At 51.4% G+C, this 114,175-nt stretch carries 114 protein-coding genes, 7 tRNA genes, 1 other RNA gene and 1 riboswitch (1 of these 123 cut by a window edge); of the genes, 74 read left to right on the forward strand and 48 right to left on the reverse strand.

From position 1 onward, the window contains the following. The 4 genes from C1A10_RS13810 to C1A10_RS13825 all read left to right on the forward strand — a co-directional run. On the forward strand, window positions 1-18 hold the 3' portion of the coding sequence (locus C1A10_RS13810) for a bifunctional folylpolyglutamate synthase/dihydrofolate synthase (protein ID WP_101910809.1). The gene continues 1,257 nt to the left of window position 1, outside the view; 18 of the gene's 1,275 nt are visible here — the last part of the coding sequence; its start codon lies off the left edge, out of view; the stop codon is at window positions 16-18. 151 nt (window positions 19-169) lie between these two features. Next, window positions 170-526: an STAS domain-containing protein gene (locus tag C1A10_RS13815; protein WP_101910810.1), complete on the forward strand. Its 357-nt coding sequence runs from the start codon at window positions 170-172 to the stop codon at window positions 524-526. Continuing rightward, on the forward strand, window positions 523-960 hold the full coding sequence (gene spoIIAB / locus C1A10_RS13820; RefSeq protein ID WP_180951143.1) for an anti-sigma F factor: 438 nt from the start codon (window positions 523-525) through the stop codon (window positions 958-960). The genes C1A10_RS13815 and spoIIAB overlap by 4 nt, the downstream gene beginning before the upstream one ends. 8 nt (window positions 961-968) lie before the next feature. Then, window positions 969-1,640, forward strand: a complete 672-nt coding sequence (locus C1A10_RS13825; RefSeq protein ID WP_101911676.1) for a sigma-70 family RNA polymerase sigma factor — start codon at window positions 969-971, stop codon at window positions 1,638-1,640. Between the two features lie 299 nt (window positions 1,641-1,939). On the opposite strand, the gene C1A10_RS13835 is transcribed toward C1A10_RS13825, so the two are convergent. Then, on the reverse strand, window positions 1,940-2,200 hold the full coding sequence (locus C1A10_RS13835) for a hypothetical protein (RefSeq protein WP_101910812.1): 261 nt from the start codon (window positions 2,198-2,200) through the stop codon (window positions 1,940-1,942). Window positions 2,201-2,291: 91 nt separating this feature from the next. Between C1A10_RS13835 and C1A10_RS18550 the strand changes: the two genes are divergently transcribed. From C1A10_RS18550 to C1A10_RS13860, 5 genes are all read left to right on the forward strand, one after another. Further along, window positions 2,292-2,441, forward strand: coding sequence for a hypothetical protein (locus C1A10_RS18550; RefSeq protein WP_180951144.1), 150 nt, complete (start codon window positions 2,292-2,294; stop codon window positions 2,439-2,441). 370 nt (window positions 2,442-2,811) lie between these two features. Then, a complete protein-coding gene (locus C1A10_RS13840; protein ID WP_101910813.1) occupies window positions 2,812-3,300 on the forward strand; it encodes a pyridoxamine 5'-phosphate oxidase family protein in 489 nt (162 codons plus the stop codon). 46 nt (window positions 3,301-3,346) lie between these two features. After that, a complete protein-coding gene (locus C1A10_RS13845) occupies window positions 3,347-4,222 on the forward strand; it encodes a CPBP family intramembrane glutamic endopeptidase (RefSeq protein WP_101910814.1) in 876 nt (291 codons plus the stop codon). Window positions 4,223-4,248: 26 nt separating this feature from the next. Then, the gene (locus C1A10_RS13850; protein ID WP_101910815.1) at window positions 4,249-5,130 is read left to right on the forward strand and encodes an MBL fold metallo-hydrolase; all 882 of its coding nucleotides are present in this window, start codon (window positions 4,249-4,251) and stop codon (window positions 5,128-5,130) included. A gap of 158 nt (window positions 5,131-5,288) precedes the next feature. After that, window positions 5,289-6,398: a GerAB/ArcD/ProY family transporter gene (locus C1A10_RS13860; RefSeq protein ID WP_101910817.1), complete on the forward strand. Its 1,110-nt coding sequence runs from the start codon at window positions 5,289-5,291 to the stop codon at window positions 6,396-6,398. A 59-nt stretch (window positions 6,399-6,457) separates the two neighbouring features. Here C1A10_RS13860 and C1A10_RS13865 read toward each other — a convergent pair whose 3' ends face one another. The 3 genes from C1A10_RS13865 to guaA form a co-directional block, all read right to left on the reverse strand. Continuing rightward, entirely contained in the window at window positions 6,458-7,183 is a 726-nt protein-coding gene (locus C1A10_RS13865) for an N-acetylmuramoyl-L-alanine amidase (protein ID WP_101911677.1), read from the reverse strand. After that, entirely contained in the window at window positions 7,180-7,530 is a 351-nt protein-coding gene (locus C1A10_RS13870; RefSeq protein ID WP_101910818.1) for a hypothetical protein, read from the reverse strand. The genes C1A10_RS13865 and C1A10_RS13870 overlap by 4 nt, the downstream gene beginning before the upstream one ends. Window positions 7,531-7,992: 462 nt before the next feature. Then, entirely contained in the window at window positions 7,993-9,534 is a 1,542-nt protein-coding gene (gene guaA, locus C1A10_RS13875; protein WP_101910819.1) for a glutamine-hydrolyzing GMP synthase, read from the reverse strand. 151 nt (window positions 9,535-9,685) lie between these two features. On the opposite strand from guaA, the gene C1A10_RS18250 reads away from it, so the two are divergent. Together C1A10_RS18250 and C1A10_RS13885 are read left to right on the forward strand one after the other, a co-directional pair. Next, entirely contained in the window at window positions 9,686-10,105 is a 420-nt protein-coding gene (locus C1A10_RS18250) for a hypothetical protein (protein WP_145997744.1), read from the forward strand. Window positions 10,106-10,108: 3 nt separating this feature from the next. After that, window positions 10,109-10,309, forward strand: a complete 201-nt coding sequence (locus C1A10_RS13885) for a DUF378 domain-containing protein (RefSeq protein ID WP_101910821.1) — start codon at window positions 10,109-10,111, stop codon at window positions 10,307-10,309. A gap of 109 nt (window positions 10,310-10,418) precedes the next feature. On the opposite strand, the gene C1A10_RS13890 is transcribed toward C1A10_RS13885, so the two are convergent. Beyond that, window positions 10,419-11,276: a class B sortase gene (locus tag C1A10_RS13890; protein ID WP_101910822.1), complete on the reverse strand. Its 858-nt coding sequence runs from the start codon at window positions 11,274-11,276 to the stop codon at window positions 10,419-10,421. Window positions 11,277-11,346: 70 nt separating this feature from the next. Continuing rightward, entirely contained in the window at window positions 11,347-13,095 is a 1,749-nt protein-coding gene (gene pyk / locus C1A10_RS13895) for a pyruvate kinase (RefSeq protein ID WP_180951145.1), read from the reverse strand. A 315-nt stretch (window positions 13,096-13,410) separates the two neighbouring features. On the opposite strand from pyk, the gene C1A10_RS13900 reads away from it, so the two are divergent. The 3 genes from C1A10_RS13900 to C1A10_RS13910 are packed head-to-tail and all read left to right on the forward strand — an operon-like array spanning window position 13,411 to window position 16,985. Continuing rightward, the gene (locus C1A10_RS13900) at window positions 13,411-13,788 is read left to right on the forward strand and encodes a GntR family transcriptional regulator (protein ID WP_101910824.1); all 378 of its coding nucleotides are present in this window, start codon (window positions 13,411-13,413) and stop codon (window positions 13,786-13,788) included. Continuing rightward, window positions 13,781-14,680 (forward strand): ABC transporter ATP-binding protein, encoded by a 900-nt coding sequence (locus tag C1A10_RS13905; RefSeq protein WP_101910825.1) that lies wholly within the window; start codon window positions 13,781-13,783, stop codon window positions 14,678-14,680. Before C1A10_RS13900 ends, C1A10_RS13905 begins: the two co-directional genes overlap by 8 nt. After that, entirely contained in the window at window positions 14,655-16,985 is a 2,331-nt protein-coding gene (locus tag C1A10_RS13910; protein ID WP_101910826.1) for a hypothetical protein, read from the forward strand. Before C1A10_RS13905 ends, C1A10_RS13910 begins: the two co-directional genes overlap by 26 nt. A 67-nt stretch (window positions 16,986-17,052) precedes the next feature. Here C1A10_RS13910 and cls read toward each other — a convergent pair whose 3' ends face one another. The 9 genes from cls to C1A10_RS13955 form a co-directional block, all read right to left on the reverse strand. Further along, on the reverse strand, window positions 17,053-18,600 hold the full coding sequence (gene cls, locus C1A10_RS13915; RefSeq protein ID WP_242968937.1) for a cardiolipin synthase: 1,548 nt from the start codon (window positions 18,598-18,600) through the stop codon (window positions 17,053-17,055). Between the two features lie 141 nt (window positions 18,601-18,741). Then, window positions 18,742-19,749: a UDP-glucose 4-epimerase GalE gene (galE, locus tag C1A10_RS13920; RefSeq protein WP_101910827.1), complete on the reverse strand. Its 1,008-nt coding sequence runs from the start codon at window positions 19,747-19,749 to the stop codon at window positions 18,742-18,744. A 151-nt stretch (window positions 19,750-19,900) separates the two neighbouring features. Continuing rightward, a complete protein-coding gene (locus C1A10_RS13925; protein ID WP_101910828.1) occupies window positions 19,901-20,920 on the reverse strand; it encodes a ComEC/Rec2 family competence protein in 1,020 nt (339 codons plus the stop codon). Between the two features lie 40 nt (window positions 20,921-20,960). Further along, window positions 20,961-22,907 (reverse strand): YgiQ family radical SAM protein, encoded by a 1,947-nt coding sequence (locus C1A10_RS13930; protein WP_101910829.1) that lies wholly within the window; start codon window positions 22,905-22,907, stop codon window positions 20,961-20,963. Between the two features lie 73 nt (window positions 22,908-22,980). Continuing rightward, window positions 22,981-25,611, reverse strand: coding sequence for an FtsK/SpoIIIE family DNA translocase (locus C1A10_RS13935; protein WP_101910830.1), 2,631 nt, complete (start codon window positions 25,609-25,611; stop codon window positions 22,981-22,983). 38 nt (window positions 25,612-25,649) lie between these two features. Continuing rightward, a complete protein-coding gene (locus tag C1A10_RS13940; protein WP_101910831.1) occupies window positions 25,650-26,525 on the reverse strand; it encodes an undecaprenyl-diphosphate phosphatase in 876 nt (291 codons plus the stop codon). A 60-nt stretch (window positions 26,526-26,585) separates the two neighbouring features. Beyond that, a complete protein-coding gene (locus tag C1A10_RS13945; RefSeq protein ID WP_101910832.1) occupies window positions 26,586-26,780 on the reverse strand; it encodes a YlzJ-like family protein in 195 nt (64 codons plus the stop codon). After that, window positions 26,777-27,538, reverse strand: a complete 762-nt coding sequence (locus C1A10_RS13950; protein ID WP_423241420.1) for a ClpP family protease — start codon at window positions 27,536-27,538, stop codon at window positions 26,777-26,779. The genes C1A10_RS13945 and C1A10_RS13950 overlap by 4 nt, the downstream gene beginning before the upstream one ends. 182 nt (window positions 27,539-27,720) lie before the next feature. Beyond that, window positions 27,721-28,212, reverse strand: coding sequence for a deoxycytidylate deaminase (locus C1A10_RS13955; protein WP_101910833.1), 492 nt, complete (start codon window positions 28,210-28,212; stop codon window positions 27,721-27,723). Between the two features lie 128 nt (window positions 28,213-28,340). Here C1A10_RS13955 and rsmA point away from each other — a divergent pair, with 128 nt between their 5' ends. Then, entirely contained in the window at window positions 28,341-29,186 is an 846-nt protein-coding gene (gene rsmA / locus C1A10_RS13960; RefSeq protein WP_101910834.1) for a 16S rRNA (adenine(1518)-N(6)/adenine(1519)-N(6))-dimethyltransferase RsmA, read from the forward strand. A 47-nt stretch (window positions 29,187-29,233) separates the two neighbouring features. On the opposite strand, the gene C1A10_RS13965 is transcribed toward rsmA, so the two are convergent. The 3 genes from C1A10_RS13965 to C1A10_RS13975 all read right to left on the reverse strand — a co-directional run bounded on the left by C1A10_RS13965 (window position 29,234) and on the right by C1A10_RS13975 (window position 30,518). Further along, window positions 29,234-29,887 carry a redox-sensing transcriptional repressor Rex gene (locus tag C1A10_RS13965; protein ID WP_101910835.1) on the reverse strand — a complete coding sequence of 218 codons (654 nt, stop codon included), beginning with the start codon at window positions 29,885-29,887 and terminating at the stop codon, window positions 29,234-29,236. 112 nt (window positions 29,888-29,999) lie between these two features. Beyond that, the gene (locus C1A10_RS13970; RefSeq protein WP_101910836.1) at window positions 30,000-30,305 is read right to left on the reverse strand and encodes an RNA polymerase sigma factor; all 306 of its coding nucleotides are present in this window, start codon (window positions 30,303-30,305) and stop codon (window positions 30,000-30,002) included. 12 nt (window positions 30,306-30,317) lie between these two features. Then, entirely contained in the window at window positions 30,318-30,518 is a 201-nt protein-coding gene (locus C1A10_RS13975; RefSeq protein ID WP_101910837.1) for a hypothetical protein, read from the reverse strand. A gap of 160 nt (window positions 30,519-30,678) precedes the next feature. Here C1A10_RS13975 and C1A10_RS13980 point away from each other — a divergent pair, with 160 nt between their 5' ends. The 4 genes from C1A10_RS13980 to C1A10_RS13995 all read left to right on the forward strand — a co-directional run bounded on the left by C1A10_RS13980 (window position 30,679) and on the right by C1A10_RS13995 (window position 32,246). Then, on the forward strand, window positions 30,679-31,086 hold the full coding sequence (locus tag C1A10_RS13980) for a helix-turn-helix domain-containing protein (RefSeq protein WP_101910838.1): 408 nt from the start codon (window positions 30,679-30,681) through the stop codon (window positions 31,084-31,086). Between the two features lie 12 nt (window positions 31,087-31,098). Beyond that, a complete protein-coding gene (locus tag C1A10_RS13985) occupies window positions 31,099-31,539 on the forward strand; it encodes an ImmA/IrrE family metallo-endopeptidase (protein ID WP_101910839.1) in 441 nt (146 codons plus the stop codon). A 126-nt stretch (window positions 31,540-31,665) separates the two neighbouring features. Beyond that, window positions 31,666-32,031 carry a DUF2178 domain-containing protein gene (locus tag C1A10_RS13990; protein WP_145997745.1) on the forward strand — a complete coding sequence of 122 codons (366 nt, stop codon included), beginning with the start codon at window positions 31,666-31,668 and terminating at the stop codon, window positions 32,029-32,031. A 5-nt stretch (window positions 32,032-32,036) separates the two neighbouring features. Beyond that, window positions 32,037-32,246 (forward strand): helix-turn-helix transcriptional regulator, encoded by a 210-nt coding sequence (locus C1A10_RS13995; RefSeq protein ID WP_101910841.1) that lies wholly within the window; start codon window positions 32,037-32,039, stop codon window positions 32,244-32,246. 73 nt (window positions 32,247-32,319) lie between these two features. Here C1A10_RS13995 and C1A10_RS14000 read toward each other — a convergent pair whose 3' ends face one another. Further along, window positions 32,320-33,408, reverse strand: a complete 1,089-nt coding sequence (locus C1A10_RS14000; RefSeq protein ID WP_101911680.1) for an iron-containing alcohol dehydrogenase family protein — start codon at window positions 33,406-33,408, stop codon at window positions 32,320-32,322. Between the two features lie 299 nt (window positions 33,409-33,707). Beyond that, on the reverse strand, window positions 33,708-34,418 hold the full coding sequence (locus C1A10_RS14005; RefSeq protein ID WP_101910842.1) for a FadR/GntR family transcriptional regulator: 711 nt from the start codon (window positions 34,416-34,418) through the stop codon (window positions 33,708-33,710). A gap of 558 nt (window positions 34,419-34,976) precedes the next feature. Between C1A10_RS14005 and C1A10_RS14010 the strand changes: the two genes are divergently transcribed. The 8 genes from C1A10_RS14010 to C1A10_RS14045 all read left to right on the forward strand — a co-directional run bounded on the left by C1A10_RS14010 (window position 34,977) and on the right by C1A10_RS14045 (window position 41,551). Then, window positions 34,977-36,047 carry a TRAP transporter substrate-binding protein gene (locus C1A10_RS14010; RefSeq protein WP_242968938.1) on the forward strand — a complete coding sequence of 357 codons (1,071 nt, stop codon included), beginning with the start codon at window positions 34,977-34,979 and terminating at the stop codon, window positions 36,045-36,047. 73 nt (window positions 36,048-36,120) lie between these two features. Then, window positions 36,121-36,615 (forward strand): TRAP transporter small permease, encoded by a 495-nt coding sequence (locus C1A10_RS14015; RefSeq protein ID WP_101910843.1) that lies wholly within the window; start codon window positions 36,121-36,123, stop codon window positions 36,613-36,615. Then, window positions 36,612-37,877, forward strand: a complete 1,266-nt coding sequence (locus C1A10_RS14020) for a TRAP transporter large permease (protein WP_101910844.1) — start codon at window positions 36,612-36,614, stop codon at window positions 37,875-37,877. Before C1A10_RS14015 ends, C1A10_RS14020 begins: the two co-directional genes overlap by 4 nt. Window positions 37,878-37,907: 30 nt before the next feature. After that, window positions 37,908-38,714 (forward strand): 5-deoxy-glucuronate isomerase, encoded by an 807-nt coding sequence (locus C1A10_RS14025; protein ID WP_101910845.1) that lies wholly within the window; start codon window positions 37,908-37,910, stop codon window positions 38,712-38,714. A gap of 40 nt (window positions 38,715-38,754) precedes the next feature. Continuing rightward, entirely contained in the window at window positions 38,755-39,513 is a 759-nt protein-coding gene (locus C1A10_RS14030) for an SDR family oxidoreductase (RefSeq protein WP_101910846.1), read from the forward strand. 140 nt (window positions 39,514-39,653) lie between these two features. Continuing rightward, the gene (locus tag C1A10_RS14035) at window positions 39,654-40,394 is read left to right on the forward strand and encodes a FadR/GntR family transcriptional regulator (RefSeq protein WP_101910847.1); all 741 of its coding nucleotides are present in this window, start codon (window positions 39,654-39,656) and stop codon (window positions 40,392-40,394) included. 42 nt (window positions 40,395-40,436) lie between these two features. Continuing rightward, a complete protein-coding gene (locus C1A10_RS14040) occupies window positions 40,437-40,979 on the forward strand; it encodes a chromate transporter (protein ID WP_101910848.1) in 543 nt (180 codons plus the stop codon). After that, window positions 40,976-41,551 carry a chromate transporter gene (locus C1A10_RS14045; RefSeq protein WP_101910849.1) on the forward strand — a complete coding sequence of 192 codons (576 nt, stop codon included), beginning with the start codon at window positions 40,976-40,978 and terminating at the stop codon, window positions 41,549-41,551. The genes C1A10_RS14040 and C1A10_RS14045 overlap by 4 nt, the downstream gene beginning before the upstream one ends. Window positions 41,552-41,566: 15 nt before the next feature. Here the strand turns inward: C1A10_RS14045 and C1A10_RS14050 are convergent, their stop codons facing one another. Then, window positions 41,567-43,255 (reverse strand): GGDEF domain-containing protein, encoded by a 1,689-nt coding sequence (locus tag C1A10_RS14050; RefSeq protein ID WP_101910850.1) that lies wholly within the window; start codon window positions 43,253-43,255, stop codon window positions 41,567-41,569. Window positions 43,256-43,804: 549 nt separating this feature from the next. On the opposite strand from C1A10_RS14050, the gene mraZ reads away from it, so the two are divergent. The 17 genes from mraZ (at window position 43,805) to secG (ending at window position 65,552) form a co-directional block, all read left to right on the forward strand. Continuing rightward, window positions 43,805-44,224 carry a division/cell wall cluster transcriptional repressor MraZ gene (gene mraZ, locus C1A10_RS14055; RefSeq protein ID WP_101910851.1) on the forward strand — a complete coding sequence of 140 codons (420 nt, stop codon included), beginning with the start codon at window positions 43,805-43,807 and terminating at the stop codon, window positions 44,222-44,224. 2 nt (window positions 44,225-44,226) lie between these two features. After that, window positions 44,227-45,165, forward strand: coding sequence for a 16S rRNA (cytosine(1402)-N(4))-methyltransferase RsmH (gene rsmH, locus C1A10_RS14060; protein ID WP_101910852.1), 939 nt, complete (start codon window positions 44,227-44,229; stop codon window positions 45,163-45,165). 28 nt (window positions 45,166-45,193) lie between these two features. Continuing rightward, window positions 45,194-45,697, forward strand: coding sequence for a cell division protein FtsL (locus C1A10_RS14065; protein WP_101910853.1), 504 nt, complete (start codon window positions 45,194-45,196; stop codon window positions 45,695-45,697). A gap of 178 nt (window positions 45,698-45,875) precedes the next feature. Next, window positions 45,876-48,125 (forward strand): penicillin-binding transpeptidase domain-containing protein, encoded by a 2,250-nt coding sequence (locus C1A10_RS14070; RefSeq protein ID WP_101910854.1) that lies wholly within the window; start codon window positions 45,876-45,878, stop codon window positions 48,123-48,125. A 33-nt stretch (window positions 48,126-48,158) separates the two neighbouring features. Further along, a complete protein-coding gene (locus tag C1A10_RS14075; RefSeq protein ID WP_101910855.1) occupies window positions 48,159-49,607 on the forward strand; it encodes a UDP-N-acetylmuramoyl-L-alanyl-D-glutamate--2,6-diaminopimelate ligase in 1,449 nt (482 codons plus the stop codon). Between the two features lie 27 nt (window positions 49,608-49,634). Beyond that, window positions 49,635-50,993: a UDP-N-acetylmuramoyl-tripeptide--D-alanyl-D-alanine ligase gene (locus C1A10_RS14080; protein WP_101910856.1), complete on the forward strand. Its 1,359-nt coding sequence runs from the start codon at window positions 49,635-49,637 to the stop codon at window positions 50,991-50,993. A 61-nt stretch (window positions 50,994-51,054) separates the two neighbouring features. Further along, complete coding sequence (gene mraY / locus C1A10_RS14085) at window positions 51,055-52,059, forward strand: phospho-N-acetylmuramoyl-pentapeptide-transferase (protein WP_101910857.1); 1,005 nt, start codon at window positions 51,055-51,057, stop codon at window positions 52,057-52,059. A gap of 47 nt (window positions 52,060-52,106) precedes the next feature. After that, window positions 52,107-53,273 carry a putative lipid II flippase FtsW gene (gene ftsW / locus C1A10_RS14090; protein ID WP_101910858.1) on the forward strand — a complete coding sequence of 389 codons (1,167 nt, stop codon included), beginning with the start codon at window positions 52,107-52,109 and terminating at the stop codon, window positions 53,271-53,273. A gap of 15 nt (window positions 53,274-53,288) precedes the next feature. Beyond that, window positions 53,289-54,410 carry an undecaprenyldiphospho-muramoylpentapeptide beta-N-acetylglucosaminyltransferase gene (murG, locus tag C1A10_RS14095; RefSeq protein WP_101910859.1) on the forward strand — a complete coding sequence of 374 codons (1,122 nt, stop codon included), beginning with the start codon at window positions 53,289-53,291 and terminating at the stop codon, window positions 54,408-54,410. A gap of 77 nt (window positions 54,411-54,487) precedes the next feature. Beyond that, window positions 54,488-55,741: a UDP-N-acetylglucosamine 1-carboxyvinyltransferase gene (murA, locus tag C1A10_RS14100; RefSeq protein ID WP_101910860.1), complete on the forward strand. Its 1,254-nt coding sequence runs from the start codon at window positions 54,488-54,490 to the stop codon at window positions 55,739-55,741. Window positions 55,742-55,771: 30 nt separating this feature from the next. After that, entirely contained in the window at window positions 55,772-57,040 is a 1,269-nt protein-coding gene (locus C1A10_RS14105; protein WP_101910861.1) for a cell division protein FtsQ/DivIB, read from the forward strand. 152 nt (window positions 57,041-57,192) lie between these two features. Further along, window positions 57,193-58,314, forward strand: coding sequence for a cell division protein FtsZ (ftsZ, locus tag C1A10_RS14110; RefSeq protein ID WP_101910862.1), 1,122 nt, complete (start codon window positions 57,193-57,195; stop codon window positions 58,312-58,314). Between the two features lie 125 nt (window positions 58,315-58,439). Continuing rightward, complete coding sequence (ppk1, locus tag C1A10_RS14115) at window positions 58,440-60,635, forward strand: polyphosphate kinase 1 (RefSeq protein WP_101910863.1); 2,196 nt, start codon at window positions 58,440-58,442, stop codon at window positions 60,633-60,635. A gap of 193 nt (window positions 60,636-60,828) precedes the next feature. After that, window positions 60,829-62,814 carry a DNA gyrase/topoisomerase IV subunit B gene (locus C1A10_RS14120; RefSeq protein ID WP_101910864.1) on the forward strand — a complete coding sequence of 662 codons (1,986 nt, stop codon included), beginning with the start codon at window positions 60,829-60,831 and terminating at the stop codon, window positions 62,812-62,814. Window positions 62,815-62,846: 32 nt separating this feature from the next. After that, window positions 62,847-65,084, forward strand: a complete 2,238-nt coding sequence (locus C1A10_RS14125) for a DNA gyrase/topoisomerase IV subunit A (protein ID WP_101910865.1) — start codon at window positions 62,847-62,849, stop codon at window positions 65,082-65,084. Continuing rightward, on the forward strand, window positions 65,077-65,229 hold the full coding sequence (locus C1A10_RS18555; RefSeq protein ID WP_180951146.1) for a hypothetical protein: 153 nt from the start codon (window positions 65,077-65,079) through the stop codon (window positions 65,227-65,229). Before C1A10_RS14125 ends, C1A10_RS18555 begins: the two co-directional genes overlap by 8 nt. Before the next feature lie 74 nt (window positions 65,230-65,303). Beyond that, on the forward strand, window positions 65,304-65,552 hold the full coding sequence (gene secG, locus C1A10_RS14130) for a preprotein translocase subunit SecG (protein ID WP_101910866.1): 249 nt from the start codon (window positions 65,304-65,306) through the stop codon (window positions 65,550-65,552). A gap of 41 nt (window positions 65,553-65,593) precedes the next feature. Here the strand turns inward: secG and C1A10_RS14135 are convergent, their stop codons facing one another. The 3 genes from C1A10_RS14135 to rnpB form a co-directional block, all read right to left on the reverse strand. After that, window positions 65,594-66,019 (reverse strand): GNAT family N-acetyltransferase, encoded by a 426-nt coding sequence (locus C1A10_RS14135; protein WP_101910867.1) that lies wholly within the window; start codon window positions 66,017-66,019, stop codon window positions 65,594-65,596. A 45-nt stretch (window positions 66,020-66,064) separates the two neighbouring features. Continuing rightward, a complete protein-coding gene (locus C1A10_RS14140) occupies window positions 66,065-66,322 on the reverse strand; it encodes a pro-sigmaK processing inhibitor BofA family protein (RefSeq protein ID WP_101910868.1) in 258 nt (85 codons plus the stop codon). A gap of 85 nt (window positions 66,323-66,407) precedes the next feature. Continuing rightward, window positions 66,408-66,766: RNase P RNA component class A (gene rnpB / locus C1A10_RS14145), an RNA gene on the reverse strand. A 216-nt stretch (window positions 66,767-66,982) separates the two neighbouring features. Here rnpB and gdhA point away from each other — a divergent pair. The 8 genes from gdhA (at window position 66,983) to C1A10_RS14185 (ending at window position 75,173) form a co-directional block, all read left to right on the forward strand. Then, window positions 66,983-68,338, forward strand: coding sequence for an NADP-specific glutamate dehydrogenase (gene gdhA, locus C1A10_RS14150; RefSeq protein WP_101910869.1), 1,356 nt, complete (start codon window positions 66,983-66,985; stop codon window positions 68,336-68,338). A gap of 159 nt (window positions 68,339-68,497) precedes the next feature. Next, the gene (locus tag C1A10_RS14155; protein ID WP_101910870.1) at window positions 68,498-69,565 is read left to right on the forward strand and encodes a branched-chain amino acid aminotransferase; all 1,068 of its coding nucleotides are present in this window, start codon (window positions 68,498-68,500) and stop codon (window positions 69,563-69,565) included. Between the two features lie 111 nt (window positions 69,566-69,676). Continuing rightward, on the forward strand, window positions 69,677-70,303 hold the full coding sequence (locus C1A10_RS14160) for an IMPACT family protein (RefSeq protein ID WP_101910871.1): 627 nt from the start codon (window positions 69,677-69,679) through the stop codon (window positions 70,301-70,303). A 155-nt stretch (window positions 70,304-70,458) separates the two neighbouring features. Next, a complete protein-coding gene (locus tag C1A10_RS14165; RefSeq protein ID WP_101910872.1) occupies window positions 70,459-71,472 on the forward strand; it encodes a deoxyguanosinetriphosphate triphosphohydrolase in 1,014 nt (337 codons plus the stop codon). Between the two features lie 35 nt (window positions 71,473-71,507). Beyond that, window positions 71,508-73,271 carry a DNA primase gene (dnaG, locus tag C1A10_RS14170; RefSeq protein WP_180951147.1) on the forward strand — a complete coding sequence of 588 codons (1,764 nt, stop codon included), beginning with the start codon at window positions 71,508-71,510 and terminating at the stop codon, window positions 73,269-73,271. A 20-nt stretch (window positions 73,272-73,291) separates the two neighbouring features. Beyond that, entirely contained in the window at window positions 73,292-74,377 is a 1,086-nt protein-coding gene (rpoD, locus tag C1A10_RS14175) for an RNA polymerase sigma factor RpoD (protein ID WP_101910874.1), read from the forward strand. A 121-nt stretch (window positions 74,378-74,498) separates the two neighbouring features. Next, on the forward strand, window positions 74,499-74,894 hold the full coding sequence (locus C1A10_RS14180) for an RrF2 family transcriptional regulator (protein ID WP_101910875.1): 396 nt from the start codon (window positions 74,499-74,501) through the stop codon (window positions 74,892-74,894). A 12-nt stretch (window positions 74,895-74,906) separates the two neighbouring features. Next, window positions 74,907-75,173, forward strand: a complete 267-nt coding sequence (locus C1A10_RS14185; protein ID WP_101910876.1) for a hypothetical protein — start codon at window positions 74,907-74,909, stop codon at window positions 75,171-75,173. Window positions 75,174-75,215: 42 nt separating this feature from the next. On the opposite strand, the gene C1A10_RS14190 is transcribed toward C1A10_RS14185, so the two are convergent. The 6 genes from C1A10_RS14190 to C1A10_RS14215 all read right to left on the reverse strand — a co-directional run bounded on the left by C1A10_RS14190 (window position 75,216) and on the right by C1A10_RS14215 (window position 81,127). After that, window positions 75,216-75,785, reverse strand: coding sequence for a hypothetical protein (locus tag C1A10_RS14190; protein ID WP_101910877.1), 570 nt, complete (start codon window positions 75,783-75,785; stop codon window positions 75,216-75,218). After that, window positions 75,785-77,041 (reverse strand): putative glycoside hydrolase, encoded by a 1,257-nt coding sequence (locus C1A10_RS14195; protein WP_101910878.1) that lies wholly within the window; start codon window positions 77,039-77,041, stop codon window positions 75,785-75,787. The genes C1A10_RS14190 and C1A10_RS14195 overlap by 1 nt, the downstream gene beginning before the upstream one ends. An 84-nt stretch (window positions 77,042-77,125) precedes the next feature. Further along, window positions 77,126-77,731, reverse strand: coding sequence for an Rnf-Nqr domain containing protein (locus C1A10_RS14200; RefSeq protein WP_101910879.1), 606 nt, complete (start codon window positions 77,729-77,731; stop codon window positions 77,126-77,128). Window positions 77,732-77,761: 30 nt separating this feature from the next. Continuing rightward, complete coding sequence (locus C1A10_RS14205; protein WP_101910880.1) at window positions 77,762-78,430, reverse strand: Rnf-Nqr domain containing protein; 669 nt, start codon at window positions 78,428-78,430, stop codon at window positions 77,762-77,764. Further along, window positions 78,393-79,430 (reverse strand): RnfABCDGE type electron transport complex subunit D, encoded by a 1,038-nt coding sequence (locus C1A10_RS14210; RefSeq protein ID WP_101910881.1) that lies wholly within the window; start codon window positions 79,428-79,430, stop codon window positions 78,393-78,395. The genes C1A10_RS14205 and C1A10_RS14210 overlap by 38 nt, the downstream gene beginning before the upstream one ends. Further along, the gene (locus C1A10_RS14215; RefSeq protein WP_101910882.1) at window positions 79,427-81,127 is read right to left on the reverse strand and encodes a 4Fe-4S dicluster domain-containing protein; all 1,701 of its coding nucleotides are present in this window, start codon (window positions 81,125-81,127) and stop codon (window positions 79,427-79,429) included. The genes C1A10_RS14210 and C1A10_RS14215 overlap by 4 nt, the downstream gene beginning before the upstream one ends. Window positions 81,128-81,213: 86 nt before the next feature. Here C1A10_RS14215 and C1A10_RS14220 point away from each other — a divergent pair, with 86 nt between their 5' ends. Next, window positions 81,214-81,783: an adaptor protein MecA gene (locus C1A10_RS14220; protein WP_101910883.1), complete on the forward strand. Its 570-nt coding sequence runs from the start codon at window positions 81,214-81,216 to the stop codon at window positions 81,781-81,783. A gap of 19 nt (window positions 81,784-81,802) precedes the next feature. Here C1A10_RS14220 and rpe read toward each other — a convergent pair whose 3' ends face one another. Further along, window positions 81,803-82,462, reverse strand: a complete 660-nt coding sequence (gene rpe / locus C1A10_RS14225; protein ID WP_101910884.1) for a ribulose-phosphate 3-epimerase — start codon at window positions 82,460-82,462, stop codon at window positions 81,803-81,805. A 259-nt stretch (window positions 82,463-82,721) separates the two neighbouring features. Here rpe and C1A10_RS14230 point away from each other — a divergent pair. The 5 genes from C1A10_RS14230 to C1A10_RS14250 all read left to right on the forward strand — a co-directional run bounded on the left by C1A10_RS14230 (window position 82,722) and on the right by C1A10_RS14250 (window position 83,745). Next, a tRNA-Gly gene (locus C1A10_RS14230) sits at window positions 82,722-82,795 on the forward strand. A gap of 24 nt (window positions 82,796-82,819) precedes the next feature. Further along, window positions 82,820-82,896, forward strand: a tRNA-Arg gene (locus tag C1A10_RS14235). A 4-nt stretch (window positions 82,897-82,900) separates the two neighbouring features. Continuing rightward, window positions 82,901-82,977 (forward strand) — tRNA-His (locus C1A10_RS14240). 53 nt (window positions 82,978-83,030) lie between these two features. Beyond that, a tRNA-Gln gene (locus C1A10_RS14245) sits at window positions 83,031-83,105 on the forward strand. A gap of 244 nt (window positions 83,106-83,349) precedes the next feature. Beyond that, window positions 83,350-83,745, forward strand: coding sequence for a hypothetical protein (locus tag C1A10_RS14250; protein ID WP_101910885.1), 396 nt, complete (start codon window positions 83,350-83,352; stop codon window positions 83,743-83,745). Between the two features lie 511 nt (window positions 83,746-84,256). On the opposite strand, the gene C1A10_RS18995 is transcribed toward C1A10_RS14250, so the two are convergent. Next, window positions 84,257-84,502: a PF20097 family protein gene (locus tag C1A10_RS18995; RefSeq protein ID WP_101910887.1), complete on the reverse strand. Its 246-nt coding sequence runs from the start codon at window positions 84,500-84,502 to the stop codon at window positions 84,257-84,259. Window positions 84,503-84,749: 247 nt separating this feature from the next. Here C1A10_RS18995 and C1A10_RS14265 point away from each other — a divergent pair, with 247 nt between their 5' ends. The 5 genes from C1A10_RS14265 to C1A10_RS14285 all read left to right on the forward strand — a co-directional run bounded on the left by C1A10_RS14265 (window position 84,750) and on the right by C1A10_RS14285 (window position 88,686). Continuing rightward, the gene (locus C1A10_RS14265) at window positions 84,750-85,646 is read left to right on the forward strand and encodes an ABC transporter substrate-binding protein (RefSeq protein ID WP_180951148.1); all 897 of its coding nucleotides are present in this window, start codon (window positions 84,750-84,752) and stop codon (window positions 85,644-85,646) included. 31 nt (window positions 85,647-85,677) lie between these two features. Continuing rightward, window positions 85,678-86,208 (forward strand): RNA 2',3'-cyclic phosphodiesterase, encoded by a 531-nt coding sequence (gene thpR, locus C1A10_RS14270; protein WP_180951149.1) that lies wholly within the window; start codon window positions 85,678-85,680, stop codon window positions 86,206-86,208. A 12-nt stretch (window positions 86,209-86,220) separates the two neighbouring features. Beyond that, the gene (locus C1A10_RS14275; protein ID WP_101910890.1) at window positions 86,221-86,565 is read left to right on the forward strand and encodes a phenylpyruvate tautomerase MIF-related protein; all 345 of its coding nucleotides are present in this window, start codon (window positions 86,221-86,223) and stop codon (window positions 86,563-86,565) included. 184 nt (window positions 86,566-86,749) lie between these two features. After that, window positions 86,750-87,577 (forward strand): magnesium transporter CorA family protein, encoded by an 828-nt coding sequence (locus C1A10_RS14280; RefSeq protein WP_101910891.1) that lies wholly within the window; start codon window positions 86,750-86,752, stop codon window positions 87,575-87,577. Between the two features lie 74 nt (window positions 87,578-87,651). Continuing rightward, entirely contained in the window at window positions 87,652-88,686 is a 1,035-nt protein-coding gene (locus C1A10_RS14285) for a threonine aldolase family protein (protein ID WP_101910892.1), read from the forward strand. 77 nt (window positions 88,687-88,763) lie between these two features. Here C1A10_RS14285 and C1A10_RS14290 read toward each other — a convergent pair whose 3' ends face one another. The 3 genes from C1A10_RS14290 to C1A10_RS18560 all read right to left on the reverse strand — a co-directional run bounded on the left by C1A10_RS14290 (window position 88,764) and on the right by C1A10_RS18560 (window position 91,627). Further along, window positions 88,764-90,737 carry a methyl-accepting chemotaxis protein gene (locus C1A10_RS14290; RefSeq protein ID WP_180951150.1) on the reverse strand — a complete coding sequence of 658 codons (1,974 nt, stop codon included), beginning with the start codon at window positions 90,735-90,737 and terminating at the stop codon, window positions 88,764-88,766. A gap of 181 nt (window positions 90,738-90,918) precedes the next feature. Beyond that, window positions 90,919-91,347: an immunoglobulin-like domain-containing protein gene (locus C1A10_RS14295; RefSeq protein WP_101910894.1), complete on the reverse strand. Its 429-nt coding sequence runs from the start codon at window positions 91,345-91,347 to the stop codon at window positions 90,919-90,921. A gap of 124 nt (window positions 91,348-91,471) precedes the next feature. Further along, a complete protein-coding gene (locus tag C1A10_RS18560; protein WP_180951151.1) occupies window positions 91,472-91,627 on the reverse strand; it encodes a hypothetical protein in 156 nt (51 codons plus the stop codon). Window positions 91,628-91,773: 146 nt separating this feature from the next. On the opposite strand from C1A10_RS18560, the gene crcB reads away from it, so the two are divergent. Then, entirely contained in the window at window positions 91,774-92,160 is a 387-nt protein-coding gene (gene crcB / locus C1A10_RS14300) for a fluoride efflux transporter CrcB (RefSeq protein ID WP_101910895.1), read from the forward strand. A 42-nt stretch (window positions 92,161-92,202) separates the two neighbouring features. Here the strand turns inward: crcB and C1A10_RS14305 are convergent, their stop codons facing one another. From C1A10_RS14305 to C1A10_RS14310, 3 genes are all read right to left on the reverse strand, one after another. Continuing rightward, window positions 92,203-92,631, reverse strand: coding sequence for a bacteriohemerythrin (locus tag C1A10_RS14305; RefSeq protein WP_180951152.1), 429 nt, complete (start codon window positions 92,629-92,631; stop codon window positions 92,203-92,205). 125 nt (window positions 92,632-92,756) lie between these two features. Next, window positions 92,757-92,891 (reverse strand): hypothetical protein, encoded by a 135-nt coding sequence (locus tag C1A10_RS18865; protein WP_278309131.1) that lies wholly within the window; start codon window positions 92,889-92,891, stop codon window positions 92,757-92,759. 124 nt (window positions 92,892-93,015) lie between these two features. Next, entirely contained in the window at window positions 93,016-93,696 is a 681-nt protein-coding gene (locus C1A10_RS14310) for a TIGR00266 family protein (protein ID WP_101910897.1), read from the reverse strand. Between the two features lie 270 nt (window positions 93,697-93,966). Here C1A10_RS14310 and C1A10_RS14315 point away from each other — a divergent pair, with 270 nt between their 5' ends. The 4 genes from C1A10_RS14315 (at window position 93,967) to thiT (ending at window position 98,886) form a co-directional block, all read left to right on the forward strand. Next, complete coding sequence (locus tag C1A10_RS14315) at window positions 93,967-95,136, forward strand: hypothetical protein (RefSeq protein ID WP_101910898.1); 1,170 nt, start codon at window positions 93,967-93,969, stop codon at window positions 95,134-95,136. A 129-nt stretch (window positions 95,137-95,265) separates the two neighbouring features. Next, on the forward strand, window positions 95,266-96,465 hold the full coding sequence (locus C1A10_RS14320) for a hypothetical protein (RefSeq protein WP_101910899.1): 1,200 nt from the start codon (window positions 95,266-95,268) through the stop codon (window positions 96,463-96,465). Window positions 96,466-96,759: 294 nt separating this feature from the next. Beyond that, window positions 96,760-98,037: a hypothetical protein gene (locus C1A10_RS14325; protein ID WP_101909601.1), complete on the forward strand. Its 1,278-nt coding sequence runs from the start codon at window positions 96,760-96,762 to the stop codon at window positions 98,035-98,037. Between the two features lie 104 nt (window positions 98,038-98,141). After that, window positions 98,142-98,254, forward strand: a riboswitch (TPP riboswitch). Window positions 98,255-98,310: 56 nt separating this feature from the next. Next, the gene (thiT, locus tag C1A10_RS14330) at window positions 98,311-98,886 is read left to right on the forward strand and encodes an energy-coupled thiamine transporter ThiT (protein WP_101910900.1); all 576 of its coding nucleotides are present in this window, start codon (window positions 98,311-98,313) and stop codon (window positions 98,884-98,886) included. A gap of 35 nt (window positions 98,887-98,921) precedes the next feature. On the opposite strand, the gene C1A10_RS14335 is transcribed toward thiT, so the two are convergent. The 3 genes from C1A10_RS14335 to C1A10_RS14345 all read right to left on the reverse strand — a co-directional run bounded on the left by C1A10_RS14335 (window position 98,922) and on the right by C1A10_RS14345 (window position 102,861). Then, window positions 98,922-100,319, reverse strand: coding sequence for a lipopolysaccharide biosynthesis protein (locus C1A10_RS14335; RefSeq protein ID WP_101910901.1), 1,398 nt, complete (start codon window positions 100,317-100,319; stop codon window positions 98,922-98,924). A gap of 136 nt (window positions 100,320-100,455) precedes the next feature. Further along, on the reverse strand, window positions 100,456-101,256 hold the full coding sequence (locus C1A10_RS14340) for an amidohydrolase family protein (RefSeq protein ID WP_180951153.1): 801 nt from the start codon (window positions 101,254-101,256) through the stop codon (window positions 100,456-100,458). 186 nt (window positions 101,257-101,442) lie between these two features. Further along, window positions 101,443-102,861: a hypothetical protein gene (locus C1A10_RS14345; RefSeq protein ID WP_101910903.1), complete on the reverse strand. Its 1,419-nt coding sequence runs from the start codon at window positions 102,859-102,861 to the stop codon at window positions 101,443-101,445. A 375-nt stretch (window positions 102,862-103,236) separates the two neighbouring features. On the opposite strand from C1A10_RS14345, the gene C1A10_RS14350 reads away from it, so the two are divergent. Next, entirely contained in the window at window positions 103,237-103,893 is a 657-nt protein-coding gene (locus tag C1A10_RS14350; RefSeq protein ID WP_101910904.1) for an HD domain-containing protein, read from the forward strand. Between the two features lie 253 nt (window positions 103,894-104,146). Here the strand turns inward: C1A10_RS14350 and C1A10_RS14355 are convergent, their stop codons facing one another. The 7 genes from C1A10_RS14355 to sigK form a co-directional block, all read right to left on the reverse strand. Beyond that, window positions 104,147-105,769: a recombinase family protein gene (locus C1A10_RS14355; protein WP_101910905.1), complete on the reverse strand. Its 1,623-nt coding sequence runs from the start codon at window positions 105,767-105,769 to the stop codon at window positions 104,147-104,149. Window positions 105,770-105,811: 42 nt separating this feature from the next. Further along, the gene (locus C1A10_RS18565) at window positions 105,812-105,961 is read right to left on the reverse strand and encodes a hypothetical protein (RefSeq protein WP_180951154.1); all 150 of its coding nucleotides are present in this window, start codon (window positions 105,959-105,961) and stop codon (window positions 105,812-105,814) included. A 120-nt stretch (window positions 105,962-106,081) separates the two neighbouring features. Continuing rightward, window positions 106,082-107,179 (reverse strand): tetratricopeptide repeat-containing glycosyltransferase, encoded by a 1,098-nt coding sequence (locus C1A10_RS14360; RefSeq protein ID WP_101910906.1) that lies wholly within the window; start codon window positions 107,177-107,179, stop codon window positions 106,082-106,084. A gap of 18 nt (window positions 107,180-107,197) precedes the next feature. After that, on the reverse strand, window positions 107,198-108,283 hold the full coding sequence (locus C1A10_RS14365) for a tetratricopeptide repeat-containing glycosyltransferase (protein WP_101910907.1): 1,086 nt from the start codon (window positions 108,281-108,283) through the stop codon (window positions 107,198-107,200). 164 nt (window positions 108,284-108,447) lie between these two features. Further along, on the reverse strand, window positions 108,448-108,777 hold the full coding sequence (locus C1A10_RS18800; protein ID WP_242968939.1) for a BclA C-terminal domain-containing protein: 330 nt from the start codon (window positions 108,775-108,777) through the stop codon (window positions 108,448-108,450). Beyond that, window positions 108,744-110,564, reverse strand: coding sequence for a thioesterase domain-containing protein (locus C1A10_RS14370; RefSeq protein ID WP_242968940.1), 1,821 nt, complete (start codon window positions 110,562-110,564; stop codon window positions 108,744-108,746). Before C1A10_RS14370 ends, C1A10_RS18800 begins: the two co-directional genes overlap by 34 nt. A gap of 905 nt (window positions 110,565-111,469) precedes the next feature. Beyond that, window positions 111,470-112,144 carry an RNA polymerase sporulation sigma factor SigK gene (sigK, locus tag C1A10_RS14375; protein WP_101910908.1) on the reverse strand — a complete coding sequence of 225 codons (675 nt, stop codon included), beginning with the start codon at window positions 112,142-112,144 and terminating at the stop codon, window positions 111,470-111,472. Window positions 112,145-112,384: 240 nt separating this feature from the next. Here sigK and C1A10_RS14380 point away from each other — a divergent pair, with 240 nt between their 5' ends. From C1A10_RS14380 to C1A10_RS14400, 5 genes are all read left to right on the forward strand, one after another. Then, window positions 112,385-112,657 (forward strand): DUF1294 domain-containing protein, encoded by a 273-nt coding sequence (locus tag C1A10_RS14380; RefSeq protein WP_101910909.1) that lies wholly within the window; start codon window positions 112,385-112,387, stop codon window positions 112,655-112,657. Window positions 112,658-112,685: 28 nt separating this feature from the next. Continuing rightward, window positions 112,686-113,759, forward strand: a complete 1,074-nt coding sequence (locus C1A10_RS14385; protein ID WP_101910910.1) for a 6-phosphofructokinase — start codon at window positions 112,686-112,688, stop codon at window positions 113,757-113,759. Between the two features lie 149 nt (window positions 113,760-113,908). Further along, window positions 113,909-113,984: transfer RNA gene (locus C1A10_RS14390), tRNA-Val, on the forward strand. 8 nt (window positions 113,985-113,992) lie between these two features. Continuing rightward, window positions 113,993-114,069: transfer RNA gene (locus tag C1A10_RS14395), tRNA-Asp, on the forward strand. A gap of 28 nt (window positions 114,070-114,097) precedes the next feature. Continuing rightward, window positions 114,098-114,173, forward strand: a tRNA-Phe gene (locus C1A10_RS14400). Window positions 114,174-114,175 lie beyond the last annotated feature (2 nt).

Below are 114,175 nucleotides of genomic sequence, written 5' to 3' on the forward strand. Positions count from 1 at the left end.
ATTTTAAACGCCGACTGACGCGGTTCGACAACCTTTTTATACAAAAAGCTCTATCCTTTGGATAGGGCTTTTTTGCTGTCCGGGCAGCTATGCCGCGGAAGAATCGCGCGGCAGGGCTTGTCCCGCTGAATGGGGCAAGGACAATTCACATAAAGGAGACAGGAAAAACATGGCTGTGCAAATCGACCTGGCGGACGAAATGATGATTGCGCACATCATCGGCGACATCGACCATCATAATGCGAAAGAACTGCGCGAGACGATTGATGACGCGGTGGTCAAGGGGCAGGTGCGCGAGCTGGAACTGGATTTCAGAGATGTGAGTTTTATGGATTCTTCGGGTATCGGCCTGGTGATGGGGCGCTATAAGCTGATGAAAGAGATCGGCGGCGATTTATACCTGATCAATATCGCCAGCCATCTGAAAAAAGTGATGATTCTGGCGGGGCTGGACCGCCTTGCAATTATGGACAGGCCTGAACGGCACCCCTTAAAACCTGTGGAAAACGGAGGAAACAAACAATGAAGGCAATCAATTCCATGAAACTGCAATTTGAGGGGCGTTCCGTAAACGAGTCGTTCTCGCGTACGGCCGTGGCGGCTTTTGTTGCTCAGCTGGACCCGACGATTGAAGAAATATCCGACATTAAGACCGCGGTCAGCGAAGCGGTGACCAACTGCATCGTTCATGCCTACCGGCATAAGCTGGGCGTCGTTTACATAACCGCGAATATCCTGCCAGACAGCCACGTCGTGATCAAGATCCGCGACAAAGGCTGCGGCATCCCCGATATCCCCAAAGCCATGGAACCAATGTATACCTCTGCCCCTGAGGAGGAGCGCGCGGGGCTGGGCTTTGCTGTGATGCAAAGCCTGATGGATAAGGTGAAGGTCACCTCAAAAGAGGGAAAGGGGACGACGGTGGTACTGGAAAGGAGCATTCGCTGCAAGGAGGCATGAGCACGGGCATGATAGACTGCGCAGCGGACAAACGGGAACAGACGATTTCCAATAACATTGGATTGGTGCACTCCTGCGCCCACAGATTTAAAGGCAGGGGAATTGAATACGACGACCTGTTTCAAGCGGGCTGTATGGGGCTTTGCAAGGCCGCGGATGCGTTTGATGAGAACCGCGGCGTGCGGTTTTCCACCTATGCGGTTCCGGTGATTCTGGGCGAAATGCGCCGCCTGTTCCGTGACGGAGGCGCGGTCAAAGTTTCACGCTCTCTGAAGGAGCTTTCGATTAAGCTTGGCCGCGAACGGGAGCGCCTTGCGAATGAAATCGGACGGGAGCCTACGGTGAGCGAGCTTGCCGGGTCGATGGACCTCTCGGAAGAACAGGTTGTGGAAGCCCTATGCGCGGCATCGCCGCCGCTTTCGCTCACGGAAAGTGAGGAAGACGGCGGCGGCCAGACAGATGTACCCATGGCTTCACCCGAGGAACTGCTTTCAGATATCATTTCCCTGAAACAGGTGGTTGGGAGCTTGGAGCCCCATGACAGGAAACTGATTATCCTTCGTTATTTTTCCGGCAAAACCCAAACGCAGACGGCACAGGAACTTGGTATGACACAGGTGCAGGTCTCCCGCAGGGAGAAAAAGATCCTGTCGGCAATGCGCAGGGAGCTGTCGGGCTGAGAGCAGCCGGCAGTGAGGGCAAAGGTGGATGTATTGCTGGAAAGGGAACCGCCAAACCGGCCGGTGCACGGTGCCCTTTCCATATCTGATGCGGCAGGTCATCATAAGCGGGCTATTCATGGGCAGTCTGCCACCCTCATACTGCCGCCGCTCGTTGGTGGCTCCATAAGTATCGTATGCGGCAGGGAACCCGGCGGCGACAGGGGAGGGAAGCCCCAAGGCCGCCCGTTTTCAAAGAGCGCCGCTGAAACGCAAAAAAGGGCGCGTCCGCTATCCTGCGGACGCGCCCTTTTGGGCTGTTATTTTTTTTGAGGGGGAATTGCCTCCACCTTGTATTTCAGCAAATTGCCGATGACGAAAAAACCGTGCGGGGATTGCGCGTAATAACTGCCGCACACGCCGCAGCGGAACAGCGGGAGCGGCTCTTCTTTGCCAGGCAGGAAAATCTGCCTGTTATCAGGATGAAGGTTTGTTTTGCAGCAGTCGTTTAAAAGTCCGCCGCGGGGACGTTGCAGCGTATAGCCGCTGTTCTTGTCAAACCAATCGATAAAGTGATCCATCTTTTTCTCCTCCGAGAATCTGTGCCGCCGCTTTCTTATATTTCTAAATAACGAACGCATAAATGAAAATACTAATGACTGAGGTGATAAAATGAGCACATTTTATGAAAACAATCCCGAATTAAGGGGATACTTTGAGTCTTTGCCAATTGAAGTGAAAAACCGGATTTTGGAGTCCGGCGTGGAAATTTCTACGCTTGGGGAACTCAAGCAGTGTGCGGAAAATCTGAAGGCACAATAGCATCCGAAGTCCGGTTATTTTTACAAAACCATTATATCCGTTCGGCGGTGAGAAATCAACAGTTCATCAAAAAGCACCGGCTAAGCAAAGATTAAAGCCTAGCCGGTGCCCTTTTTCAGACACCATAGAATCTATGAGGCAATCCTGATGAACAATTTTTAGTGTACGCAAAATAATATTGGCACATCTAATCACTATCCATATCAAGACATCTCCTTCCTCAGTGATGTCGCTATTAATTTGCGCAACTATCCGGCGTTTATAAGTATAAAAAGATGGGAACAGAAAAAGAAAAAAATGGGATTTGGTTTGCTCTTTTTGAATTGTGTGTTAAAATATTAAGAAAACGGCCAGAGAAAGAGGAAAAAGTATGTTTCGGGAAATGCGAAGAAAAAATCAGCAGTTGTCCAATGAAGAAGCAACAGAAATCCTGATGTCAGGGGAAACAGGCGTTTTAGGGGTCAACGGAGATGACGGCTATCCTTATACTGTCCCGCTCAACTATGTATTTTGCGACAACAAACTCTATTTCCATTGTGCGAAAAGCGGCCATAAGCTGGACAGTATCCAGAAAGACAGCAGGGTGTCGTTTTGCGTGATCGCAAAGGACCGGGTAATTCCGGAGAAGTTTTCGACTTCGTTTCAAAGTGTGATTGTATTCGGAAAAGCCGGCATTTTGCAGGATGAGGAAGAAAAGCGGCGCGTGCTGGAACTTCTCGTGGAGAAATATTCCCCCGGATACGAGAAGGAAGGCTCGGAAGAGATTAAAATGGCGTGGAACGCCGTGAACATCGTGAGGATCGATATCGAATATACCTCCGGGAAAAGTTCCCGGGATCTTATGAAAAGCAAGGCTTAGAAGAAAAATTGATTTCAATAAATCCAAACAGGTTAAGGGGTTTATTATGAGAGAAAACCAGTCGCAGCATCCTGTGAGATTCATCATTACTGTTTATCTCGTATGCTTTGCATTTCGGACAATTGAATATATGGTTATCCGTACCGATCAAAGCATTTTTGGAGAGGCGTTTCTTCATAAGCTGGCAGGCATCCTTGTGCTTGGGCTTGCAGTGCGGCATCTTTCCCTTAAGTGGCGGGAAATTGGCTTTGCAGGCGATTCAGCGGGGAAATATGCGCTTTATGGGTTCCTGCTTGGGGCGGCTGTGTTCTTTGCGGCCTATGGCATTGAATTTTTGCTGCAATGGTCAGGAGGTAACGATCCTTCCTTTCAGGTCTATGTAACCAGTTATGCAATTGATGGCAATCGGGGCAGGCAAACTGAACTGCTGTTTTTTGCTTTTTGCATCATTGGAAATCTGATCAATGTGGTTATGGAAGAGGGCATCTTCCGCGGCTTATTCATCAAGCTTGCGACAACAAAGTATTCATTTCTCAAATCAGCCGCCTTTTCTTCCCTGCTCTTTGGTATCTGGCATATTGCGGCGCCTCTGCGCAGCCTGCTGGACGGGGAAATGAGCGCGGCCGGGGCCATGATGTATGCGCTTATGCTGGTTCTGACGACAGGGATCACCGGGGTGAAGTTCTGCTTGCTGGCCAAAATTTCCGGTTCTCTTTGGATGCCTATGGCCGACCACTTTTTTAATAATACGATCATTAATATTTTGCATGTTGCAACAGCCTCAGGTGCGGATGAATTACAAATATTGCGCATTTCGATCGCACAGGCGATATCGTTCCTGATCGTCTTTTTTGTCTACCATAATAGGAGCGGGAATCTCGGCAAGTTAGGAAAAAAATCGAAGAACCTGACGCAAATGTAAAGAACATGCAGTAGGAGTAATAAAACATGTATGAACTGATTCAGGCCGCGGGAAACAGTTATTATATCAATTGTCCGGCGAAAATCGGAATCGTAAAATTAGACGCTGCAACTGTTTGTCTGATTGATTCCGGGGGTGACAAGGATGCCGGAAGAAAGGTACGGCAAATCCTCGACCAAAATGATTGGAAACTGAAGGCCATTTACAATACACATTCTAATGCAGATCATATAGGAGGCAACAAATACCTGCAAAGCCAAAGTGGCTGCAAGATTTTTGCGCCTGGAATAGAAGCGGATTTTACAAACCATCCAATTTTGGAGCCGTCTTTTCTTTATGGAGGCTATCCACCCAAAGATTTACGGCATAAATTTTTATTAGCGCAAGAAAGCACGGTTCACTGCCTCTATGATACGGATTTGCCTGAAGGGATGACAATGATTCAGCTTCCCGGCCACTTTTTTGACATGGCAGGGTTCCGGACCGCCGATAACGTCGTTTTTCTTGCAGACTGCTTATCCAGCGAAGAAACCTTAAATAAGTACCAAATTGGCTTTATTTATGATGTCGCCGCTTATATTGCCACACTGGAAAAAGTGAAGCAGATGACTGCTAAGCTATTTGTTCCCGCTCACGCTCAAGCCACGGAAAATATAACAATGCTGGCTCAATTCAATATAGATAAGGTCTATGAGATTGCGGACAGGATCGTCCATATATGCGAAGAGCCGCAAATATTTGAGCATGTGCTGCAAAAGCTGTTTAACGAGTTTGGGCTTGCCCTGAATTTTGAACAGTATGTGCTTGTTGGAAGTACCGTTCGCTCTTATCTTTCATGGCTGAAAGATCATGAGAAGCTGGACTTTATATTTGAAAATGGAAAAATGCTATGGAAAAAACACTTATAATCTGCAACCGCCGATGGGAGATTCCTTCGGCGGTATTTTTATGATTGGGATATTTTTTCAAAAGTTGGGAACAGTATACAAAGATATGGATACCCTTTTATATAAACGCGGCGCAGCAATCGGGTGCTATTCACTATGCGAGAAGGGGCTAAGCTTGCATGAACAGCTCAAAAGAACAGATATCAACTAAGATGCTCATGTTTTCCGTCGCTTGTTTTATCCAGTCGACTGCTTCCTTTACGGGCTTTACTGCATCTGTTTTAAAACAGGATACTTGGATGTGCGTTATTTCAGGCTACCTTGTCAGCTTACCAATTATATATATCTATTTAAAACTTTCAGAGCTATATCCGAAAAAAAGCCTGATTGAAATTAATGACTGCGTTTTAGGCCCCATATTAGGAAAGATATTCTCAATCCTGTATATCTGGTTTTTCTTTTCCCTTGTATTTTTAAACGCCAATAATGCCGGAGCTTTTGTCGTCAATTATGTCTTGCCCGAAACTCCAGTGATTTCGGTATTGATTATGATCATTTTTGTTTCTGTCTGGGCTGTTAGAAAAGGGATAGAGACAATGACCAGATACAGTGCACTTTTTGCAGTTGCCATAGTGTTTTTCATTGCAATTAACACCTTACTGCTTTTAGACCGGATGCAAAAATATAATTTTCTGCCTATGTTTTCTTTTCCCGCCAGAAAATATATTCAGGCAACCCATATCATGACGATTCTTCCTTTCAGCGAAGTCATATGCTTTATGATGCTGTTCCCTTATGTTGATCACCCAACCAGCCTCAGAAAGCCTGTATACGCAGGGCTTTCCTTTGGAGCCTTAACGGTTTTGGCTGTGATTGTAAGAGACACAGCCGTTTTGGGAGGATTGAATTCTTATCTGGCACTTCCAACTTTTGAAGCAATCAGGCTAATAAGCGTTGAGCAGATGGTTATTAAATCTGAAGTATTATTTATATTTATACTGATTATTTTAGTCTATTTTAAAGTCACTGTTTTGCTGTATGCGACTGTAAAATCCATTTCCCAGTTGTTCCGCCTAAAATCCTATAAAGTTTTAGTAACAGTCATTGCGGCCTTATCAATTGGATTTGCCAGCAATGCGTTTCCGTCCGCTGCGGATCAGGCATACTGGGGAAGCAACATTGCCGCGTACTATTCCGGTTTCTTTGAAGTTATCCTGCCGGCTGTTACGCTGTTTGTCGCGGTTATCCGGAAATCCGTCAAGGGTAATCAGGAAGCAAAGGCAACATAAATATCAGAAAAAACACCCGCAAATTACAAATCTGCGGGTGTTTTTTCTGATATTTCCCATCATTCGCTTTTAATGATTGTCTGGTATCCTTTATTTTGCAACTCAGCTGCGAGTTTTTCTGCGTTTGCTTTATTTGAAAACGCACCGGTCTGTACCCGATAGATCGTTTTTGTTTCCGTATTGGCAGGGGAAACAATCCGATTCAGAATTTCATCATACGGGAACAGTTCTCCCGGACAGTGAGGCCTGTTAATCGGATTGATCTCGCAATGGCCCATGTGGTGTTCACGGTCGGCGGGTATACCGGCTGACTTGCCATAGATGGATTTAAGCTGTTCATTGCAATACTGCTCGACCTCGACGGCCGCTGTAATTTGTTCCTCCGTAATTGCCCCTTTGCATCCTTGATATTGGAGAACGCCATTGCTGTAGAAATCGGCGTAAAAGCCCTCGAACTCGATGCTGATACAATAACAGTTCGGGTTAACCGCACGCACTCTTACCAGCCGTGAAGCAGACTGTATCGGCATGGGTGTTTTCCCTGTGCTGTTATAGTTGAGACCCTGCGTGTAGGCCGCCATATGAAGCGGTACAAGCTGGGTGATACGTCCGTCCTTTGCTATGACAAAGTGAGAGGAAACAAAGCTGGAGGCTAGTTGTGCCCAGCTGATGGTTCCGGTATAGGTGCCGTCTGCGATGTGGTACACCATTACATCAGGTGTCCACACTTTGCCATCTTTGTCCTTGCGTTCCATTTGGTTTGGCGTCGTTTTCTGGGTGATCATTCTCCTTGCTCCCCGTTTCCTGCCGTGATTTTTTCGGCAATCTTATTGAGCTGCGTTTTGGCGTAGGCTTCCACGCTGTCAAACACACTCTGAATGATATTTCCGATTATAGCACGGGTAATGACAGGCTTAAAAGCGGCGGGTACCAGTGCATACAGCTTTTCTACCGCGCATTCAAATTTAGCGCCTCCTGCATTTGTCACATCTTTATATTCCGTTTCAGCTTCCGCGATTGCACCGGCCGCTTTTTCTTTTAAAGTTTCTTTGGTTTTCAGATACAAAGACAGCCCGCCCAACAGGACGTATCCGATAATTTTCAGGATTTCGATCAATAACTCAGTGGACATTGTGACACTCCTTCGCAATGATTTTAAATGATTACTCCTTTGCTTTCTGCTATCTGTTTCAGATACCGAAGCATGACTAGAAACTATCCGGGCTTAGATGCTCCGGCCGTTCCGTTATTTTTTAAATGGAAAATCAGCCCATTCATCAACAGCCACAGGATAACAGACGATGACAGAGTCAAGTGCGCCTGTACCCTGATATCAATATACGCACCTGACTGCAATTTTGCCAAATCTGTAATTACCGCCGTAATTGTGCAGCATCCTTTGCATCATTTGACATGTCCTCCCTTCATTTATACCGCTCTGAGGGCGATTTTTTCCGCTTTTATGAAAAAATTCATAAAATATTAAATAAAAAGCGGCTTCCTGTTCCCATGATAATAGGGAGCAGGAAGCCGCGCTTGGCATCAATGATGAATTTTTTCTGCAAATTTCTAAACCGTAATTAATTACTGAGTTTTATTCCCACTCGATCGTTGCGGGCGGTTTGGAGGTAATATCATAAACGATGCGGTTAATTCCACGCACTTCATTGACAATCCGGCGGCTGATCAAATCGAGCGTCTCGTAAGGAATACGTGCCCAGTCGGCGGTCATAAAGTCGGTGGTTGTAACGCCGCGGAGCGCCAATGTATAATCATAGGTTCTGCCGTCACCCATAACGCCCACGGAGCGCATATTGGTGAGCACCGCAAAATACTGATGGATGTCGCGATCGAGCTTGGCCTTTGCAATTTCCTCCCGGAAAATCCAGTCGGCATCCTGGAGGGTTGTCACCTTTTCGGGGGTGATTTCACCGATGATACGGATTGCAAGGCCGGGACCCGGGAACGGCTGACGGTTTACAAGGTAATCGGGCAGGCCCAGCTCACGCCCCAATGCGCGGGTTTCGTCTTTAAAGAGCAGGCGCAGCGGCTCGACGATTTCTTTAAAATCCACATAATCCGGAAGACCGCCCACATTGTGGTGGCTTTTGATTACTGCGGCATCGCCCATGCCGGACTCAATGATATCAGGGTAAATCGTACCTTGGGCAAGAAAATCCACTTGGCCGATTTTTTTCGCTTCTTCTTCGAATACGCGGATAAACTCTTCACCGATGATTTTGCGCTTTTTCTCCGGTTCACTGATGCCCGCCAGCTTCCCGAGAAACCGTTCGCCTGCGTTGACGCGGACAAAGTTGAGCGAGCGGTCTTTGAAAGCCGCTTCCACTTCGTCGCCCTCATTTTTGCGCATCAGTCCGTGATCAACGAAGATGCAGGTGAGCTGATCCCCGACCGCCTTGGAAAGCAGTGCAGCGGCTACGGAACTGTCTACGCCGCCGGAGAGCGCCAGCAGAACCTTTCCGTCCCCCACTTTTTTGCGTAGCGCATCAATCGTGTTGCGGGCATAGTCGCCCATCGTCCAGTCGCCCCTGGCGCCGCATACCAGATAAAGAAAGTTATGGATCATATCAATGCCGTGCTGGGTATGGTTCACTTCGGGATGGTACTGGACGCCGTAAAACCCCCGGCTCTCGTCACAGATGGCCACGTTGGGGCAGGCATCGGAATGAGCTACAAGCGAGAACCCGTCAGGTACTTTCTCCATGTAATCCCCATGGCTCATCCAGGTGATACCTTCTGTCGGAAGGCCCTGGAACAGCTTGCAGGAGGTGTTAAAATAGGTTTTGGTTTTGCCGTATTCCCGTGCGGTGTCCTCTTCGGCAGCGGTAACCCGGCCCCCCAGATTGTGTGCCATCAGCTGGCTGCCGTAGCAGATGCCAAGCACCGGAATCCCCTGCTCAAAGATAGCGGGATCAACATGTGGGGAATCGTTGAGATAGACGCTGTTCGGGCCGCCGGTAAAAATAATGCCGATCGGCTTTTTTGCCAGAACTTCTGCAAGCGGTGTTTTATAGGGAAGCACTTCACAGTAAACTGAACATTCGCGAACGCGGCGCGCAATCAACTGGTTGTACTGGCCTCCGAAATCTAAGACCACGACCGTTTGATGACTCATTTTATTCTCATTCCTTTTTTAAAAATACAAAAAATAAACAATTTTATTTTGCCACATCCGTGCAAAAATTACAAGCATGATTTTCTGGGACGGTGAGATACTAAACTTAACTGAATCAGATAATCAAAAATTTGAGGAGAGGGGTTTGCGGATGGAACAGAAAGCACTTGCGGTTTTGGTGGCGATGGGACTGGTATTGTTTTGTGCGGCAAGGGTATCAGCGCAGGAAATGATCAACATGAAAGCTGGCAGTTTTCGCAGATGGAGCGCGCAGGACATTGAGCAGGAGCTGGGGATGGAAAAGATCGAATCGCTTGCGGTCACGCTGCCGCCTTCACCCGGCAGAGGAGTGATCTTTTTGGATGGCAGACCGCTCAAAACAGGGAGAGTGCTGAACAGAACGGAAATTGACAGGATATGGCAGTTCACATCCTCCCAATGTGACGCAGTCCCCATTGGGATTACGGTTTTTCCGGACCCTCCTTTGGATAGACAACCCAAAATTCGTTGCATAAATCGTTTATTTTCTCCCATACTAAAAGTGTATCAGCCGATAAGCAAGGAGGAATAGGTCTTGATTGATAAAATTGCATTGCTTCTTACCATCATTGGGGGACTCAATTGGGGTCTCATCGGCATTTTTCAGCTCGATGCAGTAGCTTGGCTTTTTGGCGGGCAGGGGAGTATCCTCAGCCGCGTGATTTACACGCTGGTTGCGCTTGGCGCAATCTGGTGCATTTCTTTGCTGTTCCGGCCCGAACCGCGCGATCGCTGAACACAAAGCATACGCGTACACAAAGAAAGAAGTCTGGGCAAAAGCAAAAGGAATCCGGCAGGGAATCTGTTCCCTGCCGGATTTTTTCCACTTCATTGTTCTGAAACAGTTATTTAAACTGAGGCGGCTTCACGTCCGCGTTTTTCTCCAGTTTTACGGTCGGTTCCATTTCTTCGCCGGGACGCAGCAGACGTCCCACCAGGACAAAGCGCTGGTCCTCGCGATTTCCGTAAATATAGGTGCAGGTGGAAAGGGTGAGGAGCTTGTCGGAGGAATTGACATCGACGTCAAAATCAAACTGAGAACGGTCTTTCAGTTCCGTTACCAGCTTCATAAACTCGTTGCCCTTGAGGTTGGGATGGATATAGGCGAGGTTGGTGTCGGTATACATAACGGAAAAAATCTTGTATACCAGGTTATCCTCCGGAGTGGAGAGATAAAAATAGGGATTGTTCTTCGCAAATTCGGGGTCCAGATATTTCTTGAGCTGCGAGAACTTTGTGCTGTTGGGGTCGTCGTTCATGCTGTGACCATAGATAATGATGTCCTTAGAGATCGAATTTCGGTCACCAAACAAGCACTCATAGTCCGCATAGTAACATCCGTACCAGTTATAACCTTTTGTAATATCACTGCGCAGGTAAACATTATTATCGGCGCCCTGCAAAACTTCATTATCTATTTCGGTGTTGGGCAGCCTCAGCCAGCCGACTACGTCATTATTCTGGTTATAGGCCGTGTTCAGCTTTTCGAGGATCTCTGCGCTGGGCAGTTCCGGTTTCGCGATCGTATTTAAATCAACATCAGGAAGGGGGTTAATAAACGCCGGAATCTCACTCCCGGAGGATGACGCCTGAGAGGATGCGTCCGGTGAAGTGCCGTTATCGCCACAGGCGGCAAACGACAGCAGCATGACCAGTGCCATCATAAACGCAGTCATACGCGAAAAAAGGTGAGTATGTTTCATAAGCAGGCTCCTTTTAATGTAAACTCTGAAAATTTATCTACATCGCCCGGAGGGCATTGTATCCATAGAGTTATTCTGCTTTGCAGTTGCTGACGGTTCCGGTGGAAGCGTCAATTTCCACCACGGTGGAGGATTTAAGAATCTGCGTTGCGTTTTCTACCGCAACGATCACAGGAATATCCAGTGTCATCCCGACAATGGCGGCATGGGAATTCATACCGGCGCTTTCGGTGACGATGCCGGACGCTTTCTTCAGGATCGGAAGCAGGTTGTTGGAGGTCTGGGGAATCACGAGGATATCGCCGTCCTCAAAATTCTTCAGCGCTTCCGCTTCTGTCTGAGCCACGCAGACCCGGCCCACGGCGGACTTTTTGTTGACGCCCTGCCCGGTCACAAGAATATTGCCCACCACATGCACTTTCAACAGATTGGTGGTGCCGTGGATGCCCAGCGGTACCCCGGCGGTGATCACCACAATATTGCCGTCCTCCACGTAGCCGGCTTCCTTTGCCCGCTGCACGGCATGAAGAAACAGATCATCGGTATTATCCTTAATCTCTGCTCTCAGCGGGATAACGCCCCAGGACAGCGCAAGCTGATAATAGGTGGAATCATTATGCGCACAGGCGATAATGGGAATGTCGGGGCGGTATTTGGAAATCATCCGGGCGGTGCTGCCCGACCAGGTGACGGTTATAATGGCGGATGCGCCGATATCGTATGCGGTGGTACAGGTAGCGTGCGAAATGGCGCTGGTGACGTCCGGCGTGCTGTCATCGGAGCGTTCCAGAAAACGGCGGCGATAATTGATATCCCGCTCGGTACGCTCCGCAATCTGTGCCATCGTTTTCACAGCTTCCACCGGGTAATCGCCGGCGGCGGTTTCGCCTGAGAGCATGACCGCACTGGTGCCGTCATAGATCGCATTTGCGACGTCCGCGGTTTCGGCCCTTGTGGGGCGGGGTTTGTGGATCATGCTTTCCAGCATCTGGGTGGCGGTGATTACCATTTTGCCGGCCGCACAGCATTTTTTAATCAGCAGCTTTTGCAGAACCGGCACATCTTCAAACGGAACTTCAACGCCCATATCGCCGCGGGCCACCATAATGCCGTCGGATACGCGCAGAATTTCGTCAATATTGGCGACGCCTTCCGCATTTTCAATTTTTGCGATAATACGGATCGTATGGTTTCCCTGTTCTTCCAACAGCTTGCGGATTTCCAGAATATCGTTGGCGCAGCGTGTAAAGGAAGCGGCGATGAAATCAAAGCCGGTCTGCACGCCGAAAATAATGTCCGCGCGGTCTTTTTCGCTGATATATGGCATGGACAGGCGAACGCCCGGCACATTAACGCCCTTGCGATCCGAAATCTTGCCGTCGTTGAGCACTTCGCAGACGATATTGGTTTTGCCGGTGCGCACAACGCGCAACGCGATCGCGCCGTCATCCAGCAAAATGCTGTCGTCAGCTTTCACATCGGAAACGAGGCCGGGGAAATTGATTTGGACGCGGTTGGAATCCCCCTCGCAGTCAGCCGAGGTCAGGATAAACTGCTGGCCGGTTTGCAGCTGCGCGGAGCCGTCCTTGAACGTACAGAGACGGATTTCAGGCCCTTTGGTGTCCAGAAGGGTAGCGACCGGGAGACCCATTTTACGGCGAAGCCGGTCAACAATTTCAAACGTTTTTTTGTGGCTTTCATGTGTGCCGTGCGAGAAGTTAAATCTTGTCAGATCCATTCCGGCTTGAATCAGTTCGCGAATCGTTTCCTCACTGCCGGATGCGGGACCCAGTGTGCAGACAATCTTGGTTTTCCTCATACAGATAAAACCCCTTTTTCATGTCCCTGTATTTCTGAAAAGGCACCGCCGGATAGTTCGGAGCCGGAAAACAGGGCTTGTAGTCAAAGCATATAGTCAACAGGCAAGAATGACCTTTTTAAAGTATACCATCATTTTTGCGGGTGTCAAATTGGTTGGAATAAAATTCATAAAAATGTTAAACAATTGCCTTTTTTCATTTGGAAAAAATTTTAAAAACAGCTTGCATTCTTAAGAAACAAGTGATACCATATAGCTGTATTAACAAGACCAATACACATAATACATCGAATGTGATGGAAATGGGGTGAAACTGTGCTGCAACTGGATTTACAAAGCAGACAGCCAATTTATGAGCAGTTGATCCAAAAGCTTTCCGAAATGATATCCGCAGGGGCGATCAAGCCGGAAGAACAGCTCCCTTCCGTGAGGACGCTTGCAAGGGATCTGGGCATCAACCCCAATACCGTGCAAAAGGCCTACCAGGAACTGGAGCGCGGCGGGATTATTTATTCAGTGGCGGGAAGAGGCAGTTTTATTGCACCGGGAAACCGCGCAAATGAAACACTTTGCCGTCAAAGCCTGATCAGGATCAGGGAAGCGGTAGCGGATGGCAGGCGGACAGGGCTTAGCCATCGGCAGGTGGAAGAAACAGTACGCTCAGTATATGAGGAGGGGACAAAACATGATTGAGGCAAAATCGTTGGTGAAGTGCTTTGACGATTTTACGGCGCTGACAGCGCTGACCACCACCATTGACAAAAATTCGATTTACGGGCTGGTTGGAAGCAACGGTTCGGGAAAATCCACATTTCTGCGCCTTTTAGCCGGCGTTTATATGCCGGACGGCGGAACCATCACGTTGGACGGCCAGCCGGTTTTTGAAAACACGGCTGTCAAGGAACGCATCTTTTTTGTGGCGGATGACCTGTTTTTTCTGCCGCAGTCCAATATGAATGATATGGCATCATTCTATAAAGGCATCTATCATAGCTTTTCGGAAGAGCGGTATGCCAGGCTCTGCACCATTTTCCCGCTGGACCCGAAAAAGAAGATCAACACCTTTTCCAAGGGAATGAAGCGGCAGGCGGCGCTGCTGATGGGGCTTGCCTGCATGCCGGATGTCCTGCTGCTGGACGAAGCATTTGACGGGCTTGACCCGGTCATCCGCGGAGCGGTGAAAAAACTGCTGGCGGACGATATTGCTGCCCGTGGCCTGACGGTTATTATCACCAGCCACAACCTGCGCGAGCTGGAAGACCTGTGCGACCATGTAGGCCTGCTGCATCAGGGGCACATCCTGTTTGAACGGGAAATTGACGAACTGAAGCTTGGGTTCTGCAAGGTACACGCGGCGTTCCCGAACGGCGTTTCGGATGAGGTGCTCGGAAAGCTGAACCTGATGCAGGTCTCCCGGAGCGGCAGCCTGCTGAATCTGGTTGTGCGGGGAACCTCGGCGGAAACCTCGGATTATCTGCTCTCTCAGGGGGCGGTTTTTGCGGAGGGCGTGCCGCTGACGCTGGAAGAGGTATTCATTCATGAAATGGAGGCGGTAGGCTATGACTACAACAACATCCTATTCTGACCACGGGCGCTCCAAAGCGCTCTACCGGAACGCGCTCCGCCGCAGCAGGGGATATTTTGGGTTGCTCTCTGTGCTGCTTTTGATTTTTTATCCGTTTCAGTATGCGATGAAAATTTTCCGTGATCTGAGCGAATCACAGCAGCTGCGGCTTGCGCAGGGCGCGGAACTGATGGATTTATTCGGGCTTGCCGGCATGGGGCGGCAGTTTACAGCGGTGTCCGCTGTGTTTTACACCGTTCTTGTTCTTTTGGCTCCGTTTGTGCTTGCTTTGGTGCTTAACAGCTATATGCACAACAAAAACGCCACCGATGTCTATCACTCCCTGCCTGTCAGGCGTGAGACGCTGCTCGGCGTCAACACGGCGGTCGCGATGACAATCATTACAATACCTGTATTGGCATGTAACCTGCTGGTTATTCTCATGCAGACCATTAAATTCGGATTTCATCCGTTTTTAGTGGGGCAAACCCTGCTTGACACCGCCGGATGGCTGATCTGCGCGTTGTTTATCTATCTGCTGACCACCGCGGTCTGCACGCTGGTTGGCACGGTGTTTGATTCCTTTACCTTTTCAGGAATCCTGATGGCGGCGCTCCCGATCCTGATGGCGATTTATACCGTGCTGGCAGGCATGTTCCTGTTTGGATTCGAGCCAAGTGCGACCTTTCTCCAGACCCTGCTGGATATTTGCCCGCTGACTCTGATGCCCGCGAGAGTCGCTTTTTCGGGCTTTGTTACGCCGAACGGGTTCTCGGGTCTGTCGCCGGAGAACTCGGCGCTGTTGTTCCGAAGCAATGCTGCAATTGTAATCTATCTGCTGCTGTCTGCGGTGCTCCTGTTTGGGGCAATGCGGCTGTACCGTCATCGCGGCAGCGAAATCGCGGAGACCACGACGTCAAAAGGAATTCTCCAGATTCTGGTGAAGTTTCTCGGTACCGCGATCGGCGGCATCTTCATCGGAATGATGTTCTATGCGGTCAACGCAGAGGACGGCGCTACCGCGGAAATGCCCTTTGTGATGTGGTCGGTCATCGGCGGCATCCTGACCTACAGCATTATTGAAATCATTCTGAATCGTGGCTTTAAATCCCTGGTGAAAAGCCTGCCGCTCGGCGTGGGCATGGTTGCGGTCGTAACCGCGAGTACGCTGACCATTCTGCTTGGCGGGTTCGGTTATGAAAACCGGGTCCCGGACGCCGGCAGCGTGGAATCGCTTGAAATCAGTTATATGGGGCGCTTTTCCGATTATGGCGATATCATGTCGGCAGCAAAGAAGGAAGGGACATCGCAGCCTCTCAAGTCGATTCAGTCGGTCACATTGTCCGACCCGGACAATATCGCCGCGGTTTTGGCTTATCATCAGGATGTAGTCGATGTGAAGTTCCGCCCGGGTCACAGCAGTACGGATCGCAGTGACATTATTTATTCGAATATGAACATCATCTATCACCTGAAAAACGGGAAAACGATCCGCCGCAGCTACAATGCGGTTACAGCGGATTCCTTTGCGAAGCTGGCGCCGCTGGAAGTAAACGCGGAATTCCTGGCGCAGACCCACCCGGCCTTTTTTACCGACCCGGAAAATGTGACCAGATGGACCATCGCGGACCCGTTTGGCACGCATAAGATCGAGCAGATCTTTTCGGACGAGGACTCCGCCGCGATGCTTGACGCCATGAAAGCCGACCTGCTCGACCAGACCGCCGACAGCCTGCTTCATCCGGAAAACCGGTTCCTTGCGGTGGTTTCGTTTGACGCTGACCTGCCGGAAGAAGGCAGCGAGCGCTTCGCGACGACAGGATATTTTTATGTGACAAGCGAGCAGCAGCGTACCTGGAAAATTCTGAGTGAACTGGGAATCGCAGGACAGCTTGAACCGGATTTCAGCAAATGCACCGCGGTTGTTGCCAACTCCCCTGACGACGTCCGCCTGTATAATTCCTCGAGAAGCGCGGTCTTCCAGATGCTTCCCCTGCAGAATTTCCGCTATGAGGATCTGGAAGGCATCAGACAGCAGGTTGCAGATCAGAAGGACCCGTTAGAATACGCAACAGAATATGAAAAATACGGGGCTGATTCCTATGCCAAAGAATATTTTGGCCAGAATCTGCACATCTTTGAGGACAAAGCGCTGATTGCGCAGATGGCGCAGGAAGTAGTTGCCACCGGCGCAATCAATGAACCGATGGTGACGCTGAGATTCTTCTTTGAAGATTCTGCGGAAGGAACGATGGTTTCTGTGCCATTCAATAAACTGCCACAGGAGGTTCAGCTGGAGCTCCGGCCGGATGTACCCCAAAAGTAAAATACGATCTCCTGCTCTCCAATCAGAAAGGGCTCCGTTTAAAAACGGAGCCCTTTCCACAGTTTAATCACATCATTGGGGAAAACAGCCGCAGAAACGCGCGAAGGATGCGGCGCGGAATCGGGACGGTGCTGCTGTAGTTTTTGGGGATTTCCTGGCATTTTTCAAGCGTTTGCCTGATGTCCTCCAGAACGTCCCCGACAATACTGGAATTGTAAAAGCAGACGCCGCATTCGAAATGCAGATAAAAGCTGCGGTAATCCATATTAGCCGTTCCCACAATGGCGACGTTGTCGTCGCTGACATACATCTTCGAATGGACAAAGCCGGGGGTATATTCGAAAATTCTCACACCGGCGTCCAGAAGAATCTGGTAAAAGGACTGGGTAGTCTCATGGACAAACCATTTGTCGGGGATATGCGGAGTGATGATCCGGATATCAATCCCGCTGCGCGCGGCTCCGCACAGTGCCGTAATCATTTCATGGTCAATAATCAGATAGGGAGTCGTGATATAGACATAGCGGGTGGCGCGGCTGATAATCTGCATATAGGCGTCCTCTTCCACATTGATCCGGTCGAGGGGGCTGTCGCCGAACGGCTGCACAAATCCGTTGCTGTTGCAGATAATGGTTGGCCGGAACCGGTCAAATTCTGTGTCTGTGGGGCAGGAAAAATTCCATAGGGCCAAAAACATGGCGGTCAGATTCAGCACACCCTCGCCCCGCAGCAGGACGCCCGTATCTTTCCAATGCCCATATTTCTCATATGCGTTAATATATTCGTCCGCGATGTTGATTCCGCTGCAAAATCCGACATTTCCGTCAATTACCGTAATTTTGCGGTGGTCGCGGTAATTCATCGTCGAATTTAGGTGGGGCTGGAACGGGTTGAACAAAACACATTTGATGCCGGCGGCACGAAGCTTGTCCGGGAAACGGTGGGGCAGGGTTTTGATGGAGCCGATGTCGTCATACATAAAGCGTACATCCACGCCGTTTGCAGCCTTGTCTTTAAGAATTTCAAAGACAGAATCCCACATGATCCCCTCCTCGATGATAAAATATTCCATGAAGATAAACTTTTCCGCTTTCGCCAGTTCTTCCACCATGCGCTTCCAGATCACTTCCCCAATCGGCAGGTACTCCGCTTCCGTGCGGCGCCAGAGAGGGGAATAGGTCGTTGCGGTGATATAGCGCGCCAATGGCACCAGGTGGGGGCTCTGCCTGTCCAGTTCCTCCAGACAGGGTGAATCGGTTATCAAGTTTGTTCTGGTGCTTTGTTCCGCGCTGCTGATACGCTCGCTCAGAGACTTCGGCATTCCCTTGTTTCCAAACAGCAGGTAAAACAGCCCGCCGAAGATGGGAAGCGCCATAATGATAAAGACCCATGCCAGTTTATAGGACGGATTTTCGTCTTTTCCGAACAGCCAGATTACAATAATAATGCTGAGCAGGGTCAGGCCGACATAAACGGCGGCAAAATGATCCGCAAGGCTGATAATTGCCCAGACAAGGAAGGCAGCCTGAATCACAATCAGAAGCCCGACCGTTACCATTTTTCCAAACAGGAGGCTCAGTACGCTTTTAATGTGCAGTTTCTTTTTCCTTTTCACGAACGCACCCCCTTAGAGCAGTTTATCCGAAATCAGCGGCATTTTTCCTGCTGTCATCATAGCAGTTCCTGCCAAATTTTTCAAGTCCGCGTGAAGCTGAAAAATCGGCGGCAGGCTGTTTGCCTGCCGCCGGTTGTATGGTTAAAGCCCGTTGGGGTTTTGCCTGCTGAAATTCCAGCTGTCCGCGCACATTTCCTCCAGTGATTTTCTGGCAGTCCAGCCTAAAAGATCTTTGGCTTTCTGGGTGTCCGCATAACAGGTGGCAATGTCGCCGGGACGCCGCGCCGCAATCCGGTAGGGAAGAGCGTTCCCGCATGCTTTCTCGAATGCGTGCAGGACATCCATCACCGAATAGCCGACGCCGGTGCCAAGGTTGACAGCCTCTACGCCTGTTCTATTCAGGATAAAGTCCAGCGCTTTCAGGTGCCCCTGTGCAAGATCCACCACATGGATATAATCACGAACTCCTGTGCCGTCGGGCGTATCATAATCGTTTCCGTAAACGGACAGCTCTTTGAGCTTACCGGTGGCTACCTGCGCGATATAAGGCAGCAGGTTGTTGGGGATGCCGTTCGGGTCTTCGCCCAAAAGCCCGCTTTCATGCGCGCCGATCGGGTTGAAGTAACGCAGCAGGCAGACGCCCCATTCCGGGTCCGCTTTTTGCAGGTCGGCCAGAATCCGTTCAATAAACAGCTTGGTTGCGCCGTACGGATTGGTGGCCGAAAGCGGCATATCTTCCCGGAACGGTACGGTATTGTGCATGCCGTAAACCGTTGCGGATGAGGAAAAGACGATTTTTTTGCAGTTGTGCGCCGACATGATTTCGCAGAGGATCAGGGTGCCGGTAATGTTGTTGTGGTAATAGCTCAAAGGGATGCTGCATGATTCTCCCACCGCTTTCAGCCCGGCAAAATGGATAACGGCATCGATCGTATTTTGCTGGAACACCCGCTCTACACCGACGCGGTCGAGCAGATCAACCTCATAAAATTTGAAATCCTTGCCGGTAATCTTGCGGATACGTTTCAGAGCCTCCGGTTTGGAGTTGGAAAAGTTATCAGCCACTACAATCTCTTTTCCGGCTTTCAGCAGCTCCACACAGGTATGGCTGCCGATATATCCCGCGCCTCCGGTGATTAAAATTGCCATATGATCAGGTCTCCTTTTATATGCTTATTCATCCGATACAGGTCGATTTCAGTATAGCCCGCAGGAATTTTCCTGTCAATTCATTTAGCCGAACAGGATACAATTCTCCATGTTTCCGCAACAAAAAGCGATACGCGTCCGCCGCGCGCTTTTATTCTTTCTCAGCAGTAACCGTTATATCACCGCCGTCGGAAGCCATCACAATCGTGCCGTTTCGGTCGGTGCGGTAAAAGGTCAGGCCGCGTTCCTCAATCCGCTGTAAAATCTCTTTGTGCGGGTGGCCGTATTTATTATCGGCACCCACTTCCGCCACAACAATCTTTGGATTGACCTGATTCAGCCATTTTTCCTGCGTCGCGGTGTTGCTGCCGTGGTGTCCCAGCTTGAGGACGGTTGCGGAAAGGGTGCTGCCATATCGCTTGATCATATCATTCTCGCTGCTGATTCCCGCGTCGCCTGTGAACAGAAAAGAGGTTTCCCCAAAATCCAGACGGCAGACAATGGAATTCTCATTTAAATCTTCCTGGTCCTGATTGAGCGGCGCCAGAATTTTGAGCATAGCGCCGTCCCCCAGATCATAGGCGATACCGGGGCTTGCTTTCGTAATTTTCAGCCCTTTTCCGGCGATACTGTCGAGCAGCTGTTCATAGATTTTAGTCGTTGGGATTAAATCGGCAGGTACATCGGAAAACAGCACCTTGCCGATTTCAAATGCCTCCACCACCTCGGGCATTCCGCCGATATGGTCCGCATGGGGGTGTGTCGCCAGCAGGTAATCAATTCTTTCAACGCCCTGCGCCTTTAAATAATCAACCACCAGATCGCCTTCCCCGACATCTCCGGCATCGATGAGCACATTAGCTTCGGGCGCCTGAATCAGCTCACAGTCCCCCTGCCCGACGTCGATAAAGTGCACCAGCAGGTTTCCCTGCGCGTCTGTCTTAGCCTGTGCAAGATCGGCCTTTTGATACAGGCTGTCCACGATGTCGCCGGCGGCATCCAGTATGCCGGAAACAGCGTCGGAAACCGTCTGGGTAACATTCTTTGGGAGCGGCGGCAGGTCCAGCCGATTGCCCAAATATTGATTGCCTGCAAGCAGCAGGACAGCGGCAAGCGCAAGCGAGGCGACGTTAATGAATACTTTTTTGGCAAATTTACGTTTCCGATACATCGTTCAGCCTCCGTTTGGTCTGTTATGGCTGATCTGCCGGTCAGCGCGGCCGTCTGGATTTTGAATAAGCGCTGTTTTTCCCCGTTTTGGGTTTCCCGGCTGAAAAATCATTGCGTTCGCGTTCCCGACCGCGGACGTGCCGGGACTTGCTGCCCGATTGCTCCGCGTTTTTTGCAGAGGGCTGAGGGACGGAGCGTCCCGCCTGTTCGCGGTCGGGCGGAATCAGGCAGTTCGGGCCGGTGCCGATCAAATCCTCGCGCCCCGCTTTTTTCAGCGCCGTCATGACCGCCCGCCGGTTCTCCGGTTTGAAATACTGAAGCAGGGAACGCTGGAGCCATTTATCCTCCTGCGTCTGCGGCACAAACACTTCCTTGAGCGTATAGGGGTCCAGCCCGGTGTAGAACATGCAGGTGGATACTGTTCCGGGCGTGGGGTAAAAGTCCTGCACCTGTTCGGGGCGGATGCGGTTCTTTTTCAGGAATACCGCCAGATTGACGGCATCCCTGAGCGTCGAGCCGGGGTGGGACGAAATCAGGTAGGGGACGAGGTACTGTTCCTTGCCCGCCTGTTTGGTCAAACGGTAGAACCGTTCGGCAAACCGCTCGTAGACCTCGATATGCGGTTTGCCCATGCAGTCCAGCACGTTGGGGCTGCAGTGTTCCGGCGCGACCTTCAGCTGCCCGCTGACATGATATTGCAGCAGCTCGCGCATAAAGCGGTCGTCCTTTTCGAGCATCATATAATCATAGCGCAGGCCGGAACGGACAAATACCCGCTTCACGCCCGGCAGCTCGCGCAGGCGGCGCAGGATTTCCAGATAGTCGCTGTGATCGACTTTCAGAGCCGGGCAGGGGGTGGGTGCGAGGCATTTGCGGTCCGCGCAAAGCCCTTTTTCTAACTGCTTTTGGCAGGACGGATGCCGGAAATTGGCCGACGGTCCGCCGACATCGCTGATAATGCCCTTGAAACGCGGGTTTTTTGTGAAGCTTTCCGCTTCCCGCACAATGGATTCCTCGCTGCGGCAGGTGACCGACCGCCCCTGATGGAAAGCAATGGAGCAGAAGTTGCAGTTGCCGAAGCAGCCGCGGTTGTGCATGATGGAAAATTCCACTTCCTTGATGGCGTCCACGCCGCCCTGCACCTCATAGCTCGGATGGTACATCCGCTCAAACGGCAGGGCAAACACAGTGTCCAGCTCCCCGGTATTCAAAGCGGGCATCGGCTCCGTCTGAACAAGGAAGAGGTTGTTCCCCTGTTTCTGAATAATTTTCCGGCCGCGCACGGCATCCTGCTCCTCAATCTCCGTATGGGTGGCCTTTGCGTAGGAGAGCTTGTTCTCCTTTACCTTCGTGTAGGACGCGACTGAAACGGCATCAGTCGGCAGCCCCAATTGATCGGTCAGATAGCAGACTCCCCGGCAGCGTATTTGCGAGGCCGGGGTTCCTTTTTCCAGTTCGCGCGCAATGAGTTCCGTCTGCTTTTCGCCCATGCCGAAGATCAGCAGGTCAGCGGTGCTGTCCACCAGAATGGAGGGCATGACCTCATCCTTCCAGTAGTCATAGTGCGCAAAGCGGCGCATGGAGGCTTCCAGCCCGCCGATCACAATCCGCGCGTCCGGGTAAAGGGAACGGATGCGGCTGCAATAGACCGTAACCGCGCGGTCGGGACGCTTTCCGGCTTTTCCGCCGGGCGTATAGGCGTCGTCGCTGCGCAGGCGCTTGGCGGCGGTATAATGCGCCACCATCGAATCGATATTGCCGCCATTTACCCACCACCCGTATTTCGGCGCGCCGAAGCGGGTAAAATCGCTGTCTTTGGTGGGCTGCGCGATCATCGCGACGCGATAGCCAAGCGATTCCAGCAGGCGGGACACGATCGCGATTCCAAAACTGGGATGATCCACATAGGCGTCCCCAGTGACACAGATAAAATCAAGTTCGTCCCAGCCGCGCGCCGCGGCCTCCTCTTTTGTAAGCGGTAAAAACATAAACCAATACCTTTCAAAATCACAATTTTATCGAAGAAAGAAAAGGGCCGGGAGATTCCCGCCCTTTTTCCTGTCAGTCCTGCCTGGAGAGCTTCATCTCCGCCAATCGTTCGGGAGAGATCAGTACCTGCCGGGGCTTGCTGCCTTCAAACGGGCCAACAATTCCGCGGGCTTCCATCTCGTCCACGATGCGCGCGGCACGCGCATAACCCAGCTTCAGGCGGCGCTGCAGCAAGGAAGTGGAGGCCATGCCGGCTTCCACGACGCACTCAATGGCCGGCATGAGCATTTCGTCCTCGCTGTCGCCATCATCGCTGTCGGAACTTTCCGCGCCGCCGGAACGGCTGCCTTTTCCGGCGACCACATGGTTGTCAATCTCCTGCACAATGCTGTCGTCATATTCCGCGGAAGCGTCATTTTTAATAAAGGCGAGGATACTTTCAATCTCCTCATCGGTTACAAAGCAGCCCTGCACGCGCACCGGTTTTGAGGCACCGACCGGGTTAAAGAGCATATCACCCCGCCCGAGCAGCTTTTCCGCTCCTCCCATATCGAGAATGGTACGGGAATCGATTTGAGAGGAAACCGCGAACGCGATGCGGGAAGGGATGTTCGCTTTGATGACGCCGGTGATGACATCCACAGAGGGGCGCTGGGTTGCGATGATCAGGTGCATGCCTGCGGCACGCGCCATCTGCGCAAGGCGGCAGATATAATCTTCAATCTCATTTGGCGCCGCCATCATCAGGTCCGCCAGCTCGTCGATGATAATGACGACCTGCGGCAGCTTGTCCATTCCTTCCGTTTTCTCGGCGAGGTGGTTATAAGAGGTGAGGTCGCGCACCGAATTATCCGCGAACAGCTTGTAGCGCTTGAGCATTTCAGTGACCGCCCAGGAAAGTGCGCCGGCTGCTTTTTTGGGTTCTGTCACCACAGGGACAAGCAATTGCGGAATGCCGTTATAGACACCCAGTTCAACTACCTTGGGGTCGATCATCAGGAAACGCACCTCATCGGGGGTCGACTTATACAGCAGGGAAATGATAATCGAGTTGATGCATACCGATTTTCCGGAGCCGGTGGAACCTGCGATCAGCAGGTGAGGCATTTTCGCAATATCAGCGAGTGTGACATTGCCCGCGATGTCGCGTCCGAGCGCGACGGTCAGCTTGCTTTTAGAAGAGCGGAACGCTTCGGAATCGATGATTTCGCGGATGGTTACCGTGCTGATCAACTTATTCGGCACCTCGATGCCGACGGCGGCTTTATTCGGGATCGGCGCTTCAATACGCACGCCCGCGGCCGCGAGGTTCAGCGCAATGTCGTCCGCAAGGCCGGTGATTTTACTGATTTTCACGCCGGCGGAGGGCTGGAGCTCATAGCGTGTGACGGCCGGTCCGCGTGAAATATCCACAATGCGCGTCTGCACGCCGAAGCTCGAGAGGGTATCGACAAGCCGCTGAGCGTTGGATTTCAGTTCATCCGCCATGCCGGCTTCATTTTTCCGCTGAGGTTCCCTCAGCAGGCCGACGGATGGCAGGACATAGGCGGGGGGCGCCGGACGTTCGCTTGCCGCTTCCTGCCAGGTCAGTTTATCGGGATTTTCAGGTATTTCTGCCACGGAAACGGGAGCCTCAGGCTTGGGAGAACACTTCTCGAAGAGATGCGCCGGAATTGGGTCAGGCTCTGGATTTTCCGCCGAAACGAGTTCCGTGCCCGGCTCCTGTTCCGGCACAGAGTCGGCGCGGAACTCAAATTTTCCGCTCTCCGTCGCGGCACTGTTAACCAGCTCGTCCAGTGATGGCTGTGCCTGCACAAACTGCATCGGTTCGCTGTCTGCGACCGACAGTGAGAATCCCCCGGCCTGCGAGGGGTCGAAATTGTCGTCCAGGGGAATGTCAATGTCAAATTTCCTGTTCTTGCGGGGGGGAGCGTCCAACGGAAGGTCCGCGCTATGCGCGGGATCTTCGGGGCCGATCTGCTGCGGTGCAGGTTTTGCGTTCTGTTTTAGAGCCTCCAACGGAATATCGATCGCATCTTTATTGTGGTCCAGCGGAATATCCACGCTGCGTGCGGAACGCCGCTGTTCCATGCGCTCCATCTGCTCGGCATAGCTTTCCCCAATTTTCTGTACCGGCTGGTGCGCGGCACGCGCCAGACCGATCAGCGTGCTTCCCGTAATCAGCATTGCAAAAACAAAAATTAGCAGGACAATGGTGATTCCTGCCCCGAGTTTCCCAAAGGACAGCAGAAGCGGCAGTCCGGTCGCCGCGCCGATGAGGCCTCCGCTTTTCCCCTGGATGCCAAGTACCACGCATTCTACAATCATATCCAGCACATGGGTGGATTCGGGAATTCCCATGCTGAAAATCTGCCAGGCGCCGCAGAAAAACGCGAGCAAAAAGCCGGATTCCCACGCGCGTGCTTTCCATGGCTTGTCCATGGTCAGAAGGATGGCTATGTAAATCATCAGAACGGAAACAAAAACGGAACCGGCACCCAAAATGCCGAACATAAAATTATGCAGCCAGTTCCAAAGGCTGGCCCCCTTAAAAAGGGTCAGTGCCCCCGTAAATATGCCGACAGCAAACAGGACCAGTGCGTGCATCTGTCTGCGCGCTTTTTGCTGGGCCGCGTTGCGTGAGCGTGTGGCGGCTGCCTTGCTGCGGCCGCGGGATTTACGGGTTGTTGATTTTGTTGCCATAATGTTCCTCCATGCCTTGTAGTAACTTCTGTCACCTGTCAGCCTGCAATCAGACGCTGGATCGCATAGCCGGTGAAATGATCAATCGCGCCGACAGAGATGGTCGCAATACCAAGTGCCAGCGTGTACCAGCCGAAATAATTCAATTTGTTGCCTTTCACAATCCACTGCACCAGCTTGATGGAAAGGATTCCGAACAGCATGGAACTAAAAAATCCAATCAGAATAACAGAAAGGGGAAGTCCAATACTGCCGGCCTCCGCAGCGTCCTTTGCTTCCAGAACAATCGCGCCGAGAACAGCGGGAATGCCGAGGATAAACGAATAGGTTACCGCATAGGCGCGGTCAAATCCGCAGAGCAAACCGGCGGTAATTGTGGAGCCGGAACGGGAAATGCCCGGCATGGTGGCAAAAAGCTGCGCGCCGCCCACCGCCAGCGCGTCCCGCGCGGTCATGGAACCGGCTTTTTTCCGCCCCTTGTCTGCGCCGTAGGCGAACATCAGCAGGGTCCCGGTAATTAAAAAGCAGAATCCTTCCACAACAATGTCCTTGTCTTCGGAGAAAGAGGAAATGGCATCCTTAAACAGGAACATCAGAAACAGCGGCAGAAGGGAAAGCACCAGAAACAGCAGCATTCTGCGCTGGGGACGCATCTGTTTTGCATCAAACCTGCCGGTAAACAGATCATGGAGCAGGGAAAAGGCTTCCTGAATCAGCCCCCAAATTGTTTTCCAGAAAACAATGCAGACGGCGACCAGCGTTCCCGCGTGCAGCAGAATGGAAAACAGAAAACCGGACTCCCCGCTGTTTCCGGTAAAATATTGAAATAAAGAGAGGTGCCCGGAACTGGACACCGGCAAAAATTCAGTCAGCCCCTGCAAAATGCCCTGCAAAAAAGCTTCCAATACGGTCATATGTAGAAATCCCCTTTTCATGATTATGTACGCCGCCGTCTGCATCAAACGGCGGCAGGATTAGTTCAGTGTGCTGCCCGGCGTATAGCGCGGGTCGAGATAGAGCGACGGGTCTGTCGAAATCAGCCGGGAAACGGTAAATTTCCCGTTGATATTTACACCTTGTATAAATCCGCTGCGCATCTGCCGCGTCTCAAATTCCGTAGGCTCGTCAGGAAATATCGCTTCCGGAGGGATAATCGAATGAAGAATCATGCTTTTGTATCCTCCTCAATCATCTGGTAAAGGGCGTCGATCACGTCGGCCACTCCGCCCAGAGAGTCGATCAGCCCTTCGTCCACGGCGGCCTGCCCGTCGAGTACGGTACCGACATCCATGACAAGCTCATCTTTGTTCATCATCAGCTGACGGAACCGTTCGGGTGAAATTTTTGAGTTTGTGGTGACGAATTTTACAATTCGTTCCTGCATTTTGTCAAAATAGGATAGCGTCTGAGGAATTCCAAGCACCAGTCCGTTCATCCGCACAGGGTGGATTGTCATGGTAGCGGACGGGACAATGAAGCTTTTGCGCGCGCTGCATGCCAAAGGGACCCCAATGGAATGGCCGCCGCCAAGCACCAGCGAAACGGTAGGCTTGCGCATTCCGGAAAGCAGCTCGGCGATTGCAAGCCCGGCTTCCACATCGCCACCCACCGTATTGAGGATGATCACAAGGCCTTCAATTTCCGGGTCCTGCTCAACTGCGACCAGTTGGGGGATGACATGCTCATATTTGGTGGTCTTGTTTTGGGCGGGCAGGATAAAATGACCCTCCACCTGGCCGATAATGGTCAGGCAATGGATCACATGCTTGCCTTTGCGCGTGGTCACGCCGCCGGTCTCCACGATTTGCCGGGTCTGCTCGTCGCCGCCGTCCCCCTGTCCGTCATCCTGCTCGGGCTCCTGTTCCTTCTGTGGGGTGTCCGGCTCGTCGTCTTCCGCCTTCAAACCGTGGTCGTCAAATGCTTTCAAATCGAATACCTCCTTCAAATCGGTAACGACTTTAGCTTTGACAAATCTTCATGAAAACATGCGGCAAAACATACAAGATAATTATAACATCCATGTATTAAATGTCAAACGAAAGGGCGCGAAAAAAGGGACGGCAAAACGGCCGTCCCGCCTTAGAATTTATGACGGATAAGAAGGATAGATTAATAGTTCGAAAGTCCGAGAAGAGACTCGTCTTTATCAATCCATTCCTCGGATACATCGAATACACGGTAGTGGTCGCGGTCATCCCGCACGATAACAGTGGTAATGCCCGCGTTGATAATCAGGCGGGTGCACATGGAACATGGGCAGGCGTTATTCACATATTCGCCTGTGTCAAATTCTTTGCCCACCAGATAAAGGGTCGCGCCCAGCATTTCCGCGCGGGAAGCGTGGATGATCGCGTTCATCTCCGCGTGGACGGAACGGCAGAGCTCATAACGCTCTCCACGGGGGACGTTGAGTTTGGCGCGGGTGCAGTAACCGAGGTCGCAGCAGTTTTTGCGTCCTCTTGGCGCGCCGACATAGCCTGTGGAAACAATCTGATCATTTTTCACGATGATCGCACCGAAATTCCGGCGCAGGCAGGTTCCGCGTTCGATAACGGTTTCGGCAATATCCAGGTAATAGTTGGTTTTATCGCGTCTTGTCATATCGGTTCACATCCTTTATAATAGAACTGTTCTGTCAGCCTTCCGCGGGGGAATTTAGTCTATTATACACTGCGGCGGCGGGACAGGCAAGAATTACATTTTCAAAGACAGAAAAGATTGGAGAATCTATGGAAAATCTTTCCAATATTGGCGTGATCCGGGAGGTCATGCAGAGGCATGGATTTACGTTTTCCAAAGCGCTGGGCCAGAATTTTCTCATTAACCCGACGGTTTGCCCCCGTATGGCAGAACTGGGCGGCGCAAAGCCAGGAGTGGGGGTCATCGAGATCGGGGCGGGCGTCGGTGTACTGACAAAGGAACTTTCCAAGCGCGCGGACAAGGTGGTCTGCATTGAGATTGACGACCGTTTGCTTCCTGTATTGGATGAAACGCTGTCCGAATGCGCGAACGTGGAAATAATCCATGCCGACGTCATGAAGGTCGATCTCCGGTCGCTGATTGAGGAAAAGTTCCGGGGCATGGAGGTCGTTGTATGCGCAAACCTTCCTTATTATATAACGTCGCCGATTTTGATGGCCCTGCTGGAGCAGAGGCTGCCCATCCGGTCGATCACTGTAATGGTGCAAAAGGAGGCGGCGCAGCGTCTCTGCGCGAAGCCGGGTACGCGGGAGGTAGGCGCGGTTACAATTGCCGTGCGCTATTACAGCGAGCCGAAGGTGCTGTTTCAGGTTTCACGGGGAAGTTTTTTGCCCTCGCCGGATGTGGATTCCACGGTCATCCGTCTGGATATTCATGAAAAGCCCGCGGTTGACGCGGACTGTAAAACTTTTTTTAAAGTGGTGCGCGCCGCATTCTCCATGCGCAGAAAAACGATTTTAAACTGTTTGTCAACCGGCCTGTCTATTTCCAAGGAACGGGCGGCGCAGGTTCTGGAACATGCCGAAGTGCCGCCGACAGCCCGCGCGGAGCAGCTTTCCATGGAACAGTTTGCACAGATTGCAAACGCCCTGTAAGCAAAGCGAAAAATAACCCGCCTCCGCATTGCGGAAGCGGGTTACTTTTACTCTTCAATACTGGTTTCATCGTTGTCATTGATCCGGTAGCAAAGCGTCATGAGGCTGTCCCCGAGATGCACATTTTCCACGATTACATGCTCAAATACGAGCGACAGATCGTAATGGGAAAAATTCCAGAAACAATTGACACCAAGCTTGATCAGGCGTTCGGCTGTCTCCAGCGTAACCTCCTTCGGGATACAAAGAATTGCGGCTTTTGGGTGGTATTCTTCGCAGAAAGACTCCAAAGTCGCCATATCCCGAACGATCAGATCGTTCACAGGCTGGCCGATCACAGCCGGGCTGGTGTCGAATATACCGTCCAGCCGGAATCCGCGGGTTTCAAAATTCATATGTTTCGCAATGGCCCGTCCGAGATTGCCGGCACCCAGCAGGATAATGCTGGTAATGCGGTTAAGACCTAAAATATTGCCGATTTCGTTATGAAGCGCGGCGACATTATATCCGTATCCCTGCTGCCCGAATCCGCCGAAGCAGTTCAGATCCTGCCTGATTTGAGAGGCAGTCAAACGCATGAGCTGTGCCAGCTCACGAGAGGAAATGCGGGTGACGTCTTTTTTCAGTAAATCGCCCAAAAAGCGGTAATACCTGGGGAGGCGCTTAATTACTGATAAAGAGACTCCTTCGTGTTTTGGCATAACACCGATTCTCCTTTTCCTTTATGCACATAATTTTGCTCATATGAGTCTATATATCTATGATAATTTTATAACAAAACCGTCAAAATGTCAATCTTTTTTACAAATGCATTCAGCGGAGCAGGCCTGCGTCAATACAGAGCTTTGCGGCAAGTTGGAGAAACTGTTTTGCCGCTTTCAGCCGCCGCCACACAGTGGAAACGCTTACCTGCAATTGCCGCGCCGCCTGTTCGATCGTCAGCCCTTCCTGATAATATAAAACCACAGCTTCCCTCTGTCCGGTGGGCAGTGCTTTGATCGCTGCCGAAAGAAACCGGCGGTAAGCGTCAAGCTCCCTGCTGTTGTCCGCTTTTGCGGAATCCGCTGAAATCCGCTCAAAATCGGAAAGGGAAAAGGCCCTGCGCTTTTTTTGAAACATGGATGCCTCCTGTCAGTCATTATAGTAATTCCGCAGATATCCCATTACTGTGCGCACATCGAGCAGTTCGGCATAGAGCAGATCGATGCGTTTCTGCATCGCAAACGCTTTTTCACCGCGCGCCGTCGGCAGTTCCGCCCGCAGCGCCGCAATCCGGTCCTGGAGCCGATCGGCAGCTGCGCGGTATTCGTCAGAAAGCTGTTTTAAATTCAATTTCATCCCTCCTGTATCACAAATTGTGTAGAACATTTGTTCTAATTTCAAAGTAGCACACGATTCGTGTTATGTCAACCGAAAGAATCGAAAAAAATAAAATTTAATGGTTGCATTTCTACACGTTGTGTGATAATATCGAACCAGTGAGGTGATCGCAATGATAGGAAACAGGCTGAAAGCGCTGCGCAAAAAGCGCAATTTGACGCAGCAGGAGCTGGGAACTGCTTTGGGGGTATCTGCCAGCACCATCGGCATGTATGAACAGGGCAGGCGGGAACCGGATCACAAAACACTGACCGCCCTCTGCCGTCTGTTTGATGTTTCAAGCGACTATTTCCTGTTGGGCGGCCCCGCGCCCGGCGATCTCCCGCCAAATGCAGAACTTCATGAGGTAATTGATGAGTTCCGCAGCCGTCTGATGAATCAGGAAGGGCTGATGTTTCAAGGTGTGCCGCTTTCTGATGAGGATATCGCGCAGGTGATCAATGCGATTGAGATTGGTACGATGGTGGCAATGAATAAGCTGCGCCGCAAACCTCCGGACGGCGGGAATGGTGAAAACTGACAGGAGGATTTCATGGAAGCCATTAAAAATACCGCGGTTGGGCTTGCCGCACGTTTTGGCACTTCCGATCCGTTTGAGATCTGCGAAGGGCTTGATGTTTGTGTACTGCGGGCTGCACTTCCGCAAACTATCCGGGGATTTTACACCTTTATCATGGGGATTCAGATGATCTATCTGAATGCCGGACTCTCTGACGGGCAGGAACGAAGGGCGGTGTGTGCCCATGAGCTTGGGCATGCGGTGCTGCATTCCGGTCATAACTTTATGTTTTTGAAGGAGAACACCGGTTTTATAGCCGCCCGGTTTGAGCGGGAAGCCGATTTATTCGCCGGCTATCTGCTGCTGGACGAGCAGACGGTTTACGACTGCCGCTGCAATGGTTGGACGGCAGGCCAGATTGCACACATGACTGCTTTGCCCGAGCGGGTAGTGGACTACTGTTTCAAAAATTGAACCAAACCCCGCGGCAAAATTTGCCGCGGGGTTTTTTGTAAATAACCTTGCATTTTATCTGCGATAGTGATATATTTATCTCATTAAGTGATAAATATATCACTATCTAAGGGGTGCAAATTGAAGATGAAACATACAGTGAAAAATCGGAGAATGTGGATGGGGTTTCTGGGACTTTTTGGATTACAGGGATTCTCCTATTTCTGGACGGGGGAGGCAACCGATCTGTGCGCATTTGCGTGGTTTGCCTATTTTTCCTATTTCTGGCTGGCAAGGCTTCATGTGGAACTGCCGGACGAACGGTACCGGGAGGATGTCAAGACGGCAAAAGCGTTCGCGTTTCAGATCGCCTCATTTGAACTGTTTGTGTTGTTCCTGCTGGTGTTGATATTGCCGGAAAGTAGCACGCTCCTGACACTTGCCGTTTCAATTTGTGTTGCTGTGCTGATTCTTTCCTATGCGGCTAAACTATATCAGCTGGAGGAAAAATAAAAGCCATGGAGGAATTTATCTGCAATTTAAAAAAATACCGGCAGCTGGCGGAAATGACACAGGAGGAATTGGCGTCCAGAGTTCATGTCCGCAGGGAAACCATTATCCGGCTGGAAGCCGGAAAATATAACCCATCCTTAAAACTGGCAATCGATATTTCCCGCGCGGTAGGGACGCCGATTGAGGAGCTGTTCATTTTTCCAAATTGCGACTGACAAGAACAAGCGCCTGTCTGGCTCAGACAGGCGCTTGTTCTGTATCAATTAGGAGAAAAATGAAAAAACAGATTCAGATCATGCATCTCAGCGCTTCGGTCAGCTTCTGGACATTTTCCGGTGTCTGAGGGTCAATAAAGGGACTCTCCAGAATGCCGTTTTTCAGCTTCAGCAGGTTTTCCTCGCTGGGTTCCACATGGATGTCGTGCAGGGAAGCGGGCATGCCCATTTCCTGCATCAGTGCCTTGAATTCCGGCACCTTTTCGGGGGTCTGGTTGTAATAGAGCTGCGCAAGCAGCCCGACAGCCACAATTTCGCCATGCAGATAGTCTTTTGCTTCCTGCGTAAAATAAGTACGGATACGTTCATAGATTTCATGACCGATCGCAGACTGGCCAAAGCCCTTCGAAATTCCGCTGATCATGCCGGTCACCGCAACATTGATAAAGGTGACATCCTGGACGGCTTTTGTCATCCGGTGGGCTTCCACATCCTGATAGGCAGTTCTGGCAAGCCGCAGCAGTTCCCGGTAGGTGTACTCCGCAAGCGTGTAAGAAGTAAACAGATCGACCGGGAAGTCCTCCAGCGTAATCACCGGATGCCCGTTCTTAATTTCAATTAGTTTTGCCATGGCGTCTAAAATACCGGCGCTGACATACCGGGGCGGTTCATGGACGATAATGTCCATATCTACCAGAACGGCAGATACCTCAAATTCAAAACGCAGGCTGCCCAAAGAAGCTCCCGCTTCCGTGTACATCACGCTCAGCGGGGTGAATGCCGCACAGGTGGCAATTGAGGTGGGGATGTTTACGACGGGGCATCCGGCAAAATAAGCGATTGCTTTGGACAGATCCATGATTTTTCCGCCGCCAACACCGACGATTACGTCAAAACCTTCCGCCTTGACGGTTTCGGCCGCGGCCTTCGCTTTTTCATAAGTGTTTAAGCCCTGATATTCCTCAAACGTGTAGGTGAGGCCTGCCTCGATCAAGCCCTTTTCAAGCCGGTCTTTTGCCACGGCCAAAGCGCGCGGCCCGCCGATCAGATAGGCTTTTTTCCCGACGCGCAGGATTTCTTTGCCTGCTTTTTCCAGAATGCTTTCCCCCTGAATATAACGCCCCGCCCCGAATTTGTAGGCTTCGTCTAATACCACTGCCATATTGTTATCACCTTTCAAAACCACTTGTGTGGCTGGATTATCTTTCACCGCCGGACCTTTTCTTCGGGCCGCTCTGATGGTCAGCCAGATTGCAGAATGCAATCCTTGATGCATAATCAGCTCAAGTTGAACGACGTCCGACGACGTATCTTTCTGGCTAATCGTACCCAGAAAAGGAAGCTCTGTCAAGTGATAAATTTGAAAACTGTGAATATTACTGCTTTTTAAAACAGTTTCTTGTATAAATCACACAATATGCATTCAATAAAAACACCGCCGAAATCGGCGGTGTTTTTATGTTACTGCGCGGATTGCATCTTTTTCTGGATAGATTCCATGCACTGCCGATTCAGCATCGTATGGCACAGCATGGCACTGCGCGCCGCGTCGGGGTCATGCCGCTCAATGGCATCCACCACTTCGCGATGGTGCTTCAGTGTATCCGGCCAGTATATACGGTTGCTGAGGTCCATAAACAACGCGATACCTTTGTTTATGATTGGAATTAAATTGGGCACAACAATATTTTTTGTACTGCGGGCAATACAGGTATGCAGTTCAACATCGTATTCCTGATAATCTTCCCCCAGAGGGGCCAGCCGCTCAATTTCTGCGCAAAGCCTGCGCATTTCCGCCACATCATCAAGGGTGGCGCGCGCCGCGGCCATTGCCGCAATCTGCGGCTCGATCATGACACGAATGTCCTGCATATCGGTGGCCAGTTTATGCTTATCACGGATAAAGGTCAGCCCCAGCGGATCATCACTGACGCCAACGCGCTCTGTGACAAAGGTTCCTTTTCCACGGCGGATCTCCAGCACATTGCGGGAAACAAGCAGTTTGACCGCTTCGCGCACAGTACCCCGTCCGACGTTCAACCTCTGCGCCAAATCAAATTCGTTCGGCAGTTTGTCACCCGGTTTCAGCTGACTTTCCTGCACCATTTGAATAATTTGGCTGGAAACTCGCTCGGTCAGCGGTTTTCCGTTATCGAAAATCACTTCAAACATTTTAAAAACCCCTAGCCAACAATCTTGTTATCCAAAAACACAGCGTAATTTGTAAATACATCATACATCATCCGTCAGCGAAAAACAACCTATCTTGAGTTTTATCCAAAGAATAATTGTGCCCGCAATAGAAATTTGTGTGGAATTTCGGGGCAGCAATGATAGATGCCGAAGTTGTTCTTTCATATGGACGAAAACAGTTTTAAACATGTGTGATTCCATGAAATTGGTAGGATGTCTCAGGGGAGAATCCAAAATTAATGGGATCTATGGAACAGATCATCGAATTTGGCGCAGATCAGATTTGCAGGCGATAGCGATTTATACAAAAAAAGAAAAATTAATGTAGCGAATCAAACAATCTTGCTTGAAAATGATTGACAGAAAGAAAACGAACTGCTAGTATTGGGCGGTGAGGTTACGACATATGACGTCGTGCAACAAAAGTGCATTTTGCAGCAAGGAACCGAGTGATGCAGGACTTCATGCATGTACGTAACGCCATTTCCCAGAGCAGGCGTGGCCGCTCTGATGTCAAGTATGAAGGAGAGTTTTAACATGAAAAGAACAATGGCTACCATTATGGCTGCTGCTATGGTAATGTCGGCGTTTGCCGGCTGCGGCAGCAAACAGGCAGAAACCCCTGTTTCTTCCGCTGATGCATCTGCACCAGCCGCTTCTGCCGGCTCCGAGGCAACCGATTCCTCTGCGGCTTCGGGCGACGTCATCAAGCTGAAGCTCGGCATGGTCGACCCTGAAAACTCGAACTACTATAAAGGCGCTCAGGCGATCGCGGAGGAAGTCAAAAAAGCGACCGACGGCAAAATTGAAATCACTGTTTACGCGGGCGGCCAGCTGGGCAATGAGCGCGACATGTATGAAGGCGCGCAGATGGGAACCATCGACATCTGCACGACCGCTTCTGCTGTGCTTACTTCCTTTGTCCCTGAAATGGCGGTTCTGGACCAGCCGTTCCTGTTTGCCAATGCCGATGAGGCCCACAAGGTGATCGACGGCAAGCTTGGCCAGCTGATCGCGGAAAAGACCGCGGCACAGGGCGTACATATGGTAGGCTGGATGGAGTCCGGTTTCCGTAATGTCTTTTCCGTAAATCCGATTGAAAAGATCGAAGACTTCAAGGGCGTCAAGATCCGCACGATGGAAAATGACATCCACATGGCAGCCTTCAACGCACTGGGCGCGATTGCCACTCCGATGGCTGCCGGCGACCAGTTCACCGCCCTGCAGCAGCACACCATTGACGCTGCTGAAAATGCTACCGCGAATGTTCTGGCAAATAATTTCTACGAAATCACCAAAAACATCACCCGTTCCCAGCACCTCTTTGTTTTCATCGGTGTGGGCGTTTCCGATAAGGCATGGAACCAGATTCCGGATGACCTGAAGGACAAATTCACCGAAGGTGTGAAAGCAGGCTGCGACAAACAGCGCCAGTATCTGGTGGAAGCAAACGAAGCCGCTGAAAAAGAGCTGACCGAAAAAGGCGTTACCTTCCATGACATCGACACCGCTACCCTGCAGGCAGCTGTTCAGCCCGCTATGGAGCAGTTCAAGGACAGAATGCCTCAGGAATGGCTGGATGCCATTGCTGCCGACAAAGCTGCATAATTTAAGCTGATTCAGGTTTTCGATTGGGGATGCGCAGGCATCCCCAATCGAAATGTTTTAAGGAGGAGACTACATGAAGAAAGTCCTTGGCTGGCTGCAGAAGATAGAGAATTTCATCCTTGTGGCAACCTTTGTAGTGATGGTAATCGCTTCGTTTGCACAGGTTGTCAACCGCAATTTGGTTCACGCGGGAATCTCCTGGTTTGAGGAACTTGCCCGTTATTGCATGGTTTATATGGCGCTGCTGGCCGCTGAGGCCGGTCTTCGTGACGGTACACAGATTTCCATTACCGCGGTAACCGATCATCTACACGGCATTACGGCAAAAATCGTGCGCGTAATTGCGCAGCTGGTTGTAATTGGTTTTTCCGCGATCTGTTTCTTCAATTCCTTTACGATTCTTCAGACACAGATCACCTCCGGGCAGATGTCCCCGGGGCTGAAGCTGCCGATGGTGGTGCCTTATTTTGCGCTGCCGCTGAGCTTTGGAATCATTACGGTGATTCAGTCTGCCGCTTTAATTATGCTGCTCTTGAATAAACAGACCGGAAAGGAGGAAAACGCATGACCGCATTAGTCCTGTTTGGAACATTGATTGTTCTTCTGATCATCGGCGTGCCGATTTCCGTTTCATTAGGTGCCGCGACGCTTGCATCTTTGCTGACCTTTGATGTGCCGCTGGCTGTCATTCCGCAGCGCATGTTTACTGCCTTGGATTCCGTTTCCATTATGGCAATTCCATTTTTTGTCCTTGCGGGCAATTTTATGACCAAGGGCGGTATTTCCCGCCGTCTTGTCGATTTTTGCAACAGCATTATCGGCAACGTGCGCGGCGGCATGGCTTACGCAATGGTGCTGGCCTGTGCGTTTTTCGCCGCGCTGTCCGGTTCCGCGCCGGCGACTGTTCTGGCAATCGGATCGATGCTGTACCCTGAAATGGTAAAACTCGGCTATCCGCCGGAACGCTGCGCGGGCCTCCTCGCTGTATCGGGCGGTCTTGGCCCAATTATCCCGCCGTCGATTATCATGGTGGTTTACTGCACGATTACCAGCAGTTCCGTCGGTGATATGTTCAAAGGCGGTATTGTAGCCGGTGTCATGATCGCAGTCGTGCTGGTAGGGGTTTCCATCTTCCTGGCCAACAAAGAGCAGTGGCCTAAAAACTCTGAAAAAATCACACTGCGGGAACTTGGAATCAATTTCTTTAAAGCAATCCCCGCCATTTTGCTTCCGGTCATTATTCTGGGTGGTATCTATTCCGGCCTGCTGACTCCCACCGAGTCCGCCGCTGTCGCTGTTGTGTATTCTTTCATTGTTGGTGTGTTTGTTTACCGTGAAATCAACCTGAAAGAAATCTACCAGATTATTCTGGATTCCGGTAAAAGCAGCGCCATGATGCTGTTCATTATCGCGACTTCTACCGCGTTTTCCTGGCTGTTCACCTTCTCAGGAATCTCCAACGACCTAATCAGCGCAATCGTCGGCATGAATCTTGCCCCATGGATGTTCTGCTTTATCATTGCGGTGATTCTTTTGATATTTGGCACTTTTCTGGAAGGAATCGCAACCTGCGTGCTTCTGGTACCGGTACTCTGGCCGATTGCCGCAAGTCTTGGCATCAATCCGATTCACTTCGGCATGATTGTTTCCATTTCCAACGTGATCGGGACCATGACGCCGCCGGTTGCAGTCAACCTGTTCTCGGCAGCATCCGTCTCCAAGCTGAAAATGGGTGAAATCGCACGCGGAGAACTGCCGTTTTTTATCGGGTATACCGCGGTGTTCTTCCTGATTGTATTTATTCCAGGCCTAAGTACCCTGCTTGTCTGATTGATCTAACAGAAAGAGGAGGAAACTGATATGCAAAATCAATCCAATAAGGAACGCATGGAAAAATGGGGATTTCAGTCCCCCGAGACGCCCGGTTTCCATGAGATTATTGTTCCGGGTAAAGCTGACTGCAAAGCGGTCTATATCTATCGTCTTAACCTTCCGAAGAATGAATATTACATCCTGAATTCCGGTGAACTCGAACTGCACCCCGTTCTGCTTTCGGGCAGCGCGCAATTGACAGATCATCCCTTGCTGGCGCAAAAGATGGAACGCTTTGACTCCTTTTATATTCCTGGCGGTAATTCCGTGAAAATCACCGCACTGGAAGACTGTGTCTTCTATATCGGCGGCGCGAAATGCGAGGGGATCGGGTCCCCGTTCTTCCGGAAATATGACCCGTCGCTTCCCATCGGTGATATCCATCAGATTCATGGGCAGGGTGTCGGTCAGCGTGAAGTGATGTTTACTCTGGACCCCAAGACGCCTGCTTCCCGTATCATCGCCGGTTTGACCTGGGGCGGCCAGGGCGCGTGGACGAGTTGGCCTCCGCATCAGCATGAAAAATATCTGGAGGAAGCTTACTGCTACTTTGATATGCCCCTGCCGAAATTCGGCTTCCACGTCAGCTATCTGCAAAGCGGGGATGTGGAGGATATCGTAACCCACACGGTTCACAGCGGCAGCATGGTGCTGGCTCCCTGCGGTTACCATCCCACCGTGGCGTCGCCGTCGGTCCGCAACACCTACTTCTGGGTGCTGGCGGCGTTCGAACCGGACGGCCGCAGCTATGAAAAGGCAGTGGAAGACCCCGCGCTGACCCAGTATAAGGGCTGACTGGGCATAACTATATTATAATAAAGAAGGAACTGTGATTATGGCAAATCTATTCGACCTTACAGGAAAAAAAGCAATCGTGACCGGAGCGGCTCAGGGCCTGAGCAACGGCATGGCGGAAGGGCTTATGGAGGCAGGTGCCGAAGTAACGATTTTTGACATGTCCCCCAAAACCGAAGAAGTTGCGGCAGAGTTCTGCCGGAAGGGCTTCAAATGCCACGGTATCCGTGTGAACCTCAGCGATACGGCTGAGCGTGAAGCGGCATTTCAAAAAGCAGTTGAACTGATGGGCGGACTGAATATTCTGGTGAACGGCGCGGGCGTTCAGAGACGCCATAAATGCGAAGAGTTCCCGATGGAAGACTGGAACTTTGTTTTGGACGTGAATCTGACCTCGGTGTTTGCAATGTGCCAGTTGGCCGGACGCCACTTCCTTGCAAACGGCGGCGGAAAAATTGTCAACATTGCCTCCATGCTTTCCTTCTTCGGCGGCTTCACCGTACCGGCGTACGCGGCTTCAAAGGGCGGTGTTTCTCAGCTGACCAAGGCATTTGCAAACGAATGGGCCTGCAAGAACATTACGATCAACGCGCTTGCTCCCGGCTATATGGCGACGGATATGAACACCAAGCTGCTGGAAGACGAGGGCAGGAACGCAGAGATCAGCGCGCGTATCCCGGCACACCGCTGGGGCCTCCCGGCAGACATGAAAGGCCCGGTTGTGTTCCTTGCTTCCCCCGCGTCCGATTATCTGAATGGTGCGATTATTCCCGTTGATGGCGGCTATCTGAACAGATAAAAAGCGCTCATGAAAAGCGGCTTAAACAATCGGGTTTAAGCCGCTTTTGCGTTTATCAGAACCTTTGACTTGAAAATTTAACCAATTTAGTCTAAAATGAGAATACTGTATCATGAAGAACTGTATAGGGGGTGTAAGCCATGTTCGAAATCGTAAATGAAAATGCGAAACCGCTTGCGGAACAGGTGGCGGATCAGGTAGTGCAGCTGATTGTTGAACAGAGCCTTGCCGCAGGTGACAAGCTGCCCAACGAATTCGAACTGGCGGAGGAGTTGCATGTGGGGCGGGGAACTGTGCGTGAGGCGGTAAAGCTGCTTGTATCGCGCAATGTTTTGGAAATCCGCCGGGGAAAAGGGACTTTTGTTTCTGAAAAGACCGGTGTCAGCAACGACCCCCTGGGCCTTCAGTTTATTCAGGATAAACGCAAGCTGGCGTATGACCTTCAGGAAGTGCGCATGCTGATTGAGCCGCAGCTTGCCTCGATGGCCGCTGCGGTTGCCACGCCTGAGGATGTGGCACAAATGAAAGGCATCTGCCGGGAAATTGAACAAATGATTGAAAAAGGGGAAAACTATGTAAATAAAGATATCGAGCTGCATACCTGCATTGCCCGCAGCACCAAAAACCTTGTGGTTCCCAATTTAATCCCCATTATTACAGCGACGATCAAGCTGTTTATCGATCTGAACAACCGGGTACTCTGGCAGGAAACCGTTCAGTCGCACCGGGCGATCGTACAATATATCGGAGAACACAACGCCGGAATGGCAAGCTATGCCATGGAAAAGCATCTTCTTGATAATAAAAGAAATCTGGAAGCGCTGCCCCCGGGCGCGTTCAACAGCGAATATTTCACAGGATTGATCGAAACAATGCCATAGCGTCTGTTGCGTGTGGATTTTAATAAGCAGGAGATAATAAATATGAAAATTTTGTGGGAACTGTTCAGCGTATTTGCCCGCATAGGAGGGCTTACCTTCGGAGGCGGGTACGCCATGCTGCCGATGCTCCAGAAGGAGGTCGTTGAAAAAAGGGACTGGGCGACCGAGGCACAGCTGATGGATTATTATGCCATCGGACAGTGTACCCCCGGGATAATCGCGGTCAATACGGCAACCTTTGTCGGGTACAGTCAGGCGGGAATCTTGGGGGGCATTGCCGCAACCCTGGGCGTTGTGTTCCCTTCGCTGGTCATTATTACGATCATCGCGGCGTTTATCCGGAATTTTATGGACTTGGCCGCTGTTGCCAACGCCTTTTCGGGAATCAGGGTGTGCGTATGCGTGCTGATCCTGAATGCCGTGCTTCGGCTTCGGAAAAGTTCCGTAATTGATAAATCCACGCTGGTCATTTTCTTTGTGGTACTGGTGCTTACAGTTTTCTTCAACGTTTCCACGATTCTGTTAATCATATTGGCCGGAGCGGCAGGATTTCTACTGAAAAGAGCGGGGAGCAGGAATTCATGATCTATCTGAATTTGTTTTATCAGTTTTTTATGACCGGATTGTTCGCCGTTGGAGGCGGGCTGGCAACGCTCCCGTTCCTTTCTAAAATGGCGGAAAATACCGGTTGGTTTACACAGATGGACCTTGCAAACATGGTTGCGATTTCAGAATCCACACCGGGGCCGCTTGGCATCAATATGGCGACTTATACCGGCTATACCTCGGGAGGCCTTCTGGGAGGCATCGTAGCCGTAGCGGGCCTGATTACCCCATCGATTATTGTGATTATCCTGGTTGCCCGGGTTTTAAAAAGATTTCAGGACAGCACGGCAGTGCAGGGAATGTTTTATGGGTTCCGTCCGGCGTCTACGGCGTTAATAGCCGCCGCGGGAATCCAGGTTTTTGAGGTCGCATTTTTCAGCAATGCGAATTTTTCCGCGCTTATGCGGGACTGGGCAGGCGCGATTCATTGGAAAGGCATTTTATGGGCGCTGATTCTTTATTTTTTAATTAAGAAGTTTGATAAGCATCCGGCTTTTTATATAGCGCTGTCCGCTGTTGTCGGAATTGTATTCCACTTCGGAGGGGTTTAAAAATACGGGAAACGGTCAGAAGCCGTTTCCCGTGTTTTTTATTTCCAATTCTTCTGACAGCAGGCGCTTGTTCTGATACATTAACTCGTCTACATAATGGGAAAAGCTGTCAAAATTAAGCCATCTTTCAGGGTCATAGATCTCGTATCCGATTGCGATTGAAAAATCATATTCCGATTCCAGATTGACGGTTTCTACATTTTCCTGAAAAACCTTTAAAGCCGCTTCGAAGTCCCGGCTGCTCATATTCAGCAGGACACAGGCAAACTCGTCTCCGCCGATCCGGTAACAATATTTCCGTGCACCAAAAGCGCCGCAGATACATCTGTATGCATCTTTCAGCGCTTTATCCCCCGCAATATGCCCGTAATTGTCGTTAATCCCTTTCAGGTTATTGAGATCAAACAGCACAAGACGAATGTTCGACACTGTTCCGGACATGCCGAAGATTGCTTCAATATCCTTGCAGTAAGCGGTGCGGTTTCTGCCCTGTGTCAGCAGGTCCTGATAGGCGAGGCGTTCGAAATACCGAGCTTCACGGCCACGTTCTGCTTCTAGCTGTATTTTGCGGACAGATTGGACTCCAAGCATCACAATATAAATTAAGGCACCGATTTTGGTGTATTTTGAAATCGTCAGATAGTTTCCGGAAAAGAAATGATAAAACTCCAGCGCGCCGAACAGGATTGGAATGATAAAAGTGGGCAGCTGCCTCTTTACCTGCGGATTCTGATATCTGAAGAGTTCATAAAGCACCGAAGCCGAAAGGTAAAGCAGCAACAGAAGAAGAAGCCCGACCGGTAAAAACAGGGTTTCATAAAAATCAGCAGTCCCTGTTACCTGTAAAAAGATACAGGCAAAAAAGACTACCAGAAATCCGGAGAAAAAGCATTTTAAAAAATTGTGATGATGAGGCCTGTAAGCATTACTGAGGTAAAGGGTAAGAGGCATTGGAAAGAGCAGCAGTGAAAAAAAGGACAGGTTTGTAATGAGAAACTGATTGCCGGTAAAGAACTGGAGCATTTTAGATTCGCCTAAAAACCAGAGTGAGACCAGGATGGAAAACAGGGAGAGGTAAAGGACATCATTGCTGCGCAATAAGGAACCGTGCTCCACAAAATACATGATAAACATCATAAGCCCGATCAGACAGACCGCAACGGAAACAAAGAACCCCAATCCATGTTCGTTGATAATCCGAAACAGGATGGCGCTTTTGCTTCCGTAGGAAATGCCGTTGAGCAAGCCGGAATAAGACGGATATGCCGAATTGAAAATAAGCCGGACCTGCTTTCCGGCACATTCGTCCGGAAGCCTTACCAAATTCCAGCAGCTGCCGGGAGTCTTCCCAATATGCGAACGGGGATCGGTGCCAAACTCATAGAGCGTCTTTCCGTCCACAAAGATCCGAAGAGACTGCATGGAAGTCCGTATGCAGAGCGTTGCTCCAGCGATTGTTTGCGGGGGCAGCGTTTTGGCTATGACTACGTCTTCTCCCGCGGAAACATCCAGCTTGATGGGGAGCACAATGGGCAGGCTTGTCCCGTCCGGATCGATATAGTCCCAGCCCACATTCATATCAACGGCTTTTTCTGTCTGAAAATTTAAAGATTCCTGAACAAAAAGTATGGATCCGACAACCATAATAATTGCCGAGAGAAGCACCGCTGTATAAAGCCAAAATATTCGGTTCGCATTTTTCATAACTGCACCTCGCTGCCTGATTACAAAAAGGCAGGCTCTATTTGTGACCAAAAACGACTAAAAATACTTGCTTTCGACATCAATATTTTCATAGACATGAAAACTTTGTCGAAAAGCAAAAATAAGGAATAATAGGGGATTATTTTACTTGCTGGTATTATTTTACTATATCAGTTTCGTAATTTCAATTCATTTGCCAGTTTACCTGTTAATTTTTTCCTCTGCATTTTTATCAGGAATATAAGGCTGTTTTGTGACCAATATCCATAAATTACCATATACTAAGAAACACCGGCTAAAGTTCTGATTTTCATGAATACAAAACAAATTAAGTGAAATTATTGTAAAAATGAAGGATATTTTTATAAAAATATGGAAAAATTGTTGTAAAAACCACCTGAAAGCGGGGTGGTTTTTTTATGTGACGAGAGGAAAGCACTTGCAATTTCCCTTATTTGAAGCTATAATACTATGTAAGTGGGGAAAAGTGGTTAAAAGTGGAGGCAATGATCCCCGGGCAATGAAAGATTACCCAATGGAGGTGATAAGATGCTCACAGGACAATATGCCCATAGTCTGGACGCAAAGGGCAGGGTGAATTTCCCGGTCCGCCTGCGCGAGGAACTCGGAGAGCATTTTATCATTACGCGCGGGCTTGATAACTGCCTGTTTGTTTATTCCATGGAGGAATGGGAGCGGCTCGCCGCCAAGCTTCGGGAACTTCCGATTTCCAAATCGGCGCCGCTTAACCGGTTTTTCTTTGCCGGCGCTGCCGAAGTGGAGGCGGACAAGCAGGGGAGGGTATTGATCCCGGCCCATCTGAGGGAATTTGCCGGAATTCAGCGGGACGTTACCGTTGCCGGGGTTTCCAACCGCGCGGAAATTTGGGATTCTGCGCGCTGGGAGCGCAATAATGAGATGCTGACCGCTGAAACAATCGCTTCCGCCATGGACGAGTTAGGATTTTAATCATGGAACATGCAGATTTTAAACACATTTCCGTGCTGCTCGAGGAATGTATGGACGGGCTGGCAATCCGGCCGGACGGCATCTATGTGGATGGGACAGCCGGCGGCGCCGGGCATTCCTGTGAAATTGCAAAACGTCTTTCCCAAAACGGAAAGCTGATTGCGATCGATAAGGACCCGGACGCAGTGGCAGTTGCCTCCGCGAGACTTGCCCCGTATCCTGTTGCGCAGGTGGTGCAGAGCGATTTTTCCAGGCTTTGCGACGTACTGGACAAGCTGGAAATCATCCGGGTAGATGGAATTCTGCTGGATCTGGGCGTATCGTCTTTCCAGCTGGACACACCCGACCGGGGATTTTCCTATATTCATGATGCGCCGCTGGATATGCGCATGAGTAAAAACGGACTTTCTGCTTATGATGTTGTCAATACCTATGATTTTAGGAAGCTTTGCCGGATCTTTCACGACTTCGGCGAAGAAAAATTTACCCCCGCGATTGCGAAAGCAATCTTAAAACAGCGGGAGGTCGCCCCGATCAAAACGACCGGGGAACTGTCGGAGCTGATCCGGCAGGCGATCCCCGCAAAAGCGAGGCGGGAGGGCGGCCATCCGGCCAAGCGTGTCTTTCAGGCAATCCGGATTGAAGTGAACGGTGAGCTTGCAAGCCTGTCAGAGTTTTTGGAGGATGCGTTTGACCGTCTGAATTCCGGTGGAAGGCTGGCGATCATTACGTTTCATTCCCTGGAAGACCGAATGGTGAAGCAGCGCTATGCAAGTCTTTGCAAAGGCTGCACCTGCCCGCCGGATTTTCCGGTCTGTGTATGTGGGAACCAGCCAAAAGGCAGGCTGGTGAACCGCAGGCCGATAGAAGCTTCGCCGCAGGAACTGGCGGCCAACAGCAGGAGCAAAAGCGCAAAGCTCCGGGTGATAGAGAAACTATAAACCATAAAGCAATGAGGAGGGATTCGCCATGCGAACTCATTTTGTCAGTGGCAGTGCAGCTTATGATTTTGAAAAGTTTGAAACAAAGCAGCGCGCGCAGGTAAGAAAACCACGGCTGACGGTTGCTAAGCCAAACCATAAAGCGAAAGTGCGGGCAAAAGTCGGCGCGACGCTGAAACTGCTCGCCACGGTGGCGGTACTGGCGGGAGTGGTCATCTCCATGCTTTACAGCAGGGCACTGCTGACAGAACTCAACGCCCAGATCAGTAAGCAAAACGCGTTGCTGGACGAATATAAAAGCGAAAGCACACGGTTAAGCGCTGAACTTGAATCCAAAGTATCGCTGCGCAACGTGGAGGACTATGCGACCCAGACGCTGGGCATGTATGCGATGGATAAGGGTCAAGTCTCGTACGTCAACCTCTGCGACGGAGATAAGATCGAATTAACCAGCCAATCCCCCAAACAGACTCTTTTAGACCGGATTCGTTTATCGATCAACAATGTGCAGGCATACATTCAGAAACAATAAAATATACATTTTAATACACGATCGGGTGGTTTCAAAAGCAAGAAGCGTAAAAGGGACAGGACTCTGCCCGGAATACTTCTTGCTTTCGTCACTTTTACGCCCTTTTCGACAGGTTTAGACCTATCCTCAAACGTTCTGCGATGCAATTTTCCAATTTGTAAAGGACTGGTATATCGCTATGGCAAAAACTCCAAGCTACCGGATGAAAACCCGCATGATCATTGCTTTGTCGGGCATGATCGTGTTGGGGTTCAGCGCGGTTCTGCATTCCCTTTTTCAACTCCAGATTGTTCAGGGCGCCGTTTTGCAGGAAAAAGCGCTCAATCAGCAGATGCAGAGCACGCGTATCGGTGCTGAACGCGGGGAAATCCGGGACAGGAACGGGAAAGTTCTTGCCAAAAGCGCGACCGTTTCCTCTGTGTGCATCTCACCGCTGCAGGCATCTAAACTGAACGAGGAAAAACAGAAAGCGCTTGTGGATGGCCTATCGCAAATTTTAGGGCTGGAAAAAGATTATATTACGAAAAAGATGAAGAAAACCGAAAGCCAGTATGAGGTGCTCAAAACCAAGGTTGAAAGACCGGACGCGGATAAAGTGACCGAATTTGTACAGGAGAACGGAATCGGCAACGCCATTTTTATGGAGGAAGATACCCGCCGGTATTACCCTTACGGCAATTTTGCAGCAACTGTCCTTGGGTTCACCAACAAGGATAACGTGGGCGCCTACGGGCTGGAATCCTATTACAACAAAACTCTGGCGGGGACGCCGGGACGTGTCGTGTCTCTGAAGAATTCACGAGGGGTCACCATGCCGATGCAATACGAGCAGACACATGACCCGAAAAACGGCAACACACTGGTATTGACCATTGATGAACAGATCCAGCATTATCTGGAAAAGAACCTGGAAACCGCAGTGCTGGAGCACAAGGTGGGAAACCGTGCGGTCGGGATCGTGATGGATGTGCAGACCGGGCAGATTCTGGCAATGTCCACCAAGCCCGATTTTGACCCGAATGACCCGTATGCGATATTTGACTCCAATACCGCGAAAGCATTGGAGGAGATGGACACGGTTGAACAGGCCGAAACCAAAAAGGAAGCTCTGGCGAAAGCGCAGTTTGACCAGTGGAGAAACAAGGCGATTTCGGATCCTTATGAGCCGGGTTCCGTTTTTAAAATTGTTACTTCCGCGGGCGCCTTGGAATACGGCACCGATACGCCGAACAGCACTTTTTACTGCCCGGGCTACATAGAGGTAAACGGCCGTATCCAGCACTGCTGGGTTTGGGCATCCAGACATGAGGGGCATGGCCTTCAGGATTTCACAAAAGCGCTGACCAACTCCTGCAACCCCGCGTTTATCACCATCGGCCAGCATTTGGGGGTACATAAGTTCAGCGAGAACTTTGCCAATTTCGGACTGACGGAAGGCACCGATATTGATCTGCCGGGCGAAGCGGCAAGCATCTACTATAAAGAAAGCCAGATGGGGATTTCCGAGCTGTCGTCCGCTTCCTTCGGCCAAACCTTTAAAATCACCTCCATCCAGCTGATCACGGCGGCTTCCGCCGCGGTCAACGGCGGGAAACTGATGCAGCCTTATATCGTCAAGCAGATCCTGGACCCTGACGGAAACGTCATTGCCAATGTGGAGCCGGTTGTAAAACGGCAGGTCATTTCCGAAGAAACCTCTAAAACGCTTCGTCTGATGCTTGAACAGGTGGTTGCCAACGGTTCCGGCCGCAAGGCGCAGATCCCCGGTTATCGCGTCGGCGGCAAAACCGGTACCTCGGAAAAAATCGGTGAAGGCGACAAGAACATTCTTTCCTTCCTCGGGTTCGCTCCGGTGGATGATCCAAAGATTGCCTGTTTAATCATGCTTGATGAACCCGACCTGTACAACGCGTTCGGCTCGACAATTGCGGCGCCGATCGTTGGCGCGGTGCTGGCGGACACTCTGCCTTATTTGGGCATTGAGCCGCAGTATACGCAGGAGGAACTCGAGAAAACTACTACCAAGATGATTTATATCACCAATATGGATATCCACGAGGCGGAAGCCGATGTGCGCATAGCGGGGCTCAAGTTCCGCACGGTTGGCAGCGGTACCAAGGTTGTCCGTCAGATCCCGGGAGCGGGCGAGCTGGTTCCGGAAGGAGGCACTGTGGTCATCTACACGGAGGAGATCGGTCCCGATCAGATGGTGGCTGTGCCGGACGTAAAAGGAAAGACCGGCAGCGCCGCCAACCAGATGATTACGGATGCGGGGCTGAATTTCGCCGCTTCGGGCGAAGGCATCGAGGGTTCGCAGAACGTTGCGGTTTCCCAGTCGCCCGCGGCGGGAGAATCGGTGGCACCGGGCACGGTTGTCACGGTAGAATTTGCAAGCGGCGGCGGCAGCGACAGCCAGCAGAACGGATAACTTGGCATAACCAATGCAAGGGAGGCTATTTACATGCGGTTAGAGAGACTGATCGGCGGGCTGGAACTGTCCGGCCGCGTTCCGGATTGTGAAATTACCGGCGTCACAGCCGATTCCAGACAAATCGAAAAGGGCAACCTCTTCGTCTGCATTAAGGGCGGCAAGTTCGACGGGCATGACCACGCGCGTGAAGCGCTGGATGCCGGAGCCTCGGCGGTTATCTGCGAGCGGGACCTGGGGCTTGAAAACCAGCTCCTCTGCACGGACACCAGGCAGGCTTACGGTATTCTCTGCGGCAACTGGTACGGAAATCCGGCGCAGAAGCTGACGCTGGTAGGCGTGACGGGAACCAACGGGAAAACAACAATTACCTGCATGTTAAAACATATCCTGGAGTCTACCGGGAAAAAGGTCGGGCTGCTGGGCACCATCCATAACGAAATTGATGACATCACCCTTCCCGCGAAGCACACGACGCCGGACCCGCTGGCACTGCACAGCATGTTCTCGCGCATGGTGGGCGCGGGCTGCGATTATGTGGTTATGGAATGTTCCTCGCACGCGCTTGACCAGAAACGGCTGGCGGGAGTGCATTTCAAAACGGCGGTCTTTACGAACCTGACGCAGGACCATCTGGATTATCACCTGACGATGGAAAATTACTACCAGGCGAAAAAGAAGCTGTTTTCCATCTGCGATACCGCTGTGCTGAACCTCGACGACAGCTATGGCCGCCGGCTTGCCTCGGAAGTCTCCTGCGATACGCTTACCTTTTCCATTTCAGATAATGCCGCGGATTATACCGCGAGGGATATCCGCCCCTATCCGGACTCCAGCAGATTTATGCTGGTGGGAAACGGCCAGATCGCACGCGTCAAGCTGCCGATTCCCGGCGATTTTTCCGTTTCCAACGCGATGGCCGCCGCAGTCGCCTGCCTGACACTGGGTCTGACAATTGACGAAGTCGCACAGGGGCTGAATACCTGTCAGGGCGTCGTGGGGCGCATCGAGGTGCTGCCGACCGATACCGATTACACGGTTATCCGGGACTACGCCCACAGCCCGGACGGTTTGGAAAAGATTATCACGACGATGCGCAAGTTTGCGCAGGGCAGGGTGGTTACCCTGTTTGGCTGCGCGGGCAACCGTGACCGCGGTAAACGAAGGATCATGGCGGAAATCGTGGCGCGTCTGTCTGACTTTGTGATTTTGACTTCGGATAACCCGCGGGACGAGGATGAATTACAGATCATTCAGGATGCTATGCCGGGCATCAAGGAACACCCCGAAACGCCGTATCAGGTCATTCCGGACCGTTACACCGCTATTGAGTGGGGGCTGACGCATGCCCAGCCGGGCGACATTCTGATTCTGGCCGGCAAAGGGCATGAGGACTATCAGGTGCTGCGGGGAGAAACCATCTGTTTCGATGAGAAAAAGGTGGTCGCGGAAATTCTGTCGCGCCTGAATCATCAGCAGTAAAGCGGGAAACCGCAGGTGGAGGAACCCATGGAAAAACTAACGATGGCAGAAATCGCGCAGGCTGTCGGCGCCGCCGGCGGCTTCGCGGGTGAAATTACTGAACTTTCGACCGATTCCAGAAACATTCCGCAGGGATGCCTGTTTGTGGCGCTTGCGGGAGAATGGTTCAACGGGCACGATTATCTGGCGGACGCGCTGAAAAACGGCGCCGCCTTTGCGGTTGCCCATGAGCGCCGGGATTACGGATCGGACAATGTGCTTTATGTAAAGAATACGCAGGATGCGCTGATGGCAATCGGACGGCTCTACCGTTCCAAGTTTCAGATTCACTGCGTCGGGATTACGGGAAGCGTCGGCAAAACCACAACGAAGGATATGATTGCGGAAGTGGTTTCGTCCGCTTTTCGCACGCTGAAAACAGAAGGCAATCTCAATAACGAAATCGGCCTTCCCAAAACCCTGTTCCGGCTCGACCCGTCTTATGAAGCGGCGGTGATTGAGATGGGGATGCAGGGACTTGGCGAAATTGCCGCGCTTGCCGCGGTCGCGCAGCCGCAGGTCGGAGTCATCACCAATATCGGCGTGTCCCATATCGAGCGCCTCGGCTCGCGCGAAAATATCCTGAAGGCAAAGCTGGAACTTGCCGACACCCTGCCGGACGGCGCCCCGCTGATTCTGTGCGGGGACAATGACCTGCTGAAAACGGTCCGGCTCCCCCGGCTGAACGTACTGCTTTACGGCATCGAGAATCCGGACTGCACGTTCCTCGCAAAGGACATTCGTGAAAATGTGACAGAAACTTCTTTCATATTGTGCTATAACAGCAACCGAACGCCTGTTTCGATTCCATGCGTGGGCAGGCATAATGTGCTCAACGCCCTGGCCGCCTGCGCGGTCGGAACTGTTCTGGGTATTCCGCCCGAAACATGCGTCGGCGCGTTGAAAAATTACGCGCCGTCCGGCATGCGCCAGAAAATTGTCCCGTTCTGCGGCTATACGGTGGTGGAGGATTGCTACAATGCCTCCCCCGACTCGATGAAAGCCGCCCTGTCCACGCTTTCCGCCTATCCGTGCGGCGGCAGGCGCGTTGCTGTTTTGGGCGATATGTTTGAGCTTGGGGAGATTGCCCCGCAGGCGCACAGAGAGGTGGGAGAGTTTGCCATCAAAAATGACGCAGATTTCCTCTTTGCTTATGGGAAAATGGCACGATATTATAAACAGGGGGCAATTGACGCAGGCGGGGAATCGGAACTGTATCAGGACAAGGATGTTCTCGCGGCGGCGCTGAAAGCGTACCTGCGGCCGGGCGATGTTGTCTGGTTCAAGGCAAGCCGCGGTATGCACCTGGAGGAAGTTCTGCAAAGCCTTTATGCGGATGCGCGCTGAAAAGGCGGCGTTTCCGCCGGATTCTGACTTGATATGTCGCCAATGAGGAGAGAAAAAATCAATGGACAACATGGCATTTCTGCTGACAACGCTGGTCTCTTTCGGTATCACCGCCCTGCTCGGCATCGTGATGATCCCGTATCTGCACCGGCTGAAATTCGGCCAGACGATTTTGGATATCGGCCCGGCCTGGCACAAAAAGAAACAGGGAACTCCTACCATGGGAGGGATAATGTTCATTATCGGTGTTACAATAGCTGTTGTGACCGGTTATGCGACCCTCGCCGCGACGAATCCCGAGCTGCTTGCGGACATACGCAATAACCTTCGGCTGTTTGCCGGAATGGCCATGGCGCTTGCGTTCGCGGCAATCGGATTTCTGGATGACTATATTAAAGTGGTCAGGAAACGCAACATGGGTTTGACTGCCCGGCAGAAATATCTGATGCAGCTGGTGGTCGGCGTATTTTATCTTACCATGCTGTATCTTTCCGGCGATGTCTCGACAGAGATTACCATCCCGTTTTTCGGACAGCTGAAGCTGGGGCTGCTTTATTATGTGCTTGCGATGATCATCATTACGGGGTTTGCCAACGCCGTCAACCTCACCGACGGTATTGACGGCCTGGCTTCCTCGGTTACATTTGTCTATGCGCTGACCTTTCTCATCATCGCGGGAATTCTCCGCTTTGCGCAGACCGGCCTGATGGCGTGCGCGCTGGCTGGCGGCTGCCTGGGATTTCTGGTGTGGAACTTTTATCCCGCAAAGGTGTTCATGGGCGATACGGGCTCCCTGTTTTTCGGCGGACTGGTCGTGGCATTGGCTTTTGATGTCGGGGTACCGCTGCTGCTTGTATTTGCGGGGGTCATCTACTGGTGCGAGGCGTTCTCTGTAATTTTGCAGGTCATCAGCTTTAAGACGACCGGCAGGCGCATCTTTAAAATGAGCCCGATTCACCATCATTTTGAAATGAGCGGCTGGAGCGAAATCAAAATTGTCACTGTGTTTTCCATCGTGACGCTTGCGGGCGGCCTGCTCTCTGTGCTCGCTGTATTGCAGATGTAAGATCTGCGCCGTCTGAAAGGGAAATTGAATTGAAAGGGGCGCTGCCAATGGATTATGTACAGCCGAAAAGCCTGGCGCAGGGGCGTGTCGCCTCGAAAAAAAGAGTTGTGGAAAAGGGAGGGATCGACCTTACTTTCCTGATTCTGGTGCTTCTGCTGCTAGCCATCGGCCTGATCATGCTTTTTTCCGCCAGTTATGCCTATGCCTACTATCATGAAAACGGAAACAGCTTCTATTACATCAGCCGCCAGCTTATGTTTGCCATTGTCGGCGTTCCGGTGATGCTGATTATCGCGGGAATTGATTACCACATCCTGCACCGGTTTGCGCTGCTGGCCTATATCGGTTCGGTGTTTTTGCTGATATTGGTGCTTTTTGTCCATACCCGAGAGGACTTTAACCGCTGGCTGCCGCTCGGACCGTTCAGTTTTCAGCCGTCCGAGCTTGCAAAGCTGGCAATCGTAATTCTGTTTGCCCACCTCATTTCGATCAACCATGATAAAATGAAAGACCCCAAATACGGTGTCTGGCCGTTTTTGGTGCTTATGGGCGTCGTTGCGATGCTGATGCTGCTCGAACCGCACCTTTCAGGCACAATCCTGATTGTCGCAATCGGAATTGTCATGATGTTTGTTGGCGGTACCGACTTAAAATGGTTTATGGTGGGCGGAATTCTGCTGGTGGGCGGCATTGTCGTCATGGTTATGATTCCGAATGTGGTCAGCTACGCCGCGTCCCGAATCGAACACTGGCAGCATCCGGAGCTTGACCCGCTGGGTGCCGGCTACCAGACGCTGCAGTCGCTCTATGCAATCGGTTCGGGAGGGCTGATGGGGCTCGGCATCGGAAATTCCCGTCAGAAGCATCTTTATCTGCCGGAACCACAGAATGATTTCATCTTTTCCGTAGTCTGCGAGGAGCTTGGCTTTGTCGGTGCTACGATCATCATTCTGATCTTTGTATTGCTGATCTGGCGCGGGTATGTCATTGCCATGCGCTGCCGCGACCGGTTTGGTTCCATGCTTACGGTCGGGCTGATTACGCAGGTCGGCGTCCAGACCATCCTGAATATTGCCGTTGTGACCAACACAATCCCCAATACCGGTATCAGCCTGCCTTTCTTTTCCTACGGAGGCACGGCGCTGCTTCTGCTTCTGGCGCAGATGGGGGTTATTCTTTCGGTATCCCGGCAAACCTCCATCGAGAAAGAATAAAACGGGAGGATGCATATGAAAATTCTATTTGCCTGCGGCGGGACGGCGGGCCATATCAATCCGGCCATTGCCGTGGCAAACTATATACGGGGGCGGCATCCGGACTGTGAAATCCTTTTTGCCGGAAATCCCCGGGGGATGGAAGCCCGGCTGGTGCCGAACGCGGGGTTCCAATTTGCCCCGATTGACATTATGGGATTCCAACGTCAGCTCAGCTGGTTCAATGTAAAATACAACCTGCGGTCGGTGCGCTGCTTTTTGCTTGCGTGGGGACGCGCAAAAAAAATGATCCGGGAATTTGACCCCGATGTGATTGTGGGGACAGGCGGCTATGTCAGCGGGCCCGTCTTGCGGGAAGGCCACAAACTGGGTTATAAAACCGTCACCCATGAGTCCAACGCGTTTCCCGGCGTGACAACGAAGCTGCTTGCCCCGACAACCGATAAAATGCTGCTGGCGGTGGAAGAAGCCAAACGTTTTTTGCCTGACAACCGCGACTACGTGATCACCGGCAACCCTGTCCGGGAACAAATTATTTTTGCGGATCGGGAAAAGGCGCGCGGCAAACTTGGCATAGGAGATAGAATCTGTATTGTCTCCTTCGGGGGGAGCCTCGGCGCGCGGCGCATTAACGAAGCGGTGGCGGGCCTGATGGCGTGGGAAGGGGAGCGCGGCGGCATCTATCATATCCACGCCACCGGCAGCTACGAAAAGGACAGGTTCCCCGGCATGCTCAAACAGGCGGGTGTGCAAAATGAGAAGAATCCAAACCTTGACATCCGCGAATACATAAATGACATGCCGGAATGCCTTGCGGCCGCGGATCTGGTTATTTCGCGGTCGGGCGCGATTACGCTGTCCGAGCTGGAGGCGAGCGGAACGGCCTCAGTACTGATCCCGTCTCCCAATGTTGCGGAAAACCATCAGTACCATAATGCCATGGTATTGCAGAATCACGACGCCGCGGTAGTCATAGAAGAAAAAAATCTGACCCCGCAGCTGCTCCGAAAGACGGTTGCCGAACTGTGCAGCGATCCGCAGGCACTTCGAAGATTGGGTAAAAACGCGCAGAAAATGGCAGTGATTGATGCTAATGAGCGAATTTATACTGAAATCATGTCCCTTTTGAAAGCGTAACCACTGTTTGCCATCTCGCATACCATAATCGTGTAGGGGGTTTTATGCCCTCGTTACGTTTGAAAGGGTGCGTGAAGATGGAAAAACTTCTCATTCGAGGGCAGAACCGGCTGAAAGGAAGTTTGCAGATACACGGTGCGAAAAATTCGGTGTTGCCGATTATGGCGGCGACTTTACTGTCTGGCAATTGTGTCATACATAACTGCCCCAGACTAACCGACGTAGACGCAGCCTGCAATATCCTCAGTTTCCTCGGAGCGAAAAATAAGCGGGAAGGGGACAGCATCCTTGTACAGGAGGCCACCGGCGACTACTGCTGCATTCCGGATGACCTGATGCGCATGATGCGTTCGTCCATCGTATTTCTCGGCGCAATTATCGCTAAATGCGGCGAAGCGCGCATTTCCATGCCGGGAGGCTGTGAATTGGGTCCACGCCCTATCGATTTGCATCTTGCCGCGTTGGAAAAGCTGGGGGTTTCCATTGAGGAGGACCATGGTTATTTGAACTGCCGCGTGAAAGAGCGGCTGCACGGAGCTAAAATCGCGCTGCCGTTTCCAAGCGTAGGGGCAACAGAGAATATTCTGATTGCCGCGACCCTTGCCGAAGGGGAAACCATCATCCAGAATGCGGCGCGTGAACCTGAAATTACCGATCTCGCAGCGTTCCTCATTGCCTGCGGGGCTAAAATAAATTTGACCAAGGACGGCGGCCTGCGCGTGGAGGGGGTCAAATCCCTGCATCCGGCGGAACACCGGGTGATCCCGGACAGAATTGCCGCCGCAACCTATCTTTCCTGCGCGGCGGCAACGGGCGGCGACGTCCTGCTGACAGATGTCTGCACCGAACATCTCTCCGCAGTGCTGCCATGTTTTGAGGAGATGGGCTGCCAGGTTCTGACGACCCCCGACAGCATTCGTCTGAAATCCGACGGGCCGCTGAAACCGCTGCGCTACGTGCGCACAATGCCTTATCCGGGTTTCCCGACCGACGCGCAGTCCCCGCTGATGGCGGCGGCGTGCCTTGCGGAGGGCAGCAGCATATTTGTTGAGAACATCTTTGAAAGCCGTTATAAACACGTGCCGGAACTGCAGCGGATGGGCGCGGACATCAAAGTGGAGGGACGGATTGCGGTTGTGCATGGCGTGCGGGAACTGCACAGCGCTTCGGTGCGCTGTACAGATTTGCGCGGCGGCGCGGCGATTGCTGCCGCGGCTCTGGCTGCGCAGGGCGAAAGCGAGCTTCTCCAAATTGAACATATCGACCGCGGATATGAGCATTTTGAACAAAACCTTGCCAGTATTGGCGCGGATATCCGCCGCTTAAAATAGCAGCAGGAGAGGAAAACTGGAGGATGCGAAATGAAGCAGAAAATCATTACGTTCGGCGGTCAGCGCCGTACTGCGCCTGCAAGAGCGCAGACGGCTGCTGCGGGCAGCCAGAAAAAGCGCCGCCGCCGACGTACCGGAAGGCAGACTCTGCACTATCTTCTGATTTTGCTGGCGGCTGCGGCGATTCTGGCAATCCTCTCTTTGACCGTATTTTTCAAAATTGAAAAACTGGAGATAACAGGGAATACTAAATATGCGGATGAAGAAATCCTTGCGCAAAGCGGCGTCAATATTGGAGACAATTTGTTCCGTGTCAGCCAGAGTGCTGTGGAGAAGGCCTTGATGGAAAAATTCCCTTACATAGAGGGCGTGAAGCTTAAGCGTTCCTTCCCGCCCAGACTGACCCTTGAAATCACACAGGCAAAACCGCTTGGCGCGGTCAATACAGCGGCGGGATATGTGGTGATCGGCCGTTCCGGGAAAGTCCTGGAAACCGGCGTGCACACGCTTCCGGAAAACGTCACGGTTGTAAACGGCATGTATCTCAGTCTGGCGGAGGTTGGGCACCGTCTTGGCGAAGTGGTTTCAAAAGGGGATATCACCTACTCCGCGGACGTGGCGTCGGAAATGGAAGCTTGGCGCAAGGAAAAAGCTGAAAAGCCCAACGCGAAAGCGGAGGACAAGGAAAAAGAATGGCGTACGAGGTCGGCGGAAAGCGAAGAAGAGAATTTCAAAATGCTGACCTATCTTGTTGAAGCGGTGGAAGAGACCGGGTTCGGAAAGATCACACTGGTTGATTTTTCGGACAGGCTGAATATGCGGATCGTCTATGACGGCAGGATTCTGATTGAACTCGGCAGTGAAGCCGATCTCCCTTATAAGCTGAAATTTGTTCAGAGACTGCTTTCGGACGAGCTGCCGGCGGATTATCAGGGCAGACTGGACGCTTCCACCGCTTCCTCCAGCGGACAGGTTTGGGAACTTGCCCGCGATATCAGTGAAGAACTGGCGAAAATGCAGCCTGAATTCGCGGTTGTGCCGGCTGCTTCGGACGGCACTGGTTCTGAACCGGAAACGTCCGGAAACATTTCCCAGCCCGATAATCCAGACCTGGCGGTCATACCGGGCAGCGGCAGCCAGGCGTCTTCCTCCTCTTCCACGGAACAGTCCTCTTCGGCTGTATCCGGCGCTTCGCAGGAAGCTTCAAGCTCCCAGACCTCGTTCAACCGGGCGGATGATCTGGAAGTGATTCCGGACAGCGGATCTAAGGCAGCGGGCGATACAGTCACATCAGACTAAACACAGCGCAGGAAATATGTGTATTTTGTACTGGAACGTAAAATGCTATTGATTTACCATATCCTATCTGATAAAATAATATTCAATAGTATAATTTTGCTTTCCTATCTTGATGGTTAGAATATATTGGAATTAACACAGGGGGAACAACGATGTTAATGAACTTCGACATGGCGAGTGACTCGGAGAATGTTGTCTCTATAAAGGTAATTGGAGTTGGCGGCGGCGGTGGCAATGCCATTAACCGAATGGTGCTTTCAGGGATGAAAAGTGTTGAGTTTATCTCGATTAATACCGATAATCAGGCTTTGCTGACTTCTCAGGCGACCTATAAGTTACATATTGGGGACAAGCTCACCCGCGGCAAAGGGGCGGGCGGTAATCCGGAGAAGGGGCAGCGCGCTGCCGAAGAAAGCAAGGATGAAATCGCTGCGGCCCTCAAGGGTACCGACATGGTTTTTATCACTGCCGGCATGGGAGGCGGAACCGGTACAGGCGGAGCCCCCGTTGTCGCCGAAGTGGCGCATGACATGGGAATTCTGACGGTTGGCATTGTGACCAAACCGTTTAACTTTGAAGGCAAACGCCGCATGGAACAGGCAGAGATGGGTGTAACGGCTCTGCGCGAGCATGTAGACGCTTTGCTGGTGATCCCGAACGAACGGTTAAAGCTGCTGTCTGAAGAAAAAATAACCCTGCAAAACGCGTTTTCGGCTGCTGACGACGTACTCAGGCAGGGTGTTCAGAGCATCTCCGATCTTGTGAATATCCCCGGTGTTGTAAATCTGGACTTTGCGGACGTAACCGCGATTATGAAGGATGCGGGTTACGCGCATATGGGCGTGGGAAGCGCTTCCGGCAAGGATAAGGCAAAGGTTGCGGCAGAAAAGGCAATTTCCTCCCCTCTGCTTGAGACTTCGATCAACGGCGCTCATGGCGTCATTGTGAACATTACCGCTTCTCCGGACATTGATCTGGATGACATTGATATTGCTTCTTCCATGATCCACGACGCCGCTCACCCGGATGTCAACCTGATCTGGGGCGCAACATTTGATGAAAGCCTCAGCGATGAGTTAAAAGTGACGGTCATCGCCACCGGTTTTGATGACGGGAAGAACTTTGAACTTCCAAATTATGGATTTGTTGGAAACACTGCCTCCGCCGGCACAAAACAAACGACAACCCCGCCGCCTGTTGTCGCTCCGGATAAGGATGACGATGACGATAGCTATTTTGATATTCTGTCAATATTCAACAATAAGAGGGGCTAAGAGATCAAAAAGAGTATTGCCGGGATAGGCAATACTCTTTTCTCGGCTTTGGCCGCTTTTTTACCGGGGGCTCCGGGCGTACTGTTGCCGGCTGGCAGACGATTATCAACAAAGGAGAACTTTGCATGGATGCAACCACCCCGATACTTTATCATAACCGGGAACTGAGCTGGCTTAAATTCAACCAGCGCGTTCTCGAACAGGCGTGTGACCGGTCGATTCCTTTGCTGGAACGGATGAAATTTCTTTCGATCTTTACGAATAACCTGGACGAGTTCTTTATGATCCGCGTCGGTACGCTGACCGATTCCGCGGCGATCAATCCCGATGCGGTCGACAATAAATCCCTGATGAGCCCCTCCGAACAGCTGTCAGCCATATTTGAGGAGGTCCAAAAACTGGCGGCTCAGAAGGACGAGGCTTACCGTGCGCTGATGAGCGATTTCGCGGGCAGCGGGATTGAGCATTTAAGTATGGATTACCTGACGCATGAGCAGGAGGCTTATCTGGAGAGCTATTTTAAGAATGAAGTGCAGCCCATGCTGTCCCCCCAGATTATAGACAAGCATCATCCTTTCCCGTTTCTCAGGAACAAGGAAGCGTATATCTGCATCCAGCTTCAAACAAAGGGCGAATTTGTAAAGCTGGCCATTATTCCGGTATCCACCGGATTTGAGCGGATTGTGTTTCTGCCGTTTGATAAGACCAAATTCGTTTTGGTGGAAGAGCTGGTATTGAACTATTGTGAACAGATCTTCCAAAGCTATATTGTGGTCGGGAAAACAATCTTTCGCGTCACCCGCAACGCGGATATCAACGTGGAGGAAGCGCTTTATGACCACGATATGGATTACCGGAGCGCCATGGAAGAGCTTGTCAAGAAGCGCCGCAAGCTGATGCCGGTGCGCATAGAGTTCCAGAACAGAGCGGAAGAGGCGATTGTCGAGCAGCTCTGCAGGAGGCTGGAGCTGTCGCGCGACCGCGTCTTTTTCAACCAGACGCCAATGGACCTGACTTTCGGCTTTTTGCTTTGCTGCCGATTTGAACGGACCGGCGGCAAGGGACTGTTTTATCCGGCGCTTGCCCCCCAGCCACCGGTTATGGTGCAGTCCGGCAAGCCCATCATTCCGCAGATTGAACAGCACGATATCCTGCTGAGCTATCCGTTTGAAAGTATGAAACCGTTTATTTCCCTGCTTCTTGAGGCGGCGGGCGATGAAAGTGTCCTGAGCATCAAAATGACGCTTTACCGCGTGGCGCGTGAAAGCCAGATTGTCTCGGCGCTGATCAAGGCCGCTGAAAACGGCAAGGAAGTCCATGTTGTAGTGGAGCTGCGCGCACGCTTTGACGAGGAAAACAATATCATCTGGTCAAAGCGTCTGGAAGAGGCCGGTGTGAATGTCGTTTACGGGCTGGGTGAATATAAGGTGCACTCCAAGCTGCTGGTGATCACCCGCAGGGTCAACGGGCAGATCTGTTTTATTACACAGGTGGGCACGGGGAATTACAACGAGTCCACCGCAAAGCTCTATACCGATCTGTGCCTGATCACCGCGAAACGGGAATTCGGCGAGGACGGGAACCGTATCTTCACGGGTATTTTGACAGGCAATCCGGCGGACAATACCAAATATCTGCTGGCGGCGCCCAAAAACATGAAAACGATGATCCTGCACTTTATCAACGAGGAGATTCGCGCCGCCGAAGAAGGGCGGGCAGCCGAAATCACAGTAAAAATCAATTCCCTGACCGATAAGGACATCATCGACCGGCTGATTGCCGCCTCTGCGGCGGGGGTCAGGATCCGGATGATCATCCGGGGTATCTGCTGCCTGCGGGCGGGTGTTCCGGGTTACACCGACAATATTCAGGTAATCAGCATTGTCGGGCGGTTTCTGGAGCATTCCAGGGTTTATGTGTTCGGCCCGCCGGAACGCAGCCTGATCTACATTTCTTCAGCGGACTTCATGACCCGCAATACCGAAAGGCGCGTAGAGGTGGCGGCCCCGATTTTTGATCCGGCTATTAAAAAGCGTATTTTAGTTATGCTCAATCTTGCGTTTTCCGATAACGTGAAAGCCAAGCGCCTGCTTCCAAACGGGGAGTATGCAGCGGTGAAAAACGGCGGCCCGCCGATCGACAGCCAGATTGACCTGTTTAAAATTGCCTACCTGCACAATGAGAACCGGAGGGAACAAGGTATGAAGCAGGTTGCAATGAGTGCGCAGACGAAGCGTTCGGATATTGCACAGGAGCATTCTCCAGAAAAATCTCTTTTTGCCAAAGCGGCGGATAAACTGCGGGCACTGTTCAAAAAATAGTCTGAGCAGAAGAGAACCGCAGATTCCGGATAGGAGAATAGATGTGTTTTCCAAAAATGTCCGCCATTAGCGGACATTTTTGAGTTGCAATCGCTGATAAAGCACTGGAAAAACGAGGATGGAAACAGAATCCCCTTGACATGAATGTTATAATGAAAGCTATTGAACTAATATTTCTGACGGAGGCTGGGTAATGCCAAAGAAAACGACCAGAGATTATGACAATGAAAGTATCTCGTCTCTCAAGGGCGCGGACCGGGTGCGGAAAAGGCCGGGCGTCATTTTTGGGTCCGACGGGCTGGAGGGATGCCAGCATTCCGTATTTGAGATTCTTTCGAACTCGATTGACGAGGCGCGGGAAGGGTATGGAGACCGGATTATTGTTACCTGTTATCGGGACCAGTCGGTTGAAATCGAGGATTTTGGACGCGGGATCCCGGTGGATTACAATACCCGGGAGCAGCGGTACAACTGGGAGCTTGTGTTCTGCGAACTGTATGCGGGCGGAAAATACGCGACCAATGAAGGGGAAAGCTACGAATATTCCCTTGGCCTGAACGGTCTGGGCCTTTGCGCCACACAGTATTCGTCCGAATATATGGATGTGGAAATTTACCGCGACGGCATGAAATACAGCCTGCGCTTTGAACATGGTGAAAACGTGGGCGGGCTCCGGAAAGAAGAAACGCGCCGCAGGCAGACCGGAAGCAAAATCCGCTGGCGGCCCGACTTACAGGTGTTCACCGATATTGATATTCCGCTGGAGTATTATCAGGATGTCATCAAGCGTCAGGCGGTGGTCAATGCCGGACTGCGCTTCATTTTGCGCAACCAGACGGAATCCGGCTTTGAAGAGACGGAATACCTCTATGAAAACGGGATTGTAGACTATGTGGGTGAAATCGCGGGCGCGGAAACGCTGACACCGGTGCAGTTCTGGAAGGCGGAACGCAGAGGACGCGACCGGGAGGACAAGCCTGATTACAAAGTCCTGCTGAATGTGGCCCTCTGCTTTTCGAACCGTGTCAAGCGCACGGAATACTACCACAATTCCAGCTGGCTCGAATACGGCGGATCTCCGGAAAAGGCGGTGAAGCTGGCGCTGGTCTATATGATCGACAGCTTTATCAAAAGCGCGGGCAAGTATACCAAAGGGGAAAGCAAAATCACCTTTGCGGACGTGGAGGACTGCCTTGTGCTGGTTTCTTCCAACTTTTCCACGCAGACTTCCTACGAAAATCAGACGAAGAAATCCATCACCAACAAGTTTGTCTATGAAGCAATGAACGACTTCCTGCGTCACCAGCTGGAGGTATATTTCCTTGAAAATCCGGACGACGCGGCGCGTATCGCCGAGCAGGTGCTGATCAACAAACGCAGCCGTGAAAACGCGGAGAAAACCCGCCTGAACCTCAAGAAGAAGCTGGCGGGAAGCATCGATATGTCCAACCGGGTGCAGAAATTTGTGGATTGCCGCACCCGCGATACCAGCCGGCGCGAGATCTACATCGTGGAGGGCGATTCGGCGCTGGGAGCCTGCAAGCTGGGACGTGATTCGGAGTTTCAGGCGATTATCCCCGTCCGCGGGAAAATCCTCAACTGCCTGAAAGCGGAATATGATAAGATCTTTAAAAACGATATTATCACCGATATCTTTAAGGTGCTGGGCTGCGGCGTGGAAGTGACCTCCAAGGCAAATAAGGATTTATCCTCGTTTGATTTGTCTGGCCTGCGCTGGAACAAAATCGTGATCTGTACAGATGCGGATGTGGACGGTTTTCAGATCCGTACGTTGATTCTGACCATGCTCTACCGCCTGGCCCCCACGCTGATTGAGGAAGGTTTCGTTTACATCGCGGAATCCCCGCTTTATGAAATTACCAGCAGGGACAAGGTTTATTTTGCGTATACAGAGTCTGAAAGAACCGATGCGCTTGCGAAAATCGGTTCGCAGAAATATACCATACAGCGTTCGAAGGGGCTTGGTGAAAACGAGCCGGATATGATGTGGCTGACCACCATGAATCCCCTGACGCGCCGGCTGATTAAAGTCACGCCGTCGAAGGCACAGGAAACAAGCGATATGTTTGATCTGCTGCTGGGAGATAACCTGTCCGGCAGAAAAGAGTACATTGCCGAAAACGGCTACCGCTATCTGGACTTGGCAGATATCTCCTGACATGTTCCAGACAAAACAATTGGGGTGAACAGATGGCAACAAAGAAACCGAAGAAGGAAGAAAAAAGGGGATCCAATGCGAACGCGGTGATTGAGAACGCGGGCGTTATGGTGGAACAGCCGATCGTGCAGACGCTGGAAAAGAACTATATGCCCTATGCGATCAGCGTCATTGTTTCGCGCGCAATTCCCGAGATAGACGGATTCAAGCCCTCCCACCGCAAGCTGCTCTACACCATGTACAAGATGGGGCTTCTGACCGGCGCCCGCACAAAATCCGCAAACGTGGTGGGCCAGACGATGCGGCTGAACCCGCATGGCGATGGCCCGATCTATGAGACGATGGTGCGCCTTTCACGCGGTTATGAGGCCCTGCTGCACCCTTATGTGGACAGCAAGGGAAATTTTGGCAAGGCTTTCTCCCGTGATATGGCGTTCGCGGCTTCCCGTTATACGGAAGTGAAGCTCGACGCAATCTGCGCCGAGCTGTTCGGCGATATCGATAAAGACACCGTGGACATGGCGGATAACTATGACAACACAATGAGGGAACCGACCCTGCTCCCGGTTTCGTTTCCTTCCGTTCTGGTAAATTCCAATATCGGCATTGCGGTGGGCATGGCGTCCTCCATCTGCCCGTTTAATCTGGGGGAGGTCTGCGAGACCACGATCGCGCTGCTGCGCAATCCGGACCACAATGTGATGGAAACGCTGAAAGCGCCGGATTTTCCGGGCGGCGGCTATGTGGTTTACAATGAAAAGGACCTGCGGACTATTTATGAGACAGGCCGCGGCGGTATCAAGGTGCGCGCGCGCTATACCTATGACAAGGCGGGCAACTGCATCGACATCACCCAGATCCCGCCGACCACAACGGTGGAAGCGATCATGGATAAGATTGTCGAGCTGGTGAAGTCGGGTAAAATCCGCGAAATCGCGGACATGCGTGATGAGACGGACCTGTCGGGCCTTAAGCTGACGCTTGACCTCAAGCGGGGAACCGACCCTGACCGTCTGATGGCAAAGCTCTTTAAAATCACCCCGCTGGAGGACACGTTTTCCTGTAATTTCAATGTGCTGATCGGTGGGATGCCCCGGGTCTGCGGGATTAAGACGCTGATTACCGAATGGGCGGCTTTCCGGGAAAACTGCGTGCGGCGGAGGATTTATTTTGACCTGACCAAAAAGAAGGAAAAGCTGCACCTTTTGCAGGGGCTTGGAAAGATTCTTTTGGATATAGACAAGGCGATCCACATTGTCCGCGAGACCGAAGAGGAAAAAGAAGTGGTGCCCAACCTGATGATTGGGTTTGGCATTGACGAGCCGCAGGCAGACTACGTTGCGGAAATCAAGCTGCGGCAGCTCAACCGGGAGCATATCCTTAAGCGTCTTGAGGAAACCGACCAGCTTGCAAAGGACATCGCCTTGATGGAGGAGACGCTGAACGACCGAAAGAAAGTCCGCGCACTGATCATCGAAGAACTGAAAAATGTCGGGAAAAAGTATGCGGTTCCGCGCAGAACGCTGCTTTATTATCCATCAGAAGAGGATGGACTCGAAGCGGTAGAGGAAGTGCCGGATTATCCGGTGCATCTGTTCTTCACAAGAGACGGCTATTTCAAAAAAATCACGCCCCAGTCTCTGCGCATGAGCGGCGAGCATAAGCTGAAGGAAGGCGACGGGATCGTCCAGGCCATGGAAACGCAGAACAGCGCGGAACTGCTGTTCTTCACCGACAAGTGTCAGGTCTATAAGGCAAAAGCGTCCGACTTTGAAGATACCAAGGCCAGCGTCATGGGCGATTATATTCCTGCCAAGCTGGGGTTCGATGAAGGCGAGCAGACCGTCTATCTTGCGGTCACCATGGATTATGCGGGCTATCTGCTGTTCTTTTTTGAAAACGGCAAGGCCGCGAAAGTGGACCTTTCCGGCTATCAGACAAAAACCAACCGTAAAAAGCTGGTGAACGCGTTCAGCGACGCATCCGCTCTGGTTGCTGTTATGCAGATTCTGGAGGACAGGGAATATCTCGTGACCTCCTCTGCGGGCCGCATGCTGCTGGTACACAGCGGATCTGTCAATGCGAAATCCACCCGTAATACGCAGGGCGTTGCGGTTATGACGCTGAAAAAGAATCAGTTTGTCAAATCTGTTGTTCCTTTTGAAGAAGATATGCTGGCGAACCCTCACAGGTATCGCGCGAAAAATCTGCCCGCCGCCGGCATGATGCCGCGCATGGAAGACCAGGGTGAGCAGCTGAAGCTTGATTGAAAAACAAAAGCCGGACGGCAATAAATGCCGCCCGGCTCCGGGTTTTCGCCCCGTGCAAACGCGAAACGAAGTAAAAACCGTTCTTAGTTTGTGGCAGGCTGCCGGTTTTATGCGTTTTGTTGAAAAAATTTATAACAGTGCTTGAAAAGCTTGTTTGCTTATGGTAAACTATTACGAGTTGAAGAATTCAGAAATGGATATAATCGGAGGTTTTTGTAAATGAGTGTAATTGAGATTATCGGCGGAATTATCATACTGATTTGCGCTGTGATTGTTGTTGTAACGGTTATGATGATGGAGGGAAAAGGCGGCGGAATGAATGCGCTGTCCGGTTCCAACGAATCTTCTTATCTGGGAAAAAATAAAAGCAGAACGATGCAGGCTACTTTAAGCAGAGTTGCAAAGTATGCCGGTATTGTGTTTGTAGTGACAACGCTTGTGGTTTATTTTATCAGCGCGGCGATGTAAGAATGTAAAAACCCCTCCGGCTTGGCCGGAGGGGTTTTTGGTTACAGCGTTTTCAGCATCATTTCGTGCTCGCAGAATTCATCCATATAGCGTTTCCCTGTGGGAAGAAAACCGCATTTCTGATAAAACGGCACCGCATACAGCTGCGCGCCCAATTCCAAAGTTTCAGCGCCCTGAGCTGCCGCGATTTTTTCCAGCTCCTCCACAAGCAGCCTGCCGAGTGAACGCCCGCGCCATGCTTTCAGAACCGCGATCCGGCCAAGTATGTAGGGGCCGCCTTTTTCTTCGCGAAAAACACGCCCGGTGGCAACCGGCCGGCCGTTTTCGCAGAGCAGCACATGGCAGGCGGCTGCGTCAAACTTGTCCTGATCCGGGTTGGCAAATCCCTGCTCTTTTGTAAATACCTCGTCACGTATCCACAGTGCTTCGCTCAGGTCGTCACCCGGGCGAAGAATTTTTACATCCATGTAACTGTACTCCTGATTTTAAAATTTATTTTTTATTCTACCAAATCAGACGGAAAAAAGCAACCGGATCAGGAGCATTGCCAGAACGCCGGGTATTCCCAGCAGAGAGGCCGTACCCACGGTAAAGAGATTAATGCCGAGCGCCACGCCGGTGAATGCGCCCAGATAGCTGATAATCAGCAGGGTCACATTGCCTGTGACAACGGAAAAAAGCAGGCAGCGCAGAAAATGGCCCGAACGGATAAGTGCGATCAGGATAAACAGAGCTGCGAGCGCGGCGGCTATGTACCAAAAAGTAGACATGCATATCCCTCCTAAAGCACAGTTTATGCGGGAATGCAGCCAAAAAGACCGTCACGGGATAACCGTGACGGTCTTTTCACACAATACAGAGAGGGAATCTATAAGCCGGGTTCTGTCGTGAACAACGATCTTTCTGGCCCATGCGTTGCCGCATGGCTCTAGCCACCTTTCGGAACACGGCGGGCAGCCGTATCGTTCCAGCTGGTGTTGCTTCGGATAGGGTTTACATGGCAATGCAGTCACCTGCATTCCGGTGGGCTCTTACCCCGCCTTTCCATCCTTACCGCCGTCTACCGGATAGTATCCGGCGATACGGCGGCGGTATCTTTCTGTTGCACTTTCCCTCGAGTCGCCTCGGCCTGCCGTTAGCAGGTATCCTGCCCTGTGAAGCCCGGACTTTCCTCACCACGCCAAAAGGCGCTGTGCCGCTGTCCAACTCTCTCTCTTTCCTATGATTTTAACGCAAATGAAGCAATTCGTCAAGTGGTGGGAGATTTCCTGCATATTTGGCAGTATAAAAGAAATTATTATGCAGAAATTTCTGGGATTATGCAACTTTTTTCTTGCAACACTGCAAACAATTTCGTATAATACATAAGTAACGTGCCAAAAAGTGTAGCACGTGTTGTTGTGTTATCAAACTATAAGGAGGAGTCAACATTGTCAAAATTCAAGAATGCCTATTTGCAGGGGGTATATGATGCTGTCTGCAAAAGAAATGCCGGGGAGCCGGAATTTCTGCAGGCAGTCATGGAAGTCCTGGAGTCCTTTGAGCCGGTTGTAGCGAAATATCCCGAGTATGAGACCAACGGGATTATCGACCGCATTGTGGAACCGGAACGCTTTGTCCAGTTCCGCGTTTCCTGGGTGGACGACAGCGGAAAAGTGCGGGTGAACCGCGGTTTCCGCGTGCAGTTCAACTCTGCGATCGGACCTTATAAGGGCGGCCTGCGCCTGCATCCGACCGTCTGCGCGTCTGTCATCAAATTCCTCGGATTTGAGCAGTGCTTTAAAAACTCCCTGACCGGCCTGCCTATGGGCGGCGGCAAGGGCGGTTCCGATTTTGACCCCAAGGGCAAGTCGGACGGCGAGGTGATGCGCTTCTGCCAGAGCTTTATGACCGAGCTGAGCAAACATATCGGAGCCGATACCGACGTCCCTGCTGGTGACATCGGCGTGGGAGGCCGTGAGATCGGTTACATGTTCGGGCAGTATAAACGGCTCCGCAATGAATTCACCGGCGTTCTGACCGGCAAGGGGCTGTCCTATGGCGGTTCCCTGGTCAGGACGGAAGCCACCGGATACGGGCTGCTGTATTTTACACAGGAAATGCTCAAATCGATGAAGCAGGATTCCATGTCCGGCAAGACCGTGGTCATTTCCGGCAGCGGAAACGTTGCGATCTATGCTACACAGAAAGCGCAGCAGCTAGGCGCGAAAGTGGTTGCCCTTTCTGATTCCAACGGCTACATCTATGACAAGAACGGCATTCAGCTGGAGGTTGTCCGGCAGATCAAAGAGGTGGAGCGCGGACGGATTTCGGAATATGCCAAACGTGTTCCCGGCTCCGAATATCAGGAAGGCTGCCGCGGCATCTGGTCGGTCAAGTGCGATATCGCGCTGCCCTGCGCCACCCAGAACGAACTGGATGGAAAAGCGGCTCAGGTGCTTGTGGACAACGGCGTCATCGCGGTCGCCGAAGGCGCCAATATGCCCAGCACGCCGGAAGCCATTGAGATCTTCCAGAAGCACGGCGTCCTGTTCGGACCGGCAAAAGCGGCCAACGCGGGCGGCGTGGCGACCAGCGGCCTGGAAATGTGCCAGAACTCCATGCGTTACAGCTGGACCTTTGAAGAAGTCGACGCCAAGCTGAAACATATCATGGAGAATATTTTCCATAATTCCTACAATGCATCCAAGGAGTTCGGTGCGGAAGGCAACCTGGTTATGGGTGCCAACATCGCGGGATTCCTGAAAATTTCCGACGCCATGAAGTGGCAGGGTATTGCATACTGATTTTAGAATCGCAAAAATGCTGCGCAGCGCCATATGGCGCTGTGCAGTTTTGTATGTTCCTACAAATAGAATGAAATCTTTTTGACATTCGTGCCTTAACGTGCTAAACTATTTCTAATGCGTAGCAATTAAACTTTTAGATAGGAAGTGCACATCATCATGGAGATCAAGGTTACGTTGACCGACAGTCCCAAAGCGAAACCGGCAGACGAATCCAAACTGGGATTTGGTCAGATTTTTACTGACCATATGTTCCTGATGGATTATTCCAATGAAAAGGGCTGGCATGATCCGAGAATTGTACCCTACGGCCCGATTCCGCTGGATCCTTCCGCCGCGTGTTTCCATTATGCGCAGGAAATTTTTGAAGGCATGAAGGCCTACCGCACCGCGGAGGGAAAAATCCAGTTTTTCCGCCCGCAGGAAAACTTCAAACGCCTGAACGCATCCTGCGGCCGTCTGGTCATTCCACCCCTGGATGAAAAACTGCTGCTGGATTCCTTAAAGAAACTGGTGGAAATTGAAAAGGACTGGGTCCCTCACGAAAAGGATACCTCCCTTTATATCCGCCCGTTTATTATTTCCAACCAGGCGGTTCTGGGCGTTCATCCGTCCAAGACCTATATCTACTGCGTCATCCTGTCTCCTTCCGGCGCTTATTATAAAGGCGGCCTTAACCCTGTTAAGATTTACGTGGAAACCAAATATGTCCGCGCGGTCAAGGGCGGCATGGGCATGGTAAAAACCGGCGGCAACTATGCGGCCTCGCTGATTGCGCAGGAGGAAGCCGAAAAAGAGGGCTATTCTCAGGTCCTTTGGCTGGACGGCGTGGAGCGCAAATATATTGAGGAAGTGGGTGCGATGAACGTCTTCTTCAAGATCGGCGATGAAATCGTGACTCCCGAGCTTTCCGGAAGCATCCTGCCCGGTATCACCAGAAAATCGGTTCTGGAAGTGCTCAGGTCCTGGGGCCTGAAGGTCAGCGAGCGCCGCCTGTCGGTAGACGAACTGATGAAAGCCGCTCAGGACGGCACGCTGGAAGAAGCGTGGGGCACCGGTACCGCCGCGGTCATTTCCCCGATTGGCGAGCTGAAATGCAATGATATCGTTACAACGATCAACGGAAATAAGATCGGACCTCTCAGCCAGAAGCTGTATGATACCCTGACGGATCTGCAGTGGGGCCGCAGCAAGGATCCGTTCGGCTGGATCGAGCCGTGCTGCTGAGCGATTAAGTTTCTGTAAGTGCATATTGAACGCCCCGCGCAGTCCGCACGGGGCGTTTTGCCTCACATTTTAACGGTCTGTTTTCAAACATATCCCAACAGGAGGCCCGGCATGAACGAATATCAAACGATACAGGCATATGCTGACGCCGAGTTCACAGAGCGGCGTTCGCGCTTTATCGGCGCGGTGTGCCCTGTCACTACCGAAGAAGAAGCGCTTGCCTTTATCAATGAAAAAAAGGCAAAGCACTGGGACGCCGCGCACAACGTCTATGCGTACCTCCTGCGGGACGGGCAGCTGAAACGCTATTCAGACGACGGCGAACCGCAGGGGACCGCCGGTGTCCCCGTTCTGGATGTTCTGCAAAAGGAACGGCTGGTCGATATAGCGGCGGTTGTGACGCGCTATTTCGGCGGTATCCTGCTGGGTGCCGGAGGATTGGTGCGCGCTTATTCCCATGGCGTAAAGCTGGCGGTGGACGCGTCAGTCCGGATGACCATGAGCGAATGCAGCGAATTTGAGCTGGAACTCGGCTATGACCTGTATGGCAAGATCATGTACATCCTTCCGCGCTATCACGCGCAGACCACCTTTTCCGATTTTGGAGTCACAGTCCGGCTGCATATTTTGTTAAAGGACTGTTTTGTGCAGGCATTTTTGAAAGAACTTGCAGATTTAACGGCGGCGCAGGTGTGCCCGCGTTTATTGGACAGACGCTGCGCCTGTATTCCGGAATAAAGCAAAAAAATGTGCGAAAACGGAATAATCCTGTCTTTTGCAAGAAATTTCTGCAACAGGCAGGAATTTTTTTATTTGTAGAGTATAATATAATAGATATGTTGTGAAAAGTCCACAAAAAGGGCTTCTCCGGCATAAAAAGGGAGGCTGTGCCATTGACCATCCGGGAGCAGACACAGGAAATTCAAAAGAACACGCTTTCCCAGTATGCCTGCCTTTCTCAGAATTCCCGCGGGCGGGAAAAGGAAATCCCCGAATGTCCGATCCGCACGCCGTTTGCGCGTGACCGTGACCGGATTATCCATTGCAATGCGTTTCGCAGGCTCATGCATAAGACGCAGGTGTTTCTTTCACCGGAGGGCGATCACTACCGCACCCGCCTGACTCATACGCTGGAGGTCAATCAGATTGCCAAGACGCTGGCCGTTGCCCTGCGTCTCAATGAAGAACTGGTGGAGGCAATCGCGCTTGGCCACGATTTGGGGCATACTCCTTTTGGACATGCCGGTGAGCGCGCGCTCAAGGAGATCTGCCCATATGGGTTCAGCCACGCCGAACAAAGCGTGCGCGTGGTGGAAGAGATCGAAAACGGCGGCGCGGGGCTGAACCTGACCTGGGAGGTGCGCAACGGGATTGCCTGCCATTCCTATTCCAATCCCTCGCCGGAGGGCCGCGCGAAAACGCTGGAAGGCCGCCTGGTCTATTTTGCGGATAAGATCGCCTATCTGAATCATGACATTGAGGACGCGATCCGCGCGAGGGTGCTGGATGACGACGATATCCCGTGGACCATCAAGTACCAGCTTGGCAGGACAAAATCGCAGCGTATTACCGCGCTGATCGATTCGGTCATCCAAAACAGCGGGGAAGATATCCGCATGGATGAAAAGACCGCGGCGGTTTTCGCCGAATTTAACCGGTTTATGCATGACGCGGTTTATCTGAATCCCGTTGCGAAAGGGGAGGAAGGGAAAGCGCAGGCGGTTGTCACAAGTCTTTACAACTATTATGTTGCGCATCCGCAGGAGCTTCCGGACGAGTACCGCGGCATCTGGGAAAAAACGGATGCCCACCGCGCGGTCTGCGATTACATTTCCGGTATGTCCGACCGGTATGCCGTGACTACTTATGAAAACTTATTTATCCCTAAATCATGGGAAGTTAAATAAATTGCAGAAACAACAAAATGGGAAGGAGGCGGCCTATGATTTCTGATCTGTTTTTGCAGGAACTGAAAAACAACAATGATATTGAGTCGGTGGTTTCCTCCTATGTCCACCTGAAAAAGCACGGGCGTATCTCCAATGGGCTCTGTCCATTTCACTCGGAGAAATCTCCGTCGTTTACAGTGTATCCGGAAAACCAGAGCTTTTACTGCTTTGGCTGCGGTGCCGGCGGGGATGTGATTACGTTTGTGCGCCGGATCGAAAATCTCGAATACGTGGAGGCCGTCAAATTTCTCGCCCAGCGCGTCGGTATGGCAATGCCGGAGGACGCGGCCGACGATGGAACGGCCAGGTTGAAAACCCGCGTTTTGGAGATTAACCGGGCGCTGGCTCGTTTTTATCATGAATGCCTGAAGGAGCCGTCCGGGAAGGCGGGGCTTGACTACCTGCATGGACGGGGGCTGCCCAACCAAACGATCACCCGGTTCGGCCTGGGCTATGCGCCAAACTCCTGGGACGCGGCGATGAAGCACCTGCGTTCCAAGGGGTTCAGCGAAGAGGAGCTGCTCGCGGCGGCGGTAGTAGCGCGCGGCCGCAACGGGGGATGCTACGACCAGTTCCGCAACCGTGTGATCTTCCCGATTATCGACCTGCGCGGCAATGTGATCGGCTTCGGGGGGCGCATCATGGGGGACGACCGGGGCCCCAAGTATCTCAACTCTTCCGATACGCCGGTATTTAAGAAAAGCCGCAACCTGTTTGCGCTGAATTTCGCCAAGGCTTCCAAGCGCAGCGGGCTGATTCTCTGCGAAGGATACATGGATGTTATTGCCATGCATCAGGCCGGATTCGACAATGCCGTCGCCACGCTGGGAACGGCGCTGACGTCGGAACAGTCCCGCCTGATTGCGCAGTATACCGATCATGTGACGCTGTCTTACGACTCGGACGCGCCGGGTCAAGCCGCCACCAAGCGGGCAGTGGGGCTGCTTTCCGAGGTGGGGGTCAAAATCCGGGTGCTGACCATGATCGGCGCGAAGGACCCCGACGAGTATATCAAAAAATTCGGGGCAGAACGGTTCGGGCTGCTGCTGGAGGGTGCTTCCAACGCCACGGAATATGCCATCGCGCGCGCAAAACAGAAGTATGATCTGGAATCGGCGGACGGGAAAGTGGCGTTTCTGCGGGATTTTGCCGCGTTGATGGCGGAGGTCCCGAACCCCATCGAACGGGATGTCTATGTTTCTAAAACGGCGTCGGAACTGGAAGTGGAAAAAACGGCGCTGACAGCCCAGCTCAATCATGAGCTCAAGCGCGCCGCAAAGCGCCAGAAACGCAGCGCGGCCGAACTCAAGGTTTACAGCGAGGTTCATACCGAGCCGCAAAAGCAGGACTTTCAGCGGGCGCGGAACATCAAATACGCGCTTGCCGAGGATAAGCTGCTCGCGATTCTGATGAAGAACCCCGACTATTTCGAGCATGTAGCGGGCCGTATCCGCCTGGAAGACTTTGTGACCGACCGGAACCGGGAGATCGCGCGGGTGCTGTTTGACCGGCTGCAAAACGGCCAGTCCGTGGAACTGACGCTGCTTTCCGCGCAGCTTTCCATTGAGCAGATGGGCATTGTAACCGAACTGCTGAACTCGATTTCCGGGATGATGTTCGACGTCTCCGCCGTCGATTCTTATATAGATACCATACTCAGCTATCAGGAAAATAAAACGCAGGACGAGGTCGCGGCAATGTCAGATAACGACCTGAAGGCATACATAGCCTCGCTTGCGTCCAGGAAAAAACAATAAAATCAGGGGGATTAAAAAGCATGGGCGTACAGGACAAAAAGTCTGTATTGAAAGAACTGCTGGAAAACGGTAAAGCGAAAGGCAAGCTGACGACAAAGGAAATCAGCGACGCTTTGGAAGAACTGGATTATGATGTGGAACAGGTCGACAAACTCTACGACCTGCTCGAAAGCAATAATGTCGAGATCGTTGAAGATATGATCACCCCGGTTGAGGAAGACTTTAAAGATTTAGATAAAGACACCGAGCTGGACGCCGCGCTTGCCGCGGAGGGAATCAGTATTGACGACCCGGTCAAGGTCTATCTGAAGGAAATCGGACGGGTTCCCCTGCTGTCGGCGGACGAGGAGATCGATCTTGCCATCCGCATGGTGGAGGGTGATATAGAAGCCCGCAAGCGCCTTTCCGAGGCGAACCTGCGCCTTGTGGTCAGCATCGCAAAGCGTTATGTGGGACGCGGCATGCAGTTCCTGGATTTAATTCAGGAGGGTAATCTTGGCCTGATCAAGGCGGTGGAGAAGTTTGACCATACCAAGGGCTTCAAATTTTCCACCTATGCGACCTGGTGGATCCGTCAGGCGATTACCCGCGCAATTGCCGACCAGGCAAGAACCATCCGTATTCCGGTGCATATGGTGGAGACCATTAATAAAGTGAAAAAAGTCAGTTCCCAACTGCTGCACAAAAACGGGCATGAACCCTCGGCGGAGGAGATTGCGTCCGAACTGGACATGCCTGCGGATAAAGTGCGTGAGATCATGCGTGTCGCGCAGGAGCCGGTTTCGCTGGAAACCCCGATCGGAGAAGAAGAGGACAGCCATCTGGGAGATTTTATCCCCGACGACGATGCCCCCGCTCCGGCGGACGCCGCTTCCCATACACTTCTGAAAGAGCAGCTTTCGGAAGTGCTCCAGACCCTGACCCCCCGTGAAGAAAAGGTCCTGCGCCTCCGCTTTGGTCTGGAAGACGGCCGCAGCCGTACACTGGAAGAGGTGGGCAAGGAATTTAATGTAACCCGTGAGCGCATCCGTCAGATCGAAGCGAAAGCGCTCCGCAAGCTGCGGCACCCCTCCCGCAGTAAAAAATTAAAAGATTTTTTGGATTAATCAGCATTTAGGGCGGCTCGAAGCCGCCCTTTTATCTGGTTATGCTTGACAAACCGCGGAATTTGCAATATACTTTAAGTAGATTTAAATGGTATACATTCCGCCAAAGGAGACTTCCGATATGCATATTACACTGGAAGCTGATTATGCTGTACGCATTGTGAACTGTCTTTCAAAAAATCAAACCCGTATGGATGCCAAAAACATTGCAGCCTGCACAGGCGTGACGCTTCGGTTCTCTCTGAAGATTCTGCGTAAACTTGTGGCGGAAGGAATCGTGCGCTCTTACAAGGGCACACAGGGCGGCTATGAGCTTGCCAAACCCGCCGGCGAGATTTCACTGGGCGAAGTGATCGAAGTGGTGGAAGGGCCGATCACCATCAGCAGGTGTGTGGGGGCTTCTGCCGATTTCCAGTGCAGCCGTGTCGAAGAGACCGAATGCCGGTTTAACCGGACCTATGGCGAAGTCGCAAAACTGGTCCGTGAAAAGTTATATGCCGTTCACTTTGAACAGTAGGATGTGGACGGAATGCTGACCGGTGTTATCATTGGCACAGGCACTGCGCTGCTGGACGCCTTTCTGTTCTGGTACGGTATCCGCAAGGCTGCGGGGCAGCGTGAAAGGGCTTCCGCCATTGTGATGTCTGTTTTTGCTGCCCGGTATCTTCTGCTGGCTGCGGTGCTGGCTTTCGTCCTGACCGCGGGAAGGGGAAGCATCAATGCGGTTGGCGTGATTCTTCCGATGATCGTGCAAAAAATCGTTTTGACAGTCCTTTCACTGTTTCCAAAGCGGTAGATAAAAACAGCCGTTTCCGTTATATAACGGAAACGGCTGTTTTTAATAATCGATTATGACAAAGTCCCCGAAGTTATTGGGATCGGTCAGCGGATGGCTGAAATCCGCCGGATAAAAGCTGCCCATATGAGGGCGCGCTGAATTGTCGCACAGTTTATAGAGATTACCGCGAAAGGTCTGGTCTTTTGCGACCACGAGATTGGGAAACAGGGTTTTCAGAGATTTGATGGGCAAAAAAATGTTGCCTCCCCAATAAACGCCCTGAAGGTCCTCCCCCGTAAAATGATGGACGGTCGCGCCGTCAACCAGATTACCGCCGGAAGGAGCGAAGCATTTCGCGGAGAAGCGCCCGTCCGCATAAAGTTCCAGAGACAGGCAGGCCGATTCATAGAGCGGCGTCAGGTTAAAAACCGCGGTCATCCGGCTTTCGGAAAGCGGCGACGCCTCAAAAGCAAGGAGCTGAAGGTGCATGCCGTCTCCGGCAAAGCAGATACGGGCCTGCGAATAGGGCTTATAATCCCGCTTTTCCAAAGGGAAATCGGTCAGCTTTGCCACATGAAGCGTTTCATAATCTACCGCGCCCTGAAATAGTTTCACTTTAAATGCCATCATCAGCTTGCCTCCTGGTTCGGGTAATTGCCGTCGGGACTGTAAAAAATATAGTTTTGGATGCCGTTGTCGGTCAACGCCGCAATCTGATCTTCCATATCTTGAGCGGTATAGGCCTTATTATGCGCGAATTGCCCTTCCGCGGTGTAACCCTGTAATACCGCGATCACTTCTTTTCCGGAAAGACCGGGAGAAAGTGTCTTTAAAAGGGTATCCACCGTCTGGCGCGGGTTGAGCAGCGGCTCTGTGACGGTAAAGCGGTCCTGCGTAAATCCGTCGCCAAACTGTACCGGCATTGCATCTACCAATACGGCGCTGTTGGCCAGCGCAAGCGGGTTCTGATCGCCGTAGTGACTATTTTCGGTACCTAAGGCGGCGGGGCCGCCGGTATAGACCCAGAGCTTTCCGCCGGCCGTGGCGATGCGTTCCTCTGCGGCGTCAATAAACGCGGCAAGCGCGTCAGATTTCGGCTGTGTCACGTTGCCGTAACTGGCAAGGTTGAGGCTGTATCCGGAAGGAAAGCAGACGTTGGTATAAACAATTGCCGAAACCCCCATCCCGACAGCCTCTTCCGCAAGGCCGATCACGTAATCCTGTGCGGAAACGGAATAAGGATTCAGCCAGGGCTTGCCGCCGCGGGCCGGGTCGTCGTCGTTCCAGAGAATCTCGGTGTTTCCATATCTGACACCCGCATCCTTGATTTTGGAGGCGGCCAGCGGGTCCCTGAAAGCGCTGATGCGCCCAATGGGGGTGAGCCCTTTCGCAGTTATTTTGCCGCAGACCATGCTTAAATCGTACGACTGCGGGGCAAGTGTGGCGTTCTCTACAAACGAGCGGTAGAGAACATTGCCCGCGTCATCCTTCAAGTCGAAATAGACGGCGTTAAATTTGCCGGTATCAATCGAGGAAAGCGCCGCGTCCAAGCTGCTCACATCGGCAATGATGCCGGCAGGCAGATAGATACCGTGGAGAGTATCGGAGGAAGGCTGACCGGGCTTGGCCGGTTCCTGCGCGGCAGTCTCATCGCTTTCCTCGGGCGGCTGGGACGACTCCGGCACCGAAGAGGAATCGGCAGGCTGAAACGCGCTTTGCGCCTGGCCCTCCAGATAATCCATGACAGGGCCGTAGGCGCTCCACCCAATAAAGCCTAAAATAAAGACGGCGGCACAGATAGAGATCATATGAAGTGCACGGGAAGCCGGAGAGCGGCCTCCCCGGTAAATGCGGTTATAGCGTTTGACTTTGAACCCCTTTGCCATTGATACACCACCAATACAAAATTTCTGGGCCTGCCGGGCTGCGCCCGGTTCCGTCTATGATACAGGCATGTATGTCAGGTTTTGTCAGGTTGGAAGCTGATGTCCAATCAGCCCGTAAACCGCAAGGGAAAAGATGCCGATATAAAGAAGCATGATCGGAAGCCCGCGGAAGGAACGCGGCACATCCGAAAGAGCCAGCCTGCGCTTGCCTTCAAAGACCAGCAGAAACGCCAGCGTACAGCCGATCCCGGAGCCCAGCGCGAACCCCAGTGTTTTAACAAAGCCGTAACTTTCACTGAAAGCAATCAGCATAGAGCCGACGGCGGCGCTGTTAAAACTGGCGGAAAATACGACCTGGCGCAGATAATAATGAAGCCGCGGCAGATAGGCCCTCGTCAGCAAAAACAGTATTGCAAAGACAGCACAAAGGCAGACCATCACCAACAGATAGCGCAGGTGCAGGCGGCCTTCCGATAAGGACTCCTTTTCACGGAGCAGGTTGTTGAGCGGCCATGCCAGCAGGGAAGATACCAGAGTAACGAAACTCAGCGTTGCGCCGTACAACAGGATTTTCCGGGGAGAGGAAAGTGTCAGCGCGTTTTTGTTCGCCCCCAGCCCGCGGGTAAACACCGCGTTTTGCAGGACGATTGCCGTAAGCATAACAACCAAAAATTCTTGAATCACATTCATATACAGGCCTCCATACGGGAAGGTTCATTTTTACAACGGTGCGGTTCCTTCCGCATGACGACTGAGACGGCGGTAGGTCAGACAGAGCAGAAAGCGTTTTACGAAGCGGAAGAAAGCGCTGAAAAAAGCGGTCAGGATAAAACCGGAGAATGCAACCTGCAAACCGGACAGCCGAACCGGCAGCTGTACGGAAATTCCCCAAAGGGTGCCGCTGCCGAAATATTCCCGTAAAGCAGCAATCAGGCAGAGCGCGAGACAAAAGCCGATGCTGTAGGTAACGGCGTCCGTCAGAGCCATGATTGTGGGAGAGAAATTTTTCTCCGAATAGCGCAGACACAGCATCTGCAAAACCGCGTTGACGGCGACAATGGGGATATAAATACCAAGCGAGTCGCCGATTTCCGGGGAAATCGGCTGTATCAGGGGAATCGAAGCGATTACAAGCGCCATGGCAAACAGCGAATAGACCATCATGGAAAGCCACCGCGGCAGGTATTTGCCTGTCAGGGAGGCCAAAAGCACAGTCGGGATCAGGACACAGGCGAAAATGATCGACAGCGCAACCGCATTTTTCAAATTCGTAGTGATCATGATGGCAAAAGGCAGTGCCAGCCCCTTTACAAATACCGGGTTTTTGGAAAAAATTCCTTCAAGCCAGCGACTATGCTTTTTGCGCTCTCTTAGCTTTTCTAACTTCAAGGTTTTTCCTCCTTATCATCCGATGAATGGATTCATTGTAACGGTCGATAACCGGCGCAAAAACATTTGCAAACAATACCGCAAAACTCATGCTTTCCTCAAATCCGCCGAAATAGCGGAACAGCATCGTGATAATCCCTGTGAAAATCCCGTAAATAACCAGGGAAGTATCCCGCTTGGGGCTGGTCGCCGGGTCGGTAATCATAAAGACCGCACCGAACAGCAGCATTCCAGACATCATCTCGTAAAGCAGCGACTGAATGCCGTTTGTACCGATACGCGGAAACAGGAACGCCATGAAAGCGCAGGATGCCAGATAGGGGATAGGCAGCTGCCAGCGGATGGTCCGGCGGAACAGCAGATAAATCAGGCAGGTGAGCAAAACCAGAATATTGGTGGCGCCCATGGGTCCGGGATAGTTGCCCAGAATCATTTCCGTAATATCGTTCGTCGGGGTTCCCCCCAGCTTTAAAACAAAGGCGGGATTCTGGAACAGCTTGATAACGGTATCTCCGTAAACGAAAGCCTGCAGTTTGTAGGAAAAGGTTCCCGCGACATCCAACGCCGCAAAAGGCATAGGATACATGAATACCTGCAGCGGCCAGCAGATGGCGGCAAAGGAAAAGCCTGCTGCCGCCGGATTAAACACATTGTTTCCGGTTCCGCCAAACGGATGCTTCACAACAACGATTGCAAACAGTACGGCTGCGGCTACCACATAATAGGAAACCGTGGCGGGCATCGCCAGCGCGATGATCAGGCCCGTGATCACGGGTGAAAGGTCGCGGACATTTGCTTTTTTTCCGCGAAGGAAGGAACAGAGAACATCGCTGACAACCGCAACAGCAACGGAAAATCCACAGACTGCCAGTGCACGCAGCCCATAAAAAAGATAGGCCAGAGCACAAAGCACCAGAAGCAGAATCACAACGTCCAGCATCAGCGTCGTGTTGGTATCCTGAAAACGGATATGCGGGGCGGGCCGCTTGTCCAACTTCATTTCGCATCCCCCCCGTGATTGTCAGTATCATTTTTATGCCATCCATGCAGGTCATCCTGTTCAGCGTCGGATACTTCCGCCGCTTGCTCAAGCTCTTCCGTCTGAGAAAGCACAGTTAATTCTTCCAGCCCGGGATCAGGCTCCTTTTCCTCAACCAGCTGTACAATGGCCTCATCCGCCTTTTCAAGCAGCGATTCCAAAACCCCCTGGGATTCGGCCTCCATCGGAATCTCAGCGGCTTCGCCGGTATCCGGCTCTTCCGCAGATTCTGAATTTTGCTCACCCGAAGCATCTTCAGAAAATTCCGGACGATCATCGGTGCTGCCGATCTGCACAATTTCAAAAGCAGCTGCCGCGTCGGCAGTCTTGTCCGCTGCGGTTTCCGGAAGATTGACGGAAACGCCGGCCATTACAGTTTCAGCTTCGCTGGAAGCTTGCGTGTTTTCAGCCTCCGCATTTTGAATCGGCGCTGTCTCTGCTGGAATGCGCATGCTTTCTTTCAGCGCCTGTTTCTCGGCCCGTTTTGCGGCAGCTTCTTCCTTGCGGCGGGCCTTCCCGGCAGCTTTTTCCGCTTTACAGGCGTAATAGCTGCCCATATAAAGCTCAAATGTGTCTTTTTCCCGCTTCTTCTGAGCGACCGACGCGGCACGCATGGAACCGCTCATGCGCCGGAATTCCTGTGCGCTTTCGCGGATTGTTTCACATAGATCCAGTTTGGCGGGACACATATAGCTGCAGGTGTTACAGCCGATACACATCTGCGCGTCCAGCTTCCGGAAATCCTGATAGCGCTTCAGACGGGCGCTGCGGTACAGCAGATAAGGATTCAGCCCTTCGGGACAGACATGTACGCACCGGGAGCACCCGATGCACTGAAAATCATAATCCTTAGCCTTGTCCCGGAAGGCGAGAATGGCACGCGTCACAGGGGTAACAACCGTACATTCGGTATCAATGACACTGATGCCGGTCATGGAACCCCCGATCACAACACGGGCGGGGTCATGGATCAGGCCGCAGCGTTCCAGTGTTTGAGCGATCGTCATTCCAAGAGAAATTTCCAGATTGGTGGGGTTGCCGACACAGTCGCCCGCCACTGTGATAAACGCAGTGGTCTGGGGCTTATTGAAATAGACTGCGCGCGCCAAAAAAATGAGCGCGCCCACCCCGATCATTAAAGTAGAAGCATTGGCGGCAAACGTTTTGGACGCCTGGTATTCCGCAGGGTAACGGCCCCGGATGCGCTGCACGCCAAACTCCTCTATCTTTTTGGGGATCTTCACCTCAAGATCCGCCAGATTTTTGTATACGGCGAAAAAAGCTTCCTGCGCGCCGCAGGCGCGCTGCGCCAGCCGGAGGCCTTCCGCGCAAAGCCGCTGATTTTGCAGCAGCGGATTCAGCTGGCTTGATATGTAAGGCTCATCGTCGATCGCATCCGCCACAAGAACCTGCGGTTTGCGGTGGCGCGCGGCCGCGAGCTTGTCCGCGAGCAGCCTGCCGTCCCGCTCGTCCACAATGCGGGCCTGCCTGGCAATGGACAGCAGATCGTCATGAGTCAGTTCGTCAAAGTTGGCCGGCGGCTTGCGGTCCATTGTGGCACCAAGCGTATCGGCATTGAAAAACTCCCGCAGCTCCCGGGAAAAAGCGGGTTCTTTCAGTTGCTGGAGCAAAATGCCTTTATAAAAAAATCCTGCCATGGCAAACCTCCGATAATCAAAGAATGACAAAAATCATATAGTGGTAAAGTAGAACGAAGCTCTCTGAAAGCGAGGGAAAAACCGTAATGAAAATCAGACAGCTTAATCCGCAACGCTATCAGGTTCTTCTGACGGGCGAAGAACTGCGGGAAAATTCTCTCACATTTGAGGGCATTGACTGTGCTGGCAGGGAAACACAAGACCTCTTGCTTTCCCTGATGAAACAACTGGTCGCCAATGGATTTCAGCCCACAGAAAAAGTATTCATTGAAGTATATCCCACAGAAGACGGCGGGTGTGTGATCTTTTTCTCCGCTTTGGACGCACCGGCCCAGAAACGCTGGAAGGTCCTCCGCCATGTATCGTCTCCCGTTATTTATGCGTTTGACGATGTGGATGTACTGATCGTGGGCGCTGTGCAGTTGTTTCAACACTGTTCCCACCGAATTCTGAAAAGCGCGCTTTACCGCGTAAAAAATGGCTGGCGGCTGCTGATCTATCCTCTGGATACGCTTGAAAATGTTTCTTTGTCGCTGCTCGACGAGTATGCGCCGCGCTGCGGGGAGGGCATTCTGGCGGAAGCGTATCTAAGCGAGCATGCGCAGCTGCTGTTAAAAGAAAACGCCGTCGATTTCCTTTCAGCCTGCTTTGGATAGTAACGAAGCGAAAAAATGGCTACGCTTCTTTTGCGGCTTTGCGCAGGGCGGCGACGGCGTCGGTATAATCCGGTTTTCCGAACAAAGCGCTTCCGGCAACAAAAACATTTGCGCCGGCGCGTACAGTTTGTCCGATTGTATCGCAGTCGATCCCGCCGTCAACTTCAAGGTCGGGCGAAACACCAATCCGTTCGCATTCTTTGCGGATGGCAGAAATCTTGGGACACATGTCCGTCATAAATTTCTGGCCGCCAAAGCCGGGCTCAACTGTCATGACCAAAACCATGTCAACCTGACCAAGATATGGAAACACCGATTCGGCCAGCGTTTTCGGCTTCAGCGCTATACCGGCTTTTTTGTCTTTTGCTTTAATGGCATCAATCACTGCCTGCGGATTGCTGTCGCTTTCAATATGAAAAACGATGAGGTCGGCCCCCGCGTCCGCAAACTGCGGAGCATAGGTCAGCGGGTTGGATATCATCAGGTGCACATCAAGCACAAGGTCTGTTTTTTTGCGCAGGGAAGCGACAACAGGAATTCCGATTGTAATATTGGGAACAAAGTGCCCGTCCATGACATCCACATGAATGAGCTCTGCTCCGGCCCGCTTCATGGCGGAAATCTCTGATTCAAGATTGGAAAAATCACTTGCAAGAATAGAAGGGGAAATCAAAAACATAATCAAAAAGCCTCCAAACAAAATGGCGGCATTATCAGAAAATATACCGCATAATTAGACTCATATAGTATAGCGCAAACAGGCAATGATTGCAAGAAAATCCCCCTCTGCGAAGCAGAATTCACATGAGGTTCATGGAATTTTAACACGTTTTCACGGCTATCTTTCTTTTTTCGGTATAAAATAGTTGTGAGAATTAGAAAATTCACTTGACATCCGTATGTCAATTTGCTAAAATATAACTCGTCGCTGAACGTATGCAGGTGTAGTTCAATGGTAGAATGTCAGCCTTCCAAGCTGAACACGTGGGTTCGATTCCCATCACCTGCTCCACTTACTCGGCGCGGCGTCAGAAATGTGCCAGTAGCTCAACTGGATAGAGCAACTGCCTTCTAAGCAGTAGGTCGGGGGTTCGAGTCCCTTCTGGCGCACCATATGGTGGGTATAGCGTAGTTGGTTAACGCGTCAGTTTGTGGCACTGAAGACCGTGGGTTCGAATCCCACTATCCACCCCACTGTGAATTTAAGATTCCCCGGCCGCTTAGCGGGCGGGGAATTTATAAAATATTGGGCTATCGTCAAGCGGTAAGACACAGCACTTTGACTGCTGCATTCGCTGGTTCGAATCCAGCTAGCCCAGCCAGAAAAAATCCTCGCGGATTGGCTTAAATAGCCATTCTACGAGGATTCTGTTTTTTGTGCAACACATTGCTCATAACCGCATGCATGAACTGTATGCATGCTTTTTGAATGGACGGCAAGAAGCTTTGCGAATGCTAAAAGCCACGGGGAATAGGAGATTAAAAGTTTATTCATAATAACAACGGAATTTTCTTTTTATAAACTGCTATACTATGTTGAACTTCGAAAGAGAAAGGGGAGATATTATGAAGACATTTTCACTGATTACCGGTGTAATATGTGCAGTAGTTTTCTTGACCGCCTGTCAAAAGTCCGATGAAAACAATCCATCATCTGCTGTTCAGTCCCAGCAGCAAATGCAGTCTGAAGAATCCAGTACACAGCCCGAAGCCGAGTCTGAAATATCGCAAGCGGCTGGAAGTGAAACAGAACTGTCAGTCACCGGAACGGTTAAAGATGCAACGATGAATTTTGTTGTTTTAACAGGCGAGGACGGCGGGGAATATTCGTTCTCCACAGGCGGAGCAGATAAAAGCGGGTTAAAAAACGGCCTCCTGCTTGGCATGAAAATAACAGTTTTTTACCAGGAAAACAGTAATTATCCGGGATCATATACCGCCATAAGGCTGGTTGATGCTTAATTCCTAGCACAAGGCAAAGATAACGCCCATGCAGAGCCAGAGAAAGCGATTGCATGGGCTTATTTGTGCGCAAAAAACCACTCGTCTGGCGAGTGGTTCCGTGGAAACTGCGGCTACCGGTGCAATGCTTTCAGAGTCGGGTACGACTGCTCAAGTTTCGATACGATTGACCTTAAAATATCAAGATTCTGCGTTTGACGGCTGTACGTGATATCGTTGAAAAGCGGCTCTGTTTTTCTCAATTCATTTTTAAAGTGGCTGTATATAAAAATCAATTCTTCAGATGTAAAGTCAAAATTCATACTATCACTCCTGCTTAAAATTATAACACGCTGAACAGTGTGACACAACAAAATGCAGGTTAGAATTTTTATCAGTATACAGTAAGAAAATAAGCAAAATTATACAACAATAGATGACTGGATTGTGCTAATTTCACTAAAACAAAGACAGAATATGAAATTTATAGATGGAATATGCCTGTATTGCTTAAGCAGGGGAACGGACCTGCTTAAAATTTGTTTTTTCGGTTGATGTCACAGATTCCATTTTGGTAATCTATAACGATTTTCTCGCATTTTCGGCAGCAATGAGCAATGATTGCCGACCCTTTCAGCATAGAAAGCTCAGATAAAACAATCGATCCTTTATGTAACTGGGCTCTCGCGGCAAAATATTTTTTATCATTCCATGCTAATTCATGGGGGCTTTGGATGACCCCCGCTTCCATTTCCGCCCCGCAATACGGACATTTCATGCCAGGCACTCCTTTCGTATTTGAATACTATTTTACAGCGAAATCTTTAATGGGACAAGTATACTTTTTATATGATGCCATTGTCAAAGTATTATGCAGATAGTAAACGTAAATGATTTAATACCGGATGGCTTTTATTACATAAATTTGCCAATCTGTAATGAGGGTGTTATACTATATTAAATATATGCTTTCTCTTATGACCTGGAAGAGAAAGGAAAAAACAGAATGGAAAAGGAGTGTTTTTATGAAACGGATTCGAATGTGCCTGGTATATCTTTTGGTTCTGGCGGCAGTTTTGCCCATCACGGGATGCAGTTCGGGAAAAAAGGATAGTACGGTAATAGTCGGGGCGAAAAATTATACCGAGAGCCTGCTTACCGGCGAAATCATGGCACAGCTGCTGGAAACGAAAACAGACCTGACCATTGAGCGGAAATTTAATTTGGCGCCCGCAGTCTGCTTTGAATCGGTTCAAAAAGGTGAAATCGACCTTTTCCCGGAATATACCGGAGGCGCCCTGATCCATTACCTGAAGATGGACCTGATTAACGATCCTGATGAAGTTTATAATGTTGTAAAGGAGGAATATAAAAAACAGTATGACTTGATATGGCTTGAATCACTTGGTTTTAATAATACATACGCGAACGCGGTGCGTAAGGATTTTGCGGAAAAAAATAATATCAAAACCGATAGCGATTTAGCCCAGTTCACACCGGACCTGGTTTATGGAGCGGAGCATGGCTATTTGGATCGGGAAGACGGGTATTATCCAATGTGTGATCTGTATGGCTATCAGTTTAAAAAAACGCTTCAGATGGATATCGGGTTAATCTATCAGTCGCTTGATCAGGGCGATATGGACGTTGCAAATGTATATACGACTGACGGTTTGCTCTATCAGTACGACCTGGTCGTTCTGGAAGATGACAAACACTATTTCCCATCCTATTACTGTGCGCCGGTGGTCAGGAATGACACTTTAACCCGGCATCCGGAAATCGCTGAAGCGCTGAGTGTGCTGAAAAATTGCGCAACAGAACAGGATATGATAAAATACAACTATATGGTGGACGGACAAAAAATGGAAATTGAAGACGTGGCCGATATTTTCATGAAGGATCATGGATGGAAACAATAACATTGTTCAGATGAAAGGAAAGAGACAGAAGTTGCGGCTGTTTGTAGCGATTCTTTTGAACGACCCTGTGAAAGATGGCCTTTGCCAGGCAATTCACGAACTGGAAAACGCCGCCCTGCGGGGAAATTTTACGCGGCGTGAAAACCTGCATCTGACATTGGCGTTTCTGGGCGAGACTTCGAGATGGAAAGATATTCTGCAGGCAATGGAAAAAGTAAACAGCAGACCGTTCCCGCTTGTAGTACAGGGGCTTGGAAAATTCCAGCGCGGCACTGCCGGCATTTACTGGGCAGGCATCCAGAAAAGCCCGCAGCTGATTGCATTGCAAAGCAATCTTTGCAGGGAACTGTCCCTTTCGGGATTTTCGCTTGAACAGAGGGCGTACCAACCCCACCTGACCCTCGGGCGCGAAGTGATTTTGCGGGAAGATTTTGAGGAGGCAGTATTCCAAAAGTCAGTCCCGCCGCTTTCCATGGAGGTCCGCAGGATGAGCCTGATGCGGTCCGAACGGATCGACGGCCGTCTGGTCTATACCGAAATAGATGCAAAACAATTTGATTAGGAGGAAACAGCGATGCCATTTATCCAGACAAAAGTCAATGTGAAGATCTCCGGGGAAAAGGAAGAAGTGATCAAATCCAAATTAGGCAAAGCGATTGAACTGATTCCAGGGAAAAGCGAAAGCTGGCTGATGCTTTCGTTTGAGGATAGCCGTACCCTTTATTTCAAAGGGGAAAAAGATCAGCCGACTGCGTTTGTAGAAGTGAAACTGTTTGGCAAAGCGGGAAGAGATGGCAGCGACCGGCTGACTGCCGCTGTTACGGAGATCCTTTATCAGGAATTGGGAATCAGTCCTGATCATGTCTATGTGAAATATGAAGAGGTCTCGTACTGGGGCTGGAACGGCCACAACCTTTGATATGGCATAAATTGATTGATTCAAAATCCCGGCATTTTTAAATGCCGGGATTTTAAACATTTGCACATAAGCGTTATGATCATTGTTTATTTGGGGGGAAAATGATATAATAAAAGAAATTTGTGGAAGAATCCAAACCATAGGATAGATTGAAACAGAATGCAGCTTAAAGAAGGATTTATAGATGCTGAAACTTTTGCTTTCGACACAGACGGAACAGCTAAGTTCCTATATTGATGAGAGGACGCTTACCCATATACGGTACCGGCAGGTCAATAAATTTGAATCCTACCAGGAAATGGATTTGATTTCCTTCGATTGGTACGATATTCATAACAAACACGCGAAGCCTGTTCAGGTCATCATCTATTTCACAAGGGACTATATTTTCTTCATCTGTGAGGGGGAACGGTGTTTCAAACAGGTGGAACCGTTGGTGACTGAGAAAGCAACCAACGAGAAAACGCTCTACTCGTTTTTCCTTGAGCTTCTCAAAGGGGATATTGAGCATCTGGAAAAATTGGAGGAACATATCACAGAAACGGAGGACGAACTGCTGAAAGCGTCCAGAAGCGCCTGTGCGGAAGAGATTATCGCGTTCCGCAGGGAACTGCTGCGCCTGAAAAAGTATTACGAACAGCTCAATCAGATTTTTGAAGGACTCACCGAAAATGAAAACAATCTGATCCCGCTCGAAGATCTGCGCTATTTCCGTATACTGGACAGTAAAATCGACCGCCTTTTTTCGCATGTGTTAAATCTGCGCGATTATGTCACACAGGTCAGGGAAGCGTATCAGGCGCAAATTGATATTGAGCAGAACAACCTTATGAAGATTTTTACCGTCGTGACGGCGGTTTTCCTCCCTCTGACGCTGCTTGTGGGCTGGTACGGCATGAACCTGCGGATGCCAGAGTTCTCCTGGCCATACGGCTATCCGTTTGTCATTGTCCTGAGCATTGCCGTTGTGACGTTCTGCCTGTTCTATTTTAAGCGGCGCAAATGGTTTTAACAGATCATGCATGACTGCATTGTATCAGATCAATCTGCCTGCTATAATAATTGCTTCAAATGAGGAGGATAACAGTGACAAGGTTCCAATGTGATTACAGCGAGGGCGCGCATCCGAGTATCCTGAAAAAGTTGACTGAAACAAATCTGGAACAGACTTCGGGATATGGGGAAGACCCTTATTGTTCTAAAGCAGCCGCTTTGATCCGCGAAAAATGCGGGCGGCAGGATATTGACGTGCACTTTCTGGTGGGCGGCACCCAGACAAACCTGACGGTTCTCGCTGCCGCGCTGCGTTCCCATCAGGGCGTGATTACCGCTGATTCCGGACATATCAATACCCATGAAAGCGGCGCAATCGAGGCGACCGGGCATAAGTTGCTGGCCTTACCCGGCACGGATGGAAAGCTGACGGCCGAACAGATACAGGACGCCTGCGACGGACACTTTGGCGACGCGACCCATGAACACATGGTGCAGCCTAAGCTGGTTTATCTGTCTTTCCCGACCGAGGTGGGCACGATTTACAGCAGAACTGAACTGGCCGCAATCAGCGAGACCTGCCGGAAAAACAGGCTTTTCCTTTATGTGGACGGCGCCCGCATGGGCTACGGGCTTTGCGCCGGGGGCAACGACCTCCGCCTGCCGGATTTTGCACAGCTTTGCGATGCATTTTATATCGGCGGAACCAAGATCGGCGCTTTATTTGGCGAAGCGCTTGTTCTATGCAACGATGCTTTGAAAGAAGACTTCCGCTATATCATCAAACAGAAAGGCGGTCTGCTTGCAAAAGGCAGACTGCTTGGCCTGCAGTTTCTGGCTTTGTTTGAAAATGATCTCTATTTTGAACTGGCAAACCATGCGAATAAAATGGCGGCGCTGATTCGCGAAGCCTGCGTGAAAAAGGGCTATACGTTTTTAACGCCGTCGCCCACGAATCAGCAGTTCCCAATTATGCCGGACAGCGTGCTGAAAAAGCTTGGCGAGCGTTATGAATATTCTTTCTGGCAGAAAATAGATGACCGGCACAGCGCGGTGCGGTTCTGCACAAGCTGGGCGACAAATGAGGCGGATGTCCGGAGGCTGGCCGCAGAGATTGAAAATTCCTAAATGGGTTTTATTGAGAGCGGCTGGTTCTGACAGTATTATGACAACAGCGGATGGCGAAAACGCCATCCGCTGTTGTTTCATGATTCATCGGCACAAACCGATTCCTGATAAGCAAATTGGAATTGGTGCATTCGTTCAGCCAGCACGGCGGCCTGTTCCGTGAGGCTTTGGCTTGCGGCCGCGCATTCTTCCGCGAAGGCAGTGTTGGACTGGACCGTTTCAGCAATTCTGCCGACACCTGCCTGAATCTGTGCGGCGGATTGTTCCTGATTTTGAGAAGCGTCGGAGATTTGATAGACGATACCGGTGACCTGTTCCACCATTTGAATCAGATTGTCAAGCACCTGCGCGGCTTTTTGCGCATATTGCCGGCCGCTGCGGATGGATTGGCCGGAGCCGGAAATCAGCGTTTCCGTATCCTGGGCCGCCTGTGCGCTTTTATAGGCAAGGCTGCGCACCTCATTGGCGACGACGGCAAACCCCTTGCCGGCGGCACCGGCGCAGGCCGCCTCCACCGAAGCGTTCAGCGCGAGGATTTTTGTCTGGAATGCCATTTCGTCGATCACATGTGTGATGCTCTGTATTTTTGCACTGCCGGCTTCAATGTCCGAAAAAGAAGTCAGCAGCTTCTGCATGCTTGCTTCAACCGCGCCGACACAGTTTTTCATCCGGGAGAACAGCTCCACGGACTGCTGAGTGCTCAGCGTGTTCTGGCCGATTTTGTCGGTAATGGAGGCAACCATAGAACCAAGCTGCTCGATTGTCTGCGCTTCCGTGGAAGACCGATCCGATATTTGCAGCGAACCGGCTGATACCTGGCGGGAGGACTGGCTGACGCTGAAAGAAGCGTTCTGGATCTGCCGGAAGGTATCTGACAGCGATCGGATGATCGTTTCCAGCGAACTGCGTATGGGGGCAAAGTCCCCGCAGTATTCCTGCTCGGGGCGGATGTCCAGATTTCCGCCGGCAAGCTGCATGAGCAGGGTGTCAATTTCTGAAACATAGGATTTCAGGGAAAAGACCGTGGTTTGCAGGGCGCCGAGCAGTGCCGCTGCTTCCCGATTGGATGCTTTGGTGGGAACGGCAGAATGCAGGTCGCCTTTTGCCAAAAGATCCAGCCTTGCAACCGCACCCGCAATCGGGCGCGAGATGGAATTTGCCGTCAGCATGGCAAACAGGAAGGAGACCGCAATCGCTCCGATAAGCACCGCAACCGAAACCCAGATCGTTTGACGGCTGGCGGCTACGACCTCGCTGTAATCCTGGCAAACTGCAAGCGACCAGCCTTCGTCTCCCTCCACCGGGCAATACGAAATCATCTTTTGAACCCCGTTTTCCCAAAAGAACCCGGCTCCGGTTTTTCCGGCCGCCATTTCAGATAAAACAGCGGCAAGCCCGTCGCGCTCCCGGCTGTCCGCGCTCTCGGGCAGATTTGCGGTGAGGCCGATCCGGGCTTGATCAGGGTGGGCGACAATTGTTCCGTTTTTGTCGATCAGGAATCCGAACCCCGTTTTACCCAGTGTGATCTTGTCTGTGTATTTGCTGAAGTAACTGCCATCAATTGCGCCGAACACAATCCCGGTAGGCCCCATGGCGGTGATCTCCGAACCGGCCATGATGACGGGAGTCCCGCCATCCGCCTGTATCGGCGCGGACAGATAGGCAATGCCCTGAATTGCGTTCTGAAAATAATCGGTATCCCCAATCTGCATGCCGTCGTAAGCGGCTCCGCTTTTATCACTGACAGAGAACCATTGAAAAACAGTGTCGTGGGTTTGTGCCTTTAAGTAAGCCTTCCGGTCCTCCTGCGGTATGTTGCCGCCGCATACCTGATCGTTCGCGGCGACCTTGCGGATTTGATCTTTCAGGGTGGAGACCGCTTCGGTAATGCTCATGGAATAGGAAGCGGCAAGACTGTTCATCAGCGTTTCATGGTTTGCGACCGTAAAGCGCGTAATCATAAAACAGGCTACGGCCGTAATGAAAATACCTGTTATAACAGCGTTTGCAACAATTGCTTTTTGAATATGAGACCGAATGGATGGCTTCATATGCACCGTCCTCTTTACATTTTGTTGGAAAAAGAATAGCATGCAAACGTTTTTCGTCTGTATAATTCATGTAAATAAGAGGTAAAGTCGTGCCGTTTGGACGAAGTATCCGTAAATTTGTTTTGCCGGTGGATATAAAAAGACAGCGGGGCAAATTCCGCTGTCTCTTATAGGAAAACATTTAGTCTGTAATATCAAATTCGGCAAGATAGTTCTGGTTGAAAACAACCCGGTAACGTCCGGGCTTCGGCGTACTCGCAAAGTTCTCCAGCGACAGGGGGTAGGTTTGCGTAGTATGCGGCGGCAGGCTGACCGCAATCTCGATAAAAAACTGTTCTTCCTTTAAAGGAACCACATACCAGTCTTCGCCTTTTTTCATTTCAATGGAATACTGGTAGCCGTAATAATATTCGTTGTCTGAGTCGTTTGTGATCAGCAAGTTGATGGTTTTTGTATCCTTGGGGTAGGACTGCAGTTCCGTAGCGATTGAAAATCCCTCCTGCTGAACTGCAATTTCCGGCTGATAAGTAGATTTCTGCGGGGATTCGCACCCGGAAAATAAGGTGAAAACAAATAGAATTGCTAAACAGAGTGTCATAAACTTTTTCATGAGAAGCCTCCTTTAAAACTGATTTCCTACTAAAAGTGCGATAGAAGAACCAGTTTATTGCATGGCAGATTCTGCAAAATTCGGAGTTTACATGAATAATAATCTGCGCCGCCTCAGGAACTCTCTATTGAAGCGATTCTATTTCTTTTCGCACATTCCTCATATGTTCCATCCATTCACAGATTTCAGAGACGTTCCCTTTTTCCTTTGCCCGGGCAAGCCCGTTTGCATAAATTGCGAGTTTACTTTTCAAAACATCAATTCTTTTTTGATTCCTCAACTCGATGCCTCCTTTCTAAATCCATTATAACATAAAGTATATTAGATGTAAAATTATATAATATGTACAGATTTGATGAACACTTTTTTAAAGACTTTCTTTTTTGCAGAAAAATGATATAATTTGTTTCATAAAGGGGGATTATAATGGGATCTGTTTTGGCCGTAGGCTGCGGCGGTTTTATTGGGGCATCGCTGAGGTATTTATGCGCGGAAGGCATCTCGAAATTATATACGGGGCAGTTGCCGGTTGCAACGTTTGCAATCAATCTGCTTGGCTCATTTTTCATCGGTTTTTTATCTCAATGGCTGGCGCTGTTTTATCCGAACCATAGAATGCTGCGGCTGTTTATGACGACCGGGATTTTGGGTGGCTTCACCACCTTTTCAACATTCAGCCTTGAGACAGCAGACCTTTTCCAAAAGGGAAGCGCGGGAATCGCTTGCCTGAACGTTGCGGCCAGCGCGGGCTGCTGTGTTCTTGGCGCACTTGCAGGCAGGGCGTTCGCCAATGTGACAGGCGGCATGCGGTAAGTAATGAAACTCAAACCAAGAACCCGGGAGCGGACAAGCGCCTCAATGCTGCCCGTTCCCGGGTTTTTCCTGAGATTGCCGGAAATACTGACAAAAGTCCAAGTCATCCTGCAGAACATGCTTTTGAATCCATTCATTCATAAACTCATAAAATAGATCATATTCCTGCTTGCAGTAGTTGCATTCCTGCATTTTCACCGTAACAAATTTGAGTTTTGTGGCCAGATACTGATGTGTCGACTGATGGACCCGGTATTTGGGATAAGTGCATTTTACCTGATAGGCTTCTTCAGCAGGAAAGTGTGACTGGACAAAGTGCTGTAAAAATTCCAGATACTTTCGAAAAGAATTTGCTTCATACCCAAACTTGTATTGGATAAGAAAGGAATTTGCTTCTTCCATGAACTGCCGGTGCTGGGCATCGATTAACGCGATGCCGGTTTCCAGCCGTCTGTCCCACCGAAATATCACCTGAATCACCTCGAATCCTATTGAGTATATATTCTATTTTAAGCAGTAACCGGGGCTTTGTAAAGAAAATTCTTATGTAACTGGTATGATATGAAAAAGGTCCGCCCCACAGGGACGGACCGGTCTTATACATCGTTCCTTTTGACAGACTGCTTTTTGGGATTCGGATTATGATTTTGGTTTTCACGGGTCAGCGGTGTTTGTCCATTGCATTTTTTCATGCGGTCTTCTTTTTTATCGGGCTGACTGTCTTTTGGCATAAAATCACCTCACTCATAGGATGGCATAAGCCGCTTCAAACATTCGAAAACAATCAAAAAAGGCGCATCCTTTTACAGGAAAACGCCTTTTTGGTACTCAGTATCAAGCCGGTTGTCAGCTTTGCTATTTTGAGGCGGGGAAATAAGGTCTGAGGGCGCCCGCCACCGAACTGATGGGCAGGGTTTGAAGAATGATTCTGCCAGGTCCATTTACCAGTGTGTTGAAAATGCCTTCGCCTCCGAACAGCATATTTTTTACACCCGGAACCGTTACAATTTCGATCGAGCAGGTTTCGCTCATGGCTGCCAGATATCCTGTGTCGACCACCATCGACTGTCCGGCCGCCAAGTCATATTGCACCGCATGGCCGTCAATTTCGAGAAATGCGGTGCCGTTTCCGGACAGCTTCTGCATAATAAAGCCCTCGCCGCCGAAAAAACCAGAACTGATCTTTTTCTGGAAAAAGACCGAGAGCTCTACACCGGTTTCAGAAGCAAGAAATCCGGATTTCTGAACGACCATACTGTTCCCCGGGGTGATATCGAGCGGCATAATGGAACCCGGAAAACTGGATGCAAAAGCGATCATGCCGCTGCCGCCCTGCGCTGTATAACGGTTTTGGAACAGTGCCTCGCCTGCAAACATTCTGCCCAGCGCCTTTCCGACGCCGCCATTGCTGGTTGTCTCCATCTTCATGTTGGGGCTCATCCAGCTCATGGAGCCGCGTTCTGTAATCATGGATTCCCCATTTTCCAATTCGCAGATCACCACCGGCAGCGGATGCCCCTCGATTTTGTACTTCATATAAAAACCTCCTCTTTATCTGATTATGAAACTGCCTTTTCCAGCGTAAAGCAATGGAAAATATTTGTCAATACCAAAAAAGGACCATAGGAAACAGAACACTCATAAATTCCAGTTATTTGAAATATTATGACAAAACGGTAACAAATTATGACAAAACTGTTACAAAATCCATTGACTTTCTGACAGGGTTCAGGATATAATAGAAACAGGAACAGGGAGATGACCCGGATTCATTATCCCTTCGCGTTTCTCGGAGGAGGAATCCAGATGAAAAAATTATTATCGCTGGCGGCTGCGGGGTTGGTTATACTGAGCTGCCTGTCTGCCGGCGTTTTTGCTGCCCCAAGCCCTGGTGACCCAAGTCCCGGCTCCGTATTAATCGATGCGGGTACCGGTGTGGGCGCCGCTTACGATGAGGATGGCATGCCGATCAGCGGAACGGTATACAATGGGGGCTCGCTGGAGGGTTTCGAACCTGACCAGACAGTCTATCTGAAATTGAACGGTGCGGTCCTTTTGAAAGCTTCGGGCGAGGGCCCCGGAGTTCCGGTTGGTGACGGCAATCCTCTGGCGGACAAGGATCTTTTTAAACTGAAAGTGAAAAAAGACGGCGACGGGCGGGGGCTTGTAAAAGAGGTCTCCCAGGTCGGTGAGAAAAAGGATGCAAACGGTACCCGCTGCGGCTGGGTTAAAATTGTCATTGCGCCCAGCGATCTGACCGAAGAACAAAAAGCAGAGCTGAGCCTGACCTTTACTGCGAAAGAGGACGATGCCGTAAATGGGTGGGAAGAAGGAGATTATGCCGCAGTGAACTTGAACCTTTGGATCAGCCCTCCGGTAAAAAGCGGGGACGATTATGATGCCGACCCCGGCGAACAGTTTGTTTACCATCCCGTTTCCAATGAGAAAAACGGGGTAAACTGGGACAGCGTTGCGACACTTTCTTTCATGGCGGATGACGATGCTTCGAAATTCTATGCGAAGCTATCCACGAAAGCAGACAGCGCGGTCTGTGAGCGCTATCCGGATGCTGAACTCTATTTTCGTGATTTTTCCGGTACTCCCGCTATTTCTGCCTCATCCCGTGCGACACTGACCTTGCTAAACCCGTTCGCACAGGAGGATAACGTAAAGGTAAACCCTGAAAGCTGCCACATCTACACCAAGGACGCGGAGGGAGAGCTGGCAGACGTAACCAGCCTGTTTACCTATCTGGACACGGATGAGGACGGCAACGAAGTGGACGGCTGGCGGCTCAAGACCCGAATGCTGGGCAGCTACGTCATTTCAGACGTGCCGCTTGATACAGCTGACGGCGTCAGCGGCACTTTTCTGACGCGTCCCGAAACGGTGGAACTCGCGGGCAGCTCCGCGGACACCGGATACTCGGGGATTACCAACAATACCAAACCCAATCCCCCCACCGGGCGAATATAAGAACTTTGAAAACCGCTGTCACAAAGGCAGCGGTTTTTTATATCGGAGGATGTTTCTGTTGACTTTGTTTCCTGTTGACGATATAATAAAATTACCAATTATTCTGTCATTTTGAGGGAGGTTTGCAGCGTGAAACGGATTTTAGCAACGCTTTTAGCTGCGGTGCTTGTGATTGGAGGCAGTTCACTCGGTGTGCTTGCGGCAACTACTGTGGACATGCCTTTTGGTACGTCAGTTGAAGTCTACGACGATGACGGCGACCCTGTCGGCGATTTTGAGGCGTCCGGCGGTAAAATTACAGCCGATTATGTAGTGCCCGGGAAAGAGTATTATGTGAAACTGCCAGCTGACACAGAACCAGTGAGCGGTTTGACAGATGCCACCGTTGGGGACGTTACCGATAACGATAATTTCTCTTTTAAGCTGGACCGCGATGAAAACGGCAAGCTGCTCGATTCGGTGTCCTTCGTCAATAAAAAGTTCGACGGCGAAACGGAAAGAAATGATTATATCAAGGTTTCGCTGAAGGAATCCGCCATGACGGAGGATAAAAAGCTGACCTTTGACGTTTATTTCAAAGCAAAAAGAACTGAAGATGGAAAATGGGACAGCGGCGACCGCGTGAATATCCGCTTTGAGCTTTGGGTGAACAACGATGTGGAAGACGGGGAAGACGCCGATTTTGAAGTCGGGGAAGGCGTTGTGTTCAATCCTGTTTCCAATGAGACCAATACCATTACATGGGGCGGAAATTATGATGTCGCCTCGCTGAAATTTGAAGCAAATGATGACGCGGACAAATTTTATGCGAAGCTGTCTACGAAATCCAACGCGCAGATCTACCGCGATTATGGGGACCCTGCTGATGCCGACCTGTTTTTCCGCACCTTTGTGGGAAGCCCTTCCGTTGATTCCACATCCCGCGCTACGCTGACACTCTATAATCCCTGGAGTCAGGAAGACGACGACGATTATGAGGTCGACCCGTATGATGTGTTTATCTACGAAGTGGATGACGGTGAACTGACGGATGTCACAGACCGTTTCCAGTATGTGGACGGTGATGATACGGAGACCGGTACTGATGGATGGCAGATCAAAGTGCGTACTTTAAGCAACTATGTGCTTTCCGACACGGAACTGGACACAAGCGGTACGGATTGGGAAGAACCGACCGATGAGATTGTGCCGGAGACTCCTACGGTCCAGAATCCGAACCCGGCCCCAACACCAGCCCCCTCCACTGGCTCTTCCGATCTGGTGGGCGCGGCAATCTGTGCGGCAGCAGTTTCACTTGGCGTGATCGTCCGAATGAAGAAACGTAAATAGGTACTTGGTAACAGACCGCCGGCTTTTTAGCCGGCGGTTTTTGCATGCCCAGAAATGGCAGGAATATTACAAAGGGATGGAAGAAGAGGACTCCAATATCTTGAAAATTTATGTTTTGTACAATTTTTTAATCAAATTGAAATGATTATATGTGAATATAGGACTACAATTATTACAATTTGGTAACAAAAACCTCTTGAAAAAGCAGGGTATCTCCCATATACTTGGCTCATTCCAAGCTGTTCGTGTGACGAAACAGGACGGAAATGATTATTTTTCAGGAGGATTTAAAACATGAAAAAAGCGATTGCAATGTTGCTCGCGACCACCACCGCGCTTTCCCTTGGCGTGACTGCTCTGGCTGAAGACGTCTCCTCTTCCGAAGCTTCCTCTTCTGAGGTCTCTTCTTCCGAAGCGTCTTCCTCTGAGGCTTCCTCTTCTGAAGTTTCCTCTTCCGAGGCATCTTCCTCTGAGGCTTCCTCTTCCGAGGTTTCTTCTTCTGAAGCATCCTCTTCCGAGGCATCTTCCTCTGAGGCTTCTTCTTCCGAAGCGGAAACCCCTGTGGGTGATCCGACCGCATTCCAGTTTGACGCTGACGAAGACGGCGCAATCCTGGGTGAAACGATTCTTGAGCCTGGCACAGAGTACAAGTTCCCCGCTTATGTAACCATTGGCGGCCAGAAGGTTGCGATTACCGACAAGCTGCTGGAGACCTACAAATTCTCTTACACCAGAGTATCTTCCAAGAGTGCCGAGACCTTCAAAATTGACGATTACAAAGGCACCTACTACCTGTATGTGGAACCCAAAGACGGCACTCCGATTGAAGAAATTGAGCTCAAGTACAACATCAAGCTCGTGAAGAAATCCGATAACCTGTCCCTCTTCACCCAGCAGGTTAAATTCTCCTACGGCTACACCGAAGCGAACAGCGACTACATCAAGGGGCTGGACAAGGGCGATGAAGTCGAGATCGACAACAACAACCCGGTTATCACCGAAGACCAGTTCGAGAAGATCGCAGAGATCAACGATTACAAGAACGTGACCCTCTCCGGCCCGTCCTGGAAGTTCACTGTTAACGTCACCGACGAAGAAACCAAAAACATGGTTTCCTCCAACGCGGGCGTCAAAGAGATCATGGCTCAGTTCCCTGACCAGGATTTCAAATTCTACAAATTTGCCGGCAAACCCTCCTTCGCGGCAACCGGTACAGTTGCGCTGGATGTGGAAGACATTGTTGACGAGTTCGACAATATGTACACCTACCGCTATGCGGACGGCAAACTGTACAGACTGAACGCAACCTACAATGAGGATGACGAAACCCTCAACTTCCGCACCAACACGCTGGACACCTTCCTTGTCACCAACAAGCTGATCAAAGACGGCACTGTCATTGAGAACGCCGATGTCGATGATGATGACACCTCCAGCGATGTGGATGAGACCGATGATGGCAAAGGCAACCCGACCACCGGTGCAAGCGACATGATCAACGCCGCTGTTATGGCTGCGATCGCTTCCCTGGCTGCTGCCGGCACCGTTGTCTGCAAAAAGCTCTCCAAGTAAGATCTTTCTTCTTTAAAAACGGCCGCCTTCGGGCGGCCGTTTTTGTTGTACCCGATGCTTTACAAATTACCCGGAAAGTCGTATAATAACATCGAAAACAAAACAGCGCCATATAGGGGAGCTGGCGGAAAGCCGGCTGAGAATGCACATGTTCCTGTGCAGACCCTTGACCTGATCTGGGTAATGCCAGCGTAGGAAGACTTTGCATGCTCCTTTTACGCCGCAGGGATTATCTGTGGCGTTTTTTTGTGAAAACAACGAGGAGGATGAACAATGAACACAACTACCCGTAAACTGACTCACAGCGCCTTGATGATTGCGCTGGCCCTGGTGCTTTCGATGATTAAGCTGTTCCATCTGCCAAACGGAGGTTCGATTACCCCCGCAAGTATGGCGCCGATTATCCTGATCGCGCTCATGTATCCCACGAAATGGGCGCTGTTTACCTCTTTTGTCTATTCGCTTGTACAGATGGTGGAGGGCTTTTATGCGCCGCCCACACAGGATTTGCTTTCCTTTGTGCTGGTTGTTCTGCTGGATTATGTGTTGGCATTTGGCGTTTTGGGTTGCGCAGGCCTGGTGGCACGCCGCTTTAAAGCGAATAAAGTTTTGGGGGCTTCCATTGCAACCTTGGCCGTCATCTTCGGCAGGTTCTTTTGCAGTTTTCTGTCCGGCATTCTGATCTGGGGCGTTTACGCGCCGGAAGGCACACCGGTTTGGATCTATTCGCTCGGCGTGAACGGTTCCATCATGATTGGAGAGATGATCACGACTACCGTTGTAATGGCTGTGCTTGTGAAATTTTTGCCGCTGGAAAAGTTAACGGCAGAGCCTTTGAAGAAAGCTTAACTATAAAAAAGCCGTCTGACAGACGGCTTTTTTATTTATGCATGTTTGCGGCGGGACAGAAGCTTATGCGCGTTTGTGAGCAGGAGGCGGAAATTCAGGGCGATCATCAATGCGCAAAGTCCAGATACCGGCCAAATCCAGTTTTTCTCCCAATTCAACATCATCCAGCACTGAATCAGCAATACGGATATATTGACTGTAAGCTTTGGTAAATTCCAACGGATTTTTACAAATCGTCTTGTGTCTAAGGCGCGCAGCACAAATACTGCAAAATAGCTGACGAAGGTTGCAAAAGCCGCTCCGTTGACGCCAAAGGCCGGAATCAGCAGGAAATTCAGCAGGAGATTGATCAGCGCACCCGCAATGGTGGTGACTAAGGTCGCCACACTGCGTTTTTCCGCCATATAAATGCTTCCTAAAAAGGTCACGAAGCAGGAAAAAACGGTAGCCAAAACAAGCAGTGGGACAAAGCGCCATGCGTCGTAAAAAGCAGGCGCCCAGAAGATTTTCCCCAGCACTTTGGTAAACAGGATCAATCCGGAACCGGCTGTAAAAATGATCGCCTGATAAGCGGAAGCCACGTTGGTAAAAAAACGTTCCCGGCCGCTTCCCGCGTCGGTAATGGCGGACATCTGCCAGGCATCTGTGAAGATTCCGGAAACCAGAATGATCATCGTGGGAATTTTATAAGCCATGGCATAAAGTCCGTTCGCATCGCTGCCGATCATATAGGTGACAAAATAGCGGTCGGATACGTTGGTGATCCACCAAAAAATATTGGCTGGAATCAGCGGGAGGGCAAACTGCAAAATTTCCCTGATCAGCCGCCAGTTCATGCTGCGGAACCGGATAAATCTGTGCAGTTCGGCGACCCAGAACAGAAAAACTGCGGAAAACAGGTCCGAGCAGATGGTTGCAAGCACGTAGCCGGTGATGCCCAGCCGGAATACCACGAGGAAGAATACGTTGAACAGGATGACGGTGGTGGTGCTGAGTACTCCGTCAAACGCATACAGGCGGACATATTCCCTTGCGCGGACAAACTGCGAGCAAAGGGAGCGCAGGCAGGAGGTAAGTACATAGAGATAAATCAGGTGCGTATGTTCATTCATCATCGGGATCATCGTCAGCAGAGGACGGAGTAGCAAAAACAGGGCATATCCGCAGCCGACGATGGTGATCCCGCCGGTGAAAACATCGCATTTGTCCACCGCCCGGTCGAGCCCGAAACGGATGATTGCGTTGGAAATGCCGATCGACACAATAGGAATCAGCAGGTTGGAGGTCTGGACAATTAAATCCGCGGTGCCAAGTTCCCCGCGCGTAAGCACGCGGGTGTAAAACGGCATCAGCAGAAAAACGAGCACCTTGGAGCTGAAGGTGCCGATGGCAAAAATCAATGTATTGGAAATCAGTTTTTTATATTTATCCAATCAAAAAATATCCTTTCGGCATATTTTAAGCAATCCGTATCGGATTTTCTTACGACCTTCTTATTATATGAAAATTTTGGCATAAAAACAATCGAAAGCTGCAAAGTTTTATCATTTGCAGAAAAATATAACGCCGCTAAATGTCAAACAGGCGTTTTGCATTCTCAAAAGCGATCTGCGCTTTCTCGGCTTCGGTCAAACTTGTCTGATTTAAGAAGCGGAGTTCCGCGTCAACTGTGCTCCACGGGCAGTCGGTGCCGAACAGGACTCTGTCCAGCCCGTGCCTGCGAATCAGCCGCTCATACAGTTCTGGGGATCGGAAATAGGCGGAGGACATTGCGGTATCAAAATAAACATTCCGCAGGCCGGCAAGATACGTCTGCGCTTCTTCATAGCGGTTCAGCCCGCCCATATGCGCGGCGATGACCGTCAGCCGGGGAAACGCGCGCGCAACTACGGCCACATCCTTTGAGGAACCGCGGGTGATGCCCGGGGACACCGGGTCCCAGCCGGTGTGGAACGCAACGGGCAGTCCAAGTTTGCTCATTGTCTCAAAGAGCGGAAAGTAGCGCTCCTCACGGATAAAAACCTTTTGATAGTCCGGGTGGAGCTTGACGCCATGAAGACCGAGTTCCTTGATGCGATACAGCTCTTCCAACGCGTCCGAAGCATCCGGATGCACCGAGCCGAAGCAGATCAGGTTGGGATTTTCATCCTGCACCTGCCTGGCAAAGTTATTTACATTTGTTTGTTGTTCCGGTTTTGTCGCAATGTGAAGCACAACAGCGAAATCCACCCCGGACTGTGCGAAATAGCGCTGGGTACCGGCGACAGTCCCGTCGGTACAGTAGGGGCAGCCGGAAATTTCCGACAGCTTTTGCAGGGTGCGTCCGGCCAGTAAATCCGGAAATAGGTGCGTGTGCGTGTCAATCAGCATGAGAAAACCTCCGGGTTTTGCATATATCATTAAAAAATAGTATACATCAATGCAAAAACAGTGTAAAGGAAACAATTGACAAAAAAGAGGTTGTACTGATGAAGCCCCGCAGACAGGAGATTCCGGAGATAAATTGACGCAATAATCCGCAGACTAAAAAAATGCCCGCCATATGGCGGGCATTTTTTAATCTGCGTAGATTTTAATTTTTCCGTCGGTGTCGTCGTAGTCGCTGTCGTCCGGATAAAATGTGAAGCGATAGTATCCATCCCCTGAAATTCGGTCATCATCGTCTTCCCATTCCACATCGCCGTAGATACGTCTCCCGCTGCTGTTATAAGCCTTGACATTGTCCTCGAGATCGTCTTGGTAATGATAAAGGCGGTCCCCGTCATCTGCGTGGAAGGAATCTGTCTCGAGGCGGACGTCGCTATCGTCATCGTCGTCATCGTCATCATCATCGTCGTAGTCATCTTCCACATAGATTCTGATTTCGTCGCGGACTCTGCTGTAACGGCTGCTGTTTGGGATAAAGATAAACGGATAATAATCGGTTTCATCAACACGCGTGCTGTCCAATACCCATACGGCCTTTCCGCTGATTCGGTCGCCGTCATCGTCATAGGCTTTCACGTGGCTGTTCAGCTTGCTGGTGTAACTGCTCAATCGCTTGGTGGAATAAGAAACCGTAAAGGAATCGATATCCAACTCAATATCATCGTCGTAATCGTCGTATTCATTGTCCACAATAATGCGGATTGTGCCGCGCTTGCTTCCGTAGCTGTTGTTAGTGGACTTGAACAGATACTGATAGCTTCCGGACTTCTTCAGGATGGTGCTGGTCGGTGAAACCCATGAGACCGTTCCGGATATGCTCCTTCCGCCGACCGTAGCGTTGACATTGTCAGCAAGATCGTACGTCAGGTCTCTCAGCCGTTCGCCGTAGTCGGCATAAATGGTGGTGGATGTCAGCCTCAAACTGGAGGAACTGCCAGCTATAGAGGTTTTGCTGCCTATTTTAATTGTACCGATTCCGCTGCCGGATATGGAAGACCGGTTTACGGCCTGCACATAATCCACACTGGAGCCGCTTGAAGCAGTCAGCTTTGCGCTGCTGGAGAGTAGCTTGGCATTATCAACAGAAGCACCTTTCAGAACAGATACCTTTGCGGCTGCGGATACGGTCATCGTTCCCACATCACCCTGAATGACCACATTGTTGCTCGCGGAAGAAATTTGCATACTGCCGATATTGGAAGCGGCGCCGACCGTAACTTTCACGTTTCTGGACAGGGAACTGCTCAATGACAGGGATTTCATGGCGCCGCTGATGGTCAACGAATTTTGTTTTCCAAGTGTGATATACTTATAAACGCTTTGGCTGTTATAAAAACAAACCAGTAATTCACCGGATTTGGACATCAGAGTCAGCGAAGTGCTGTTTACGGGATATTTGCCCTCCGTTTTTCCGTTCCTGATAAATAAAACACTGTTATTCTGCACCTTTACACTGTAAGGATACGCCGCCTGCGCGGGAACCGCTGCGCAGAAAAGCATGATCAGTGAAAGGCATACGGCTAAAAACCGTCTTCGGATAGATTCCATGGGTCTCCTTCCTTCCATACTCTTTTTTATTAAGTGCTATAATTAACCAATTTTACTTCATGAATATTTCTATCAGATATTTTTTTAAGACAGATCATGGTATAATAACCGCAAAGCGGCTATTATACGTTTATGGCCAAGGCGATGCGCTCGCAAAGCTTGCTCCCGCCCTGATGGCCAATTATACCACGCGTGCTTTGCACCTGTGGTATAATAACCGCAAAGCTATTATTATACATTTATGGCCAAGGCGATGCGCTCGCAAAGCTCGCTCCCGCCCTGATGGCCAATGATACCACTGCGTGTTTTGCACTTGTGGTATAATCAAATAATAAACATTAAATAAGTACATTACAAAAGGAACGGTATGATTACATGACGGCAGAAACAATCAAATCAAGTGAACAGATTAAAATTTATATTGCGCAGGCAGACCGTGCATTGGCCGCTCTTGGCTATACGGAGCACAGCTTTGCGCATGTGACGAAAGTTGCCTGCTTTGCCCGGCAGCTGCTGACCGACCTCGGCTACGACGACCGCCTGGCGGAACTTGCGTGGATAGCGGGCTATATGCATGATATCGGAAATATCGTCAACAGGGTGGATCATGCACAAAGCGGGGCGGTGATGGCTTTCCGGATCCTGGACAATATGGGAGCGGACGCGGAGGAGCTTTCCGTTATTATCAGCGCAATCGGCAACCATGATGAATCCACTGCTTTCCCGGTGAATGAGGTATCTGCCGCTCTGATTCTGGGCGATAAAACCGACGTGCGCCGCAGCCGCGTACGTAACAGCGATCTGGCGACGTTCGATATCCACGACCGGGTAAACTATGCGGTGGAGAATGCGAAAACCTACCTGAATGAAGAAAAAACCGCTCTGATTCTGGAACTTCATATTGATACGGCAATTTCACCGGTCATGGATTACTTTGAAATTTTTCTGGACCGGATGCTGCTCTGCCGCAAAGCGGCCGAAAAATTGCGCCTGGAATTTGAACTAGTGATCAATGGACAAAGGATCCTATAATAACTATATCGGCATGGATGTGAGATTTCCCAACTACAGCCAACATTTTTTTATCACAAAACGGTCCTGCATGATTCAATATATCCATTTTTCATGGTTATAATGTCAATATAAAAAAGGGCGGTGGGAATTCCCGCTGCCCTTTTTTATAATATACCTTTTCCAGTGTCGATCACAAGAAAAAATTTGACTGATTCAGGAAAAAGCCCCTTCTTTTTCAAAACGTGCCCGCAGGGTGCCGATTGCTTTTTTCTCAATTCGTGAAACTGTTCGTATCGTCTATTGTAAGCGATTGGCTTTCAGAAATGGATTCCTGCCGTCGGAAGCGGAAATGGATGATAATTCGTTTGTCCTCGGTCAGTTCAACCCGCTCAATCAGGCTGACGAGCAGCTCCCGGTTTGACCATGCGCCGTCGATAAAGCGGTCTGCCAGTGCGCGGGCCAGCTTTTTCTGTTTCTCCGGCTCATATATGGGCGTTTCCATCCCGGACAGCTTTTGTTCCAGTGCCGCCCGTTCCTGTTTGACTCTCTGGTAGATGCGTTCAAAATCGTGCTCTTCCAGTATACCGGAAAGACGGTCCGTGTATATCCGGTCAAGATGCGCCGTCAGGCTTTCAATTTTGGACTTGAGCGTCTCCGCTTTCTGTTCGCGGCTGTCGGCCTGACTCGCTTCCTCCACCGCTTTCTCAGCTGCCGGAATGAGTTCCTCGGCCCGCACATATTGCCCGCAAACCTCCCGCACCTTTTCTATGACCGCCTCCGTGACGGTTTGTTCCTTGATGGAATGACAGGTACATACCCCGGCTTTGGTAAAGCGCTGGTAGGTTCGGCAGACAAAGTAAAGGCAGTCTTCCCCTCTGGCGTTCTTTCGGTTGAGGACAGCCAGCGGATAGCCGCATTCATGGCAGAAGATGAGGCCTTTCAGCAGAAAATCATAGGTACGGGAGCGGGTGGTTTTGCGGCTGCCGAGTAACTGCTGCGCCTTATCGAAGGTTTTCCGGTCGATCAGCGGTTCATGTGTGCCCTCCACGATAATCCAGTTTTCCCGCGGCTGGCGGACGCACTTCTTGGATTTGTAGCTGATTTTTTTGGAGCGTCCCTGCACCATGTTGCCGATATACGTCTCGTTTTGAAGCATGTCGGAAATCCGTTCACTGGACCACATCCCCGAATACGGACCGGTTCTTCCCGGCGCCAGCCCCGCATAGGCGGCGGGCGTCGGCAGTTGCTCCGCATTCAGTGCGGCCGCAATCCGGCGGCAGGACAGCCCCTCCAGCGCCATGCCGAAGATTCGGCGCACTGTGGGCGCAGCTTCTTCATCAATGACGATTTTGTTCTTTTCCTCCGGCGCCATTTTGTAACCGTAAAGAGGTTTGCCGCCGATAAAAAGCCCCTTGCGCTGTTTGTCGTGCTTGACGCTTTTGATCTTTTTTGAAATATCCTTGGCGTACATGTCGTTCATGATGGCGCGGAACGGCGTAATATCGTTGGCGGTGCTCTCGATTCCGGTATCGATGCCGTCCAGCAGGGAGATGTAGCGAACCCGGTTTTCCGGGAAGTACCGCTCCATATAGTGCCCGGTCAGGATATAATCACGGCCAAGACGGGACAGGTCTTTGGTAATGACCATATTGACCTTTTTTGCCTCGATATCCGCAATCATGCGTTGAAAGGACGGCCGGTCAAAATTGGTTCCGCTCCATCCGTCGTCAATGTACGTATCAAATACGCAAAGCTTGTTCTCTTTTGCAAAAGCAGTGAGCAGGGACAGCTGGTTGGTTACGCTTTCGGATTGTCCTTCGTTTTCATCCTCCTTTGATAGTCTGATGTACAGTCCCACATGATAGTCCATTGGGTTGCTCACTTCGAGGTACATGTCATGACTCCCCTAATAAGCGGTCATTCATCATGATCATGATCAATGGACTGCTTTTGAGAAAGCAAGCTTGAACTTGTTATTTTTAAGTTCTCTTTCGAGAAAAAAGTGAAATGATTGAGCTAATAAAAGCCGAAAATCATCACCTTCGTCGGAAAAGCGGCAATCCACCATGATTTTGCGTGCGCTCATTTTAAATACCTCCTTCAGGACTATGTTTCATTGATATGCGGCGACAAAACCATTTCTGCGTGTCCAAAAGGAAAAAGCGCGGCGCCATTCAAAACAGTGGCGCCGCGCGAATCATCTTTCTCAGCCTTCCGGGTCCGGTACTTTCTCTGCGATCAGCCGCAGGTTGTTTTTGAGCCGTTCATCGCCTGAGCTGGCTTCGAGCGCCGCCTTCGCGTGTCCGAGCGAGCGCTCATACATTCCCAGCCTGTACGAGGCGATCGCGGCCAGATCGTGGGGGGTGTAATCCCACGCATATCCCATATTGACATAGGTCTTCGATTTTTCCTTGATCTTTAGCGCTTCCTCCGCCATGAAAAGGGCCATCGGCCAGTCCGCCACCAGGTAGGCGATTTTCGCACATTCAACGTACGGCTCGCGCATCGTGGGCATCTCGGCGATCGCCCGGAAATACCACGCATACGCCTCCCTGATATTTCCAAGGCCGTGGTATGCCTTCGCGATCCACCGCATGGATGCGCAGCGCTCCTCCTTCCAAGTCGCGGAGGGCAGGGAAAGATGCCGCTTCAGCGTATCAATGCATTTCTGCCACTCGCCTTTGTACATATATTCCCGGCCAAGATAGTAGGCGACGCGGTCGCCCGTGGGATCCTCCTCGACAGCGAGCTCCAGCAGGGGCAGGTAGGAGCCGCGCGATTTGGTGGGGTCCGGGTAGTGGTTGAGCACCATGCCGTCGACCGTGACGGTCGTCCTGAGGCCGTCCCCGATGTAACTCAGGTACTCGTGCACGGGGCAGGTCCACAGGAAGCCGTGCCGTGCGTGCACCTTGGAATAATACATCTGCACGTCGGGAGAGCCGTCTTTTTTCAGGCTCCAGTTGTACAGATACCTTCCCGATTTGGCATCCGGCGTCCAGGCGCGCTCCAGGCATTCCCTCCAGCCCGGCTCGAACAGTTCGTCGAGGTCGGTGCATACGCAGATATCGGCGTCCTCCGGGACATGGTCCAGCGAAACGTTGCGCGCAACGTCAAACCGCCACGGCCTGATCACGTCGATATACACCACGGCCCCGCGTGCCCGCAGACGCTCCGCCGTCGCATCGTCGGAGCCGGTGTCTGTCACGATCACGGCATCTGCTTCGCACATTGAATCCATCCACTGGTCCACAAATTTTTCCTCATTTTTGCATATGGCATAAACGTATACCTTATATCGGTTCATAACGACTTCCTCAATTCATCATGTCAGTTTCAGTGCGATCAGCTCCAGGTTCTTTTTGAGCTGCTCGTTGTCCGGCGCCAGCTCGAAGGCTGTTTTGGCGTAGCTGTACGACTCCTGGTACAGCCCGAGCCGGTAGGCGCTGATAGCCCCGAAATTATAAAGGCTGTAACCCCATGACTCCGGCTCCAGCAGGTAGCTGCCGGATTTTTCGGTGATGGCCAGCGCCTTTTCTACCATCAGATAGACAAGCGGCCAGTCCCCCTGAAGATAGCCAAGCCGCGCCAGTTGGAGATACGGCTCCCGCACGCGCGGGCATTCGGCGATGGCCTTGTACAGCCACAGGCGTGCCTCCCACAGATCACCTTTGGCCTGGTAGCTTCTGGCGATGAAGCGCATGGACGCACATCGCTCCTCATCCCATGCCGCGGAGGGGAGCGACAGGTGGCGCTTAAGTTCGGCGATGCACGCGTCGTGCTGCCCGTGATACATATACTCCCTGCCCAGCCAGAAGGCCGTCCGGTCATCTGAGGGATTTTCCCGCGCCGACAGTTCCAGAAGAGGCAGGTACTGCGCCCGCGGCTTGGACAGGTCGGGGTGGTGATTCAGCACCATATCCTTGACCCAGACGGTCGATTCCTTGTCCGGGCCGCTGTATTCGAGCACCTCGTGCACCGGGTGTACCCAGCGGAACCCGTGCCGCCGGTGTACCTTTTCCATGGCATACTGTTTATCGGGCGAGCCGTCGGCGCGGTAGCTCCACGTGAAGAGGTAACGCGCACGGGTATGGTGCGGCTGCCACGCTTCTTCAAGTTTTTGCCGCCAGCCCGGCTCGAACACCTCGTCGAGGTCGTTGGAGACGCAGATGTCCACGTCGTCCGGGATATGGTCCATTGCCTTATTGCGGGCGGTATCAAACCGCCACGGGCGGATTACTTCCGTGTAAACCTTGGCGCCCCGCGCACGCAGGCGTTCCACCGTGGCGTCCTCGGAGCCAGTGTCGGCCACTACGACCAGATCCGCCTCGCTTACGGCGTCCATCCATCGGTCGACAAACTGCTCTTCATTTTTACAGATGGCATATACGCAAATTTTGTACTTGTTCATGTCAAAACATCCCATACCTTTTCTCAATGTCGTGTATACATCCGGGCGCCCGCGTCAGACGCGGGTGCCCGGATGTTTGTGCGCCGTTTTGCGGCGCTTGTTTCATTTATGGTGATCGGTTCAAATGCGCGATCGGCCGTAGGCCGTTCATATCGAACAGCGGATCAGTCAAGCCGGACGATGGTCAGCGTTGCGCCGGCCGCGCCGGGAACCAACGTTACCGCGCCCAGAAGCCCAAAGAGCTCAAGCTCGACCGTTGCACCAGCCGGCAGCGTTTCGATGACGCTTCCGCTTAGCGTGCTCGCGGACAGAACGGGCTGATCGATTGAGGCCGCCGAGGGCGTTCCGTTGATCAGCAGCTGTGAACCAACCAGTGCGGCAGCAGTCATATTGACCTCGTACGAAATCATATAGCGTCCGGCAGGTCCGACCGTAAAGACCGTATCCGTGCCATCAGGCGTTATATCCGCCGAGAGATTCTGACTGTCGGCCAACGGGACAGGTGTTCCGGCAAGCACGACCGCAATGACATCACCCGAGGTGTTTGCGGCAAAGCCAGACGTTGCCGTCGTAGCAAGTGCGGCCACGCCGGCTGGGCCAGTGTCACCGGTTGGGCCAGTCGGGCCGGTAGGACCAGTATCACCGGTCGGTCCGGTATCGCCAGTCGGGCCAGTGTCGCCAGTCGGTCCAGTGTCGCCGGTAGGACCAGTATCACCAGTCGGGCCGGTATCGCCGGTAGGGCCGGTAGGACCAGTATCACCGGTCGGTCCGGTATCACCAGTCGGTCCAGTGTCACCAGTCGGTCCAGTGTCGCCGGTAGGACCAGTATCACCAGTCGGGCCAGTGTCACCAGTCGGTCCAGTGTCGCCGGTAGGACCAGTGTCGCCGGTCGGTCCGGTGTCGCCAGTCGGGCCAGTGTCGCCGGTAGGACCGGTATCGCCAGTCGGGCCAGTGTCACCAGTCGGTCCAGTGTCACCAGTATCACCAGTATCACCAGTATTACCAGTAGGGCCAGTGTCACCGGTAGGACCAGTATCACCAGTCGGTCCGGTATCGCCGGTAGGGCCGGTAGGGCCGGTAGGGCCGGTAGGACCAGTGTCACCGGTTGGGCCAGTGTCACCAGTTGGTCCGGTATCGCCGGTAGGGCCAGTGTCACCAGTTGATCCGGTGTCGCCGGTCGGTCCGGTATCGCCGGTAGGGCCGGTAGGACCAGTATCACCAGTCGGTCCAGTGTCACCGGTTGGGCCAGTGTCACCAGTTGGGCCGGTGTCGCCGGTCGGGCCAGTATCACCAGTCGGTCCAGTGTCACCGGTAGGACCAGTGTCACCAGTCGGTCCAGTGTCGCCAGTATCACCAGTCGGGCCAGTGTCACCAGTCGGTCCAGTGTCGCCGGTAGGACCAGTGTCGCCGGTCGGTCCGGTGTCGCCAGTCGGTCCAGTGTCGCCAGTCGGTCCAGTGTCACCAGTCGGGCCAGTGTCACCAGTCGGTCCAGTGTCGCCGGTCGGTCCAGTGTCGCCGGTCGGTCCGGTGTCGCCAGTATCACCAGTCGGGCCAGTGTCGCCGGTAGGACCAGTATCACCGGTCGGTCCGGTATCGCCAGTCGGGCCAGTGTCGCCGGTAGGACCAGTATCACCAGTCGGTCCGGTATCGCCGGTAGGACCAGTATCACCGGTCGGTCCGGTATCGCCAGTCGGTCCAGTGTCGCCGGTAGGACCAGTATCACCAGTCGGGCCAGTGTCACCAGTTGGTCCGGTATCACCGGTTGGGCCAGTGTCGCCGGTAGGACCAGTGTCGCCGGTAGGACCAGTGTCGCCAGTCGGTCCAGTGTCGCCGGTAGGACCGGTACCACCAGTCGATCCGGTGTCGCCGGTCGGTCCGGTATCGCCAGTCGGGCCAGTATCACCAGTAGGGCCAGTGTCACCAGTTGGTCCGGTATCACCAGTCGGTCCAGTGTCGCCGGTAGGACCAGTATCACCAGTCGGTCCAGTGTCACCGGTTGGGCCAGTGTCACCAGTCGGGCCAGTGTCGCCAGTCGGGCCAGTGTCACCAGTCGGTCCGGTGTCGCCGGTCGGTCCGGTGTCGCCAGTTGGGCCAGTGTCGCCGGTCGGGCCAGTGTCGCCGGTAGGACCAGTGTTGCCGGTCGGGCCAGTGTCACCGGTCGGTCCGGTATCGCCAGTCGGTCCGGTATCGCCAGTAGGACCAGTGTCACCGATCGGTCCGGTGTCGCCAGCTGGGCCGGTAGGCCCAGTAGGACCAGTGTCACCGATTGGTCCGGTATCACCAGTTGCTCCGGTGTCGCCAGCTGGGCCGGTAGGCCCAGTAGGACCAGTGTCGCCGGTCGGTCCGGTAGGGCCAGTGCCTCCGCCGCCTGTCAGATCATCCTCGACGACGACAAGCGTTGCCGTAAGTGGGAGCGTGGTGGCATAGAAGACATCGCCCGCACTTGCATTGACCAGGGACACCGTCACAGGCGCAGTGGTGACCTCGATGATGCCGATGCCTACAACCTCGGTGGTTTTCACCGGGGAGTTTCCTTCAAGAAAATCGCCCTGAGACGACGACAGTGCAAACACTATGCCGTCCGAAGTCATTGTGGATTGGGTTGCCACCCACCAGTTGATGACATACCGTCCGGCCTCGTTAAACGTTATCACGCCTGTTGCGCTGTTATAGCTCACATTTCCAGCGGAAAAGACGACCGTTTCAAAAATCACGTTACTCGAAGGCGCTACCGAACCTGCGGAGGCGCGTTCGATTTGTAACGCTATATCGCTCATATTGAATCCTCCTATCTATTGATTGAAACATCATTTTTATACATTCTCCAGACAAACGCCGGGACGGCAAATGCGGTGTACTCCGGCGCGCCCGTACCGGGGACTTGGACAACCAGGAAAGGCTCTCCCCGCCCCATTTAAAAGCAGGGCGGCTGGAGGATAACCGACCTTGCCACCCTTATCATATGATCGATTCGCGCCGTCCGCGCCTGTTTGCTGTTTGACTTATAGGGGCTTGTTTGCAGCATTGCCGCCCGTACGGCGCTTTTCTGGTCTGTTTGCTGAGTTGTTCCCCCTGTTTCCCTTTAAATAAAGATTTTTAAATTTTTCAGATGGCAGGCAGGGCAAGGCGTCATCGCCCGGCGTGGGCAGGGCGATGCTCCGTCCTCCCGCATGGATACTGCCAAGCTCAATGGTCTGCGGGAGTTTCCTCCGACTTACAATAACCATGTCGCGATACATAGGAGCGGGATATTTTCAAATGATCTGCGACTTCGCGCTGTGTCAGAGGCCGTGTGCCACCCAGTCCATATCGCATAATGATAATCTGTCGTTCGCGTTCATCCAATGCGCCCTCGATGTAATGATATAATTGCTCCGACTTGATATGTAAATCAATACAGTCAACAATATTATCATCCTCTGCCATAATGTCCATCAATGTCAGGGAATTTCCATCCTTGTCGGTATCGATCGGGTCGCTGATATAAACGTCCTGAGCAGATTTTTTCTTGTTCCTGAAATGCATCAGGACTTCATTTTCGATGCATCTGGATGCATAGGTCGCAAACCGGACGGATTTTTCCGGTTTAAAGGTCGAAACTGCCTTGATCAGCCCGATCGTTCCGATGGAGATCAAATCATCCTGATCTTTAAACGCCGCATAGTATTTTTTAATAATATGCGCTACAAGCCGTAGATTGTGCTCAATCAGGCGCGCTTTCGCATCCTGATCGCCCTGTGCAATCCGCTCCAGACACTCGCGCTCTTCCCGTGCGGAAAGAGGGCGGGGAAAAGACCCGGTTCCGGTAATATGCAGGGCAAAATACAGCAGATTGCAAAGGCATGCAAACAATGATAGCATGAAAAACCTCCTTGCCCCGGTAGCCAGTCGGATGGCCTAGAATGCTGTACCACTATCTATATGTAAACTGCGGAAATATGTGCAAGTCCGATGCACAAAAACAAAAGAATCGACAGCACGAATCAAATATACAGGTTGGAAAAATGTACTGGCGTTGCATACCGTAGAATGCTATAATACGATTATTAATAAAAATGCATGAATAGTCGAACCTATTTTTTGGCAGGAAAAGAGAATTTCATGGAGAATCTGTTGTTCTATTATTTGCTCATTGCAAATGCGGGGGGATTGTTGCTTTGCGCAATTGATAAGTGGAAAGCAAAACGGCATGCATGGCGGATACCGGAAAAGGTGCTGTTTGGTACAGCTTTTCTTGGAGGGGGGCTGGGCGTCTGGGGCGGAATGTATCTGTTCCGCCACAAGACAAGGCACTGGAATTTCGTGTTGTTTATACCGCTGATTGTATTATCCGAATCGGCCGCACTGTTTTGGCTTTTGCTGTGGTACCGGTAGGAAACTTGAAAAGAGGGGAAGAACAAAGATGGCAAAAAGAATTGGCATACTGACAGCGGGCGGGGACTGTCCCGGCCTGAACGCGACCATCCGGGGCGTGGCAAAGGCGCTTTATCAGAAGATGGACGATGTGGAGATTGTTGGGATCGTCGACGGGTACAGGGGATTGATCGAAGGGGATTCCCATGAGATGAAACCGTCGGATTTTCGCGGGATTCTGACAACAGGCGGGACCATTCTCGGGACGGCCCGCACACCTTATAAAAGCATGAAAATTGTAGAAGATGATGTGGATAAAGTGGCGCGGATGAAGCAGAACTATAAAAAGCTGCATCTGGACGGCCTGCTGGTTTTGGGCGGTAACGGCACCCATAAGACCGCCAATCTTCTTCATCAGGAGGGGCTGCACATCATTGGGCTGCCCAAGACCATCGATAACGATATTTGGGGAACCGACGTGACGTTCGGCTTTCATACTGCGGTCGATATCGGTACTGAGGTGGTTGACCGCGTCCACACGACGGCAAGCAGCCACAAACGGGTCATGGTGATTGAGATCATGGGAAACAAGGCCGGCTGGCTTACGCTTTATACAGGTGTTGCCGGCGGTGCGGATGTAATCTTGATACCCGAGATCCCATACGATATTAAAAAAGTGGTGAAAGCGGTGGAACGGCGTGCGGAAAATGGCAAGGGCTTTTCAATCATAACCGTTGCGGAAGGCGCTTTTGACATTGAGGAAGCAAAAATGAAGAAAAAAGAGCGTGCCGAAAAACGCGCCGCTGCCGGGTTTGCCACCGCGACCAACCGGATTGCGCGGGATATTTCGGCAATAGCCGGGTTTGATACCCGCGTGGTGGTTCCGGGGCATTTCCTGCGCGGCGGCTCTCCGTCTTCTTATGACAGAGTACTGGCATCGCAGTTCGGGGTCTACGCAGCTGATCTTGTGAACAAGGGGATTTTCGGAGTAGCTGTTGCGGAACAGCACAATATGGTTACACACAATCCGCTGGAGCTGATAGCGGGCAGAAGCAAACTGGTCCCCGCCGATGATCAGATGGTAATGGCCGCAAAGAGCCTTGGAATCTCGTTTGGCGACTGATTGCCACTAAATATGGGGGCCGGTGTTTTTGCCGTCCCCTACGTGTTGGATGCAATTTCTTTTTTTCGCCAAAAAATTTTAAAATCCTATTGACAAACATACCCGGTGCAGTTATAATAAATAACGCACTGTTCGAGCGAACGATGTCCGGGAGCTTAGCTCAGCTGGGAGAGCATCTGCCTTACAAGCAGAGGGTCACAGGTTCGAGCCCTGTAGTTCCCACCATTCAAATTGGCCTGGTAGTTCAGTTGGTTAGAACGCTAGCCTGTCACGCTAGAGGTCGTGGGTTCGAGCCCCATCCAGGTCGCCACTTTCTTTTTATAAGAAGTGATGTAGTTGCCTTTGTAGCTCAGTTGGTAGAGCAGAGGACTGAAAATCCTCGTGTCGTTGGTTCGATTCCGACCGAAGGCACCACA

Source organism: Marasmitruncus massiliensis, from assembly GCF_900186535.1.
GTDB classification, from domain to species: domain Bacteria; phylum Bacillota; class Clostridia; order Oscillospirales; family Ruminococcaceae; genus Anaerotruncus; species Anaerotruncus massiliensis_A.

Bases quoted from the DNA above. Each gene is read 5' to 3' on its own strand.
- C1A10_RS14350 (WP_101910904.1), top strand. From the start codon at position 103,237: ATGACGGCAGAAACAATCAAATCAAGTGAACAGATTAAAATTTATATT.
- C1A10_RS18565 (WP_180951154.1), bottom strand. From the start codon at position 105,961: ATGAGCGCACGCAAAATCATGGTGGATTGCCGCTTTTCCGACGAAGGT.
- C1A10_RS13930 (WP_101910829.1), bottom strand. From the start codon at position 22,907: ATGTTTTTACCGCTTACAAAAGAGGAGGCCGCGGCGCGCGGCTGGGAC.
- C1A10_RS14000 (WP_101911680.1), bottom strand. From the start codon at position 33,408: ATGGCAGTGGTATTAGACGAAGCCTACAAATTCGGGGCGGGGCGTTAT.
- C1A10_RS18250 (WP_145997744.1), top strand. From the start codon at position 9,686: ATGGAACAGAAAGCACTTGCGGTTTTGGTGGCGATGGGACTGGTATTG.
- C1A10_RS14220 (WP_101910883.1), top strand. From the start codon at position 81,214: ATGAAAATCAGACAGCTTAATCCGCAACGCTATCAGGTTCTTCTGACG.
- C1A10_RS14345 (WP_101910903.1), bottom strand. From the start codon at position 102,861: ATGGAATCTATCCGAAGACGGTTTTTAGCCGTATGCCTTTCACTGATC.
- C1A10_RS13940 (WP_101910831.1), bottom strand. From the start codon at position 26,525: ATGACCGTATTGGAAGCTTTTTTGCAGGGCATTTTGCAGGGGCTGACT.
- C1A10_RS13970 (WP_101910836.1), bottom strand. From the start codon at position 30,305: ATGTTTCAAAAAAAGCGCAGGGCCTTTTCCCTTTCCGATTTTGAGCGG.
- C1A10_RS14045 (WP_101910849.1), top strand. From the start codon at position 40,976: ATGATCTATCTGAATTTGTTTTATCAGTTTTTTATGACCGGATTGTTC.
- C1A10_RS14385 (WP_101910910.1), top strand. From the start codon at position 112,686: ATGGCAAAAAGAATTGGCATACTGACAGCGGGCGGGGACTGTCCCGGC.
- C1A10_RS13955 (WP_101910833.1), bottom strand. From the start codon at position 28,212: ATGACAAGACGCGATAAAACCAACTATTACCTGGATATTGCCGAAACC.
- C1A10_RS13870 (WP_101910818.1), bottom strand. From the start codon at position 7,530: ATGTCCACTGAGTTATTGATCGAAATCCTGAAAATTATCGGATACGTC.
- C1A10_RS14190 (WP_101910877.1), bottom strand. From the start codon at position 75,785: ATGATGGCATTTAAAGTGAAACTATTTCAGGGCGCGGTAGATTATGAA.
- crcB (WP_101910895.1), top strand. From the start codon at position 91,774: ATGGGATCTGTTTTGGCCGTAGGCTGCGGCGGTTTTATTGGGGCATCG.
- C1A10_RS14155 (WP_101910870.1), top strand. From the start codon at position 68,498: ATGGAGATCAAGGTTACGTTGACCGACAGTCCCAAAGCGAAACCGGCA.
- thiT (WP_101910900.1), top strand. From the start codon at position 98,311: ATGAACACAACTACCCGTAAACTGACTCACAGCGCCTTGATGATTGCG.
- C1A10_RS14340 (WP_180951153.1), bottom strand. From the start codon at position 101,256: ATGCTGATTGACACGCACACGCACCTATTTCCGGATTTACTGGCCGGA.
- C1A10_RS14195 (WP_101910878.1), bottom strand. From the start codon at position 77,041: ATGGCAAAGGGGTTCAAAGTCAAACGCTATAACCGCATTTACCGGGGA.
- rpe (WP_101910884.1), bottom strand. From the start codon at position 82,462: ATGTTTTTGATTTCCCCTTCTATTCTTGCAAGTGATTTTTCCAATCTT.
- C1A10_RS14180 (WP_101910875.1), top strand. From the start codon at position 74,499: ATGCATATTACACTGGAAGCTGATTATGCTGTACGCATTGTGAACTGT.
- C1A10_RS14050 (WP_101910850.1), bottom strand. From the start codon at position 43,255: ATGAAAAATGCGAACCGAATATTTTGGCTTTATACAGCGGTGCTTCTC.
- sigK (WP_101910908.1), bottom strand. From the start codon at position 112,144: ATGCTATCATTGTTTGCATGCCTTTGCAATCTGCTGTATTTTGCCCTG.
- C1A10_RS13905 (WP_101910825.1), top strand. From the start codon at position 13,781: ATGATTGAGGCAAAATCGTTGGTGAAGTGCTTTGACGATTTTACGGCG.
- C1A10_RS13865 (WP_101911677.1), bottom strand. From the start codon at position 7,183: ATGATCACCCAGAAAACGACGCCAAACCAAATGGAACGCAAGGACAAA.
- C1A10_RS13860 (WP_101910817.1), top strand. From the start codon at position 5,289: ATGAACAGCTCAAAAGAACAGATATCAACTAAGATGCTCATGTTTTCC.
- C1A10_RS14025 (WP_101910845.1), top strand. From the start codon at position 37,908: ATGCAAAATCAATCCAATAAGGAACGCATGGAAAAATGGGGATTTCAG.
- C1A10_RS14365 (WP_101910907.1), bottom strand. From the start codon at position 108,283: ATGAACAAGTACAAAATTTGCGTATATGCCATCTGTAAAAATGAAGAG.
- C1A10_RS14135 (WP_101910867.1), bottom strand. From the start codon at position 66,019: ATGGATGTAAAAATTCTTCGCCCGGGTGACGACCTGAGCGAAGCACTG.
- guaA (WP_101910819.1), bottom strand. From the start codon at position 9,534: ATGAGTCATCAAACGGTCGTGGTCTTAGATTTCGGAGGCCAGTACAAC.
- C1A10_RS14215 (WP_101910882.1), bottom strand. From the start codon at position 81,127: ATGGCAGGATTTTTTTATAAAGGCATTTTGCTCCAGCAACTGAAAGAA.
- C1A10_RS14125 (WP_101910865.1), top strand. From the start codon at position 62,847: ATGGCAACAAAGAAACCGAAGAAGGAAGAAAAAAGGGGATCCAATGCG.
- C1A10_RS14140 (WP_101910868.1), bottom strand. From the start codon at position 66,322: ATGTCTACTTTTTGGTACATAGCCGCCGCGCTCGCAGCTCTGTTTATC.
- murA (WP_101910860.1), top strand. From the start codon at position 54,488: ATGGAAAAACTTCTCATTCGAGGGCAGAACCGGCTGAAAGGAAGTTTG.
- C1A10_RS14035 (WP_101910847.1), top strand. From the start codon at position 39,654: ATGTTCGAAATCGTAAATGAAAATGCGAAACCGCTTGCGGAACAGGTG.
- C1A10_RS14325 (WP_101909601.1), top strand. From the start codon at position 96,760: ATGAAAAAAGCGATTGCAATGTTGCTCGCGACCACCACCGCGCTTTCC.
- C1A10_RS13815 (WP_101910810.1), top strand. From the start codon at position 170: ATGGCTGTGCAAATCGACCTGGCGGACGAAATGATGATTGCGCACATC.
- pyk (WP_180951145.1), bottom strand. From the start codon at position 13,095: ATGAGGAAAACCAAGATTGTCTGCACACTGGGTCCCGCATCCGGCAGT.
- C1A10_RS14315 (WP_101910898.1), top strand. From the start codon at position 93,967: ATGAAAAAATTATTATCGCTGGCGGCTGCGGGGTTGGTTATACTGAGC.
- dnaG (WP_180951147.1), top strand. From the start codon at position 71,508: ATGATTTCTGATCTGTTTTTGCAGGAACTGAAAAACAACAATGATATT.
- murG (WP_101910859.1), top strand. From the start codon at position 53,289: ATGAAAATTCTATTTGCCTGCGGCGGGACGGCGGGCCATATCAATCCG.
- C1A10_RS14005 (WP_101910842.1), bottom strand. From the start codon at position 34,418: ATGTTTGAAGTGATTTTCGATAACGGAAAACCGCTGACCGAGCGAGTT.
- secG (WP_101910866.1), top strand. From the start codon at position 65,304: ATGAGTGTAATTGAGATTATCGGCGGAATTATCATACTGATTTGCGCT.
- C1A10_RS18865 (WP_278309131.1), bottom strand. From the start codon at position 92,891: ATGCCAAAAGACAGTCAGCCCGATAAAAAAGAAGACCGCATGAAAAAA.
- ftsW (WP_101910858.1), top strand. From the start codon at position 52,107: ATGGATTATGTACAGCCGAAAAGCCTGGCGCAGGGGCGTGTCGCCTCG.
- C1A10_RS14080 (WP_101910856.1), top strand. From the start codon at position 49,635: ATGGAAAAACTAACGATGGCAGAAATCGCGCAGGCTGTCGGCGCCGCC.
- C1A10_RS14310 (WP_101910897.1), bottom strand. From the start codon at position 93,696: ATGAAGTACAAAATCGAGGGGCATCCGCTGCCGGTGGTGATCTGCGAA.
- C1A10_RS14360 (WP_101910906.1), bottom strand. From the start codon at position 107,179: ATGAACCGATATAAGGTATACGTTTATGCCATATGCAAAAATGAGGAA.
- C1A10_RS13925 (WP_101910828.1), bottom strand. From the start codon at position 20,920: ATGTATCGGAAACGTAAATTTGCCAAAAAAGTATTCATTAACGTCGCC.
- C1A10_RS14380 (WP_101910909.1), top strand. From the start codon at position 112,385: ATGGAGAATCTGTTGTTCTATTATTTGCTCATTGCAAATGCGGGGGGA.
- C1A10_RS13910 (WP_101910826.1), top strand. From the start codon at position 14,655: ATGACTACAACAACATCCTATTCTGACCACGGGCGCTCCAAAGCGCTC.
- C1A10_RS13850 (WP_101910815.1), top strand. From the start codon at position 4,249: ATGTATGAACTGATTCAGGCCGCGGGAAACAGTTATTATATCAATTGT.
- C1A10_RS14200 (WP_101910879.1), bottom strand. From the start codon at position 77,731: ATGAATGTGATTCAAGAATTTTTGGTTGTTATGCTTACGGCAATCGTC.
- spoIIAB (WP_180951143.1), top strand. From the start codon at position 523: ATGAAGGCAATCAATTCCATGAAACTGCAATTTGAGGGGCGTTCCGTA.
- C1A10_RS13945 (WP_101910832.1), bottom strand. From the start codon at position 26,780: ATGATTCTTCATTCGATTATCCCTCCGGAAGCGATATTTCCTGACGAG.
- C1A10_RS14040 (WP_101910848.1), top strand. From the start codon at position 40,437: ATGAAAATTTTGTGGGAACTGTTCAGCGTATTTGCCCGCATAGGAGGG.
- C1A10_RS14065 (WP_101910853.1), top strand. From the start codon at position 45,194: ATGCGAACTCATTTTGTCAGTGGCAGTGCAGCTTATGATTTTGAAAAG.
- C1A10_RS13980 (WP_101910838.1), top strand. From the start codon at position 30,679: ATGATAGGAAACAGGCTGAAAGCGCTGCGCAAAAAGCGCAATTTGACG.
- mraZ (WP_101910851.1), top strand. From the start codon at position 43,805: ATGCTCACAGGACAATATGCCCATAGTCTGGACGCAAAGGGCAGGGTG.
- C1A10_RS13825 (WP_101911676.1), top strand. From the start codon at position 969: ATGATAGACTGCGCAGCGGACAAACGGGAACAGACGATTTCCAATAAC.
- C1A10_RS13890 (WP_101910822.1), bottom strand. From the start codon at position 11,276: ATGAAACATACTCACCTTTTTTCGCGTATGACTGCGTTTATGATGGCA.
- C1A10_RS18995 (WP_101910887.1), bottom strand. From the start codon at position 84,502: ATGAAATGTCCGTATTGCGGGGCGGAAATGGAAGCGGGGGTCATCCAA.
- C1A10_RS13990 (WP_145997745.1), top strand. From the start codon at position 31,666: ATGAAACATACAGTGAAAAATCGGAGAATGTGGATGGGGTTTCTGGGA.
- C1A10_RS14295 (WP_101910894.1), bottom strand. From the start codon at position 91,347: ATGAAAAAGTTTATGACACTCTGTTTAGCAATTCTATTTGTTTTCACC.
- rpoD (WP_101910874.1), top strand. From the start codon at position 73,292: ATGGGCGTACAGGACAAAAAGTCTGTATTGAAAGAACTGCTGGAAAAC.
- C1A10_RS14070 (WP_101910854.1), top strand. From the start codon at position 45,876: ATGGCAAAAACTCCAAGCTACCGGATGAAAACCCGCATGATCATTGCT.
- C1A10_RS13845 (WP_101910814.1), top strand. From the start codon at position 3,347: ATGAGAGAAAACCAGTCGCAGCATCCTGTGAGATTCATCATTACTGTT.
- C1A10_RS14280 (WP_101910891.1), top strand. From the start codon at position 86,750: ATGCTGAAACTTTTGCTTTCGACACAGACGGAACAGCTAAGTTCCTAT.
- C1A10_RS13995 (WP_101910841.1), top strand. From the start codon at position 32,037: ATGGAGGAATTTATCTGCAATTTAAAAAAATACCGGCAGCTGGCGGAA.
- C1A10_RS14160 (WP_101910871.1), top strand. From the start codon at position 69,677: ATGAACGAATATCAAACGATACAGGCATATGCTGACGCCGAGTTCACA.
- C1A10_RS13985 (WP_101910839.1), top strand. From the start codon at position 31,099: ATGGAAGCCATTAAAAATACCGCGGTTGGGCTTGCCGCACGTTTTGGC.
- C1A10_RS14290 (WP_180951150.1), bottom strand. From the start codon at position 90,737: ATGAAGCCATCCATTCGGTCTCATATTCAAAAAGCAATTGTTGCAAAC.
- C1A10_RS13835 (WP_101910812.1), bottom strand. From the start codon at position 2,200: ATGGATCACTTTATCGATTGGTTTGACAAGAACAGCGGCTATACGCTG.
- C1A10_RS14250 (WP_101910885.1), top strand. From the start codon at position 83,350: ATGAAGACATTTTCACTGATTACCGGTGTAATATGTGCAGTAGTTTTC.
- ppk1 (WP_101910863.1), top strand. From the start codon at position 58,440: ATGGATGCAACCACCCCGATACTTTATCATAACCGGGAACTGAGCTGG.
- C1A10_RS13965 (WP_101910835.1), bottom strand. From the start codon at position 29,887: ATGCCAAAACACGAAGGAGTCTCTTTATCAGTAATTAAGCGCCTCCCC.
- C1A10_RS14275 (WP_101910890.1), top strand. From the start codon at position 86,221: ATGCCATTTATCCAGACAAAAGTCAATGTGAAGATCTCCGGGGAAAAG.
- mraY (WP_101910857.1), top strand. From the start codon at position 51,055: ATGGACAACATGGCATTTCTGCTGACAACGCTGGTCTCTTTCGGTATC.
- C1A10_RS14105 (WP_101910861.1), top strand. From the start codon at position 55,772: ATGAAGCAGAAAATCATTACGTTCGGCGGTCAGCGCCGTACTGCGCCT.
- C1A10_RS14355 (WP_101910905.1), bottom strand. From the start codon at position 105,769: ATGTACCTCGAAGTGAGCAACCCAATGGACTATCATGTGGGACTGTAC.
- C1A10_RS13840 (WP_101910813.1), top strand. From the start codon at position 2,812: ATGTTTCGGGAAATGCGAAGAAAAAATCAGCAGTTGTCCAATGAAGAA.
- C1A10_RS14210 (WP_101910881.1), bottom strand. From the start codon at position 79,430: ATGAAGTTGGACAAGCGGCCCGCCCCGCATATCCGTTTTCAGGATACC.
- C1A10_RS14265 (WP_180951148.1), top strand. From the start codon at position 84,750: ATGAAACGGATTCGAATGTGCCTGGTATATCTTTTGGTTCTGGCGGCA.
- C1A10_RS14015 (WP_101910843.1), top strand. From the start codon at position 36,121: ATGAAGAAAGTCCTTGGCTGGCTGCAGAAGATAGAGAATTTCATCCTT.
- rsmA (WP_101910834.1), top strand. From the start codon at position 28,341: ATGGAAAATCTTTCCAATATTGGCGTGATCCGGGAGGTCATGCAGAGG.
- C1A10_RS18550 (WP_180951144.1), top strand. From the start codon at position 2,292: ATGAGCACATTTTATGAAAACAATCCCGAATTAAGGGGATACTTTGAG.
- rsmH (WP_101910852.1), top strand. From the start codon at position 44,227: ATGGAACATGCAGATTTTAAACACATTTCCGTGCTGCTCGAGGAATGT.
- C1A10_RS14010 (WP_242968938.1), top strand. From the start codon at position 34,977: ATGAAAAGAACAATGGCTACCATTATGGCTGCTGCTATGGTAATGTCG.
- C1A10_RS13935 (WP_101910830.1), bottom strand. From the start codon at position 25,611: ATGGCAACAAAATCAACAACCCGTAAATCCCGCGGCCGCAGCAAGGCA.
- C1A10_RS14030 (WP_101910846.1), top strand. From the start codon at position 38,755: ATGGCAAATCTATTCGACCTTACAGGAAAAAAAGCAATCGTGACCGGA.
- C1A10_RS14020 (WP_101910844.1), top strand. From the start codon at position 36,612: ATGACCGCATTAGTCCTGTTTGGAACATTGATTGTTCTTCTGATCATC.
- C1A10_RS14075 (WP_101910855.1), top strand. From the start codon at position 48,159: ATGCGGTTAGAGAGACTGATCGGCGGGCTGGAACTGTCCGGCCGCGTT.
- ftsZ (WP_101910862.1), top strand. From the start codon at position 57,193: ATGTTAATGAACTTCGACATGGCGAGTGACTCGGAGAATGTTGTCTCT.
- C1A10_RS14120 (WP_101910864.1), top strand. From the start codon at position 60,829: ATGCCAAAGAAAACGACCAGAGATTATGACAATGAAAGTATCTCGTCT.
- C1A10_RS14185 (WP_101910876.1), top strand. From the start codon at position 74,907: ATGCTGACCGGTGTTATCATTGGCACAGGCACTGCGCTGCTGGACGCC.
- galE (WP_101910827.1), bottom strand. From the start codon at position 19,749: ATGGCAATTTTAATCACCGGAGGCGCGGGATATATCGGCAGCCATACC.